Origin of the sequence: Methyloversatilis sp., from assembly GCF_051861465.1 — a bacterium.
Lineage (GTDB): Bacteria > Pseudomonadota > Gammaproteobacteria > Burkholderiales > Rhodocyclaceae > Methyloversatilis.
Genome location: NZ_JBHYCQ010000006.1, coordinates 113,279 through 225,869, shown reverse-complemented (window position 1 = coordinate 225,869; position 112,591 = coordinate 113,279). Strand labels below are relative to the sequence as shown.

Sequence of the window (112,591 nt, the reverse complement as noted above, 5' to 3'; positions counted from 1 at the left end):
CTGGAAATGCTGGTCGGCCTGTTGTGGGACATCGGTCTGGATATCGGCCACAGCGTCCGGTCGGTCGGCCAGTGCGTAGACGAGGCGTCGCGCGACATCACGGTCGAAACCACGCTGCTCGAAGCGCGCCTGCTGGCCGGCTCCCGCCGCATGTTCCGCGAACTGAGCCACGCGCTGGCGACCCAGCGCGATCCGGGCAGCTTTTTCAAGGCCAAGCGCCTGGAGCAGGACGAACGCCACCAGCGCTATCAGGAAACCCCTTACAGCCTGGAGCCGAACTGCAAGGAAAGTCCGGGCGGGCTGCGCGATCTGCAGGTGATCCAGTGGATCGCGCGCGCCAGCCGGTTCGGCTCGACCTGGGCCGAACTGGCTGCGCGCGGTTTGATCACGCCGACCGAATCGCGCCAGCTGCATCGGATCGAACGTTTCATGCGCGACACCCGGGTCCGGCTGCACCTGATCGCCCGCCGGCGCGAAGACCGGCTGATCTTCGACCACCAGGAAGCGCTGGCTGCGGCGTTCGGCATGCAGGCCACGCCGACCCGCCGCGCCTCCGAAGTGTTCATGCAGCGCTACTACCGCAGCGCGAAGATGATCACCCAGCTGAACACCATCCTGCTGCAGAACATCTCCGCCGCGCTGTTTCCGTCCGACGACACCGTCGTGCAGCCGATCAATGCGCGCTTTCAGTCCAGCCGGGAACTGCTCGACGTGGTGTCGGAGGACGTATTCGAGCGCACGCCGAGCGCACTGCTCGAATGTTTCACGCTGCTGCAGACGCACCGCGAACTCAAGGGCATGACGGCGCGCACGCTGCGCGGATTGTGGCGGGCGCGCCGCCTGATCGATGCGAAGTTCCGGCGCGACCCGCAGAACCGCATGCTGTTCCTGTCGCTGTTCCAGCAGACACGTGGCCTGGTGCATGAAATCCGCCGCATGAACCAGTACGGGATCCTCGGCCGCTATCTGCCTGCCTTCGGCCGCATCGTCGGCCAGATGCAGCACGACCTGTTTCATGTCTACACCGTCGACCAGCACATCCTGCAGGTGATGCGCAACGTGCGCCGTTTCACGATGGCCGAGCACGCGCACGAATATCCGCTGCTGTCGCGTCTGATCACCGCATTCGAACGACGCTGGCTGCTCTATCTGTCGGCGCTGTTCCACGATATCGCGAAGGGCCGCGGCGGCGACCATTCGCAGCTGGGCATGCGCGACGCACGCCTGTTCTGCATGCAGCACGGCATCGATGCCGAAGACGCCGAACTGGTGGTGTTCCTGGTCGAGCACCATCTGTCGATGTCATCGGTCGCACAGAAGCAGGATCTGTCCGACCCGGACACCATCCGCGCCTTCGCCGCGCTGGTGCGCACCGAACGTCGTCTGACGGCGCTGTACATCCTGACCCATGCCGACATCCGCGGCACCAGTCCCAAGGTGTGGAATGCCTGGCGCGGCAAACTGCTGGAGGACCTCTACTTCTCGACCCTGCGCGTCCTTCAGGGCGAAAGTCCGGGCGCATCCGGCACGCCCGACCGGCAGGAGGAAGCACGCCACCTGCTGCGCTACTTCGGCCTGCGCGAAGGCATCGAAAACGAGTTCTGGGCCAGACTCGACACCGTGTACTTCATGCGGCACGAGGCGGACGAAATCGCCTGGCACACGCGCATGCTCTACTTCCAGGCCAACGCCAGCACACCGGTCGTCAAGGCGCGACCCAATCAGGTCGGCGACGGCCTGCAGGTGATGGTCTATGCACCCGACCAGCCCGATCTGTTCATGCGCCTGTGCGGCTTCTTCGGCCGGCTCGGCTACAGCATCGCCGATGCGAAGATCCACACCACGACCGACCGGCACGCGCTGGACAGCTTCATCCTGCTCGATCCGAACCGGCACCTGAATTCGCGCGACATGATTGCGCTGATCGAAACCGGGCTGGCTGAACGACTGCAGAACCAGACGCTTGCAGAGCAACCGGTCACCGGCCGGCTGTCACGCGAGGTCAGGCACTTCCCGATCACGCCCGAAGTGCTGATCAAGCCGGACGAACGCAAGCAGCACCACATCATGCACGTCACGGCCGCCGACCGTCCCGGGCTGCTCTATTCGGTCGCCCGCGTGCTGGCCGCGCACCACATCAATCTGCACACCGCCAAGATCACCACGCTCGGCGACCGGGTGGAAGACGTGTTTCTCGTTTCCGGTGCCGAACTGGAAAAAAGCACGACGCTGATCAGACTCGAGCAGGAGCTGCTCGGAGAACTCGCTATCCTGTAGTGAAGCCGTTCGGCACGGCGTGAATCGGCGCTATGCTCCAGACACACCATCCATACACCCCATACCGACATCGCTTCCGGACACCCGAAAAAGATCGCTCACAGGCGCTCGATCACGCCCTGAAAACCTTGCGCACGAACCGGATCTGACCGTTGAGTTTCTCCACGTACAACCCACGTCGCCTGTCCCTGCTTGACCGGAGCAAGCCGCTGGCGGTCGCCCTGATCGCGCTGCTGTCGGGACTGGCGCTGACCGCCTACATCGCCGATGTCGAAGCGGACCAGATGCTGCAGCGCCAGCGCGGTGAAGTCGCCGCCCAGGCGGGCGTCGTGCGGGCGCGGCTGGAGAGCGAAATCAACAGTGCCGCGCATCTGTCACTCGGCCTGGTCAGTTACGTAGCCGCCAACCCCGCCATCACCGCCGATGCCTTCAACCGGGTAAGCGAACGCATGTTGGCCTACGGACGCCACGTACGCAGCATTGCGCTGGCGCCTGACAACGTGCTGCGCTTCGTCAATCCGCTCGCCGGCAACGAAGCTGCGCTCGGCCTGCGCTATCTGGACCATCCGACGCAACGCGATGCGGTGCTCAAGATGATGGAAAGCCGGCGCTTCGTGCTCGCCGGCCCGCTCGATCTGGTGCAGGGCGGCGTCGGTCTGATCAACCGCTTTCCGATCTATCTGCCTGCGGCGGATGGACGCCCGGAAAGGTATTGGGGACTGGCGTCCATCGTGCTGCGATTCGACACCCTGCTCAAGGCAAGCGGACTGCTGGATGCGAACCAGAGCGTCCGCTACGCCCTGCGCGGTCGTGACGGCATGGGCGCAGACGGCGAAGTCATCCATGGCGAACCGGACATCTTCAGCCTCGACCCGGTCAAGGTCGATGTCGTGCTGCCGGACAACGCGCGCTGGCAGCTGGCCGCGGTGCCGGTTGGCGGCTGGCGCGGCGCGCTGCAGGACACCCGCGTCATCAGCATATGGATGGCCGGCAGCCTGGTGTCTGTTGCGATCGCGGGCCTGCTCGGTCTCGGGCAGTTGCAGATCCGGCGCATCCGGCTGCGCGACGCCGATCTGTCGCTGGCCGCCAGCGTGATCCAGAGTTCGAACGAAGCCATCGTGGTGACCGACGAAGGGGATCGCATCGTGTCGGTCAACCCGGCATTTTTGAAACTCACCGGCCTGACGCGCGAAGCCGTGCTCGGCAAGCTTGCATCAACCGTGGTGTCGACGCCCTACGACGCGTCGAGTCACGCGTCCTTTGCGCAACGCATCGACGCCGGCGGCGACTGGTCGGGCGAACTGGACGACCGACGCGCCGACGGCGAAACCTATCCGAAGCGACTCAGCATCTACCCGGTCGGCGGGCAGGGCGGCGACGTCCATTACGTACACTCCTTCAGTGACATCAGCGAACGCAAGGCCGCCGAACGCAAGATCCATCATCTGGCTCACCACGACGCGCTGACCGGGCTTCCGAACCGGCTCAGCCTGCAGGGCCGCATGGAACAGGCGATGGCCGAAGCGCGCCGGCACGGCACGCTGATTGCCGTGATGATGATCGACATGGACCACTTCAAGGACATCAACGACACGCTCGGTCATCACGTGGGCGACGCGCTGCTGGTGGATGTCGCGCAGCGGCTGCTCTGCTGTGTGCGCTTGAGTGATGTGGTGGCGAGACTGGGCGGCGACGAATTCGTCGTGCTGGTGACCGACATGGCCTCGACGCTCACCGCTGCCGCCGTCGCGGAGAAGATCGTTTCGGCGCTGTCGGCGCCGTATCAGGTCGAGGCCTACCGGCTGCACTCGACGCCCAGCGTCGGCATCGGCGTGTTCCCGAATGACGGCACCTCGGTCGATACGCTGCTGCGCAACGTGGATACCGCGATGTATCACGCGAAGGCCGCAGGCCGGAACAACTACCAGTTCTTCGACCAGAGCATGTCGGCCAATGCCAGCGAGCGGCTGGCCCTGCAGGGCAGCCTGCACCATGCGATCGAATCCCGTCAGTTCGTGCTGCACTACCAGCCGCAGATAGAAGTCGCCAGTGGCCGGCTGGTCGGCGTAGAGGCACTGGTGCGCTGGCAGCATCCGGAGCGCGGTCTGGTACCGCCGAACAGCTTCATTCCGATCGCCGAAGAGAGCGACCTGATCATCAAGCTCGGCGAATGGATCCTGCAGGAGGCCTGCTGGCAGCTGAGCCGCTGGAAGGATCAGGGCCTGATGCTGCGGGTATCGGTCAATCTGTCGGCGCGCCAGCTGCGCTCGAAGAACCTGCTGTACCAGGTCGAGGACACGCTGAATCGGCACGGCCTGCGCCCGGGCGAGCTCGAACTTGAAATCACCGAAAGCGTGGCCATGGACAACCCGGAGGCCACGCTGCGCATGCTCGGCCAGTTGCGCGAGTTGGGCGTCGAACTGGCGATCGACGATTTCGGAACCGGCTATTCATCGCTGAGCCATCTGAAACTGATGCCGCTGCAGCGACTGAAGATCGACCGCTCGTTCGTGAAGGACATCGAAAGCGATCCGGACGACGCGGCCATCTGCGCGGCGACAATCAGTCTGGCGCAGAACCTGGGGCTCAGCGTGGTGGCCGAAGGTGTGGAAACGGACGCCCAGCTCGCCTTCCTCGACAATCTGGGCTGCGAATGCGTGCAGGGCTACCTGTTCAGCAAGCCGCTGCCGGCCGCCGAACTCGAAGCGTGGGCCGCGCAGCACGCGGCCGCTCAGTCGTCGCTGGCGTCCTGATCGGGAAACAGCACCTCGGTGTAGCCGAATCGGCTGAAGTCACGTACCCGCATCGGGTACAGCACGCCATCGAGATGGTCGCACTCATGCTGCACCACCCGGGCGTGAAAGCCATCGACCTCGCGCTCGATCGGCGTGCCCTGCGGATCGAAGCCGCTGTAGTGCAGCCGGGCATGGCGCGCCACGACGCCGCGCAGGCCGGGCACCGACAGGCAGCCTTCCCAGCCCTCTTCCATTTCCTTGCCGAGCGGTGTCAGCACCGGATTGACCAGCACGGTGAACGGCACGACCGGTGCCTCGGGATAGCGCACCGACGGTGAGCCGCCGAACACCACGACCCGCAGATCCACGCCGATCTGCGGCGCTGCAAGTCCGGCGCCATCGGCCGCCTGCATGGTGTCGATCAGGTCCTGCACCAGCGCATCGAGTTCCGGGCAGTTGAAGCGCGTGACCGGCTGCGCCACGCGCAGCAGCCGCGGGTCACCCATGCGCAGGATGTCGCGGATCATGCGCACTCCCCGTTCGCGCACAGGGCTTCGAGCAGGCGGCGCACGCGCGTCATCGCTTCCTGCAGCATGTCCTCGATGGCCGACATTTCGATGCCGTGCAGCGAATCGCCGCGCCCTGCTGCGTGATTGACCACGACATTGATCGCCGCATAGGCCAGACCTGCCTCGCGCGCCAGCACCGCTTCAGGCATGCCGGTCATGCCGACGAGATGTGCGCCGTCGCCCTCCAGCCGATTGATTTCCGCCGCCGTCTCCAGACGCGGTCCCTGGGTTGCGGCATAGACGGCTCCATCGACCACCTGCTCGCCGGCCCGCGCCGCGGCATCAAGCAGCGCCCGGCGCAGGGTGGCGTCGTAGGGCTCGGTGAAATCGATGTGCTTCACCTGCCCATCGTGGCCATCGAAGAAGGTGCTGTGACGGCCCCATGTGTAATCGATGATCTGGTCCGGCACCACCAGCGTGCCCGGCCCGAGATCGGCCCGGATGCCGCCGACCGAGGCGACGGACACGATGCGCGCCACGCCGACGCTGCGCAGCGCCGAAATGTTCGCGCGGTAGTTCACGCGGTGCGGCGCAATGGTATGACCGTAACCGTGGCGCGCGATGAATACCAGATCGCGTCCGGCCAGCCGGCCGAAGGTCAGCGGGCCGGATGGCTCGCCGTAGGGCGTACGCACCACTTCACGACGGGTGACGTCAAGATTGGCCAGCTGCGTCAGACCGCTGCCACCGATGATCGCCAGCATGGATGCACTCCTTTGTCCCGGGTCGCGCAGTCTATCAGGCGAAAAAAAGCCCGGCTTTCACCGGGCGATTCAGGGCGGCAAGACGCCTTAAGCGCGTGCGGTCTGGCGACGGCGCACGAGCACGCCACCAAGCATCAGCAGGCCTGCGATGAACATCACGCTGCTGTCTGCCTCGGGTACCGGCGCATAGATATAGGCGGCCGCGGTGGCGCTGAGGACGTACGATTTCTCGTCATCGCTCGCGTTGGCGACCGCCAGCACCAGCCGGCCCTGCCGGACACCGTTGTCGGCCGGAACCGAGCCACCGGCCTGCACCAGTGCCTGAAAGCTTTCACCATTGGCGTACCCGAACAGCGATGCGTACGTGTTCACGAACGAGGTCATCGGATCGAGCCCGGTCGTGTCGACCGCGAGCCGATAGTCGACCGAGAACAACACCAGGGTCTGCGCGCCGAGCGTGAAATCGACGGTTCTCTGGGTGTCGGCGCCTGCCGCCGTCGTGCCACGGACGTCGGCCCACAGCCTTTCCTGCGGATTCACGTCGAAGTTGCCCGTTTTCGGCGGCACCTCGGCCCCGGCAATCGTGGCCGTCGCCCCGGTCAATGACGCCGAAAGGTCGGTGCTCCAGTCATCGCTGTCCATCGCCGACTGCTGCGCACCATTGAACAGATTGACGTAGGCCGTACTCCCGAAAACGCTGCCGGGCGTGAAGACCGGGTCGATGTCAGCCAGCGCGATCACGCGCGTGTCGAAGCTGAACCATTCCAGCGTCGCGCTCGCCGATGCGGCGTGCGCCGGACCCGCCGACGCCAGTCCGAGTGCGATCGCTGCCGTTGCACATGCCGTGTGCCGCTTGAAATTCATTGCATACCCTTTCAGCCGGAAATGCAGGTCGCGCGGATGCGCAGACCTGTTGCTGCGACGACTTCAGCCTTGGCGGAGACGCTCGCTGACGCTGCTGCAGCGCAGAAAGGAAAGTGGGCTATGCAGATTCGCACGACTCCCTGAGCATGGTGTGTGCACGTCCGGTGCCCTTCCCGACTGCGCGACAGCGTTCGCTGTGGCAACGCGCGCGCGCCGATCGTGAGGCGGACAGGCAGGGAGCAATAAGCATGCCTCCGACACACCGCCGCGCACTGCGGGCAGATGACTCCCGCCCGGCCCTCCGGCTGTAATGAATTCCGACAGGTGCAACGCCCTTGAGCATCGCGCCGGCAGGCCCGTCTGGGAACGGACGTCCGGTGAGGCAACAGGCGGCGCCGGAAAAGGCTTGCGTGCTGTGCTATACTTGCGTGTTTTTCTTATTGCGCTGCACCATTCCTATGTCCCGCTCCATACGCAACATCGCCATCATCGCGCACGTCGATCATGGCAAGACCACGCTGGTCGACCAGCTGCTGCGCCAGTCCGGCACCTTCGCATCGCACCAGCAGGTTTCGGAGCGCGTGATGGATTCGAACGATCTCGAAAAGGAACGTGGCATCACGATCCTGTCGAAGAATTGCGCGATCGAGTTCGAAGGCACCCACATCAATATCGTTGACACCCCGGGCCACGCCGACTTCGGCGGCGAGGTCGAGCGCGTGCTGTCGATGGTCGATGGCGTGCTGCTGCTGGTCGATGCCGTCGAAGGCCCGATGCCGCAGACCCGCTTCGTGACCCGCAAGGCGCTCGCGCTCGGCCTCAAGCCCATCGTTGTGGTGAACAAGATCGACCGCCCGGGCGCACGTCCGGACTGGGTGATCAACCACACCTTCGACCTGTTCGACAAACTGGGCGCAACCGAAGAGCAGCTCGACTTCCCGGTCGTGTTCGCCTCGGCGCTGAATGGCTTCGCGATGCTCGATTCGAGCACGCCGGGCACCAATATGCGTCCGCTGTTCCAGGCCATCCTCGACAACGTGCCGCAGCCGGAAGTCAATGAAGACGGCCCGCTGCAGCTGCAGGTCTGTTCGCTCGATTACTCCACCTACATCGGCCAGCTCGGCATCGGTCGCATCACGCGCGGCCGCATCAAGCCGAACCAGGAAGTCGCCGTCTATTACGGCGAAGAACTGCGCGGCAAGGCCAAGGTCGGCCAGGTGCTGACCTTCAAGGGTCTGGAGCGCACGCAGGCCGAATCGGCCAGCGCCGGCGACATCGTGCTGGTGTCGGGCATCGATCAGGTGAATATCGGCGTCACCATCTGCGACCCGGAATCGCCGGCGCCGCTGAAGCCGATCGCGGTCGACGAGCCGACGCTGACGATGAATTTCATGGTGAATGCGTCGCCGCAGGCCGGTCGTGAAGGCAAGTACGTCACCAGCCGCCAGATCCGCGAGCGTCTCGAAAAGGAACTGCTGAAGAACGTCGCACTGCGCGTCGAATACACCGAAGATTCGGACGTGTTCCTCGTGTCGGGTCGCGGCGAACTTCACCTGACCATCCTGCTGGAAACGATGCGCCGCGAAGGCTACGAACTGGCGGTCGGTCGCCCGCGCGTGGTGTTCAAGGAAATCGACGGTGTCAAAAGCGAGCCCTACGAACTGCTGACTGTCGACGTCGAAGAAACCCATCAGGGCGGCGTGATGGAAGAACTCGGTCGGCGCCGCGGCGAACTGCAGGACATGCAGCCGGACGGCAAGGGCCGGGTGCGCATCGAGTACCGCATTCCGGCGCGCGGCCTGATCGGCTTCCAGGGCGAATTCCTGAACCTGACGCGCGGCACCGGTCTGGCCAGCCACGTGTTCGACGACTACGGTCCGGTCGCCGGCGCGATGTCGGAACGTCGCAACGGCGTGCTGATTTCGCAGAACGACGGCGAAGCCGTCGCCTACGCTCTGTGGAATCTGCAGGACCGCGGCCGCATGTTCGTCAGCCCCGGTGACGTGCTGTACGAAGGCATGATCATCGGCATCCACTCGCGCGACAACGATCTGGTGGTGAACCCGATCAAGGGCAAGCAGCTGACCAACGTACGCGCGTCGGGCACCGACGAAGCCGTGCGCCTGGTGCCGCCGATCTCGCTGACGCTGGAATCGGCAATCGAATTCATCGCCGACGACGAACTGGTCGAAATCACGCCGAAGACGATCCGCCTGCGCAAGCGTCACCTGAAGGAACACGAGCGCAAGCGCGCCTCGCGCGACGAAGCCTGATCTTCCGGGGCATGCAACGAAAAAAGGAGCGCTCAGGCGCTCCTTTTTTTATCCGCCGGCCGCGCAGCGCGTGCAGTCACTGCGGATCGCTGCACACCGGTGTCTGTTCGGCGCACAGTCGCGCATAGGCCGCCTGCAGCACCCGCGCGTCGTTGCTGGCGCGGTGCCGGGTGGTGTGCAGCGCTTCGCTGACTTCCTTCTTCACCTCGTGCCAGCGCGCCGCCTGCGCCTCGCTCAGCAGTTCCCGCAGGCTGCGCAGATGAAAGCGCGGCACGCGATCCACTTCGTCGTACAGACGGGACAACCAGGCGTAGTCGTTGCCCCAGGCGTCGCTGTAGACATCCTGGCCGCGCAGCGCCTCGTCGAGACGGCATACGACATCTTCGATCGGCAGGCCGTGCTGCATCAGCACTTCGCGCGTGATGTGGTGCACCGCTTCGGCGCTCTGGTCCCAGTGCTGCCAGCCGTCCGGCGGGCGAACCAGGCAGCAGAGGGTGCGGCCATCGGGCAGGATGCAGCCGACTTCGATCGGGTAGCTGCCGGCGCCGAAACCGGACGCTTCGACGTCAAGAAACACCGGCAGCGCTTCGGCCATCGCCTACTCCCTGAGTGCGTAAATGGCCGGGAGGTTGCGCCAGGCACCGCGCACGTCCATGCCGTATCCGAAAACGTAGCGGTCCGGCAATTCGAGTCCGGTGAAGTCGGCCTTGATCGGCTTGGTCCGCCCGATCATTTTGTCGGAAAACACGGCGGTCAGGCAGCGTTGCGCACCCGCGTCGAGCAGGTGGCGGCGAATCGCGGCCAGCGTGATGCCCTCGTCGAGGATATCGTCCAGAACCAGCACGGTGCGCCCGGCGACCGGGATGCGCGGCTCGCTGATCCAGCGCAGCGCTCCGCCCTGCGTGTCGTCGCCATAGCGCGTGACGTGCAGGTAATCGAAATCGAGCGGGAAGGCGAGCTGCGGCAGCAGATTGCCGGTGAACACCACAGCGCCGCCCATGACCGACAGCAGCAGCGGATAGCTGTCGCCCAGTGCGGCGGTGATTTCCTGCGCCAGCCGGGCAACCGTGGCGTCGACCTGCGCCGCGTCGCAGATCAGTTCGGCGCCGTCGAGCAGCGCCTGCGCATCGGCGAGACGGCTCACGCAGCGTCGGCGGCTGCGGCGTGCTGCGCGTCCAGCCAGGCCGAAAACGCGGCGCCGACTTCCGGATGCTTGCGCGCCAGTTCGACCGTTGCCTGCAGATAACCGAGCTTGGAGCCGCAGTCGTAACGCGTGCCCTTGAACGGGTAGGCCAGCACGGCTTCCTCGCCCAGCAGCGCGGCGATTGCGTCGGTCAGCTGCAGTTCGCCGCCGGCACCCGGCGTCAGGGCGCGCAGGTGATCGAAAATGCTCGGTGTCAGGATGTAGCGGCCGACCACCGCCAGCGTCGACGGCGCCACTTCGGGCTGCGGCTTCTCGACGATGCCGGTCACGCCATACAGCCCGCCTACGTCGGCGTCCGTGCTGACGATGCCGTAGCTCGCCGTCTGACTGCGCGGCACCTGCTGCACGCCGAGGATGGAGCGGCCGAAGCGGTCGAAAATGTCGGTCATCTGCTTCAGGATCGGCGGCTCGCCATCGATCAGGTCGTCGGCCAGCAGCACGGCAAACGGCTCGTCGTTCACCACCGGTGCGGCGCACAGCACCGCATGACCCAGACCGAGCGGTTCCGACTGGCGGATATAGATGCAATTGACGTGCTTGGGCACCGTGTTGCACAGCGCCAGCAGTGCGGTCTTCTGCTTCATTTCGAGCTCGTGTTCCAGCTCGTAGGCCTTGTCGAAATGGTCGGCGATCGAACGCTTGGTGCGGCCGGTGATGAAGATGAGGTCGGTGCAGCCTGCAGCAACCGCCTCTTCCACCGCGTACTGGATCAGCGGCTTGTCGACCACCGGCAGCATTTCCTTCGGATTCGCCTTGGTGGCGGGCAGGAAACGGCTGCCGAGGCCAGCCACCGGAAATACGGCTTTACGCACTGATTTCATCTACTTATGGCTCCCTGTTGCCGAGCAGCGACTGCAGCCCGGATTCATCGAGGATGGTAATCCCCAGTTCTTGCGCTTTGATGAGTTTGGAGCCGGCATCCGTGCCAGCCACCACAAAATCCGTCTTTTTCGAGACCGAACCGGCCACTTTCGCCCCTGCCGCCTCGAGCATATCTTTCGCCTCGTCGCGCGACAGCGTCGGCAGCGCGCCAGTCAGCACCACCGTCTTGCCGACCAGCGGGCCGCTGGCCACCTGCATTTCGCCCTCTTCCCACGCGATGCCGCAGGCACGAAGCTGTTCGACCACTTCGCGGTTGTGCGGCTGCGCGAAAAAGCGGTGGATGCTCGCTGCCACCACCGGCCCGACGTCCGGTACCTGCGCCAGTTCGGCTTCGCTGGCGTCCATGATGCGGTCCATGCTGCCCAGGTGACGCGCCAGATCCTTCGCAGTAGCCTCGCCGACATGGCGGATACCGAGCGCGAACAGGAAGCGGCCGAGCGTCGTCGTCTTCGACTTCTCCAGCGCGGCGACCAGATTTTCGGCCGACTTGTCCGCCATGCGGTCCAGTTCGGCCAGTTTCAGCACGCCCAGCCGGTACAGGTCGGGCAGGCTGCGGATCAGGCCGCCGTCGACCAGCTGCTCGACCAGCTTGTCGCCCAGCCCCTCGACATCCATCGCCCGCCGGCCGGCAAAATGCAGCAGGGCCTGCTTGCGCTGCGCTGCGCAGTACAGACCTCCGGTGCAGCGGTGGTCGATTTCGCCTTCTTCGCGCACCACGTCGGAGCCGCACACCGGGCAGTTCATCGGCATGGAGAATGCCCGCGCATGCAGCGGCCGTCTGTCCGACAACACCGACACGACTTCGGGAATGACGTCGCCGGCGCGGCGCACGACGACCGTGTCGCCGACATGAACATCCTTGCGGCGGATTTCGGATTCGTTGTGCAGCGTGGCCTTGGTGACCGTCACGCCGCCGACGAACACCGGCGCCAGCCGCGCCACCGGTGTCAGCTTGCCGGTGCGGCCGACCTGCACCTCGATGTCCTGCACCGTGGTCAGCGCTTCCTGCGCCGGATATTTATGCGCCACCGCCCAGCGCGGTTCGCGCGTGACGAAACCGAGCTTCTGCTGCAGCGCCAGGCTGTTCACCTTGTACACGACACCGTCGATGTCGAACGGCAGGCCCGGTCGCGCCTCGGCGATGCGCGCATGAAAGGCGGCCAGCGCGTCGGCGCCGCTGCAGACCGCGCGGTGTTCGCACACCGGCAGGCCGAAGGCCGCCAGCGCGTCGAGCACACCCGCGTGGGTGGCCGGCACGTTCCAGCCCTGCACCTCACCGAGGCCATAGGCGAAAAACGACAGCGGGCGCCGCGCCGCGATGGCCGGATCGAGCTGACGGATGCTGCCGGCCGCGGCATTGCGCGGATTGACCAGCGTCTTCTCGCCCGCCGCGTCGGCGCGCAGGTTGAAGGCATCGAAACGATCGCGCCGCATGTAGACCTCGCCGCGCACTTCAAGCACCTCGGGCAAGCCGGGCGCATCGAACAGCGAAGGCCGCTGTGAAGGCGGCTGCGGCACCAGGGTCAGCGGCACCTCGTGAATGGTGCGTACGTTCTGCGTCACGTCCTCACCGGTTTCGCCGTCGCCGCGCGTGGCGGCCAGCACCAGCACGCCGCGCTCGTAGCGCAGATTGATCGCCAGGCCGTCGAACTTCAGTTCGGCAGCGTACTCAACCGGCGGCTGCGTGTCGTCCAGCTTCAGTTCGCGCCGCACGCGCGCATCGAAATTCTGCGCACCGGTCGATTCGGTATCGGTTTCGGTACGGATGGACAGCATCGGCACGACATGGCGCACCGGTGCGAAGGCGGGCAGCGGCTTGCCGCCGACCCGCTGCGTCGGCGAGTCAGGCGTGCGCAATGCCGGGTGTTCGGCTTCGAGCGCCTGCAGTTCACGGAACAGCCTGTCGTATTCGGCGTCGGGAATCTCCGGCGCGTCGAGCTCGTAATACAGGCGGTCGTGCCGGGCGATCTGCGCGCGCAGCGCCGCTGCGCGCTCGGTGGCCGATGCTGCCGACGGCATCAGCTGAACAGCCGGCTCGCCGATTCGCTGCCCGGCTTGATGCCGAACTGGATCATGCGGCCCTGGAATTCGGCCACCTTGCCGCGGATCAGCGCGAGCGAAGCGGGCGACAGCGGCTGCCTGTTGTCGTCCACCACTTTGGCGCCCAGCGTGTGCGCGAACTGTTCAGCCACCATGACCATGCGGTCGAACTGACGCGCGCCGTCGGCCACGGTCGGCACGTCGAGCAGCAACGTGACGCCCTGGGTCTGCAGCGCCTTCATCGTGTCGGCGGAAAACTGTTCGGCATCGAGGCTGCACAGCGTGTAGAGCGTGTTGCCGACATCGTCGCGCGCGTGGAACTGGCCGCCGCTCAGCGTGAAGCCCTGCGCCTCGGCCAGACCGCGCAGCTTGGTGCCGGAAATGAGCGACTCGCCGGCGACCAGATTGAGACCGATCTGCACGTCGACCGACGCGGCGAAACTGTCCAGCTCGCGCGCCCGGCCGAGCAGTTCGCGCACGTCCGGAAAATGCACCACCGCCAGGAAGCGGTCGGCCACGCCCTGCAGCGCATGGGCCAGCGCTGACACCGACGCCTCCGACAGCGCACCGCGCCGATCCGCCAGCTGCACCGCCAGTTCGACCTTCGACAGCGCACCCGCGGTCTGTGCGGTCAGCGGCAACCAGCGGCCGGCGTGCTCGTCGCGCCCGCGCAGGCGCATCGTCACGGCGAGGGTCTGCGTGAGGTCATTCCACGTGCGCTGGAATTCGGTCGCCGCCACCGGCGCCTCGAATTCGATCGTGATCAGCTCTTCCACCTGCCGATCGGCCCAGCCGTCGGCCAGCGGCTCAGGCGGGGCATTGGTCGAAACATCGGTCGGAACATCCGTGGCCCACTGCGCCACCGTGCGGTCGGCGTCGGCCGGCGAGCCGGCGACCGACTTCAGCGGCTCGGTGATGTCGGTGACGGATTCATCGGCCAGCATCGGCTCCTGCATGTCGCGGCGCACCGGCTGCGTGGCCGACGGGTCTGACATCGGCGCGGCGTCGTCGCTCAGGTCGAAATCCAGCGTGGGTTCGAGGCGCCGGGGCGGCGCGTCGGGCGGGTCGATCAGCACGTCGGCATGGGTTTCGCCCAGTGCACGTTCGGCGGTCTGGCGGTGGCGCTTTTCCTGCCACATGTTGTAGCCGACCACTGCGCCGATGCCCGCCACGCCCAGTGCGATCAGTCCGATCTGCAGTTCAGTCAGTTGCATTGATGACCTTCCTCTTTATGTTTTTTCAGACGCTGAGCGCTTCGTCGCGCAGCTTCAGCGCCTGTTCCATGTCGACCTCGACCACGCGCGAACACCCGCGCTCCTGCATCGTGACGCCCACCAGTTGTTGCGCCATTTCCATCGTGATCTTGTTGTGGCTGATGAACACGAACTGCGTGGCCGCCGACATGCGCTTGACCATTTCGCAGAAGCGTTCGGTGTTGGTGTCGTCCAGCGGCGCATCGACTTCGTCCAGCATGCAGAACGGCGCCGGATTGAGCTGGAACAGCGCGAACACCAGCGCCGTCGCGGTCAGCGCCTTTTCACCGCCGGACAGCAGCTGGATCGACGCGTTGCGCTTGCCCGGCGGCTGCGCGAACACCTGCAGGCCGGCGTCCAGTATCTCGTCGCCGGTCATCACCAGCCGCGCCTCGCCGCCGCCGAACAACTCCGGGAAGATGCGGCCGAACTCGGTATTCACGCGATCATACGTGTCCTTGAGCAGGGCACGGGTTTCGCGGTCCATGCTGCGGATGGCATCTTCCAGCGTGCCGATCGCCTCGCGCAGGTCGGCCGACTGCATGTCAAGATAGCCCTTGCGCTCCGCCGCCTGCGTCAGTTCTTCCAGTGCCGCCAGATTCACCGCGCCGAGCGCCGCGATGTCGCGGTTCAGGCGGGCGATTTCACCATTCAGACTGCCTTCGCGCACGTTTTCGCGTTCGCCTTCGGCGACCAGCGCATCGAGCCGGCCTTCCGGCAGCGTGATTTCGGCCAGCCGCTGCGCGAACTGTTCGGCATTCAGCGCCGCCGCCTGCTGCTTCAGCCGGCATTCGGCCAGACGCTCGCGCGCCGGCGCCAGCCGCTGCTCGCTCTGCGCGCGCTGCGCATCGAGGTCGCGCAGCTGCGCCGCCAGTCCTTCCTGCGTGTCGCGGCAGGTCGCCAGCACCTGTTCGCGCGCGCGGCGGGCGTCCAGCGTCTGCTGCAGCGTGGCGTCGATGCTGCGCTCGTCGATCTGCGCAAATTCGTCGCGTCGCAGTGCGCATTCGAGTTCGGCGTTTTCGAGCTGGGTGCGCGCGACCGACAGGTTATTCGCCAGATCGGTCAGCCGGCTGGCGCATTCGCGCTGCGAAAAGCCGGCTTCCTGCACCTCACGCGCCGCCGCCTGATCGGCAAAGCGCGCCTCGCGCAACGTGCCGTCGGCGCTCTTGTGCGCCTCCAGCGCGGCGTCGAGCCGGTTGCGCTGCACATCGATCAGTTCGCGTGCGCGCTCGATCTCGATTTCGGCGCGCGCCAGATGCGCCTGTTCGGTCTGTTCCGCCTGATCCACTTCGGCGCGGTCGCGTTCCAGTGCGGCGCGCTGCTCGTCGAAGCGCGACACCGCCTGGCCGAGCTTGATCTGTTCCACCTGCGCGGTGTGCGCCGCCTGGGTCAGCGACTGCTGCTCGCGCCGCGCCGCCGCCTGTTCTTCGTGTGCCGCCGCCAGCGCCGCCTCGGCTTCGCGCAGCGCCTCGCGCGCCTCGGCCAGCGCGGCCTCGGCCCTGTCGATGTCGCGGCCCAGTTGTTCGATGTCGCGCGCGCGCTCCAGCACGCCATGCGTGCGCGCGTCCGGCGCATACAGCGTAAGCGACGCACCTTGGGCAACGCGGCCCTGGCGGTCGACCTCGGCCATACCGACCTGCGCCGGCAGCGCCAGCACCTCGACGGCCGCCACCGGCCCGAGCCACAGGTCGAGCAGCGCGTCCCAGCGCGCGTCGAGCGTCTGCACATGGTGGCGCAGGCTGTCGGCCGCCAGCGGCGTGCGCGGGTCGGCGCCCGGCAGCGCAAGGGTCAGCGTCTGCGGTGCGGCACCGGCCGCACCGGCGGCGGCCAGCGTGTCGGGCGAGACGGCGTCGAGCGCGCCCAGGCGCTCGCGCAGCACGGCTTCGACCGCCAGCTCCCAGCCGGCCTCCACCTTGATCGCCTGCCACAGCGGTTGCGCGTCCTGCAGGCCGAGCGCCGCCAGCCAGGGCGCGAGCTTGCCGTCGCTCTGCGTCTTGCGCTGCAGCTCGACCAGCGCGTCGCGACGGGCGCGGGTTTCGGTCAGCGTGCGGGTGGTGGCGCGCTCGCCGTCCTGCGCGTTGCGCACCGCCCCCTGCAGTTGCGGCACCGTGATCTGCGCCGCCTGCATGCGCTGCTGCGCGGCATCGACCGCCGCCTGCAGTTCTTCGAGCCGCGCCTGCGCCAGCGACAGCGCTGCGCGGTCCGGCTCGATCAACTGCGCTGCGTCGTGCGCGATGCGCTCGCGCCGGCCGGCCAGCGAATGCAGCATGCGGCCGGCGTTCGCGCGGTGGGTTTCTTCCACCTTGAGCTGTTGCTCGACCGCCGCCAGCTCACGCCGCGCCTCGGTCGCCAGTTGCTCGGCCTCCTGGAACGCGGCTTCGGCTTCAGGCAGCAGCGCGCGGGTCGTTTCGTGCCGCGCCTCGGCCTGTTCGATGCGGTGGGCGGCGTGCTCGGCCAGCGTGGTCCACCGCGCGGTGTCGCTTTCGATGCCTTCGATGCGCGCGCGCCAGTTCGCCACCTCGCCGTCAAGGTGCGCGATGCGCGCCGCGAGCTTCTGGCGGTTTTCCGCCGCGCGCCGCAGATCGTCTTCCAGCCGGCTGGCTTCGGCGTTGGCGGTCAGCAGTTCGGCCTGCGCCGCATGCACTGCTTCGGAACTGGCGAAGTGTTCGGTGCGGATGCGCTCCAGCGCCGCCTCGTGGTGGCGCAGCGCCGCGGTTTCGCGTTCGATGTCGTTTTCGATGCGACCGGCGTCGCCGGTCAGCGTATCGGCTTCGGCCGCTGCGGCGCGCTGCTTCATCGCCCACAGCAGCGCCTGGCGCTCGACCAGCCGCGTATTCAGTTCGGTGTGGCGGGCGGCGACTTCCGCCTGCTTCTGCAAGCGCTCGATGCGGCTGCCCAGTTCGCCGACGATGTCGTCGAGCCGCACCAGATTGTCGCGCGCGTCGTCTAGCCGGCCCTGCGTTTCGCGGCGCCGCTCGCGGTATTTGGTGATGCCGGCCGCCTCTTCGAGAAAGGCGCGCAGCTCCTCCGGCCGCGCCTCGATGATGCGCGTGATCATGCCCTGCTCGATGATGGCGTAGGCGCGTGGGCCCAGGCCGGTACCGAGGAACACGTCGATCACGTCGCGCCGGCGCACCCGGGTGTTGTTGATGAAGTAGTCCGACTGGCCGTCGCGCTCCAGCACCCGCTTGACCGCGATTTCGGCGTACTGCGACCACTGCCCGGCCGCCCTGCCCTGGTCATTGTCGAACACCAGTTCGACCGACGCCCGCCCGACCGGCTTGCGCGTGCCCGAGCCATTGAAGATGACGTCGGTCATCGCATCGCCGCGCAGCGCCGACGCCCGCGACTCGCCGAGCACCCAGCGCACCGCATCGATGATGTTGGACTTGCCGCAGCCATTCGGCCCCACCACGCCGACCAGCTGGCCGGGCATCAGGATGGTGGTCGGATCGACGAAAGTCTTGAAGCCGGCGAGTTTGAGTTTGGACAGTCGCACGGGACGGCGGCGGGGGGGCGGATGTAGGGCTAAAAACCGGCTGAATGATATCACTCGGGGCTTCACGGTCCGGCCGGCCTGCAGCGCGATGCGCTGTATCGAGCGTGAAAGTGCGCGCCGACAGGCGGTCACTGCAGGACTTTGACCTCAGGTACCGGCCCGCTTGCAACGGCGGGCCCCGTGGCGACGTCAGTCAGCGAGGCGCGGGCTTACGAACCCGAGATGGGCAGAGGAAGCCGCGTGGCCCTTGTTTGCTGCATGCAAAAGTATAAACTGCATGCACTCAATCCAGCGGTGCGACGAACATGGCCATGCTTACCGTACGCAACCTTCCCGACGCCGTGCACCGGGCACTGCGCATGCGCGCTGTCACCCACGGCCGCAGCATGGAGGCCGAGATACGGCACATTCTGGAATCTGCCGTGGCCCCGGAGGGCCGCGTAAAGCTGGGGTCGCTGCTGGCGGACATCGGTCGTGAAGCCGGTCTGACCGATGACGAGTTGGGCATCCTCAATCAGGTGCGCGACCCGACGCCGTCCCGTCCGGTCAGCTTCGAATGATCCTGCTCGACACCAACGTGGTGTCGGAGCCGCTGCGTCACACGCCTGACATCCGGGTGATCGCGTGGATCGACGCCCAAGCGCTGGAAACACTTTTCCTGTCCGCCATTACCGTGGCCGAGCTGCGCACCGGCGTCGCGCTGCTGCCGACAGGCAAACGGCGCTCTGTGTTGCAGGACAATCTTGAACAGCGCGTTCTGCCACTGTTCGCCGGCCGCGTCCTGCCTTTCGACCTGGGCAGCACAGGCGCCTATGCGGAACGGATCGCGCTGGCGCGGTCTGCCGGATATGCCATCGCCACGGCAGACGCCTGCATCGCCGCAATCGCATTCACGAACGGCCTTTCGGTCGCCACCCGCGATACCCGCCCTTTCGAAGCCGCCGGCGTAGCGGTCATCAACCCGTGGCAATAGAAAATAGGGGACAGACCACGTTTTCCGCCGAGTTCCCAAGCAGGACACGCGATCTGTCCCTATTGACGCTTGATTGACATTCACAAACATGCGAAAGAATGCCCAAACAGACGACGAGCAAGACGGAGACATTTCGGATGATCCCTGTCTAAGCGCCATCGACCGGGATCTGACGTCGGTCAGCAAGCGGAATGACAACCAGCTTCTGGTCATCCTGCTGGTGTTGGTCCCGCTGGCCTTTATGTACGAGCGGTCCGCATTCAAGGGTGTCTGGCTTGACGCGGCTTTTCTGGGGCTGCTTTTCGGGGCCATCGGCTACATGATTTTCCGGGTGGCGCGCCAGAAGCAAAGGGTTGCCGCAAGGTACGGCCTGGTATGCCGGGCGTGCGGGGAGAAGCCCAGGGCACACATGGTTCTTTCTGCTGCCATGACGCAGCATTGCGCACGATGCGGGGCGAAGTTGAGGGGCTGACTTGGCAGACGGATACGGACTTGCTTGCAGCGGGCTTCGAGTACTTTCAGCCAGTCCTTGCCCCGAAACGTCGGGCATGGCGACACAACGATCATTGCTTGAGCATGCTGCCGGAAAGCCGATATCCGCCGTCCAGCGCGAATGGCACGCCGAGCTTGGGGCGCCGGGCGCCGCCGCGAGCGAACATGTCATGCACGCCTTCCATGATCTGCTGAACGCCGCCAAAGACGGTTCATTGCACATGATGCTGCGCAACACCTGTATTTCTGATGTCATCGGCCGGGCGTGGACCGCGCAGCACCTGACCATGCAGCCCGCCATCGAAGCACTGGGGGAGCAGCTGAAGCGTGTCGCGGCGGGTGACGCATCGGCGCCGGCCGACGGCACCGATCGCGGCGGGTCAGCCCCCACAGGCCGGCGCCGTCCATATGAGTCTTGATCTCTACGTTGTTCTGAATCGACGAGACCTGCCGACCGCAGAAGACTGGGCGTCAACGGCGCGCAGCCATGGCTTTTCGGTGCATCTCGATACGTCCCTGAGCCCCGCCACGTCGGTCGGTTACTGGCCCTGCCCCGACGCCACGTCAGGTTTCGAGTATTCCATCGGCCCGCTGGATCAGGCGGAACTCGATCAGCTGGGGCTCTCGGCGGGGAACCGGAAACGCCTTCGGCACTTTGATTCGCTGGCCGTGCTGAGCTGTCGGTCTGACAAGGATTTTGCGATTGCGCAGTGCGCCTCGGCAGTGCTTGCCAAGCGCTGCAACGGCCTGGTGATCGACGGCGAATCTGCCGCCGTGATGACGCCGGATCACGCGATCGACTGGGTACAAGGCCGTTATGAACCACCGCCGGACAAGCGTCGCCCCGCCTTTCTCCCGAAGCGCCGGGTGTCGGCGATGACCTGGGCAAGGCTTGGTTTGCTGGTGCTCATTGCAAGCTTCTGGCTGATCAGATGGGCCACCGGAATCTGACGCCGCTGCCCCGCTTCATCCCCCACCCTTTACTTCAACAACGCCGCCTCCCGGTCGCGACCCGATGTGTCGCGCGCGGCCTGTGCCGGTTCCAGATGCCCCGAAAACAGGCTGGCCGCGATGATCATCGCGCCACCGGCCCACTCCTTCACGCCCATCGCCTCGCCCGCCAGCCACCACGACGACAGGGCGGCGACGACCAGTTCGAACAGGAACAGCGCGATGGCGGCGTTGGCGCTGACGAAGGTGATGCCGTACTGCACGACCAGATTCACCACCACCAGCACGCCGCCGAGGATGATGAGCACGGCCCAGGTTTCCGGGCCGATGGCGGCGATTTCGCTCAGCGGCGACTCGCCGCGCAGCCAGGCGGCGAACGGGGCGACGGCGATGACGCCGAGGAACACGGCCATCACCTTCTGCTCGATGGCGATGTGGGCGGTGCGCCGCACCATCACGTTCACGCCGGCAAAGCAGATGCCGGCGCCCAGCCCCATCCACTCGGCCGAGCCCTGCGGCCACGGCAGGCCCAGTTCGGGTCGCCACAGCATGACGACGGCGCCGGCCAGCGACAACGCGATCACGCCGGCGCCGATGCGGCTCAGGCGTTCGCCGAGCAGCAGGCGCGACAGCAGCACCGTCCAGAGTGGCGACAGGTAGAACAGCAGCAGCACGCGCATCACCTCGCCGTCGAGCGCGCCGAGCACGTAGCCGAGGTTGGTGCCGGCGGCGGCCAGCGCGAGCGCGACCAGCCACAGGCTGGGGCGCGTCGTGCGCAGCACCGGCCACAGCGGAATCAGGCCGAACAGGAAGGCCAGCGCGTAGGTGATGAAGGTCGCCGTGACGCCACCCATGCCGGCCGCCTCGATGACGCGGTAGGGATACCAGATGAGGCCCCAGACGATGCCGCCGCACAGCAGTGCGGCGGAAGGAAGGCGCCGCGAACGCGGCACGCGGGAAGCGAGCATGTTTACGTATACTTCTATGGTGTGGGAAAAAACCTGAAACGACGTCAAGCACGACGCCGGATGCTCGACGACCGGTGCGGATGCGCCCGGACCACCCCGCGAACCGATGGACCTTCACTCTGACTGACATGCCGAACGACACCCTGCCCGTCACGCCGCACCTGTCGCTGCTCCAGCCCTATCCCTTTGAAAGACTGAAGGGATTGACGGCCGGCGTCAGCGGCCCGGCGCATCTGCCGCTGGTGCGCCTGTCGATTGGCGAGCCGCAGCATGCCACGCCGCAGCTGATCAAGGATGCACTGACCGGCGCACTGGACGGCCTGTCGGTCTATCCGACGACGGCCGGGCTGGACGGGCTGCGCGAGTGTATCGCGGGCTGGATCGAGCGCCGCTATCGTTTGCCGGCGGTCAGCGCGGCGACCCAGGTGCTGCCGGTGAATGGCTCGCGCGAGGCGCTGTTTTCGTTCGCGCAGAGCGTGATCGACGCCCGCCGGCCGGACGCGGCGGTGCTGTCGCCCAACCCCTTCTATCAGATCTACGAAGGCGCGGCCCTGCTGGCCGGCGCGCAGATCCGCTTCTACAACCAGTTGCCGGACGATGACTTCGCCTGCAACTTCGACCGCATTCCGGACGCCGAGTGGAAAGGCGTGCAGCTGATCTACGTGTGCTCGCCGGCCAACCCGTGCGGCAAGGTGATGACGCTGGACGAATGGCGCACGCTGTTCGAGCTGGCCGACCGCCACGGTTTCGTCATCGCGTCGGACGAGTGCTATTCGGAAATCTATTTCGACGAAGACGCCCCGCCCCTCGGCGGCCTGCAGGCGGCGCACGCGCTCGGGCGCACCGGTTTCGAGCGGCTGGTGGTGTTTTCCAGCCTGTCGAAACGCTCCAACGTGCCCGGTCTACGCAGCGGTTTCGTGGCCGGCGATGCGCGGCTGATCAAGCGCTTCCTGCTGTATCGCACCTATCACGGCAGCGCGATGGGGCTGGCGGTACAGGCGGCCAGCGTCGCCGCGTGGTCGGACGAGGCGCACGTGCGCGACAACCGCGACCAGTACCGCGCCAAGTTCCACGCGGTGCAGCCGCGCATCGCGTCGGTGATGCATGCGCCGATGCCCGATGCGAGTTTCTACCTGTGGGCGCGCACGCCGGCCGCCCTGGACGACACCGTGTTCGCCCGCCGGCTGCTCGCCGAATATAATGTGGCGGTTTTGCCCGGCAGCTATCTGGCGCGCAGCGCCGGCGGCGTCAATCCGGGCGCCGGCTTCGTCCGCATCGCCCTGGTTGCACCGGGCAGCCCGTGCCTCGAAGCGGCCGAGCGCATCGTGCAGTTCTGCCACGCGCTCTGAGCGCCGGCCCGACTGTTCCGGTCCGACTGTTCCGGCCCATCGCTGCGGCAACCACTTCAGTTTCTTTTTCCATTTCAACGCTTTATTACGGGACACCCGACATGCAGGCTGCACAACAGATCATCGAAACCGCCTTTGAAACCCGCACCCAGTACTCGCCCGGCAATGCACCGGCCGAGCTGTGCGAAGCGGTCGAATTCGTTCTTTCGCAACTCGACAGCGGTGCACTGCGCGTCGCCGAGCGCATCGACGGCGACTGGGTGACCCACCAGTGGATCAAGAAGGCGGTGCTGCTGTCCTTCCGCCTGCAGGACAACACGGTCAGCGAAGGCGGCGAAACCCGCTATTACGACAAGGTGCCGATGAAGTTCGCCGGCTTCGACGAAGCGGCCTTCCGCGCCGGTGGCTTCCGCGTGGTGCCGCCGGCCAGCGTGCGCCGCGGCGCCTTCATTTCGAAGAATGTCGTGCTGATGCCGTCGTACGTGAACATCGGCGCCTATGTTGGCGAGGGCACCATGGTCGACACCTGGGCCACGGTCGGTTCGTGCGCCCAGATCGGCAAGAACGTGCACCTGTCGGGCGGCGTCGGCATCGGCGGCGTGCTGGAGCCGGTGCAGGCCAACCCGACCATCATCGGAGACAACTGCTTCATCGGTGCCCGTTCGGAAGTGGTCGAAGGCGTCATCGTCGAGGACAACAGCGTCATTTCGATGGGCGTCTATATCGGCCAGAGCACCAAGATCTACGACCGCGCGACCGGCGAGGTGACCTACGGCCGCGTGCCCGAAGGCTCAGTGGTGGTCAGCGGCAACCTGCCGTCGAGCGACGGCAAGTACAGCCTGTATTGCGCCGTCATCGTCAAGCGCGTCGATGCACAGACGCGCGCCAAGACCAGCATCAACGAACTTCTGCGGTCCTGATCACGGCCGCATGCACGATCGTCTCCCGCTGCGGCGGGAGACGCGCCAGAATCGTGGCGGATGACGTCATGACGCCGGGCAGCACCCGGCAGCGAAACACTGAGCAGTCGGAGGCACGATGATTCTGGACAAGCTGTTTCAAGTGATGGCGGACAAGAATGCCTCCGACATCTTCGTGTCGGCCGGCGCGCCGATCGCGATCAAGATCCAGGGCACGACGGTGCCGATCAACCAGCGCGTGATGGACCCGGAAACCATCCAGCGCATGGCGTACGAAATGCTCACGCCGGAGCAGCAGGCACGTTTCGAGAAGACGCGCGAGCTGAATCTGTCGTTCGGCCGGCGCGATCTCGGCAATTTCCGGGTCAACATGTTCTGGCAGCGCGGCAGCATCGCGATGGTGGTGCGCTACATCCTGGGCGACATTCCCCCGCTCGACACGCTCGGCCTGCCGCCGGTGCTGTCCGAAGTCATCATGGAAAAGCGCGGCCTGGTGCTGGTGGTCGGTTCGACCGGCTCCGGCAAGTCGACGACGATGGCGGCGATGATCGATCACCGCAACCAGCACAAGTCCGGCCACATCCTGACGGTCGAAGACCCGATCGAATACCTGTTCAAGCACAAGAAGTCGATCGTCAACCAGCGCGAGATCGGCATGGACACCGAGGGCTGGGCACCGGCGCTGAAGAACGCCATGCGCCAGGCGCCGGACTGCATCCTGATCGGCGAAATCCGCGATCTGGAAACGATGCAGGCCGCCCTCGCCTACGCCCAGACCGGCCACCTGTGCCTGGCGACGCTGCATGCCAACAATGCGCATCATGCGCTGAACCGCATCGTCAATTTCTTCCCGCTGGAAAGCCGGCAGCTGCTGTTCCTCGATCTGGCGGTCACCCTGAAGGCCATCGTGTCGCAGCGGCTGGTGCGCAAGCCGGATGGCCGGCGCATGCCGGCGGTGGAAATCCTGCTCAACACGCGCCACATTTCCGAGCTGATCGACCGCGGCGAGGTCAATAGCGTGAAGGAAGCGATGGAACGCAGCATGGCGCCCGGCTCGCAAACCTTCGAGCAGGACCTGTTCCGGCTGTACCGCGAAGGCGAAATCACGCTCGACGAGGCGCTGTCGAATTCCGACTCGCCGACCAACCTGTCGTGGCTGATCAACAATTCGCAGTTCGGCGTGAACGAAACCCCCAAGAACGACGCACCGAAAGCGGACGAACCCGATCTTGAAACCACGGTGCCCGGCGGCGCCTCGTTCGCCGAGTTTTCGCTCAATCTGGAAGATGGCGGTCGGTGAGCGGTCGCGGCGACCGGCCAGCCCGGGCGTCGCCGATGACTGAGGTTGCCGCTCTCGCCACCGACACCCTCGCGCTGACGAAGCAGCTGATCGTCCGGCCGTCCATCACGCCGGACGACGCCGGCTGTCTCGACCTGATCGGTGCGCGGCTTGCCGCCATGGGTTTCAGCCTCGAACGCATGGACGCGGGCGGCGTGTCAAATCTGTGGGCGCGCCGCGGCACGGAGGCGCCGGTGTTCTGCTTCGCCGGTCACACCGACGTCGTGCCGACCGGCCCGCTCGATCAGTGGCACAGCGATCCGTTCGTACCGCTTGTCCGTGACGGTCTGCTGATCGGGCGTGGTGCGGCGGACATGAAGGCTTCGCTGGCGGCATTCGTGACCGCGACCGAACACTTCGTCGCACGGCACCCGCAGCACGCCGGCTCGATCGCCTTCCTGCTCACGTCGGACGAAGAAGGCGAAGCGCTGCACGGGTCGGCGCATGTCGTGCGCACGCTGGCGGCACGTGGCGAACGGCTGGACTGGTGCGTGGTCGGCGAGCCGACCTCGGTCGACCGCCTGGGTGACATGGTGAAGAATGGCCGGCGCGGCTCGCTGTCGGGGGTGCTGACGGTGCGCGGCGTGCAGGGCCACATCGCCTACCCGCAACTGGCACGCAACCCGATCCACGAATTCGGCCCGGCACTGGCCGAACTGGCGGCCCTGCTCTGGGACGACGGCAACGCGCACTTTCCGCCCACGAGCTGGCAGGTGTCCAGTATCAGCGCCGGCACGGGGGCGGGCAACATGATTCCCGGCACGCTGGAAGCGCGCTTCAACTTCCGCTTTTCGACCGCCAGCACACCGGCGTCGCTGCAGGCGCGGCTGACCGGCGTGCTGGACCGCCACCTGAAGGATTACTCGCTGGACTGGACACTGGGCGGCCTGCCCTGGCTGACGCCGCCCGGCAGCCTGGTCGATGCGGCACTTGCCGCCATCCGCGATGTCACCGGTGTCGGGGCGACGCTATCGACCACCGGCGGCACGTCGGACGGACGATTCATCGCCGATATCTGTTCGCAGGTGCTTGAAATCGGCCCGTGCAATGCGACCATCCACAAACTGAATGAAGCCGTTGCAGTGGCCGACCTCGAACCGCTGTCACGCATCCATGCCACCCTGCTCGACCGACTGATCGGTCACTGAAAACTGCCATGACTGTCACCGCCCCCCCCGAACTGAACACCGTGCGCGACTGGCTGCGCTATGCGGTCAGCCGCATGCGCGCCGCCGACGTCGCCTTCGGCCAGGGCTTTGTCGATGCCTATGACGAAGCCGCCTATCTGGTGCTGCACACGCTGCATCTGCCGCTCGACCGGCTGGAGCCCTTCCTCGACGCGCATCTGAGCGGCGCCGAATGCCGGGCGATCGCGCAGGTGCTCGACCGCCGCGTCACCGACCGCGAACCGGCCGCCTACATCACCGGCGAAGCCTGGCTCGGCCCGCTGCGCTTCAAGGTCGATCCGCGGGTCATCATTCCGCGTTCGCACATCTTCGAACTGATGCAGGACGGCTTCGAGCCCTGGCTGGATGACATGGCCGACGGCCCCGGCCATGTGCTCGACCTGTGCACCGGCTCCGGCTGCCTGGCCATCGCCGCGGCGCATTATTTCCCGGAAGCGCAGGTCGACGCCGTCGATCTGTCGGCCGGGGCGCTCGAAGTGGCCGCATTGAATGTCGCGGCGCACGGTCTCGCGGACCGGGTGGAACTGCTGCACGGCGATCTGTTCGCCCCGCTCAAGGGGCGGCGCTACGACCTCATCCTGTCCAACCCGCCCTATGTGACCGACGCCGCGATGGCCGCACTGCCCGACGAATTCCTGCGCGAACCCGCGATGGCGCTCGGCGCTGGCGCAGACGGCATGGACATCGTTCGGCGCATCGTCGCCGACGCGCGCGCGCACCTGAATCCGGGCGGCCTGCTGCTGGTCGAGGTCGGTCGTAACCAGTCGGAGACCGAACAGGCGCTGCCCGACCTGCCGCTGGTCTGGCTCGACACGCCATCGGCCAGCGCGCCGGTGTTCCTGCTGCGGGCCGAAGACCTCGGCTGATGCCCGGCCTGCCGACGCCTCCGGTCAAGCCGCCCGGCCGCGCGCCGGGCGCACTGTGGCGCCTGGTCGCGCTGGCGGGCTTCGTCGTGCTGCTGGCACTCGGCCTGGCCGCACTGTCGTCGCGCAGCGACGTCGGCGCGCTGCACGGCGAACTCGCCCCCGAAATCGCCCGGCTGCTGGCGGCGCAACGCATCGGCGAGATCGAACAACTGCTGCGCGATCCGATCGAGCGGCGTGTCATCACTGACGCGACCATCAGCGATGATCAGGGTGGCATCGTCCTGCGCATCGGTCATTCGGGTTCCGCCGAAGAGGGCGTGCTGATCCGGGCCGACGGGCCGTTGCGGCACAAGAACGTCCAGCTCGGCTGGCTGTCGATCGGCGGGCAGCAGACCGGCGCGAACTCGCCGCTGCTGTCCTTCCTGCTGGCCGCGGTGGCATTGGGTGCGCTGTGCCTTCTGGTGACCCAGGGTGCGCGCCGGATGATGGAGCGCCGGCTGGCGCGTTCGGTGAGTGCCCTGACCGGGGCGACCCGTGCGCTGGCAGCCGGCACGCCGCGGGACGCCGCTGTCCTGCCTGCCGACGATGCGCTGGCACCGCTGGACGCTGCACTGGCGGCCGCCGGCGAGGCGCTGGAACAGGAGCGCGACCGCCTTGCCGCGCAACTGGCGCGGCTCGAACGGCTCGCGCTGTCGCACGACGAAGCGGAATGGGAGTGGCAGCTCGACACCGGCGACATCTGGTACAGCGCACGCTTTCCATCGCTGCTGGGTTACGAGGCAGACGATGGCTTCAGCCAGCAGTTCAACTGGACCGCCGCCACACATCCCGACGACGCAACCATTGTCCGGCGTGCGCGGGAGCGTCTGGTGGCGCGCGAGATCGAGCGCAGCGATGACCCGATCCGCCTGCGTGCCCGCGATGGCACCTACCGCTGGTTCCGCCTGCGCGCGGTGGCCAGCCACGACGCCGCAGGCACGGCGGTGCGCCTGTCCGGCACGCTCGAAGACGTGACGCGCGAGCGCATGACCCTCGATTCGCTGCGCGAAAGCGAGGCGCGACTGTTCCACGCAGTACGCGGTTCTTTCGACGGCGCCTGGGACTGGGACATCGGTGCCGGCCGCTACTACCTGTCGCCGCGGCTGAGCGAGCTGCTCGGCATGCAGCAGTCGCTGCAGCCGCAGACCCATGAACAGCTGCTGGAACGGGTGCATCCGGACGACCTGTCGCGGCTCGAACATGCGATCGACGAGCACTTCCTGCGGCGCGAGTCGTTCGACATCGAATACCGCATGCGACACGAGTCAGGTCACTACCTGTGGGTGCGCGACCGCGGTCTGGCGACGCGCAGCGACAAGGGGAAGGTGCTGCGCTTTTCCGGATCGATCACCGACATCACCGAACGCAAGCGTGCCGAACAGGCCACGCGCGCCCTGGCCGCCGAAAAGCAGGCGCTGCTCGACGACGTGCCGGTCGCCATCGTGTATGCGCGCAACGGTCGCATCGCCGACTGCAATCGCCGCTGCGAAGAGATTTTCGCCTACCGGCGCGATGAACTGATCGGCGAAACGGTCGGCCGCTTCTTCCACGACGAAGACGATCTCGACGCCCTGCTGCAGGGCGCTGCGTCGAGCGCACCGTCGCCGCACGCCCAGGAATCCGTCCTGCACCGCAGCGACGGCAGCGCACTGCATGCCTACATTTCGGTGCGGCAGCTTGAACACGATGTCCAGGCGGGCGGCGAGACGATCTGGATCTTTTCCGACGACACGGCCCGTCGGCGCGCCCTGGACGTTGCGCGGCGCGAAGAGAATTTCTCGGCCGCACTGGTGCGCAGCATGCCCGGCGTCTTTTTCCTGCTCGACGCAACGGGCGCGCTGCGCAGATGGAACGAAAACCTGCAGGCCATCACCGGAATGTCGGCGGCGGACCTGCTCGGCAAGGCAACGCTCGAGTTGTTTCCGCCTGAAACCCACCGCCTGCTGAAACGCCAGGCGCGCCGGGCATTGATCCAGCGCGACGCCAGTTTCGAAGCCGACCTGCGGGCGGTCGATGATGAGCCGCGCGCCCACGCCTTCAGCCTGTATCGCATCGACCTCGACGGCCTGCCGCACCTGCTCGGCTCCGGACTCGACATCCGCGCACAGAAGGAAGCCGAACGCAGCGTTGTCGCGCTGAACCAGCGCCTGGAAACCCGGGTGCGCGAACGCACGGCGGAACTGCTGACCGCCATGCGTGAGCTCGAAAGCTTCAGCTATTCGATCTCGCACGATCTGGCTGCACCATTACGGGGCATAGACGGCTTCTCGCGCATGATCGAGGAAGACTACGCCGACAAACTCGATGACCGTGGCCGCGACTACCTGCAGCGAATCCGCGCCGCCACCCAGCGCATGCACCGGCTGATCGACGACCTGCTGGGTCTGGCGCGCATCACCCGCAATGAAATGAACCGGCAGAGCGTCGACGTCAGTGCACTGGTGCACGACATTGCTGCAGAGCTGATGCGCGGCGAACCACAGCGGCGGGCAGAATTCCTCATCCAGCCGTCGATGCGCGTGTATGCTGATGCGAATCTGCTGCGTATCGCAATGGATAATTTGTTGCGTAACGCATGGAAATTCACCGGTCGCCACGAGACTGCACGCATAGAAGTCGGCAGCTTGCAACGCGATCGGGAGCTCGTGTATTTTGTGAAAGACGACGGCGCAGGATTCGACATGCGATACGCATCCAAGCTGTTCGGACCGTTCCAGCGTCTGCATTCGGTCGGCGACTTCACCGGCAGCGGAATCGGGCTTGCGATCGTGCACCGGATCGTCCATCGGCATGGAGGACGGATATGGGCTGAAGCGGAAGTCGAACGCGGCGCATGCTTTTATTTCACGCTCGAGTCCGTTCCTACCGGAAACGGATGACCTTGGACAGGTTCATATGGCAAGCGAACGCCCGATACTGCTGGTTGAAGACAATCCCGACGATGAAGCGCTGACGCTGCGGGCGTTCAACAAGAACCGCATCGCCAATGAAGTCATCGTGGCGCGCGACGGTGTCGAGGCGCTCGACTATCTGTTCGGCACCGGCAGCCACGCCGGCCGTGACCTCTCCGTCGCACCGGCGGTGGTGTTGCTGGACTTGAAACTGCCCCGCGTCGACGGTCTCGAAGTGCTGCGTCGCGTACGCGCCGACGCCCGCACCAATCTGCTGCCGGTGGTCATCCTGACCACCTCGCGCGAGCAGCAGGACATCTACGAGGCCTACCAGCTCGGCGCCAACAGCTACATCCGCAAGCCGGTGGACTTCGAAAAGTTCATCTATGCCGTCGGGCAGCTCGGCCTGTACTGGCTGGTGCTGAACGAACCGGTCGATCCGCCCGGAATCTGACCGGACAAGCCCCGCTGGCAGATCCATGACCGGGGGATGGCGAAATGCGGACAGCCTCCTGGCTGAGGCAGGAGCCGACCTCGCCTTGATGCGAACGTTGCACAACCATGGTCGCTGCACGATCGCGATTTCTGTGGGAGCGGCGGCCTCGCCGCGATCAGTGCCGAGATGGTCGTTGTGCAGCGTGCGTATCGCGGCGAGGCCGCCGCTCCCACAAGGCCGGTGCCAATCGCGGCGAGGGCGGAGCGGGGGTTTCGGCGAGCACTGCTCGCCGCCCGCAAAGCCGGCTGGCCACGCAGGGCCAGCCGTGGAACGGCGCGGGGGTTTCGGCGAGCATTGCTCGCCGCCCGCAGAGCCGGCCGGCCCTGCAGGGCCGGCAGTGGATTGCCGCTCCCACAGGTGACGCCGTTACACAGGTGACGCCACTTCCGCAGGGACCTCAGGTCCGGCGCGACCGCGCGATCTGGCGCGACAGCATGATCACCGGCAGCAATCCGACCGCGACGATCGTCAGCGCCGCCGTCGAGGCTTCCTGCAGCCGTTCGTCGCTGGCCAGCGTGTAGGCCTGGGTGGCCAGGGTGTCGAAGTTGAACGGACGCATGACCAGCGTGGCCGGCAGTTCCTTCATCACATCGACGAACACCAGCAGCGCGGCGGTCAGCAGGCTGCCGCGCAGCATCGGCCAATGCACGCGGCGTAGCGTGGCGCCGGCGCCCAGCCCCAGACTGCGCGCCGCTTCATCCATGCTGGGCGTGATGCGCGCCAGACCGGATTCGACCGACTGCAGCGATACCGTCAGAAAGCGCGCCAGATACGCATAGATCAGCGCGCCGATGCCGCCGGTCAGCAGCAGGCCCGGGTTGCTGCCGGTCCACTGCAGCCACAGCCCGGACAGCACATGATCGAGCCGGGTGACCGGAATCAGGATGCCGACCGCGATCACCGCACCCGGTACGGCGTAGCCGAGGCCGACCACCGAACGCGCCAGCGCGACCATGCGCGAGCGGCTGCTGCGCGCGGCATAGGCCAGCAGCAGCGCCAGCGCCACGGCCAGGACGCTGGCGACCGCGGCGAGCGTGAAACTGTTCGCCGCGAGACGGATGAAGCGCTGGCCGAACTGCGCATCCCCTTCGGACATCGCCCAGCTCAGCAGCACACCGGCAGGCACGATGAAACCGGCAGCCAGCGGCAGAAGGCACAACCCGGTGACCAGCCAGCCGGCACTCCGGCCCAGCGTGTGGCGACGCGCGCTGGCGCCGGCCCGACCGCTGTCATTGAAGCGCGCGGCGCCGCGCGTGAGCCGCTCCGCCAGCAACAGCGTGGCGACGAAACCCAACAGCAACGCGGCCAGCTGGGCCGCGGCAACACGATCGCCGAGCGAAAACCAGGCGCGATAGATGCCGGTGGTGAAGGTCTGCACGCCGAAGTAGCTCACCGCGCCGTAATCGGCCAGCGTTTCCATCAGGGCCAGCGACACGCCGGCCACGATGGCCGGGCGCGCCAGCGGCAGCGACACGCGGAAGAACGCCGCCCAGGCGCCCTGCCCCAGCATGCGCGCGGCTTCGGTCAGGCCGGCGGCCCGTTCGAGCAGCGATTGCCGGGTCAGCAGATAGACATAGGGGTAGAGCACGGCGATGAACATGCAGGCCGCGCCGCCGGTCGTGCGGACATCGGGAAACCAGTAGTCGCCGCGTTCCCAGCCGAAGGTGTCGCGCAGCGCGGTCTGCACCGGGCCGACGAACTGCAGCAGATCGGTATAGGTGTAGGCCATCACGTAGGCGGGGGTGGCCAGCGGCAGCACGAGCGCCCAATCCAGCACGCGCCGGCCCGGAAACTCCCACATCACGCTGGCCCAGGCGGTCGATACACCGATCAGCGCGGTACCCAGACCGACCCACAGGCACAGCCACAGGGTACTGGCGACGTACTCCGGCAGCACGGTCGAGGCCAGATGCGCCCAGGTATCCGAGGTGCCGCCGTGCAGCAGGTTGACCAGCACCGAAATGACCGGCGCCGCCACGAGCAGCGCAAGCAGCAGTGCGATCATCGACAGCAGAGAGAGGCGACGCAGGTGCAAGGGGCGGTGTGTGGTGCGTGCAGGGGGCACCCCCGGAACAGACGATGCGCCGGGAGCGGATTCGCGGCATTATAATTGAGAGCTATTATCGATATCGGCCGGCGGCGGGTTTTTCCGCGCAACGGCATTCAGACTGCGGTGCCATGCCACAACTTGTGCTTGATTCAGTCCGGATCGCGTACGGCCAGACCGGAGTGGTGCACGACCTTTCGCTGAGTCTGGCACGCGGCCGCATCGGTTGCCTGCTCGGCCCGTCCGGCTGCGGCAAGACTTCGGTGCTGCGGGCCATCGCCGGGTTCGAGCCGCTGCAGGGCGGCACCATCGCGATCAACGGCGAAATCGTGTCGTCGGCCACGACGCATCGCGCGCCCGAACGCAGGCGTGTCGGCATGGTGTTCCAGGACTTTGCGCTGTTCCCGCATCTGAGCGTGGCCGACAACGTCGCCTTCGGTCTGACCGAAGGTTCGCGTGCCGTGCGGCGCGCGCGCGCCGAAGAGATGCTTGCGGTGGTCGGACTGGCCGAACACGCGGACAAGTTTCCGCACCAGCTGTCGGGCGGCCAGCAGCAGCGCGTGGCGCTGGCGCGCGCACTGGCGCCCGACCCGGAACTGCTGCTGCTGGACGAGCCGTTCTCCAGCCTGGACGTCGAGCTGCGTTCCCGCCTGGCCATCGAACTGCGCGACATCCTGAAGGATCGCGGCATCACCGCGATTCTCGTCACGCACGACCAGCAGGAAGCGTTCGTGATCGCCGACGAAATCGGCGTGATGCAGGCCGGACGCCTGCAGCAATGGGACAGCGCCTACAACCTCTATCACCGGCCGGAAAGCCGTTTCGTGGCCGATTTCGTCGGCCAGGGCGTATTCCTGCCCGGCCGGCTGCGCAGTGACAACGAGGTGGAACTGGAACTGGGCATCCTGCGCAGCGAGTTTCCGTTCGCCTGCGAAGACGACTGTCCGCGCTGCATGGCCGACAGTCAGGTCGATGTGCTGCTGCGACCGGACGATCTGGTGCACGACGACGCGGCATTGCTGCGCGCCGAGGTGCTCGCAAAATCCTTCCGCGGGGCGGAGTTCCTGTACACCCTGCGGCTGGCGTCGGGCCGGCGGGTGCTGTCGCTGGTCCCGTCGCACCACAACCACGCGATCGGCGAGTTCATCGGCATCCGGCTCGACGCCGACCATGTGGTCGCCTTCCGTCACCCGGAATCGGCCACGGACCATCCGTGATCCCCTGGCTTGAACCCGGCACGCCGTTTCCGCCGGTCGACCGGGCGCTGCGCGAACCCGACGGTCTGCTCGCCGCCGGCCTGGAGCTGACGCCGGATCGCATCCTGGACGCCTACCGCCAGGGCATCTTCCCGTGGTTTTCCGACGGCCAGCCGGTGCTGTGGTGGAGTCCGGATCCGCGCATGGTGCTGGTGCCGTCCGAAATCCGCATCACGCGCTCGATGCACAAGGTGCTGCGCAACCGGCCGTACGAGGTGCGCTGCGACAGCGCGTTCGAGGCGGTCATGCGCGCCTGCGCCGCGCCACGCGACGGTCAGGCCGGCACCTGGATCAGCGACGAAATGATCGAGGCCTACAGCGCACTGCACGAGCGCGGCTACGCCCACAGCGTGGAAACCTGGATCGACGGCCGGCTGGTCGGCGGACTGTACGGCATGGCGATCGGCCGCATGTTCTACGGCGAGTCGATGTTCTCGACCGAGCGCGACGCGTCCAAGATTGCGCTCGTTCATCTGGCGCGCTATCTTGAAACGCGGGCGTTCGGGCTGATCGACTGCCAGATGAACACCGGCCACCTCGGCAGCATGGGCGGTCGTGAAATACCGCGGCGCGAATTCTGCCGCGTCATGGCACAGTGCATCGCTGACGGGCCGATGCCCGGACGCTGGCCGACTGATCTGATTCCACCTTACTTCCGCTTCTGAATCCGTTCGACGCGATGGCGCTTCTCAAGGACCTTCCATTCACTTCGCTGCAGTTCTACGCCACGGCGCCGTACGCCTGCTCGTACCTGCCGGGCCGCACCGCGCGTTCCCAGGTGGCAACGCCTTCGAACCTGATCGATGCCAACCTGTACAGCGATCTGGTCCGCACCGGCTTCCGGCGCAGCGGTGTGTTCACCTACCGGCCCTACTGCGACGCCTGCCGCGCCTGCACGCCGGTGCGCGTGCGGGTCGACGAATTCAGATCCACGCGCAGCCAGCGCCGCGCGCTGACCCACCACGCCAATCTGCAGACGCGCGAGGCGCCGCTTGCCTTCCGCGACGAACACTACGACCTGTACCAGCGTTACCAGTCGAGCCGGCACAGCGGCGGCGGCATGGACCAGGATTCGCGCGAGCAGTACTCGCATTTCCTGCTGCAGAGCCACGTCGATACGCGGCTGATCGAGTTCCGCGAAGGCCATGCCACCGACGGCCCGTTGCGCATCGTCAGCATCGTCGACATCCTCGATGACGGCCTGTCCTCGGTGTACACCTACTACGACCCCGACGTGCCGGGTGCCAGCTACGGCACCTACAACATCCTGTGGCAGATCGACCTGGCGCGCCTGCTCGGCCTGAGCTACCTCTATCTGGGCTACTGGATAGAAGACAGCCCGAAAATGGCCTACAAGGCGCGCTTCCAGCCGCTCGAAGGTCGCGTGAACGGCAACTGGCGCCTGCTCGACGACCTCACGCCCGAATGAGGGGGCGGCATGTTCGCCGCCCGCCTCCGTCTCCCGAACGCCTGTCTTCCGGATTTTCCCCATGCTCTATCCGCTGCTGCGGCCGCTGCTGTTTTCACTCGATGCCGAACGCGCCCACGACCTGACTCTGGGCACGCTGTCGCGCGCGCCCTCGCTGATTCCGGCACAGCACCTGCCAGACCGTCCGGTGCAGTGCATGGGCCTCAGCTTTCCGAATCCGGTCGGGCTGGCCGCCGGCCTGGACAAGAACGGCGCCGCGATCGACGGGCTGGCCCGGCTCGGCTTCGGCTTCATCGAAATCGGCACGATCACGCCGCGCCCGCAGCCGGGCAACCCCAAGCCGCGCATGTTCCGCCTGCCGGCCGCGCAGGGCATCATCAACCGCATGGGCTTCAACAACCTCGGGCTGGACGTGCTGCTCGCAAACGTCGAACGTTCGCATTTCGTGCGCGACGGCGGCATTCTGGGCATCAATATCGGCAAGAACGCCGACACGCCGATCGAGCGTGCCGTCGATGACTACCTGATCGGCCTGCGCGGCGCGCACGCACACGCGAGCTACATCACGGTCAACATTTCCAGCCCGAACACGAAGAATCTGCGTCAGCTGCAGGGCAGCGACGAGTTGAATGCGCTGCTCGGCGCGCTCGATGCGGCGCGCCAGACGCTGGATGCCGGCGCCGGCCGGCGCGTGCCGCTGGCGCTGAAAATCGCGCCCGATCTCGACGAGGCGCAGATCGATGCGATCGCCGAAGCGGCGGTGCGTCACCGCATCGACGCGCTGATCGCCACCAACACGACGCTGTCGCGCGACGGCGTCGAAACGCTGCCGCACGGTGCGGAAACCGGCGGCCTGTCGGGCGCGCCGGTACGCAGCCGTTCGACGGCCGTGCTGGCCGCGCTGTCGCGGCGGCTGGCCGGCCGCGTGGCGCTGATCGGTGTCGGCGGCATCACCGAAGGCCGCCACGCGCGCGAGAAGATCGACGCCGGCGCGCAGCTGGTGCAGCTCTACAGCGGCCTGATCTATCGCGGTCCGGCGCTGGTGGCCGAAGCGGCGGCAGCGCTGCGCTGACGTCCTTGCTTTCGGGAGTTTTTCCTGATCTCGGTCTTTGTGATCGCGTGCTCCCGGAGGCGTCAGCCCACATCCAGTCGCCGTCTGTCGCTCGCTGACGGTCCGGCGCAAGCGCATTCGACGGCATCACAAGCACCGCCAATTGAAGTAATGTCCGGCGCTGCCTCGCAGTTCGCCGCTTTCGACACGCCCGGGCCCTGTCTGCACGCAACAGATGAATCCAGACTCGCTTCTTCGCCCGTCCTATATCGCCTACTTCCGGGATTTCTCCGGCCTGCGCTCGCCGTTCTGGATTGCGGCGCTGGTGCTGTCCGTCCTGTTCCATGCGTATGTCGTGTGGCAGGCATCGCACTACACCCCCGAACCGCCCGACGCCGAGGAAGTCCGGGTCGACGTGCGCATGATCGAGCCACCGCCGCCTCCACCGCCCCCACCGCCGCCAGTCGTGGTCGTGCCGCCGCCCCCACCACCGCCACCGCCAAAGCCGATCCCCAAGCCGCCGAAGGAGCTTCCGCGCCAGGCGCCACTGCCAGTGCTCGCCGCGCCGAAGGCCCCGGCAGCGCCCGAGGAGCGCGTGGTGCCAGTGCAGCCAGAGCCTGCACCGCTGCCGCCGATCGACGCGCCACCCCCGCCCCCTGCACCCCCTGCACCGCCACCACCGGTTGCGGCGCCGCCCGTGCCGGCCGCTCCGGTCGAAAACCTGGATGCGCTGATCAGCGGATTCGGGCGTGATCTGTCGCGTTCCTTCGAAGCGAACAAGGTCTATCCGCGTGTTGCACAGATGCGCAACATTCAGGGCAAGCTGAAACTGAAGTTCGTTTTTGCGAACGGTGAGCTGACAGATGTCACCGTCGCGGAAAGCAGCGGACATACGCTGCTGGACGATGCTGCGATTGCGGCCGCGCGAAAGCTCAAGATGCCGGCTCTGGTCGGCCGGCTGTCGCGTGAGCCTTTCAGCATCGTATTGCCGGTCGACTACAGCCTGAAGTGACGCTGCACGCTCAAACCCGGTAGTAGTCGCGATACCAGCGCACGAAGCGCGCCACGCCTTCGCCGATCGGCGTACCCGGCATGAAGCCGGTCCATTCGGTCAGTTCCGACACGTCGGCATAGGTCGCCGGCACATCGCCCGGTTGCATCGGCAGCATGTTTTTCTGCGCCATGATGCCGACTGCGTCCTCAATGGCGGCAATGAAATCCATCAGCAGCACCGGCCCCTGATTGCCGATGTTGAATACCCGGTAGGGCGCGCGCGAATGGCCCGGATGCGGCGCCAGCGGATCGAATGCCGGATCGGCTTCGGCAGCGTGATCGAGTGTGCGGATGACCCCTTCGGCAATGTCGTCGACGTAGGTGAAATCGCGCTGCATCCGGCCGTGATTGAACACGTCGATCGGCCGCCCTTCCAGGATGGCCCGGGTGAACAGGAACAGCGCCATGTCGGGTCGGCCCCACGGGCCATATACGGTGAAGAAGCGCAGTCCGGTCGTCGGCAGGCCATACAGATGGCTGTAGGTGTGCGCCATCAGCTCGTTGGCCTTCTTGGTCGCGGCGTACAGGCTCACCGGATGATCGACGCTGTCGGCTTCCGAGAACGGCATCTTTTCATTGCCGCCATAGACGCTCGAACTGCTGGCATAGACCAGATGCCCGACGCCGGCGTGACGGCAGCCTTCGAGCACATTCATGAAGCCGACGATGTTGGCGTCGATGTAGGCATCCGGATTCTGCAGCGAGTAGCGCACGCCGGCCTGTGCCGCCAGATGCACGACGCGGTCGAAGCCTTCCGCCGCGAACAGTGCGGCCATGCCCGGGCGGTCCTCGACGCCCATCTTCACGAAGCGGAACGCCGGGTGCGGCGTCAGCCGTGCCAGCCGTGCTTCCTTCAGCCGCACGTCGTAGTAGTCATTCAGGTTGTCGAGCCCGACCACCACGTCGCCGCGTTCGAGCAGGCGCTGCGCCACATGCATGCCGATGAAACCGGCCGCGCCGGTCAGCAGGACTTTCATCGGTCGTTCCTCATGGCCTGCCGATCGCCGAATATTCAATGCCGAAGCTGCGCGGCAGCGCCGGCTCGTACAGGTTGCGGCCGTCGAAGATCACCGGCTGCTTCAGCGCCGTCTTGATCCGCTCGAAGTCCGGGCTGCGGAATTCCTTCCACTCGGTCACGATCACCAGCGCATCGGCGCCGTCCAGCGCGTCCATCGGCTTGTCGGCGTAGCTCAGCCGCGGCTCCTCGCCGTAGATGCGCTGCGTCTCCGCCATCGCCACCGGGTCGTACGCCGTGATCGTCGCACCGCGCCTGAACAGCTCGCCGATGACGATCCGGCTCGGGGCTTCGCGCATGTCGTCGGTGTTCGGCTTGAACGCCAGGCCCCACAGCGCGAAGCGGCGGCCCGACAGGTCTTCGCCGAAGCGGGCGACGATCTTGTCCACCAGCACCCTCTTCTGCGCGTCGTTGGCGTCTTCGACCGCCTGCAGCACCCTGAGCGCCTGCCCCTCGTCGCGCGCGGTGCGGATCAGCGCCTTCACGTCCTTCGGAAAGCAGCTGCCGCCGTAGCCGCAGCCGGCGTACAGGAAGTGGTAACCGATGCGCGGGTCCGAACCGATGCCCTGGCGCACCATTTCGATGTCCGCCCCCATGCGGTCGGCCAGCAGCGCCAATTCGTTCATGAAGCTGATGCGCGTGGCCAGCATCGCGTTGGCCGCGTACTTGGTCAGTTCGGCACTGCGCACGTCCATCACCACCAGCTTGTCGCGGTTGCGCTGGAACGGCGAATAGATGGCGCGCATCAGGTGGATGGCACGCTCGTCATCCGCGCCGATGACGATGCGGTCCGGCCGCATGAAGTCTTCGACCGCCGCACCTTCCTTCAAAAACTCGGGGTTGGACACCACCGCGTATTCCATCTCGAGGCCGCGTTTGCCCAGCTCGTCGGCGATCGCCGCCTTGACCTTGTCGGCCGTGCCCACCGGCACCGTGCTCTTGTCGACCACCACCTTGTAGTCGGTCATCAGCCGGCCGATGCTGCGCGCGGCTGCCAGCACGTACTGCAGGTCGGCCGAACCGTCCTCGTCCGGCGGCGTGCCCACGGCGATGAACTGGATCGTGCCAAAGCGCACCGCCTCGGCCACGTCGGTCGTGAAGTGCAGACGTCCAGCCTCGACGTTGCGCGCCACCACGGCCTCCAGCCCCGGCTCGTGGATCGGGATGCCGCCCTCTTTCAGGATGCGGATCTTCTCCGGGTCCAGGTCCAGGCACAGCACGTCGTTGCCCATCTCGGCCATGCAGGCCCCGGACACCAGGCCCACGTAGCCGGTGCCGATTACGGTGATTTTCATTCAGTCAGCCCAGCGAAGTTTCGGAAATCGGAGCGGTTCAAGGCCGGGTCAGTCCGCGTCGAGCGCAGCGAGCAGCGCCTGCAGCGTCGCTTCGCCGAGCCGCCTGCTGCGCGCCGCGGACCAGCCGAACAGGCCATCCGGCAGGTTGGCGTTGTCCTTGAACGGCATTTCGAGCGTCAGCGACAGGCAACCGAACTGGTGAAACACCCATTTGGATGCCAGCGTCAGCATGTCGTCGCTGAAGCGGTCCGGCGCATAGCCACGTTCGGTCTGGAAGTCCGGCGTCACGGCACGCAAGGTATCGGCAAAGCGCTGTTCGGTCCGGCCGTGCGCGTCGGTGAAGCCCGGCACCATGCTGTTGCCGTCGACGAAAACATAGGGCAGCGTTTCATCGCCGTGGATGTCGAGGAACACATCGACGCCGGTCGCCAGCATGCGCGCCCTGACCAGCGCCACTTCCGGGCTGTCGCTCATGTCCGGCTCGAGCCAGGCGCGGTTCAGGTTGATGCCGCGCGCGTTGGTGCGCAGGTTGCCGCGCACCGAGCCGTCCGGATTCATGTTGGGCACCACGAAGAAGCAGGCGCGCTCCAGCAGCCGTCGCGACACCGGGTCGGACGTGTCGTACAGCCTTTCCAGCAGCCCTTCGACGAAGAACTCGGCCATGGTTTCACCCGGATGCTGCCGGGCGATGACCCAGATCCTGCGTTTGCCGGGCGCCGCACGGCCGATCGTGATGAGGTTCAGGTCGCGCCCGTCCGGTGTGGCACCGAGGTCACTGACGGTGGCCACCGGCGAAGCGTCGGCCGTGCCGAGCAGGTCGAGATGGCGTTCCCACGGGAAAGGCTCGAAATAGGCGAAGTACACGCTGTCGAAATCGGGCGTCAGGCCGAACACATAGCGCTGGCCGTCGTACTGGCCCGACTGGAGGCGGAACCAGTTGCGCCGGTCGTACGACGCCACCACGCGGTAGCCCTCCCAACCCCCGGCAAAGGTCGCCTGCCCGGCATTCTCGAACACCAGCGTGCAGGCCTGCGCGCGCGCGCCCTGCAGGCGGAAATGAAACCACTGACGGACATCGGCGGCATTGTCGTCGCGCAGCCGGAGGCGGATATTCGAGGCGTCCGATGCATCGACGACTTCAATGGCGCCGCTGTCGAACTGGCTGCTGATTCTGATCAAGAGTGCGCTCCAAAGTGATCCGCTGGCGAGTATACCGGCCGACTCGCCGGCCCGGCTTGGTAGAATCCGCGCTCAGCTTCCGGACCCCGATATGAAACGCACCCGATTTTCACGCCGTGGCGGCCTTGGCCAGGACGCCGCCCAGCTCACCCGTCTCGCCGACGGACTGGCGTTGTCTGCCAGCCGTGTCGAAGACCGCTATTGGGAGTCGCGACTGACCGAGCTGGTGGCCCGCCTGCTGGCCGACCGCAACGAAGAAACGCTCAGCGGTGCGCTCGACCATCTGTGGAAGGACAATCCGGCCGCCTATGACGAACTGGCCGATGCAATCGAAGCCGGTGTCGAATGCGGCCTGCCAGGCAAGACTGCGCAGGACTGGGACGCGGTCGTGTTCACCGCCCCGCTGCTTGCCTGGTCGCGCTTTTCCATTCCCGCCGGCCCGATCGCCGCACCGCTGCTCGACACGCTGCGCATCCAGCTCGGTGCTCACGTGATGAGTGCACACGCGAAGATCGCGCTGGCCGACTACCTGTTCAGCCCCGATCAGCTGCCGCGCGGCTATGTCGAAGCGCGCGACCTGAGCGACGATCTGGGCGAAGCCGCGCTCGCCGGTACCGACCTGAAACTCGAAACCGAATCCATGGGTGAAACCAGCAGTTTCCTGTCGGACACGCGCTACCTGATCGGTATCGCGATTGCACCGCGCGGCGCGGCGTTGTTCCGCTGGCAGGAAGCCGACGGCGCGCGCGCGGATGCGATCAAGCAATGGCAGACCCAGGGCGCTGCGGCACTGGCACCGATGATGCAGGGCTGCGCCTTCGAACTGCTTGCGCCGAATGCCTTCCATACCGCCTGCCGCGACGCCGATCGCGCCTCGCGTGCCTATTCGCTGCACGCCTCGGTGTCTTTCCTCGAAGGTGCGCTGAACACGAAGGCCGTTGGATTGCGCGCCATCATCGCGCCCTTCCACGACCAGCAGCTGGAGGAGTACCGCATCAGTTTCACCGTCGGCGAGTCGAATGAAGTCGTGCACGGCGTGGTGTGGGCACTGCTCGGTGCAGAGGACGAGGAAAGCGACATCGTCGGCGAAATCGAAGGCGTGTTGCGCAGCTGCGGCGTGACCGACATCCTGGTGCTCGACCACCGCATGCCAATGGAGTACTGCGACGACTGCGGCGCCCCGATGTACGCCGATGCCGACGGCCAGCCGGTGCATGCCGGCCTGCCCGAAGACGGCGAACAGGCCCCTTCGCACCTGCATTGAACGCCCTTGCATTGAGGGCGATGCCCGCCCCGACGGGGCGGTCATCGCCGCCCCGGCCGTATCCTCTCTTTTCCGTCTGAAGCCATGTCGCTCGAAACCGAAGTCGCCCGCCGGCGCACCTTTGCCATCATTTCCCACCCGGACGCGGGCAAGACCACGCTGACCGAAAAGCTGCTGCTGTTCGCGGGTGCGATCCAGATCGCCGGCAGTGTGAAGGCGCGCAAGGCGGCGCGGCATGCCACGTCCGACTGGATGGAAATCGAGAAGCAGCGCGGCATTTCGGTCGCCAGCTCGGTGATGCAGATGGAGTACCGCGACTGCATCGTCAACCTGCTCGATACGCCGGGCCACCGCGACTTCTCGGAAGACACCTACCGTGTGCTGACCGCCGTGGATGCCGCGCTGATGGTGATCGACGCGGCCAACGGCGTCGAAGCGCAGACGCTGCGCCTGCTCGAGGTGTGCCGCGCACGCAACACGCCCATCATCACCTTCATCAACAAGATGGACCGCGAGGTGCGTGCGCCGCTCGACCTGATCGACGAGCTGGAACGCACGCTGGGCATGGACGTGGCGCCTTTCACGTGGCCGCTCGGCATGGGCAAGGAGTTTGCCGGCGTGTATGAAATGCACGGCGACCGCATGCGCGTATTCCGCGCTGGTGAAGACCGCATTTCCGGCAAGGAGGAAACGCTGCAGGGCCTGGACAATCCGGAGATCGCGAAGCGCTATCCGATGCAGTTCGACACCGCCAGGGCGGAAATCGATCTGGTGCGCGATGCCGCCCCGCCGTTCGACCGCGCGGAATTCCTGGCGGGCCGGCAGACGCCGGTGTTCTTCGGTTCGGCGATCAACAACTTCGGCGTCAAGGAGGTGCTGGACGCGCTGGTCGACATGGCACCGCCGCCGGGTGCGCGCCCGGCCATCCAGCGCCGGGTCGAACCGAACGAACCGAAGCTGTCGGGCGTGGTGTTCAAGATCCAGGCCAATATGGATCCGTCGCACCGCGACCGCATCGCCTTCGTGCGCGTGTGCTCCGGTCACTTCCAGCGTGGCATGAAACTCAAGGTGAGCCGCAACGGCAAGGAAATCCGACCGAACAATGTGGTGACCTTCCTGTCGCAGCGGCGCGAACTGCTGGAAGAAGCCTACGCCGGCGACATCATCGGCATTCCGAACCACGGCACGCTGCAACTGGGCGACACATTGACCGAGGGCGAAACGCTGCAATTCACCGGCCTGCCCTTCTTCGCACCCGAGTTATTCCAGGGTGTTGAAATTCGGGATCCTTTGCGAACCAAGCAGTTGCGATCAGGTCTTGAGCAATTAGGTGAAGAAGGCGCGATCCAGGTTTTCCGCCCGCTGGCCGGTGGCACGCTGCTGCTCGGCGCTGTCGGCCAACTGCAATTCGAGGTGGTGATCCACCGACTGAAGGCGGAATACGGGGTCGATGCACGGCTGGAAGGCACCCGCTACAGCATGGCGCGTTGGGTGACCTGCGACGACGAACGCGAGCTCAAGCGCTTCATCGACGCCAACGCGCATCGCATCGCCTACGACGCGGTCGACGCGCCGGCGTTTCTGGCGACGATGAATGCCGAGTTGCGCGTGGCGCAGGAAAAATGGACGAAGATCAAGTTCCACGCGATGCGCGAGCACGCGGGCCTGATGTTCGCCAGCCACTGAGCCGGTCACCCGGTCGTCCGCCGGCCCACCGCCTACGGTGCCGGCTGCGTGATGCCGTTGCCGACCATCACCTGCGTCACGGTACCGTCGGCACCGGTGGCGAAACTGACCGGCGTGTTCGCCGGGATGTCGGCCAGGCTGCGGCCTTTGGTCAGCCGGCCCTGTTTGTCGATGAGGAAGATTACTGTATTGGCGTTTCCCTTGTAGCGCTTGCCGCCTATCGTCATCGCGCCAGTGGCGGTATCGATGCTGTTGACATAGCCCTGCTGCTCGTACAGCGATGGATTCGACAAGGGGTGCAGCGGCTCGGCCGCATTCAGCGGCAGAGCCGCCGCGGCGCACAGCGATGCAGCGATCGCGTGACGGATGTACGGCTTCATATTCAGTCTCCGATGATTTCTTTCCAGGACACCCGGCCGGCGCGCAGGCCATCCGACACGACGCGCGAGCGTGCGGTGCCGTCCGAGCCACCGACGATCTGCTGCTTGCCGATCTGCAGCGGGCTGCCGGGCAGGCTGTCCGTGCTGTAGCCGCTGCCGACGACACGGCGGCTGGTGCTGCCTTCGGTGTGCGTCACCTGGTCGCTGGCATCGACGATGCCATTGCGGGTGAAATCGAACACATCGAAATCCTGCCGGCCGCCGGTGAAGGGATTCACCCCCAGCACCCAGCCGCGGCCACCCGGCTCGCACGGATTGCTGCTTGGAATCAGCGTACTGACGAACAGCGTCGTGGCGCCCAGTACCGGCGGGTTGATGATGCGCTCGCCTTCGGCACCGGCCGTCGGCGACTGCAGATCGATGTACCAGCCGCGCTTGCCACTCATGCTGGTGCCGCCGGTGGTGTCACCCGGCTTGGAAATCACGCGGTAATTGTCGCCCTGCCCGGTCGAGCCTTCCTGAAGAATGGCGCGCTGGGCCAGATTGCTGCGGCTGGCAATCGAGCTGCCGGTGTCATTCAGGCCATACCAGGTCTGCGCGGCGGTACTGCCCGGATCCGACGTCGCCAGGTAGCGACCGGTGCCGAAGTAGATCCACAGTTTCCGGTCCGCCGGATTGAAGCCGATGCTCACGCCACCGGTGATCGGCTGCACCGCGTTGGTCGAACTGCGCGCCGTGAACAGGGGCTGCGGGATCGCGACCGTGCCGTAACCGGTGCGCCACTGCGCCGGATCGCTGTTGCTCAGGTCGAACTTCCACAGATTGCCCAGCAGGTCGCCCGCATAGAAATAATCGAAATCGCCGTCGCGGTCGATGTCGACGCCTTCGGCAGCCGCCAGACCGTTGGGCGAGGTACTCGAGCCCTGCATCGTGTCGATGCGCTGCACCAGGGCGCCGTTGGCGATATTGAGCACCAGCAGTGCGGCGCGCTCGTTCGCGCTGTTGTAGCCATTGCTGATGACCACGGCCCAGTTGCCGTCATTCATGCGCGCGATGACCGGATTGCCGACGGTCTGTCCGAGATCCGCGTGGGTGTATTCCCAAAGCACCTTGTTCGCCGCAAAGCTGTCCGGGTTCGTCACGTCGAGCGCATAGACCGTCCTGCCGCCACGCCCCTGGGTGCCGATCAGCACGGTGCGCCAGGCCCCCGAGAAATACACCTCGGCCACGACCGGCGAACCGTCATTCATGAACTTGTGGGTGTACTCCGGGTTGGCCAGCAGCTTCATCGTGCTGAAGGCGCCGGTGGGTACGTAGGCGAAACGCTCTTCGCCGGTACGCGCGTCGAAGGCATGCAGCATGCCGTCATTGGCCGCCACGTAGACCATTTCGCGACGGCTGGCAACGGCCGTGCGATGCGCCTGATAGGTGCTGGCACCGGTCCAGGTGAAGCGCTCGAAACGCAGGTCGGTGACCGATCCGACATAGGCCGGCAGCGAATTGACGATGTCGCCGAGCACGCTGGTGCGGTTGCGGAAGCTGCCGCCATTGCGCGCCTCACCCGTGGTCACCCCGCGCAGGTAGTCCAGTGTGGCAGACGTCCCGATCGCGGTACGTTGTGCCGCACTCAGATTGGCCCACTGGAAGGCAATGCCGGCGGTACCCGACCAGGTGAAAATGCTGCGGCTGGCGGCGACGGGAATGAGTTCCGACGCCTTCCAGGATGCGGTCGTGGCGAGCGTGCCATCGGTGTTGATGCGCGTGGCGACGAGATCGCCGGTCCAGCTGCCGCCGACGAAGCGCGACTGGAACAGCAGCGTGTTGCTGGTCAGTGACGTACTGGTGGCCGTGACATTGCCGGTCGAGGCCACCCGTTCGCTGATGTCGGTCAGCACGGCCGACAGGCCATCGGTGAATTGCTGCGGATCGGACGCATTCACGAACGCGCCGCGACCGTTGAGCGTCGCGTGCCACAGGTCATCGAGCTTGGCGGGCGAACTGTCTGCCGGATCGGGCCAGCTCTTGGTGCCCGCGGTGAGCGCCGGCAGATCGGTGGCCGGATCCAGCGTGCCGCTGACGCCCAGCGACAGGCCGAAGGTCACCATGTGCTGCCAGTTGGCACTGTCGCGTGCGCTGGTCGGCACGTTGTTGGCAATGCCGGTGCGCAGGTCACGCTTGTAATAGTGCATTGCGACATCGGCCAGCGTATTGCGGTGGGTGTCGCGGTACGGCCGTTCTTCGGTGCCATCGGAGTTGCCGATCGCATTCAGTGCGAAGGCATCGCTCCAGTAGCCATCGGTGGTCAGGATGGTGAAGGACTGCCGGCACGTCAGCGGGTTGGCATAACCGGTCTGGCGCCAGGGGTCATCATTGCCGGTCTTGTTTTCGTAGTAGTTGCCGGCCCAGTTCAGCGCGGTACGCAGCGGCGTACCGTTGGTGTCGATGTCGGTTTCCAGCATTCGCTCGAACCAGGTTTCGCGGTTGGTGCCGGTAAAGCCGCCATTGGTCGGGATCAGGAATTCGCCCGCACCGTTGATCGTGCGGAAGCCGACGCGGAAGTTTTCGCCCAGCTGGCCGAAGGCAATCGACGCACCCGCCCGCGCCGTCAGCACCCGGCTGCGATAGTAGGTGAACCAGTTGGCGAAGTTCTGCGTCTCCTCCGCCACGGTGCGCGTTGCTCCGTTGGGCCAGGTGAAGCTCGTGATTTCGACTTCACCCGCGGTGATCGGGTCACGCTTGTAGGCGCGTGTGCCGCGGATCTGGTACTTGGTGTAGTTGCCCGCCGAGGCGCGTGAGCCATTGCCGCGATAGATATAGAAGGTGATCGGCCAGAAGCTCTGGTTGCATGTATTCAAGCAACTGTATGCAGCCGAATTCAGGTTGGTGTTCGTCGTGTTGGCAAACCAGCGTGCCGACTGTGTCTGTTCCGCCGTGAGGTCCAGCGTGCCACGCGTCGTATCCGCCGGATTGTAGGGCGCAGCCGTGGTGCTCGCGTTTCCGAACGATGTTCCGGTATGCGTCAGCCAGGGGCGATACGCAGTCTGCGGGTTATAGAAGACGGCGTTGTTGTCGGGCGAGCGGCCGAAGAAGTTGTGGATGTTGTTGTCCTGGAAGGTCGGCGACCGTCGCTCGTACATGTCCGCGCCATACAGACTGTTGGGCGGCGGAAACAGGTAGTAGGAGAAGTACAGGTTTTCGTCCGGCATGACCTCCCACTGCATCGAACCCGAATCGTCGAGCAGGAACATCAGGTTGGGCGCGACCGCACTGCCCACAACCAGCGGCGCATCCGCGATATCGACCAGAGCGCGGGCCGGCGTGCTGGCCATCAGTGCGGCGACCTGGACTGCCGCGACCAGCAGGCCGGTGAATGTTCGATGCATGGTGTTCATGGTCTGTACGTGGTCTGCAGCAGCACGGCGGGGCGACCGGCAACCGGCGCACTGCGGGCCGTGATGCGGTAGCGCGGTTTGAGGCAATCGGATGCGATCGTCGTGACCGTGTCGCAATCCGGCGTAGACGGCCAGAGGCCGAGATCTTCGATGAGGTATTGCGGTACGCCGGCCGCCTTGGCACGCGTGTCCGCGTCGGCCGCTTCCCACCACACCGTTGCACTCGCCCAGACGGCGGCCGGATCTTCCCAGCGGTTGCGGAAACCGCTGCCGTTGGGCACCGGCTTGCCGTACAGGCCGCCGAGCGAACCGTCGAACGGTCCCGCCGTGCCGCTCGCCAGCAGCGTTTCCGCCTCGCGCAGCGACGATTCGGCCGCCTGGAAGGCGATCGCACGGTCGTACAGGTTGGCGCTCATGCGCTCCTGCATGCCGGTACCGCGCATGCTGGCCAGGCCGAGCAGCGTCACGGCGAGCAGCAGCATCAGCGCGACGACCAGCGTCACGCCACGTTGCCGGGCAGGCAGCATCATATTCATGACATGCGGTTCCTCAGCGTGACCACGTGGGTCATCGTGCGGCGCACGCGGTCGGCCGCGGTCGACGGGCGATCGGGCTCGTCGATGATCAGCCGCAGGCGCACGCCGACCACGGCATTCCAGTCGGTCACGGCGGTCGCGGCGACCCAGGCGGTGGCGCCCTCGACCAGATAGTCGGCCTGCAGGTCGACCACACCGTCGATCACCTCTTCGGCGACCAGCGTCAGCGTGCCCGCGTCGTTCTGCGGTGCGACGCGGTAGAGCGAACGCGATGTGGTCGTGGTGCGTCCGTTGTTGCCGACGTACCAGGCGAGCGACTCCAGCCGCATCGCGACCGCGTTGGCCTCGAAGCGATAGGTCTGGCCGTTGGCGCTGCAGTCGGGCGGGTCGGCAAAGCCCAGTCCGCGTGTGCAGTTGCCCGGCGAACCTGCGTTGCCGTGCTCGACCTGGGTGCCATTGGCGTCGGTCACCTGGAACAGGGAGGCCTGGCTGAAATTGCATACGACGGCCAGATCGCCGGTCGCGAGCGCCCGGTTGGCCGGGCTGAAGGTGAGCATCTGCGTCGCGGTGTCATGCGCCGACACGGTCTGCGGCTGGCTGCCGGTGCGCATGACCTGCAGCGCCGACGTACCGGCCACGCGCTGGCCGGCGGCGCTGCCGAACGGTGCACCGGCAAAGGCTTCGCTGCCACCGTAACCGCGCAGACCGCCGTTCCATTGCGTCCACCACAGCGACGCCGGATTGTTCAGCACATTGACGAACTGCAGTGCGCCGCCGCAGGCGTTCAGGCCGGCATCGCGGATGTCGCGCGCCAGCAGTTCGAATCCGGTGCGGGCGGCCTCCTGGATGCGCGACAGCCCCTCCGTGGTGTTGTAGGTCTGGCGGTTCGACAGCACCAGGCCGATGGCGGTACCGGTGATGAACAGGCCGATGGCGAGCGCGATCATCAACTCGATCAGCGTTCGGCCCTGCTGTGCGTGCACGCGCATCACAGGCGCGCCTCGATGCGGAACACCTGATTGGTGGAGCCGCCCCGGGCCCGGCTGTCGTCCCAGCGCACGGTGATCATGCAGCTGCCGGTCGCACCGCCGGTACAGGTCACGCCGCCGCAGGCGGAACTGCCCATGCTCGTCTGCAGATCGGCGATCCAGTTGGCCAGCTGCGTGTCGGCAAAACTGCCGGCAGCCGGTGGCGTGCAGGCGTCGTCGGTCAGCGCCAGGTTGTAGCTGCCGCTGCGGGCTGCGGCGACATCGGCACGCAGCCGGTCGATCATGGTGTAGGCACCGAGCACGGCAGCGCTGCGTTCGTAGGCACTCTGGTTGGAGCGCAGCGAAGCCATCTGCAGGGCCGCCATGCCGAGCATGCCGACCGACAGCACGAACAGTGCAACTGCCACTTCGATCAGCGAAACACCCGCCTGCGCCTTCATCAGGTATCTCCCGGCGCCGCGCAGCTGGCCGATGTGCTGCGTGCCACACCGATGCGACTGCCGCCGCCCAGACGCACGTCGCGCGCGTTGTTCGTGACGCCATCGATCACGGTGCACAGCCGCAGGGTGCCGGACTGAAGCAGGGTCTGTCCCGGTGCCCGGGCAAGGCCGTCGGGCCGGTACACCACGCGATTGCCGCTGCCCGCCAGCGCGGGGCTCGCCCGCACCCGGACCTGGTCGCCCGCGAATACATGGGTGCGCACGACCACCTCGACCGGATTGGTGGCGGCATTCGGGTTGAAGGCGCCACTGCCGTCGGCGTCGATGAACACCATCCAGCCCGCCCAGGTGCCGTCGGCGTCGGTGACGCAGCCGCCTGCGGTATCGATCTGTCCGCCCGCCACGGCCGCCCGGCACAGCACGCTGCGCGCATTGCCGCGGATGGCTTCGGCGCGCGCACTGTTCATGCCTGCGATGAATTCATTGGCTTCGGCAGCCAGGCGATTCATCACGATCAGACTCTGGAACGAGGGCACGGCGAAAGTGGTCACCACCGCCAGGATGGCGATGGTGATCATCAGTTCGATCAGCGTGAAGCCCGAAGCGGGCGAACGGCGGTGCATCGGCGGACAGAGGGAAGGCGATCCCTCTGTTACGGCCGCCGGCCTTGAAGCTTGAGTACGCCCTGGACGGGTGGGCGAAAACTTCTGTGTCGGGTCAGCGCCAGCAGGCGGCTGCCCGCGTTGCGCACGTGTCGCCGGTTCCGGTGGCGGCTTTTGCGCCGGTCTGGTTCAGGCTCAGCGTGCAGCCGCACTTGGAATCGTTGGATGACTGGCCGGACTGCGGGACGGCCGTGATCGTGTAGGTGCGGGCTGCAAGCGTCGGGGCCGGGAAGGTGTAGAAGCCGGTCAGATCCGTCCTGCACTGCTGATTGTTCGGCAGGGTTGCGCCGACATAGGTGAGCGCGGTGGTGTATTGGCGCTCCAGCATCTGGGCCTGCTCCGACAGGCAGGCTGCCGCCGTCGCGCGCCGACTGTCGATGACGTACTGCGTGTAGTTCGGATACACGATGGCGGACAGGACGCCGATGATCGCCACGACGATCATCAGTTCGATCAGCGTGAAGCCGCGCTGGAGGCTGTGGTGGATGTTCATGCGCACGTTGTTGGTCCCGATGTCAGTCATTGATCAGTTCGCGCCACGACAACCGGCCGAAGATGTCCGGCAGGTTCAGGCTTTCGCACACCGTTTCGCCGTTGGCCAGACCGATCAGCACGCCGGCCTGCCCGCTGAGCGTCGTGCAAGGCGACCCGAGCGGCTGCCCGCCGGTGCCACCGGTGCTGCCGCCACCGCTGACCGAACCGTCGCCGGCGGGTGCGTCGTTGCGCACCAGGATGGGTCGCGACGGGATGGACAGCAGACCGACACCGCTGACGTTGTAATTGACCGACGGCTGACCTTCCACGCTGACGGTCACCGGTTCGCGGTTGATGAACACATTATCCTGCAGACGGCCGCCGGTGTAGGGGTCGAGCGTCAGCAACCAGCCGTTGCCGCCCGGGCTGCAGGGGTCATCGGCCGGGATGGCGGTGGTGGCGAACAACGCGGTACTGAACGCCTGCACGCCGTAGAACATGCGCTCGCCCTGCTGGGTGCCGGTCGGCGGCAGCAGGTCGAGGTACCAGCCCTGCTTGACGTAATTGCCGTCGGCATCGGTCATGGCCGCACCGCCCGACGTGTCGCCCGGCGCCGAAATGACCCGCACGCGATTCGGATTGATGTCGGTCGTCTCCGGCGTGAAGAGCGCGGTTTCGAACAGCACGACGCGCTGCGCGAAGTTGCTGCGGCCGCTCACCGGCGAAGTCAGCGTATCCCCAAGGTAGTTGTCGTACAGCCCGTACCAGGTCTGCGTCGAGGTGTCGGCACGGTCGGTGCCGGCCAGGAAGCGGCCGGTGCCGAAACTGATCCAGCGCACACCATCCGCCGGATTCAGCAGCACTTCGATGTTCGACGTGATGGCCTGCGGATTGCCCGATGCATCCAGCGCGCGATAAAGCGGCATCGGCGCCTCGCTCGTTCCGAAGGCGACCTTCCACTCGCTGGCCACGGTCGATGTCAGATCGAAGCGCCACACGTTGCCGCGCAAGTCACCGGCGTAGGCGTAATCCGCCGTGCCATCGCCGTCGTTGTCCCATTGCGTGATGTCGGCCAGGCCATTGCTGAGGCAGGGACTGTCGGTCGTCACGCAGTCGCCGGTATCGATCTTGCGGATCAGCGCGCCGGTCAGCGCATCGATCACGAACAGGAAGCCGCGGTTCTGGTCGCTGTTGTAACCGTTGCCGATCAGCACCGCCCAGCGGCCATTGTTGAGCCGGGTCAGCACCGGATTGCCGATGAACTGGCCGAGGTCCGAATCGGTGAATTCCCACAGGATGCTGCTGGTGCCGAAGGCATCCGGATTGGTGATGTCGAGCGCGAAGACCTGGCGACCGCCGCGACCTTGCGTGCCGACCAGCACGCTGCGCCACTGCCCGGTACCGCCCTCGCCGCTCTGATAGACATCACCGGCGCGCAGGAAACCGTCGACGATGAAGCGGTGCGTGTAGTTGGGCGACGTGAGCGTCCTCATGGCCGGCAACGCCGCACTGGGTACATAGGCGAAACGCTCGACACCGGTGACGGCGTCGAAAGCGTGCAGCATGCCGTCGTTCGCGCTGACGTACACCATTTCCCGGCGTGCAGCGACCGGCGGTTCCGCCGTGGAATCGGCGATCAGGCTCTGACGGAATGCCTGGTAGGTCGACGCACCTTCCCACGTGAACCGCTCGTATGAGAAGTTATCCGGCGCCGCGACGAACACCGGCGATGAATGCACGATGTCGCCGAGCACCGACAGGCGGTTGCGGAACGGCCCGCCCTGATCGACCTCCTGCGTCCGCACGCCGCGCAGGTAATCGAGCACCGCGCTGTCGTCGCCCAGTTGTGCCTTCTGCGTGTCGCTCAGGTTGTCCCACAGAAAGGTCACGCCCAGCGTCGCGTTGCGGGTGTAGATGTTGCGGCTGGCCGCTGCAGGCAGTTGTTCCGATGCCTTCCACTGCGGCGTCGTGCCCAGGCCGCCCGAGGACACCGTGTAGGCCCACAGGTCGCCGGTCCAGACCTCACTGGTGAAGCGTGCCTGGAACACCTTGCTGCCTTCGCGCAACTCGGTCGACGACACGCCGAGATTGGACGACGACGCGGTGCGCTGCACGATCGTGTCCAGCGCGCCCTTCAGACCATTCGCGAATTCTTCAGGTGTCGCCGCGCTGACGAACTTGCCGCGACCGTTCACCGTTGCGTGCCACAGATCGTCCAGCTTGCCGCTGTCGGTGGAGGTGCTGGGCCACGACAACTCGCCCGAAGTGAGACGCGGCAGGTCGGTGTCCGGATTCAGCGAGCCCTGCAGACCCAGCGCCACGCCGAAGGTGACCATGTGCTGCCAGTCCGCCGGGTCGGCATCCGTGGTCGGCACGCGGTTGGCGATGTCGCTGCGCAGATCGTTCTTGTAGTAATACATCGCCACGTCGGCCAGCGTACGCGAATAGGTGTCCGCGTAAGGCGCCCCTTCGGTTCCGTCGGCGTTGCCGATCGAATCGTTGACGTTGTTCAGACCCGTGTTCGTATCGTTGTAGTAGCCGTCGGTGGTCAGGATGGTGAAGCTCTGGCGGCAACTGAGCAGGCCGTCCGGTTCGGCCGGGCCCCACGGATCGTTTTCGCCCGTGGTCGTGCGGTAGTACTCACCGGCGCGGGCCAGTGCCACGCGCAGCGGTGTGGTACCCGAACCGCTGGACGCGAACATGTTCGTGAACCAGGTTTCGCGGTTGGTGCCGGCGAACCCGCCGGTCAGCGGGATATCCAGCTGACCCGTGGTGCCGTTCAACGGCCGGTACCCGATGCGGTAATTTTCGCCCAGCGTAGAAAATGCGGCACTGACCCCATTCTTGGCCGCATCGCGACGGCTGCGGCTGTAGGTGAACCAGTTGGCGAAGTTCTGCTTTTCCTCGGCGATGGTGCGTGTCACCCCGCCCGCCCAGTTGAACGTGGTGACGGCGGTCACCGAGCCATCGGCAAGATCGACGCGGTCGGCGTCATTGCCGCGGATCTGGTATCGGTAGTAATTGATGCGCTCCAGATCCGATCCGGTGCCCTTGTAGACGTACCAGGTCATGGGCCAGAAATTCTTCGCGCAATTGCGTGTGTCGACCGCATTGCTGCCGTCCTGGTCAAACAGGGTGCACGGTGCCGACGGGCTCCGTGGCACGTTGGCGGTGCTGAACGAAAACGTCGTGGCGGTCGTGTTGGTGGCCCAGCGGAAACGCCCCGACTGCTCCGCCGTGAGGTCGATGCCCGACGTGTCGGCCGGGGTGTACTTTGCATTGGTCGGATTGGACGCGGCGTACTGCGTGCCTTCCGGACCCGTCCAGCGGCGATAGGTCACGGCCGGGTTGTAATAGACCCGGTTGATCTGGCTGGTACGCATCGCCACATTCAGGATGTTGGCGTCGTCGTAGTCAGGCATGTAGGCAGAGGAGTTTCCGGTGCCTGTGCGGATCGAATACTCGAAATCCCACAGGCTGACGAAACTGTCGGGCAAGGCTTCCCACAGCATCGAACCGGAATTGTCGAGAATCATCAGCACATTGGGCGCCGCCGTCACATTCAGGATCAGCGGATTGCTTGAAATCGGCACCTGTGCCTGCGCGGGCGAACACGCCAGCCAGATCCCGACCACGCTTGCGCATGCAGCACGCAGGCCGGCCGTGGCGAAAGAACGAACAGCATTCATGATCGGAACTCCAGGTTCATTCTATGGGCGGTAGGTGGTCTGCAAGGCAACGTTCGGCCGCCCTTCGACCGGCGGCATGCGCGCGGTGATGCGGTAGCGCGGCCCGCGGCACGACGTGCTGCCGCGGCGACCGCAGCCGGTGCCGTCCTCGAATTCACCCATGTATTCGATGATGAATTCCGGCGGGGTGTTGCTGGTATCGCTGAGGCGAGCCTTCATGGCCGTATCGATCTGGCCCCACCAGGTGGTGGCCTGTCGCCACTGGGTCGCGGAATCGTTCCAGCGCTCTGCGTACGCGGGGGCAGCCGGTGTGCTTTCCGAACCGCCCCCACCGCCGCCACTCGGCGGCGTCGGTGCCGCGACCGCGCACAGCGGCGGCGTGCCACCGGGCAGGCAGTACAGCCCGTTGCTGTTGGTGACGGTCGTCGTGACGGTGATGCTCGCTTCGGCTTCGCGCAGCGCCGATTCGACCGCCTGGAAAGCCAGACTGCGGTCGTACATGTTCGCGCCCATCTTTTCCTGCATGCTGGTGCCGCGGATACTCGCCAGACCGAGCAAGGTCATGACGATCAGCATCACCAGCGCAACCAGCAGGGTGGCGCCGCGTTGCGAGCGCAGATTCGGTTGTCGCGCACTCATGACACGCGGTTCCTCAGATTCACGACATGGGAAATGCGCCGTGTGAGCCGGGCGCCCACGGCATTGGTCGCCGTGCCGGTGTCCGGTGCATCGATATCGAGCTGGATCTGGATGGCCACCACCTCGTTCCAGCGATTGAGCGCCGTGATGTCGGTGGCGCTCAGGTAATCGCCGCCCGGCAGCCGGTAAGTGATCTGCATGTCGCGCACACCTTCGACGATTTCCTCTGCCACCTGCTGCGCACTGCCAAGGTTGTTGCCGACGCTGACCCGGTACAGCGAGGTCGGGCTGTTCGTGTTGCCGCCGCGACCGTTGTTGCCGACGAACCAGGCGGCCGCCTGCAGCCGCATCAGCTGCGAGCCGGGCGGAAACACCTTGCGCACGCCGGTACCGGCGTCGCAGGTCAGCGGCGTCCGGAAAGCGAGGCCGCTGGAGCAATTGCCCGGCGAGCCCGCGCCGATGTCGTGAACAACCGAATTGGTCGACGCATCGACCGCACTGACCTGGAAGATCGCGCTGTTCTCGAAGTCGCACAGCACGACCAGATCGCCGCTGGCCAGCGTGTGCGGCGTGGCGAGCGTGAGGGTCGATGCTGCGTCGTTGTGCCCGCTGACCGACATCGCTGCCGTCCCGCCGTGGATCGTCTCGACCAGATCGGTACCGGTCAGCCGTTGCCCGACGCCGGTACCGATGACGGCGGCCAGAGACGCTTCCGTGTTGTTGAAACCCCGCAGGCCGCGCGTCGTGTCCGACCAGTTCGACCACCAGTTCGTGGTCGGATTGGCCAGCAGATTCAACACGCGGGAGCGGCCACCGTTGCAGGCATTGATGCCGACGGCACGCAGGTCGCGCGACATCAGCTCGAACGCCATGCGGGTCGATTCCTGGATGCGCGACAGCGCCTCGGTCGAGCGGTAGGCCTCGCGGTTGCTGATCACCATGGCAATGGCACCCGCCGACACCACCAGGCCGAGCACCAGGGTGACCAGCACCTCGACCAGCGACGTGCCGCGCTGGGAAGAACGGAAGATGTTCATATGCGGACGTCCACCTGGAATGTGTGATCACTCGCGCCGTTGGTCACCCGGCTGTCGTCCCAGCGCACGGTGATGCGGCAGGACACGGGCGTACCGGAGCAGGTGATGCCACCGCACGAGCCGGCGCCCAGATTGTTCGCCAGGCCGGTCAGCCACTGGTTGATGTCGATCGTGGCCGGCTCGGTACCGGTCGGTATCTCGCAGCCGGAAGTCGGCAGATCGCGGTTGTAGGTGCCGTTGCGGGCGAGCGTCTGGTTGCTGCGCATGCGGTCGGCCATCGAATAGGCGGCGATCACCGCCGCATTGCGCTCGAAGGCGCTCTGGTTCGCCTTCATCGCCATGGTCTGCATGCCGGCGATGCCCAGCATGCCGAAAGCCAGCACGAACAGCGCGACCAGCACTTCGATCAGCGACACGCCCTGCTGCATCGGTCTCGATTGATGCTTCATCAGCTTCCCTCCACCGGAGTACTTCCGCCACCGCCCTCTTCCACGGGCTGCACGACCACCCCGCAATTTGCGTCGTTGCCGCGTGCAATCGACATGCGACTGCCCGACACAAGCGACACCACCCGCATGTTGTTGCCACTGAGCACACCGCTGCGGTCGCACACGCGAACTTCCGCGGCCTGCAGCGCGAGTGAATTCTGGCCACGTGCCATGCCGTCCGGCCGGAACGCGATGCGGTTGCCCGCGGCAGAGAGCGCATCGTTCGAAATCAGTTCCAGTGCGTTGCCGGTGATGGCCTGCATGCGCAGGATGCGCTCGGTGCCATCGATCGCACCGTTGCTGTTCTCGTCCACGAACACCGCCCAGGCCTGCCAGGGCTGGCTGTCTGCCGTGGTCACGCAACCGTTGGTCGCACTGAACGTCACCGCACCGTCGGTCGCCGCCGCCCGGCACAACAAAACGCGCCGCTGGACCCGGACCGCCTCGGAGCGCGCCAGATTCATGCCCGACAGCAGCTCGTTCGACTCGGCCGTGAGGCGGCTCGACGCGATGAAGCTCTGGAATGCTGGAAATGCAAAAGCCGCCAGGATGGCCATCAGGGTGACCACGATCATCAGCTCGATCATCGTGAAGCCGGCGTGCGCAGGGCGAAGACGCGTCATGGACAGGCTGGACCGGAAAAGGAATGCTGATCTCAACTTACGTCATGACGACCGTCGGGCGCGAGCTGCCCATGACGAACGGCAGGAAGCGGCACCTGAACGGCGCCGCCGCAACCGTTTGCCGTGACATCCGTCACAGCGAGCCGGGCCCGCGCGCGGCCGATGCCGGTTGCCGGGTCGGCACGACACGCCGGGCGGCCATGCAGTGCTGCGGGCATTGCCCGCCTGCTGCGCCAACTTCTATCGCCATTCCTCATCGTGCTGCACAATCCGGTCGATCCAATCCGATCATGCCGCCCCTGTTCCTGCCCCATGCCCGATCAAGACAGCCCCGCCCGAACACTCGGCCATCTGCCCCAGCACCCGCTGCGCTACAAGCTGAACAACGAGGTCCATGCGCGGCCGCCGGTGTCGCTGACGCATCCGCAGCGCGTGTCCTACCTTGCGTTGATCCATGACGGGACGACGGAAGACAGCGAACTGAAGCAGCTGCGGGCCCTGGCGGACGCCTTTGCGCGGCCGTTGCCGGAGGCGGATGGCGGTCACCTGCAGCTTGATGTCGGCGACTTCCTGTTGAAGTGGGAGCGGCACAACGAGTTTTCCAGCTACGCCTTCTTCTGTACGCCGCGCGCCGACGAAACCGACGCGCGTCACGGCGCGCTGCCGCGCGTGCCGCCCGGCTGGCTCGAAGGGCTGCCCGGCTCGGTCATCGTCGCCACGCACATCGAGCTGCAATCCACCACGGCGCTCGGCCCGAAATCCGTCATGGACGGTCTGATCGCCAGCGGGCGCCAGGGCGTTGCCGCCCAGGTCGCCGACGGTGCGGCGTGGGTGTTCACCGATTTCATGCTGACCGACGGCTGGTCCCGCTATCTGGTGCTCGACGAGCGCCTGACGCCGCGCCAGGCAGGTCGCACCGTGCAGCGCCTGCTCGAGATCGAAACCTATCGCGTGATGGCCCTGCTCGCCTTTCCGGTCGCGAAGGACGTCGGGCGCCTGCTCGGTCGCGCCGAAGGCGAACTCGCCGACCTGATGGACAGCATGGGCACGGCCACGACACCGGAAGACGAGCGCAATGTGCTGTCGCACCTGACCCGGCTCGCCGCCGAGGTGGAACGTTCGGTGGCGCGCACCACCTTCCGCTTCGGCGCGGCGCAGGCTTACTACCGGCTGGTGACCAGTCGGATCGGCGAATTGCGCGAACAGCGGGTCGAAAGCTTTCCGACCATCGGCGAATTCATGGACCGCCGGCTGGCACCCGCGATCAACACCTGCGAAGCCATTGCACGGCGGCAGGAGGAGCTGTCGGGGCGGATCGCGCGAAACTCGCAATTGCTGCGCACCCGGGTGGACATCGAACTGGAGCGCCAGAACCAGGAGTTGCTGGTGCAGATGAACCGGCGCGCAAAACTGCAGATGCGGCTGCAGGAAACGGTGGAAGGCCTGTCCATCGTCGCCATCACGTATTACGCGTCGCAACTGGTGCAGTACCTCGCGAAGGGCCTGCATGTCTGGCTGCCGCTCAGCCCGGACACGATCACCGCGATTTCGATTCCGGTCATCGCCGGGCTGGCTGCGCTCGGGTTGCGGCGCATGCGGCGCAAGCTGGCGGCCGAAGAAGGCACGCACTGACCATGCACACGCTGCGTCACGCCACGTTCGCCGACATTCCCGACCTGTGCGCCCTGCTCGCGCAGCTGTTCGGGCAGGAAGTCGAATTCGTCGCCGACGCGGCAACGCAGGCGCGTGGTTTGCAGCGCATCCTCGAGGCGCCGGACAGCGGCGACATCCTGATGCTCGCAGAAGATGATCGTCCGGTCGGCATGGTGAGCCTGCTCTACCTGACCAGCACCGCGCTCGGCAGCCGCGTCGCGCTGCTGGAAGACATGGTGGTGGCGCCCGGGCAGCGCGGCCACGGCTGTGGCAGCCGGCTGCTCGAGGCCGCGATCGACTGCGCACGGCAACGCGGATGCCGCCGCATCACGCTGCTGACCGATGGTCACAACCTCGATGCGCAACGCTTCTACCGGCAGCATGGATTCGCAGGCTCGGACATGAAGGCGATGCGATTGATGCTCGACTGATGCGCAGGCCGCAACTGCATCCGCATTGCGATGCGCTGCGTAAGGGGTTCAACAGGGCAATCAGGAAAGGATCATGGGCCGCAGCGCACCGTTTGCGCAGACATTCCCGATCGTCGCCCTGTCGACATTCGTCCCCATGAACCCGATGTCATCCGACACCGCAGCGCCTGGCCCTTCGTCCGACGACGAGGCGCTGCTGTGCGCGCTCATCGGGCGTATGGCCGACGGCGACGAGGCGGCACTCGGCCGGCTGTACGACCACACGGTGCGCCGCGTGTACGGCCTCGCGCTGCGCATCACACGCAACCCGCAGATCGCCGAGGAGGTCGCCGAGGAGGTGTTCTGGCAGGCCTGGCGGCAGGCCTTGCGCTTTGACGCCGCGCGCGGCAACCCGATGGCCTGGCTGATGACGATGACGCGCAGTCGCGCACTTGACGCGCTGCGCCGCACCGACGACGCGGAGCTGCACCCGGAGCCCGAAACACTGATGGCCGTCGAAGCCGCCTGCGAAGGCGACCCGCAGAATCTGCTCGAAGCGGTGCAACGGCAGCACGCGCTGCACGCCGCGCTGGAATCGCTGGACGCGCTTCCGCGACAATTGCTGTCACTGGCCTTTTTCCGCGGACTGACGCACGAAGAGATTGCCGTTCAGTCCTCCCTGCCGCTCGGCACCGTCAAATCACACATCCGGCGTGCACTGACCGCGCTGGGAAAGGTACTTCCGCCGGACATGGCCGCACTGGATACCCACGCATGAGCACGCCGCCGCTTCCACCCGACGACGACACGGGCGATACGCTGCAGCAACTGCTGGCCGCGGCGCTCAAGCCGGTCGCACTCGAACCTGCGCGCAGCGACGCCTTGCGCAGCCGGCTGCTCGCACGCGCCCGCGACAGCGTGCAAGCCCAGACGCACCACACCCGGATACGTGCAGGCGAAGACGGCTGGGCGCGCGTGGTCGATGGCGTACGCGCCAAGCTGTTGAACGAAGGCGCGAGCACGCGCTCGGTGCTGGTCGAATTCGACCCGGGCGCCGCCTTGCCGATGCATCGTCATCACGAGCACGAACAATGTCTGGTGCTGCGCGGCGACCTGCAGATGGACGACCTCGACATCCGCGCCGGCGACTATCACGAAGCGCCGGCCGGCAGCCGGCACGGGCGCGTGCGCTCGACCGGCGGCGCACTGATCTATCTGCGCGGTGTGTCGCTCGGCCACACCGGCCGGGTGATCCGCGACATGGTCACCGCCTGGCTGCCCAGCCGCGGCAGCGCCCCGCACACGATCCGCGCCGGCGAAGGGCGGTGGTCGGACCTGTCACCCGGCGTGCAGGCCAAGCGCCTGTTCGACGGTGCAGACGAAGCATCGATGCTGCTGCGCGTCGCGCCCGGCGCGCAGGTGCCGAAGACGCTCGCCGCGGCCGAGGGCGAATATCTGGTGCTCGAGGGCGAAGCGTTTGTCGGCGACACCCTGCTGCGCGCCGGCGAGTACGACTACGCACACCCGGACGCCGACGATTTCGAGTTGAGCAGCGACGTCGGCGCGCTGTTCTACCTGCACGCCAAGGTGGCACAGGCGCCACGGACGAACTAAAACCGCGCCAGTGCTTGCCCCTTCGCATGAGCGGACCCTGTCCGCGATACGCACGTTGATCGAGCGGAGTCGCCATTTCGGAGACCGGAATCGCCTGCAGGGCAGGCTCCTACGAAGACCGCGGAGGCTTCACCACTGGCGACGTTCTTCGTAGGAGCGGACCCCGTCCGCGATACGCACATCCGGTCAGCGACCAGCCGATGCTCCGGGGCGCTTTCTGCCGCAGGGCCGCGACATGCGCAGGTGCGTCACTCCAGTTCGCGCAATTTTGCGAAGGCTTCTTCGATGCGCTCGACCGGAATGATGGTCAGGCCGTCGATCTTCTGTTTGGGCGCATTGGCTTTCGGGATCAGCGCATGCGTGAAACCCAGCTTGGCGGCTTCGCGCAAGCGCTCCTGTCCACGCGGCGCCGGGCGGATTTCGCCAGCCAGGCCGACCTCCCCGAAGGCGACCATTTTCTGCGGCAGCGGACGGTTCTTCAGCGATGACACGATGGCGAGCAGCACCGCGAGGTCGCCGGCCGGCTCGCCGATCTTCACGCCGCCCACCGCATTGACGAACACGTCCTGATCGGCGCACACCACACCGGCATGCCGATGCAGCACCGCCAGCAGCATGGCCAGCCGCGCCGCGTCCAGCCCGACGGTGAGCCGGCGCGGATTGCCGTGGGCGCTGTCCACCAGGGCCTGGATCTCGACCAGCAGCGGCCGCGTGCCTTCCTGCGTCACCATGACGCAGGAGCCTGACACCGGCTGGCCGTGCTGCGACAGGAACATCGCCGACGGATTGGACACGCCGCGCAGGCCGCGCTCGGTCATGGCGAAAACGCCCAGTTCGTTCACCGCGCCATACCGGTTCTTGAACGCCCGGATCAGGCGGAAGCTGGAGCTGGTCTCACCTTCGAAATACAGTACCGTGTCGACGATGTGCTCGAGCACGCGCGGCCCGGCCAGGGTGCCTTCCTTGGTCACATGACCGACCAGGATCAGGCTGTGCCCAGCCTGTTTCGCCGCCCGCGTGAGCTGCGCTGCGCATTCGCGCACCTGCGCCACCGAACCGGGGGCCGAGGTGAGCTGTTCGGAATAGACGGTCTGGATCGAATCGACCACCACGACGCGCGGCCGGGTGTCGTTCAGCACGGCGCCGATCTTTTCCAGATTGATTTCCGCCAGCAGCTGCAGCCCCGACGGATCGAGCGCCAGGCGTTGCGCGCGCAGCGCCACCTGTTCGCCCGACTCTTCACCCGTGATGTAGAGCGTGCTCACGCGCGAAGCCAACTGGGCCAGCGCCTGCAGCAGCAGGGTCGACTTGCCGATGCCCGGGTCGCCGCCGATCAGCACCACGCCACCGGGGACCAGGCCGCCGCCCAGCACGCGGTCGAATTCTTCCAGTCCGGTCGCCAGACGCGGTTCGTCACGCGGCCGGATGTCGGCCAGCGTCTGCACCTGCGCGGTACCGGCCAGCGAGGCGAAACGGTGTGCACCGGTGCCCTGCTCGGCAACGGTTTCGACCAGCGTGTTCCAGCCGGAGCACCCGGGGCACTGGCCGGCCCACTTCGGGCTGGTGGCGCCGCATTCGGTGCAGGAATAGACGCTCTTTGCCTTGGCCATCGCGGCTCAGCGCACCGCAGCCAGCGGCGGCGCCTTGCCGGGCTCGCTTCCGGCTTCGGACAGGTCGGCGACGCCGACCTCGACCGCCGGCACGCGCAGCGCGAGCGCGCACACCAGTTCGTAATTGACCGTACCGGCCGCGGCGGCCACTTCGTCCAGCGCCACGTGTTCGCCCCACAGTTCGACCACGCTGCCCAGCCCAGTGGCCGGCAGATCGGTCAGGTCGACCGCGATCATGTCCATCGACACCCGCCCGACCAGCCGGGAGCGCACCCCGTCCACCGCCACCGGCGTGCCGCTGGGCGCATGGCGCGGGTAACCGTCCGCATAGCCGCAGGCGATCGTGCCGATGCGCATCGCGCGCTCGGCGGCGAAGGTGCCGCCATAGCCGATGCGTTCGCCCGGCTGCAGGTGTTGCACGGAAATGATGCGCGCCTCGAAGCGCATCACCGGTTTGAGACCGATGTCCGCCGCGCTGGCATACGCCGTGGCCGGACTGGCGCCGTACAGCAGGATGCCGGGGCGCACCCAGGTGGCATGCGTTTGCGGAAAGCGCAGCAGCGCCGCCGAATTGGCCAGCGACACCGGCCCGTCGAAACCCCGCACCAGCGGTGCGAAGCGCGCCAGCTGTGCATCGACGCCGCGTTCGCCGTCGGCGTCGGCGAAGTGGGTCATCAGTCCGATGGAGCCGGCGTGCGGCCAGGCGCGCAGCCGATCCAGCGCGGCGAGCGTGCGCTCGGGCGTGATGCCGAGCCGGTTCATGCCGGTATTCACCTTCAGGAACAATGGAATGCGGGCATCTGCCGGCAGCGCGACCGCTTCCAGCCAGTCCAGCTGCTCCATCGTGTGCACCACGACCGACAGGCGCCGTGCGGCGATTTCGGGCAGGTCATTCGGGCTGAAGAAGCCCTCCAGCAGCAGGATGGGTTGCCGGATACCGGCTTCGCGCAGCCGCACGGCGTCTTCCAGATCAAGCAGCGCGAAGCCGTCGGCCAGCGTGCTCAACCCGCGCGCAATGCGCGTGATGCCGTGACCGTAGGCGTTGGCCTTGATGACGGCCCACATTTTCGCGCCGCCGGCCAGTTCGCGGGTGCGCAGATAGTTGTGGCGCAAGGCGTCGAAATCGATGCGCGCATGAATGGGACGGAACAGCGGGAAGGGGGCGGTGTGGGACGGGCGCGACATGAAGGGCAAGGAATGGCGGGAAGTCCGCGAAACCGCGAATTCTACTATCCGGCGCCGGCCGGCATGCGTTCCGACTGTACCGAACAGATGCCGCGCCGGGTTTCAGCGTCCGCTCTGCCTCGCCAGACGCGCCGACGCGAACTCGCCGAACTGCTTGGCCATATAGGTACGGAAGCGCTCCGACGGATAGAGCAAGGCCATGTGGCGCACCAGCCGCGGACGCAGCGGTACGGCCACCAGCAGGCCGAGGCTGGTTTCGTGACGGATGGCGGCGCGCGACAGGATGGCGTAGGCCAGCCCGCGCTCGAGCACGCCCTTCACCGATGACAGCCGGTCGAGTTCGAACGCCAGCGGAAGCTTGGCCGGATCGACGCCGCCACGTGACAGATAATCCTCGAGCAATGCACGGACACTGCCCGCATCGCGGCCCGCACACGGGTGCTGCAGCAGGTGCTCCGGCGTGACCGCGTCCAGTCTGGCCAGCGGGAAATCGGGGGCGCAGACGACGACCAGTTCATCTTCGGCGCACGGTTCAACCATCACCTGTGCGCCGCCGCGACCCAGGCCTTCGACGATGCCGATGTCGAGCACACGCTCGTCCACCATGTCCTCGATCACGCCCGGGTTGTCGACGGTGAGTCGCGGCACCACGTTCGGATGCGCAATGCGGAACTCCGCCAGCACCGGCGGCAGATGGTACTCGGCCACGGTCGGCGTGGCACCGATCAGCAAGTGGCCGCGCAGGTCACTCGCCATTTCCTGCAGTTCGTTTTCGAGCGTCGCGAACAGGTCGAGGATACGGTCGGCGTAATCCTTCACCTTCAGACCTTCCGGCGTCAGCGTCACCCGGCCGTGTGCGCGCTCGAACAGTCGGGTGCCGAAATGTTCCTCAAGCTGCTTGATCTGGAAGGTGACTGCGGGTTGCGTCATCTGCAGCAGTTCGGCGGCGCGGGTAAAGGACATCTGGCTCGCCGCTGCGTGAAACACCTCCAGCCTTCTATCAGGCATTTTTCCCTCTTTATAAGTGACGCTCGCCCTCGTGGTTATAGACCAAGTTGACGTTTGCAGGTCAACCAAAATGTAAGGTTGAGCGGCTTTTCAGGCCGGTCGATCCGGCCCTCCCGGGTGCTGCATCGCATCAGCGGAAAGCAGTGTAGCAGCGCCGTGTCACGTCATCTGGACAGTGCGGGCTTCGTGGTATAAAGGCGCACTTTTTGCGCAGGGCCGGCGTGCAGTTCCGGCACACAACGCCCGATGCCTCTCGGCTTCTACATGATCATGGCCGCGCAGTTCTTTTCTGCGCTTGCCGACAATGCTTTGCTCGTGGTTGCCATCTTCGTGCTGAAAGATGCGCTGGCACCCGACTGGCAGATCCCGCTTCTCAAGCTGTTCTTCACGATTTCGTACGTGCTTCTTGCCGCCTTCGTCGGTGCGCTCGCCGATTCGATGGCGAAGCGCCGCGTGATGCTGATCAGCAACGGCATCAAGGTGGTGGGCTGCGCGTTGATGTTCTGGCACGTGCATCCACTGCTTGCCTATGCCGTCGTCGGTCTGGGCGCCGCATCCTACTCGCCGGCCAAGTACGGCATCCTGACCGAGTATCTGCCGCACCGTCTGCTGGTGGTCGCCAACGGCTGGATCGAAGGCCTGACGGTCGGCGCCATCATTCTCGGCGTGCTGCTGGGCGGTCTGCTGATCGACCCGTCGCTGAGTGCCCGCCTGCTGGCGATCGATCTGCCCTTCGTCGATACCGGACTCGACACCACTGTTGAAATCAGCCTGATGCTGGTCGGCCTGCTCTATGTGCTGGCCGGCATCTTCAACCTGTTCATTCCGGATACCGGCGTGCCGCTGAAGCCGCTGAACAGCAGCCCGGCCGCATTGATCGCCGATTTCAGCCACAGTTTCAAGGGTTTGTGGCAGGACAAGCTGGGGCAGATTTCACTCGCGGTGACCACGTTGTTCTGGGGCGCCGGCGCAACGCTGCAGTTCATCGTGATCGACTGGGCTGACCGCGCACTCGGCATGGGCCTGTCGCAGGCGTCGAAACTGCAGGGCGTGGTGGCGGTGGGCATCGCCATCGGTGCGGTGATGGCGGCGCGGCGCATCACGCTGCGCGGCTCGGTCCGGGTCATTCCGCTGGGCATTGCGATGGGCCTGCTGGTGCCGCTGATGATTTTCGTCACGCAGCTCTGGGTGGCGGTGCCCATCCTGATCCTGATCGGTGCCTGTGCCGGCTTCTTCGTCGTCCCGATGAATGCGCTGCTGCAGCACAGGGGCCACATGCTGATGGGCGCGGGTCACTCGATCGCGGTGCAGAACTTCAACGAAAACCTGTCGATCCTGATCATGACCGGGCTGTACGCCGCGCTGCTGGCCGCCGGCCTGTCGGTGTTCGCGGTGATGGTCATGTTCGGCCTGTTCGTCGCCGCGACGATGTTCATGGTCGGCAAGTGGCACAAGGCCAATCAGCGCAAGCGCGACGACGTGTCGCTGCTCGACGACGGCTTCGGCCACTGACCGCCCTTCCCCCCACTCCTGCCCCACTCACGGCCCGACAGCTCAGCGCGGCGCCAGCGCGGCCCGCGCGAAACACAGGTCTTCCCAAGCCTTGGCCTTGTCCTGCGGGCTGCGCAGCAGGTAGGCCGGGTGATAGGTGACGACCACCGGAATGCCTGCGCGGTCGAACAGGCGACCCCGGGCCGCATTGATCTTCACTTCCCCCCCGAGCAGGGTCTGCGCGGCCGGCCGGCCCAGCGCCACGATGATGCGTGGCTGGATCAATGCGATCTGCCGGTCGAGATACGGCTGGCAGGTGGCCATTTCGGCCACTTCCGGTGTCCGGTTGCCCGGTGGCCGGCATTTCACCGCATTCGCGATGTATACATTCTGTCCGCGCGCCAGACCGATGGCGGCGAGCATCGCATCGAGCAGCTTGCCGGCCTGACCGACGAAGGGCTCGCCGCGCAGATCCTCTTCCGCACCGGGCCCCTCGCCGACGAACAGCCAGTCGGCTGCGCGGTCGCCGACACCCGGCACCGCCATCGTGCGGCGCTCATGCAGCGGGCAGGCGCGGCAGGCGCCAATGGCGGCTTCCAGTGCCGCCCAGTCCATGCCTTCGGCTGCCACGCTCGCGGGCGCCAAGAGTGGCGGGGCGGTCGGCAACACGGCGGACCGGGCAGGCAGGACTGCCGGCTCGCGGGCGGGTGCGGCCGCCACGGGCGCCACGTCGGCGGCGACCGCGGCGGATGCGGGTGCTTCCGCCGGCGGACTGTCCACGGTCGCGCCCGACGCATCGCGCAACCGCCAGACCGGCGCCAGACCCATTTCCCGCAACATGGACGCACGCCGGTTCATCGACGCCAAGCCTCATTCGATCGCGCGCGCCAGCGCTCGCCCAGTTCGGCACTCATCACGATGGCGTCCTCGCGCCCGTCGAGCGCGGGGTAATAGCGCGGACGACGGCCGATCGGCTGAAAGGCGGCGGCCGCGTACATCGCACGCGCCGCCTCATTGGACGGACGGACTTCGAGAAACATGCGCTCGGCCCCATACAGGGCCGCTTCGCGCGCCAGGTGGTCGAGCATCAGGCGGCCCAGGCCGCGCCGCTGCATGGTGCCCGCGACGCTCAGATTGAGCAGATGGGCTTCGTCGAGCACGCACATCATCACGGCATAGGCGACCAGCGCGCCGTCCTGGTACAACACGCGGCAGCAGTAGCCGGCGATCAGCGAATCGGCGAAATTCACCCGTGTCCATGGAAAGTCGTACAGCGTGCTTTCCAGTCGGGCCACTTCGTCCAGGTCGCTTTCACGCATCGGCGCGAACGCACGCTGTGCCTCGGCGGCGGGCTGTACGGAGGCGGCAGACATGTCCATCAGGCGCGGCCACCCGCAGCCAGACGTTCGGCGGTCGTCTGCGCCACCTTGTCGCGCACATAGATCGGTGACGCCAGCGCGGCGTCGATGCCCTCGCCGGCCGCCAGACGCAGGCAGCCGAGGCGGCCGATCTGCCGCGCGTGCGCAGTCAGGCCGCTGTCGATGGAACCCAGACCTGCGACCCACGGCAACTCGCCGACCCCCGCAAGCGCGAACCCGCTGCCGCAGCCCTGCCACGATGCCAGTTCGCCTTCGGGCCTGCTCAGGCCGGCCGGCGGGCTCACCCGGATGTTCGAACGCGCCGACACGACATCGCCGCGCACCTCATAGCACGCGCTGTAGACCTCGCTCATGCGTGCGTCGACACAGACATACTTGAATCCGTCACCTGCCGACAGCGCCAGTGCCTCGAGTGTCGGAACGGCCACCAGCCTGACGCCGCTGCCGACCGACAAACCCTGGGCCACCGACACGGCCAGCCGCAAGCCGGTGAAACTGCCCGGGCCGGCGCTGAAGGCGATGCCGTCGAGCTGCGCCAGCGACAGGCCGCTTTCGCCCAGCAGTTCGGTCACCCATGGCAACACGAAGCGCGCGTGCGTGCCGGGTGTACCGCCTTCGCGCGCACGCACCTTATCGTCCAGCAACAGGGCGACCGACGCGGTTTCCGACGATGTTTCAATCGCGAGCAGCTTCATTCCGTACGGCAATTCGATATCGAAGCGCATGATTGTAGGGTGTTCCGGCGTCTCCGGACCGCCCGGCCGCTTCAAGTAAAGCGCTTTCCGAGCCGTTCATTGCGGCGTTATCGTTAACCCCGAAAGGGGCTTTTCGTCATGTTCCTGCCGACCGAAGCACTGGACAAGATGCGCGTCGTCATCGCCGACGCGAATCAGGTCGTCCGTACCTGGCTGCGCACCCAGCTGTCGCAGGCCGGCGTCAAGCACGTCGCCATGGCCGGCACGGCCGGCGACCTGCTGCGCCAGTGCGCCGCCACGACGCCAGACGTCGTGCTGTGCGACCACAACTTCGGCGAGAAGCACGACGGCCTGCGCACTCTGGAAGAACTCCGGCTGAACAATATCCTGCCGCTGTCATCGGTGTTCATCATCGTCACCGGCGAGCGCATGCGCGCCCGCGTCGTGTCGGCCGCCGAATTCGCGCCGGACGATTACCTGCTCAAACCCTTCACCTCCGGCCAGCTGGCCGAACGTCTGGAGCGGGCGGTCGAAAAGAAGCTCGCGCTGAAGGCTGTATTTGCCGAAATGGCGCAGCGCAACCTGCCGGGTGTGATCCTCGAATGCGACCGGGTGGTCGAGCGTACGCCACGCTACGCACTGGATGCGCTGCGCATCCGCGCCGAAGCGCTGATCGCACTCGGCCGACTGGATGAAGCCAGCGAAATCTATGAAGCCATCATCGCCCGGAATTCCGTGCCCTGGGCGCGCATCGGCTATGCGATGGTGCTGCGCGAGCGCGGCGAGGCGCGCGAGGCCGCCGAGCTGGCGGCGCAGATCAGCGAGGAGTTCCCGGATTTCATGGGTGTCTATGATTTCCTCGGCGAACTGCACGAACGCAACGGCGAGCTGGACGAGGCGCGCACCTATTACGAACGTGCCGATTCGATCGCACCGGACAATCTGCGGCGACTGCGCAGCCTGGGCGAAATCTGTCTTGAACTGGGCGACGTCGGACAGGCTGCGGCCGTCATGCGGCGCGTCGTCGAGCGCACCGAAGGCACCTCCCTGAGCTGTACCGAAGACCACCTGACCCTGATCAAAAGCCTGGTCGGGCTTGACGATGCGGATGCGGAGATCAACCAGCGCATGCAGGAAATGCGCACCATGCTGGGCGACAGCGAACGCGCGGCCGTGCTGTCCGACGTCATCGAGGCACGCCGTCTGAGTCGCAATGGCGACGAGGAAGGCGCGCGTCGTGCGATCGACCAGGCACTCAAGACCCATGAACAACTGCGCACGCCGGACACGCTGGCGACGACGGAACTTGCCGAAGCCTGCCTGCAGAATGACCGCCAGGACGCCGCCGAAAAATTGATCAGCACGTTGCCCGACGCGCCCGGTGTGCTGCCGAACCGGCTGAAACGCCAGTCACAGTCGGCGCGTGATCGTGCCAGGGCGGCGGCAGCGCAGCTCGAAGTCGAGCGCGCCGGAGGCCCCGACCTCGAGCACATCGAGGCCGAACTGAAGCGACTGGAAACCTTGATCAAGCGGCTGGATGTGACCTGGGACGACGCGCTCGCCACGGATGCGCGCAACATCCTGATTGACGCCTTCACGTTGGCACCGCGCGAGCGCAGCGTCATCGATGCGCACATCCATTACAACAGGGTGGCGCAGAAACACGGCTTCGACCGGCACAAGCCGACCGCGCGGGTCAGCAATCCGGAGTGACGCGGAACGCTCTGGTCGATCGGCGCCGCGGGGAGGTTCGCGCGCTCATGCAACCGCAAAGCTTGCGTCGGGAATGAAGCGAGCCTGCGCACCGGACCACCACGCACCCACCCCGCGATTCAGCGCGCCGATGTCGACCTGCGGCGCCGGATTGGCACGGCGGTCGAGCAGATCGAGATCAGGCTGTGCGCCGAACACGCCGCCGTTCAGCCGCCCGCCCGCGATGAAGTGCACGCCGGCACCGCCGTGATCGGTTCCGGCACTGAGGTTCTCGGCTGCGCGACGCCCGAATTCCGAACGTGTCATCAGCAGCGCGTCAGGCCAGCGGCCCGACGCCTGCAACGACGCACGCAGCGCCGACATCGTTGCGGCCAGTCGCGCCAGCAGGCGGGCATGTTCGGCGGGCTGGTGCTCATGGGTGTCGAACCCGTGCAGCACAAGATGCAGCGCATGCAGCGGCGCGCCGGACGCGATCTGTGCAAGCGCCTGCGCCAGCGACAACGGAGCGGGTGAACACGCCGGCCAGCTTGCGGAGGCATCCACCGACGGAAAGTCAGGCAGGGCTGCCTGCATGAGTTCGGACGCGCGATGGTGCGACAGGCTCGCTTCCGCGCTGCCCACGCCATGCAGGATCGCCAGTTCGCCGGCTGACCACAGCGGCATCAGCGGCCGCAGCGCCGGATGCAGCGCGTTGCGGTCATCGAGCGGCAGCCCGCTCGGCCGGTCGATCGCAAGGGTCGGTCTGAGCGCGAAGTAACGCGGATCGGAAAAGGGAATGACGGTGTTGAGACCGTCGTTGCCGCCAACCAGATCGATGACGATCAGCAGCCGGCTGTGCGGGGACGCCCGGGCAATCTCGATACCACCGCCCGCCGCCAGCGGCGCTGCAGCGGTGCACTGCAGGAACTGGCGTCTGTCCATCGATCGTCGGGAAGCTCTGCGGGGGGAGTGACTAACGGTCAGGCGTGTCGCGATACAGCTCGCGCGATGCGTCGCGGATATCGCGCCGCAACTGCCGGCGCTCTTCCGGCGTCAGACCGGGGCCGCGCTGATCGCCGTAATTGGCACGGCGCGCCACGGACGGATCTTCGCCGTCGAAGCGGCGCATCGGCGGCAGTTCACCGCTGGCGGGCATGATGCGTTCCATGTACTGGCCACCGACGAAATCGCGTCGCCCGACCGGTTCCCCGCCCGCGGCCTCGACCGTCGTCGAAACAATGACCGCCACACCCATACAGGAGCACAGCACGGCACGGCGCCGTCGTACGCTGGTCAGGTCTGCACCCATCATCGTTGTTCGCTCCTTGCCGTCGCTACTGTTCAACTGCGGCACCGCCCGGCGCTCGCGCCACCGGCCCGATGCGACCCGGATTGTAGAGGTAGAGACTGGCGCGGTGAAGTGCATACTGCCGCGCCAGATGTGCCGCCTGATCATTGCCCTGCGCCACATCCGGCGATGCAGCACCTGCCCCATCGCGCTTCAGGGTATCCGATGACCGGGCCGTAATTGGGTCAAACGGTGTCTGCGCCTCGACTTTCGCCGCACCGCCCGCCTGCACCATGGGCAACACCGCACTGGCTGCCGACGCGGCAAACGATGCACTGCAGACACACGCCCCGACCATCCATCCGAACCCTTTCATCACTGCCTCCCTGTGGCGTTTCCCGCCTTGACTGGTTGATGTATGAAGCCTGAACATTTGCTGTTAGCCGGATGTGAGCAGACCCGCACGGTTTGTAAGCGCACGTTAACGCCTGCGGTGCCGCTTACATGCGCTCACCGGCGGATTGAATACTGCAGACCCGCTCGGGTAGCATCGCGCCATGGAAGAAAAAAAACGCAAGGTCCTCATCGTAGATGACGACGCCCGTCTGCGCGCCCTGCTCGAGCGCTACCTCGGCGAACAGGGGTTCGCGGTCAAGGCCGTGGCCGACAGCACGCAGATGGACCGCGCCCTGGCGCGCGAACTGTACGACCTCATGGTGCTCGACCTGATGCTGCCCGGCGAAGACGGCCTCGCCATCTGCCGCCGGCTGCGTGCGCAGGACAACACGATTCCGGTGGTCATGCTGACCGCCAAGGGTGACGAGGTCGACCGCATCGTCGGTCTCGAAATGGGTGCCGACGACTATCTGCCCAAACCCTTCAATCCGCGCGAGCTGGTCGCCCGCATCAATGCCGTGCTGCGCCGGCAGGCACCGAAGCCGCCGCCCGGTGCGCCGGCGCTCGACGAACGCGTCGTGCACTTCGGTCAGGTCGAGGTCAATCTCGCAGCACGCACGCTCACCCGCGACGAACAGGAGCAGGTGCTCACCACCGGCGAGTTCTCGCTGCTCAAGGTGCTGCTCGAATCACCGCGCGTTCCGCTGTCGCGCGACAAGCTGATGGAACTGGCGCGCGGCCGCGAATATGACGCCTTCGATCGCTCGATCGATGTGCAGATGTCGCGCCTGCGCAAGCTGGTTGAAGACGACCCCGCCAAGCCGCGCTACCTGCAGACCGTGTGGGGCTTCGGCTACGTGTTCGTACCCGACGGTACACGGCATGCCTGATCTCGCCGGTGCGGCGGCTGGTCAGACACCGACCGGCTGCGTGCCGGCGCTTTACCCGTGGTGAAGCGCGGGCGTCGCCGCGGCAGCATTGCCCGGCTGACGGGTCAGGCCCTGCGCGCGCCGCTGCGCCGCTTTCCGCTGTTGCCGCGCACGCTGCTCGCCCGCACCTTCCTGCTGCTGGCCGGGCTGCTGACCGCCTCGGTACTGGCGTGGTCGGGCATCTACGCCTGGCTGGAACGCGCGCCGCGCGCGCAGCAGGCGGCGCAGATCATCATCAGTGTCATCAACCTCACGCGTGCATCGCTGGTCAGCGCCGATCCACAGCGACGCGTCGAACTGCTGACCGACCTGTCGATGCGCGAAGGCCTGCGCATCTATCTCGACGGCGATATTCCGGGCTTCGACCCTATCCCCGGTGACCGCTCGTTGGCCGCCATCGAGGACGAGCTGCGCAAGCGGCTCGATCCGCGCACCCGCATCGTCGTGTCGCGCGGCATCCAGACCGGGCTGTTCGTCAGCTTCAGCATTTCCGATGGCGAAGGCCTCGACGATTACTGGCTCATGCTACCGCGCAACCGCATCGAACGTCCGCTGGCGCTCGAGGTGGTCGGCTGGGGGACGGCTGCGCTGCTGCTCGCGCTCGGCGGTGCCTTCCTGATCGTGCGCCGGGTGACCCGGCCCCTGTCGGCGATGAAGCGCGCGGCACGCGCGATCGGCCGCGGCGAGCGCCCGGCCCCGCTGCCCGAGCAGGGCGCCGAAGAACTCGCCGAGGTGGCGCACGCGTTCAACCAGATGGCCGACGATCTGGCGCGCATGGAGGACGAGCGCGCACTCATTCTGGCCGGCATTTCGCACGACCTGCGCACGCCGCTGACCCGGCTGCGGCTCGACATGGAAATGGCCGGACTCGACCCTGACACGGTGCGCGACATGAGCGCCGACATCGATGACATGGACAAGATCATCGGCCAGTTTCTCGACTTCGCCCGCATGACCACCGGCGAAGAACCGGTCGAAGGCGATCTCGCCAGCCTTGTGCTGGAAGCCGCGCAGGCCTATACGCGCCATGGCTTTGCGGTGAGCGCCGCCCGGCTCGATCCGGTGCCGGCCATGCGCTTCCGGCCGCTTGCCATCCGCCGCTGCCTGAACAATCTGGTCGACAACGCGTTGCGTCATGCCGGTGAAGACAAGCCGGTCGAACTGTCATGCGTGATCGACGGACCGGACGCCTGCATCGATGTGAGCGACCGCGGTCCGGGCATCCCGCCCGAGCAGATCGACCGCCTGAAGCGGCCCTTCACGCGGCTGGACAACGCGCGCACCGGCCAGAGCGGCGCCGGGCTGGGTCTGGCGATCGTCGAGCGCACCTTGCGTGCGCACGGCGGACGATTCGAACTGCTGCAGCGCGAGGGTGGCGGGCTGGTCGCCCGCCTGCGGCTGCCGCTCGCCCCACCGGCAGCGGCCAGCCGCGACAGACAGGGTCAGTGAACGCTGCCTGATTCGGCCGCTGCGGCGGTCGCGCCATCGGCCGGCACCGCCGGCGCCTCGCCGCTGCGCTGCGCCGTGCGGTCGAGCAGCACGCGCAGATGGCCGAGCGACAGCAGCTGCGCATACACCAGACCCATCCAGCCGCGGCGGAACAGATCGACCGCCGCCGCTGCCGACAGGGATTGCAGCTTCGCTTCGTCGATCACCCACAGGCCGTCCAGGCGGAACTTGCGGCCGTCCTTCAGTTCGGCCATCGCGCTCATTTCGTTCAGCAGACCGAGCTGTTCGACCTCGCGGCAGAATTCCGCCGTGCGCTGCGCCTCGTTCTGGTAACCCTGCACGAACGCCAGCGCATTCTTCAGGAACGGCGTCTCGGCGCCGTTCTCGTCGAACAGTCGCTCGCCCTCTTCCTTGTTGAAGCCCGGAAACTGTTCGTCCATGCACACCAGCAGCTTGTCGGGTGCGGTGTTGTCCTGCACCGCGACGAAGGGGTAGCGGCGCACGAAGGCGGGCACGTAGCGTGCGTCCCACTTGCCTTCGTCGTTCAGGTAGAGGTTTTCCGCGTCGCGCAGACCGAGCAGCGCCACCGGTACCAGGCCGCCCGGCAAGCGCGCGAACACGATCGGGTACTCGCGCGCCACGTCGCCGAATTCGACCAGCGCCAGCGGCACGCAATTGGTGCTCGCGGCGAAACGCAGGTTGTCCTGCGGCTTCAGGTGCAGGTCGCGGTGGGTGTCGCGGTTCAGAACGACCACACTGTCGTAGAAAAGCAGCGTTTTCATTGAAATCCTTCCGGTGGATGGGAATGCGCCGGGCCCGATTCTATGCCGCCCGCACCGGCCCCCGCGCGAAAAACGACCGCGCAATGCCCAAAGTCCGGCGGGCCGGGGCGATATAAAATCACGCTTTCAAGCAGACACCGGTAGCCACCGGCAGCCACCCGAACGCGTTCACCGTCATGACACAGACCCCTACCGCCAGCAGCACCTTCTACGACCACATCGGCGGCGCCCCTGCCGTGCGCACGCTGGTCGATCGCTTCTACGAACTGATGGACACGCTGCCCGAGGCCTACGGCATCCGCAAGCTGCACCCGGCCGACCTGTCCGGCTCGGCTGAAAAGCTCTACATGTATCTGTCCGGCTGGCTCGGCGGCCCGCAGCTGTATATCGAAGCCTACGGTCACCCGCGGCTGCGTGCCCGCCACCTGCCCTTCACCATCGGCGAGGCGGAACGCGACCAGTGGCTCATGTGCATGCGCATGGCGATGGAAGAAGTGCTGCCGCCGGACGATTCAAACACCCAGCTGTACGGCGCGCTGTCTGACCTCGCGGATCACATGCGGAATATGGCTGGATGAGTGGCTGGATGAGTGGCTGGACGCGGGGCGGGCTGAATAGCGTGGCGAGCGCCGTACGCGGGACAACTCGTCACGACTTCGCCGCGCGCCTGGCCCGTGTCACGCGTACGCCGCCCACGGATTCCATCCGGACGAAAAAGCGCTAGGCCGGATCCCGCGGTCCGGCCGCGTCGGCCACGACGATGCCGGTGCCCACCCCGCCCGCCCCGGCCGCGCCGCCGCCAGCGCCGCCCCCCCCGCCACGGGATTCGCTGCGCCCGCCGCCTTCACCGTCTGCGCGACCGTTCCGCGCCGCCCTGCCCGGCCCGGACGCGGGCAGCACGAGGCCGGGCGGAATCGCTTCCAGGCCGAGCTGGGTACGCAGTTCGGTACGCAGATCCTCCACCAGCGCCTGGTAGTCGGGCGACTGGGCCGCCTTGATCCGGTTGATGCATTGCGCTGCCAGTTCCACCTGACGCAGCGAACCGAACAGCACCACCTCGGACAGCGCCTCCTCCACCTGGGACGCATGCTCGCCGGTCCCCGGCGAAAACGAGCCTGCCAGCGATCGATAGACGGCAACGAGCGATTTCAGGCGTTCGGTTTCCTGCCGGTTCTCGCGCTGCCGGCGCTGCTGGATGCGCTGCATGACGAAGATGCGGATGACCAGCAGAAGAATCGCCAGCACGAGCGACGCGATCAGTGTCAGCGGCAAGGGGCCGAGATCAGTCAGGCGCATGAGTCGGTTCCGGGAAAGGCGGCGCGGTCGTCAGACCCGCGCGATCGCAAGAGGGCGCCCACGATGCGGCAGATCACCGGCAGCGTCAAATGCGCGCGCCAGCCAGATCGGGCAGACACGTACGTGACGCGGAACACGGCGATTCCGGCCCGCGGTGTCGGGCTGCTTTACACTCATCGTCGACACACTTTGCAAGCGAATGAATTGCAAACGAAATCCGAAAGCGGGCATCGATTTTGCTCGACGGCACACTCCGTTCATTCACCGGATTCATCGACATGAAGAAAAACATTGCCGTCGCATGTCTGCTTGGCCTTGCAGGGACTGCGCAGGCCGACACGTTAATTGACGACTACTACGTCTTCCCGTTCGGCCCGATCCCCGGCTTCGCCGCCGTCAGCGCCACCCATCTGGCGCCGCTGGCCAGCGCCTCGTCCAGCACCGGCACGATACTGGGCGGCGAGCGCGACATCGTCGCCGAAGTGCTCCAGGCGGTCGCCTTCCAGGGCGACAACGCCTTTGCCGCCGCCACCGCAAAGAACGGCTGGTTCGGCGGCTACAACATTCCACTGATGACCTTCCAGGTCGATCAGGGCGCAAACACCCGCTTCACGGTCGTGTATGACGGCGTCGACGGCTCGCCTGACGTTGCGCAGGGTTTGAACATTGACGCCGCTGCGCTGGGCAGCCAGTTGAGCCTGCGCTATTTCGGCAACTACGTGCTGCAGGGCAACGACTATGCCGCGGTCGACATCGACATCGAACTGCTCGACCTTGCCGGCCAGCGCGCCAGCGTCACCCGCACGATGGCCGTGGTCAATTACGGCGTCGTGCCCACGCTGAACTTCTCGTTCGCCGATTTCGAAGCCGCCAACAGCCAGTTCGACCTGACGCGCATCGGCGCCATCACGCTGTCGACCGAAATCCTTAACCAGACGACCTTGTCCGGCACGGTGAATCTGGTCGACTTCAAGGTGACAGGCGGCGCCTACGTGCCGACCAATGTCATTGCACCGCCGGTGCCCGAACCCGCCACCTGGGCGACCCTGCTTGCGGGCCTGGGCGTGCTCGGCGCACTGCGCCGCCGTCGCTGAATCGAGCCAGCAATAAACGAAGCCGCCCCCGGGCGGCTTCGTTTATTGCAACGAGGCGGGCCCAACAGGGCGGCAGGCCCTCGCGCGTGTCGGGCAGATTTCCGCGCCCGCCCTACCCCGCAAGATGACGCAGGATGCTGGCCAGTATCTGCGGCACCCGCTGCGGATCACGACCGATGTCCTGCAGCAGCGCGTCGACCGTCGCGGTACCCGGCAACCCGGCCCAGGCGGACATGTCCTGCGGCGTCGCACTGACGTAGGCCATGCGCCAGGTGCCGAAGGTCGGCGCCTCGACCTCCGCTTCGTGGAAGACGGTGACCGTATCGTGCCGCGTATCGCTCGCGATGCTCGCCATCAGCGCCCGCACGACGGCTTCCTCGCCTTCCAGAATCTGCAGGAATACCCCATCTACGAACACCAGCGCACCGGTCACGTTTCGCGCCTCGTTGCCGGCGCGCGCATCGACCAGTATCTGTTCCAGATCCGCCGCCGTCATCGGTCCGGTGGCCTGGGAGGAATACACGATCTGATAGGTCATGGCGACGCTCGCGGGTGAAGGGGGCGAACAATGGTACGACGGCCGCGACGCATTCGCCGCGGGCGCACCGTCACTGTTGGGGACATCCGCCTAGCGCGCCGCCGTTATCGACGGAATGTCGAGTCGCGTCCGGTCGATGGCCACTTGCCGCACCAACGCGTCTGCCGCATCGTTCAGATGGTGCGCCCGCAACAGCGCAAGCAGGCTTTCCAGACACCTTTCAAGGTCGACTGTGTGCGCGGCCGCCACCCGCGAGAACTCGGCCTTGCCCAGTGCTGTGGCTGCATGGCTTTCGAAGAACGTTTCCGGCATCAGCCTCGGAAACGTCGCCGAATGCCGATCGAACTGCAGCATGAAGGTGAATCGCTCCGCGTTTCGCGGAGTCCCGTCGGTCTAAGCCAGGCAACCACCGAGGAAACCCACAAAAAAAACGCCGCCCGAAGGCGGCGTTTTCCATCCGGAAACAACTATCAGAACAACCCCGACACCTTGCCGTTGTCGTCGATGTCGATCTTCTCCGCGCTCGGTACCTTGGGCAGGCCCGGCATGGTCATCATGTCGCCGCAGACGGCGACGACGAAACCCGCGCCGTTGGCCAGGCGCACTTCGCGCACGTTCAGGGTGTGGCCGCTCGGGGCACCCTTGGCGTTGGCGTCGGCCGAGAAGGACATCTGGGTCTTGGCCATGCATACCGGGAAGTGGCCGTAGTCGGCGTTCCAGCTTTCGAGCTGCTTGCGCGCGGCGTCGGCGAAGGTCACTGCACCGGCACCGTAGATCTTGGTGGCGATGGTGGTGATCTTGTCCTGCAGCGTGGCCTTGGCGTCGTACACGAAGGTGTGCTGGCCGGGCGCGTTGTCGCAGATGTCGGCGACCATGCGGGCCAGTTCTTCGGCGCCGGCACCGCCGCTCGCCCAGTGGCGCGCGATGACGAACTTGCCGCCGAGGGCTTCGATGCGGCTCTTCAGCAGCGCGATTTCGGCGTCGGTGTCGAAGGTGAAGTGATTGACCGACACGACGCACGGCAGGCCGTAGTGCTCCTTGATGTTCTTCAGGTGGCGCTCGATGTTGCAGATGCCCTTATCGAGCGCGGCCAGGTTTTCCTGGTTCAGCTCTTCCTTCTTCACGCCGCCGTGGAACTTGAGCGCGCGGATGGTGGCGACCAGCACGACGGCGGCGGGGTTGAGCCCGGCCATGCGGCACTTGATGTCGATGAACTTCTCGGCACCCAGGTCGGCGCCGAAGCCGGCTTCGGTCACGACGTAGTCGGCCATCTTCAGGCCGGCCTTGGTCGCGGTGACCGAGTTGCAGCCGTGCGCGATGTTGGCGAACGGGCCGCCGTGGATGATGGCCGGGTTGTTTTCCAGCGTCTGCACGATGTTCGGCTTGATCGCGTCCTTCAGCAGCGTCGCCATGGCGCCCTGCGCCTTCAGGTCGCTCGCATACACCGGCTTCTTGTCGCCCATCGTGTAGCCGATGATGATGCGGCCGAGGCGTTCCTTCAGGTCGGACAGCGAACCGGCCAGACACAGGATGGCCATCACTTCGGACGCCACGACGATGTCGTAGCCGTCTTCGCGCACGAAGCCGTTGGCGGTGCCGCCCAGGCCGATGGTGATCTTGCGCAGTGCGCGGTCATTCATGTCGACCACACGCTTCCACTGGATCAGGCGCGGATCGATGCGCAGCTCGTTGCCGTGGTTGATGTGGTTGTCGATCAGCGCCGACAGCAGGTTGTGCGCGGCGCCGATGGCGTGGAAGTCACCGGTGAAGTGCAGGTTGATGTCTTCCATCGGCACGATCTGGGCGTAGCCGCCACCGGCCGCCCCGCCCTTCACGCCGAACACCGGCCCGAGCGAGGGCTCGCGCAGGCAGATCATGGTTTTCTTGCCGATGCGGTTCAGCGCGTCGCCCAGACCGACCGTGGTCGTGGTCTTGCCTTCGCCGGCCGGCGTCGGGCTGATCGCGGTGACCAGGATGAGCTTGCCGTCCGGGCGGTCCTTCAGCGTGTTCAGGTATTCGAGCGACACCTTGGCCTTGTAGTGGCCGTACGGCTCGATCGCGTCTTCCGGGATGCCCAGCTTGGACACGACCTCGCTGATGCGCAACATCTTGGCCTGCTGTGCAATTTCAATATCGGATGCCATATCGGTTTTTTCCGTGTAGTCGAGATGTGGTCATGAATCGGATGCGGGCGCGACCGGCGAGTGCCGATGCGCGCCCCCTCTATATATATGCAGCGATCAGGTCGCCGCGGCGATGCTGTTGGCCTTGGCGATCAGCGCTTCGGCCATGCGGATGCTGGCGATGTCGATCAGGCGCCCGTCGAGCGACACCGCACCGCGACCTTCCTTCGCCGCCTGCGCCATCGCTTCGAGAATGCGGCGGGCCTTGGTCACTTCGGCGGCCGACGGGGTGTACACCGTGTTCGCCAGTTCGATCTGCGACGGGTGAATGGCCCACTTGCCTTCGTAGCCCAGCACCGCGGCGCGATTCGCGGCTGAAATATAGCCGTCCGGATCGTTGAAGTCACCAAACGGGCCGTCGATCGGGCGCAGACCGTAGGCGCGGCAGGCCACCATCATGCGCGTCTGCGCAGCGTGCCACGGGTCGGTCCAGAAGGCCTGGCGGTTGCCCTGCTCGTCCTTGTCGCTCAGCACGACGCTGTCCTTGTTCACGCCGCCGATCACGGTCGTGCGGGCACGCGTCGAGGCGGCGTAGTCGGCGACGCCGAAGCTCATCGCTTCCAGGCGCTTCGACGACTGGGCGATCGCTTCCACATTGGCCATGCCAAGCGCGGTTTCGATCAGCACTTCGAAGCCGATGCGCTTGGTGCGCTTCTTCGCCGCTTCGATCTGCGTGACCATCATGTCGACCGCGTACACGTCCGCCGCGACACCGGCCTTCGGGATCAGGATCATGTCCAAGCGCGGGCAGGCTTCGACGATGTCGACCACGTCACGGTACATGTAGTGGGTGTCGAGACCGTTGATGCGCACCATCATCGTCTTGGTGCCCCAGTCGATCTCGTTCAGGCCCTGGATGATGTTCTTGCGGGCCTGTTCCTTGTCATCCGGTGCGACCGCGTCTTCGCAGTCCAGAAAAATGATGTCGGCGGCCGACTTGGCGGCCTTTTCGAACATGCCCGGGTTGGAACCCGGGACGGCGAGTTCGGAACGGTGCAGGCGCGGTGTGGCTTGTTCGATGATCGTGAAGCTCATGGATGTCTCCTCCGGTGATGGTGCGAATGTTGAATGAATGATTGGAAAACGATGGATGGCGGTCCGTCGGTCAGCCGGTGGCGCCGAAACCGGCAGCCACGCAATTGATCGACAGCAGCAGCGCCTTGCGGAATTCCTCCTTGCGGGCCGCATCGTCGGTCTGGCGGTAGGCGCGCAGCAGACCGATCTGCTGCCGGCTGACCTGATTGACGACCGGCAGGCGGTGCGCCAGCTTCTGGCGGTAGTCCGGGAAGCGTTCGGCCAGCGTGCGCGAACCGGACAGCCGCAGGATCTGGCTGCAGGTGATTTCATGCTCGCGCACGATCATGCCGAACACCTCTTCGCGCACGCCGGCGTCGGCCACGAGCAGGCTGTATTCGCGCGCCAGTTCGAGATCGACCACGGCGAGCGTCTTTTCGACCTCGTCGACGATCAGCCGGAACAGCGGCGATTCGCTGAACATGCGCGCCAGCAGCGCCTCGCCGCTGGCCCCGCGCACGCGGGTGAAATTGGCCAGACTGGAGCCGACTCCGAACCAGCCGGTGATCAGGTGGCGGTTCTGCGCCCACGCGAACACCCACGGAATGGCCCGCAGCTCGGCCAGCGAACGCGCGCCGAAGCGGCGTGCCGGGCGCGAACCGATGTTCAGCAGCGAAATTTCGTCGAGCGGGCTCGCTTCCTGGAAGTAGCTCACCAGACCGGGATGACCGATCAGGTTGGCGTAGGCGGCGTGCGCCGCGCCCGACAGCGCTTCGAGTGCGTCGTCGAATTCGGCCACCAGCGTGATGCCGTCGCTGCGGCCGGACTTCAGCGCATGGTCGAACACGCTGGCGGCCAGCAGTTCGAGATTGAACGCGGCCGTACCCTTGTTCGCATATTTGGACGAAATGACCTCGCCCTGTTCGGTCAGGCGGAAAATGCCCTGGATCGAGCCGGCCGGTTGCGCCGCAATCGCGCGCCCCGCCGGCACGCCGCCGCGGCTGACCGAACCGCCGCGGCCGTGGAAGAAGGCGATCTTCACGCCCGCTTCCGCGCCGACCGACGTCAGCTTCATCTGCGCCTTATACAGTTCCCAGTTCGACGACAGAAAGCCGCCGTCCTTGTTTGAATCCGAGTAGCCGATCATCACTTCCTGCACGCCGCCGAGCGCGCGCACCGAGCGCTTGATCAGCGGCATGGCCAGCAGTTCGCGCATGATGGCCGGCGCGCGGCGCAGGTCGTCGATGGTTTCGAACAGCGGCATGATGGGCAGCGCGCAGCGCTCAACGCCGCCCGGGTCGGCATACAGCCCGGCTTCCTTGGCCAGCAGATAGACACCGAGCACGTCCGACACATTGCGCGTCATGCTCAATATGAAGCTGCCGAAGGCGTCGCGACCCAGGCGCGGCCGCAGTTCGGCGATCAGGCGGAACAGGCCCAACGTTTCGCTGGCCACCGCCGGCAGTTCGTCAAAGTCACGCGGGCCGCTGCGCGGCTGCGCCAGTTCGGCGAGCAGCCAGTCGCGCCACTCGGCGCCGGTTTGCTCCGGTGCCGGCGCATCGGCCGGCTCGCCGCGGCTGGCGCGCCACAGCGCTTCCAGCGTCTGGGTGACGCGGGTGGAGTTTTCGCGCAGGTCGAGCCGCACGGTGCTGAAGCGGAACACTTCGACCTGGCGGCGCACCGGACGCACTTCGCTGCCGGCCAGCTCGGCCAGACCGCAGTCCGCCAGGCCGGTTTCCAGCGTGCGCAGATCGGCGATCAGGCGCTCGGCCGATTCATAGCCGTGGCGCGCGCCGGCGTCGTTCGGCTCGCCCAGCGCATCGGCGATGCTGTCGTCGAGCCGCGCCAGCATGCACACCAGGAACTGGCGGAACGGCTCACCCGGATTGCGCGCGGCGATCGCGTTGCCGTCGCTGCGCTCTTCCAGCGCCAGCGTCAGCGCGTCGCGGAAGTCGTCCGGCAGCGCAAGTGCCGCCTCGGTCACCGACAGGCTGCGCACCAGATCGAACACGCTCTGCCGGTGACGGCGCAGCGCGGCCAGCCGGCATTCGGTCAGCGCGCCGCGCGTGATGGCGTTGGTGACGAAGGGATTGCCGTCGCGATCACCGCCGATCCACGAACCGAATTCGAGAAAGCCGGGCAGCCCGGCTTCGTCGGCGCCGAAGTGTTCGGCAATCGCCTCGTCGGCGCGCGCCAGCACATCGGGGGCGACGTCGAACAGGGTTTCGTTGAAGAAGTGCAGGCCCCAGGCGATCTCCTGCGACACATTGGGTTTTTCGAGCCGCAGTTCGCCGGTCAGCCACAGCAGCTCGATTTCATTGCGCAGTGTGCTTTCGAGCGCGGTGCGCTCGCGCGGCGTCCAGCGCGGCGATTCGAGATCGATCAGCAGGCGGTAGATGCGGCGATGCCGTTCCAGCACGGTCACCCGCTTGGCTTCGGTCGGATGGGCGGTGAGTACCGGCCGCACCTTGAGGCCGGCGAACGCAGCACGCACCGCATCGGCACTCAGGCCGGCCTTGCGGGCGGCGGCGAACACATGGGCAAAGGTGCCGGGCAGGCATTCCCGCCCCTGCAGACGTTCGACTTCGCGTCGCTTGCGCATGCCGCCATTCTGTTCGGCGATCGACAGCAGCTGGAACAGGATGCCCTGCGCCTGGATGGCGCGGCCGAGCATCTGCGGCGACAGCCCGGCGCCCGAGGTGCCGCCGGACAGCACGTTCAGCAATTCGGGATGATGGCGCTGGACCACCTCGCGCAGCAGCGCGAACAGCAGGTCGACGGCCTTCTCTGAAAAATCGTGCCCCGGTGCATCGGACGACGCCGGGACGGAAACGGGATCACTCACCACGATGGACTTTCGCTGGTCGAGGTTGGGCGCCGCCCGCCGGACCGGAGCGGCCCGACGGACAGTGCAGCGCAGCGGATGGCGCCGGGATCAGACGTCGTTCGATCAGAGCTTCGCCATCATGGCGGCGACGGTGGTGCCCAGTTCGCCCGCACTCGGGGCGACCGACAGACCGTAGGAGCGCATGATTTCCGACTTTTCCGCAGCCGAATCACCGGCGGCCGAAATGATGGCGCCGGCGTGGCCCATGCGACGGCCCTTCGGCGCCGTCAGGCCGGCGACGTAGCCGACCACCGGCTTGGTCATGTTTTCCTTCACCCAGGCCGACGCTTCCGCTTCCTGCGGGCCGCCGATTTCGCCAATCATCACGACTGCCGTCGTTTCCGGATCTTCTTCGAACTTCATCAGGTGATCGAGGAAGGATGAGCCGTTGATCGGGTCGCCGCCGATGCCGACCGAGGTCGACACGCCGATGCCCAGTGCCTTCATCTGCGCCGCCGCTTCGTAGCCCAGCGTGCCCGAGCGCGACACGATGCCGACCGTGCCCTGCTTGTAGATATGGCCGGGCATGATGCCCAGCATGGCCTTGCCCGGGCTGATGATGCCGGCGCAGTTCGGGCCGACCATCAGGGTGCGGCGCTCTTTCGGGTAGCGCATCAGGTAGCGCTTGACGCGCATCATGTCCTGCGCCGGGATGCCGTCGGTGATCGAGCACACCAGCTGGATGCCGGCATCCGCCGCCTCCATGATGGCGTCGGCGCAGAAGGCCGGTGCCACGAAGGTGATGCTGGCTTCCGCTCCGGTCGCTTCGACCGCTTCCGCCACCGTGTTGAACACCGGCTTGCCCAGATGGGTCGAGCCGCCCTTGCCCGGCGTGACGCCGCCGACCACGTTGGTGCCGTACTCGATCATTTCCTTGGCGTGGAAGCTGCCTTTGTCGCCGGTGAAACCCTGGACGATGATCTTGGTTTTTTCGTTGATCAGAATGCTCATGTCTAAATCCTCTTGTGCATCGGTTATCCGCTACGCGCCGCCCGCCGGGCCGCCCCGAGGGCGGGTGCCGCCCTCGGTGGCAGCGAACGAAGTGAGCGTGGGTATCCTTTGACTCAGCTCGCCGCGTGGGCGCGCGCCGCTTCGACCGCCTTCTTCGCCGCCTCGGTGAGCGAGCTGGCGCTGATGATGGGCAGACCGCTTTCGCGGATGATGCGCTGCCCTTCCTCTTCGTTCGTGCCGGCCAGGCGGACGATCAGCGGCACCGTGATATCGATGTCGTTGCACGCCTGCACGACGCCCTGGGCGACCCAGTCGCAGCGGTTGATACCGGCAAAGATGTTCACCAGGATGGCCTTGACGTTCTTGTCCGACAGCACGAGGCGGAAGGAATTGGCCACGCGCTCGGGCGAAGCGCCGCCGCCGACGTCGAGGAAGTTGGCGGGTGCGCCGCCGGCGTACTTGATGGTGTCCATCGTGGCCATGGCCAGACCGGCGCCATTGATGATGCAGCCGATGTCGCCGTCCAGACCCACGTAGTTCAGGTTGTGCTCGGCCGCCTGCACTTCGCGCGGATCTTCCTGCGACGGGTCGCGCATGTCGGCCACGGCACGCTGACGGAACATCGCGTTGTCGTCGAACGACATCTTGGCGTCGAGCGCCAGCACGCGGTCGTCCTTGGTGACGACCAGCGGATTGATCTCGACCATGGTCGCGTCGAGATCGCGGAAGGCGCGGTAGGCGCCCATGATCGCGGTGACCGCACGCGACACCTGCTTGATGTTGAGCTTCAGGCCGAAGGCGATCTGCCGGGCCTGGAAGGCCTGCAGGCCGACCGCCGGCTCGACCACGACCTGCATGATTTTTTCCGGTGCGGTGTTGGCCAGTTCCTCGATGTCCATGCCGCCTTCGGCCGAGGCGATCACGCGCACCCGCTCGGCCTTACGGTCGAGCACGATGCCCAGATACAATTCGCGTTCGAAGGGCTCGGCGACTTCGACGTAGACACGCTGCACCGGCTTGCCTTCCGGACCGGTCTGCACCGTCACCAGACGCTTGCCGAGCAGTTCGCGCGCCGCCGCATCGACCTCGTGATAGGTCTTGCACAGCTTGATGCCGCCTGCCTTGCCGCGCGCGCCGGAGTGCACCTGCGCCTTCACCGCCCAGTGCCAGCCGCCCAGTTCGGTCGCCGTGTAGACAGCCTGATCCGGGCTGTAGGCCACGCTGCCGCGCGGCACCGGAACTCCGAAACCGGCCAGCAACTCTTTCGCTTGGTATTCGTGAATGTCCATGCTCCACCTTCTGTCAGATTGAATTCAGAGGACTGTTTGTCGCCGCATCACCGGAGCCCCCACATCGGGCGGCACGGAGGTCCGAAACGCAAACCTATAGATTTGATTATGGGTGAGGCTGTTTGAATTAAGCTTCACTTATACTTATCTCGGCGATAAGAAAGTCCGATACGAGGGCTTGCGTTCGTACGATATAGTTGATTTGTCTTGTTTTAGTTCACGCGCCAACGCCCGAAACCGGGCCAGACGCTCACTTCCCCGAAAGGCATCCCATGTTTGACCCGAAACAGACCATCGCCCATTCCGATCCCGAACTGTGGGCCGCCATGGAAGCGGAGTACGCACGTCAGGAACACCACATCGAGCTGATCGCGTCGGAAAACTACGCCAGCCCTGCGGTCATGGAAGCGCAGGGTTCGGTACTGACGAACAAGTACGCAGAGGGTTATCCGGGCAAGCGCTACTACGGTGGCTGTGAGTTTGTCGACGTCGCGGAACAGCTCGCCATCGATCGCCTGAAGTCGCTGTTCGGCGCCGAATTCGCCAATGTGCAGCCGCACTCGGGTTCGCAGGCCAATGCCGCTGTGTACATGTCGATGCTGCAGCCGGGCGACACCATCCTGGGCATGTCGCTGGCCCATGGCGGTCACCTGACGCACGGTTCGTCAGTGAATTTCTCGGGCAAGATCTACAAGGGCGTCGCCTACGGTCTGGACCCGGAAACCGAAGCCATCGACTACAAGCAGGTCGAAATGCTGGCGCACGAATACAAGCCGAAGATGATCGTCGCCGGCGCGTCGGCCTATTCGCTGCACATCGACTTCCAGCGCTTCCGCGAAATCGCCGATTCGGTCGGCGCCTACCTGCTGGTCGACATGGCCCACTACTCCGGCCTGATCGCTGCCGGCCTGTACCCGAGCCCGATCGGCATCGCCGACTTCGTCACCTCGACCACGCACAAGACGCTGCGCGGCCCGCGCGGTGGCGTGATCATGGGCAAGGCCGAGTTCGAGAAGCCGATCAATTCGATGATTTTCCCGGGCATCCAGGGCGGACCGCTGATGCACGTGATCGCCGCCAAGGCCGTCGCGTTCAAGGAAGCCTCGACGCCGGAATTCAAGAACTATCAGCAACAGGTACTGAACAACGCACAGGTGATGGCGGAAACGCTGGTCGAGCGCGGCGTGCGCATCGTGTCCGGCCGCACCCAGTCGCACCTGTTCCTGGTCGACCTGCGCGCCAAGAACGTGACCGGCAAGGAAGCGGAAGCCGCGCTGGGCCGCGCCCACATCACGGTGAACAAGAACGCCATCCCGAACGATCCGCAGAAGCCGTTCGTCACCAGCGGCATCCGCATCGGCAGCCCGGCGATGACGACCCGCGGTTTCAAGGAAGCCGAAGCGAAGCAGGTGGCCAACCTGATCGTCGACGTACTCGAAGCACCCAACGACGACGCCGTGATCGCGCGTGTCGTCGCTGACGTCACCCGGTTGTGCACCGCACTGCCGGTCTACGGACGCAAATAAGGCCTGAGCGTGAGCGCCATGAACGCCGCCAGGGAATTTCAGATTTCAGAACCTTCAAGACTTAGAAGCATTCATTTCAGGAGATTGACATATGCGTATCGCAGGCCGTAACCATCTGTACGTGCCGGGCCCCACCAACACGCCGGACCGTATCCTGCGTGCCATGGTGGTGGCACAGGAAGATCACCGTTCGCCCAAGTTCCCGGAACTGACGCTGTCGGTTCTGGCCGACCTGAAGAAGGTGTTCAAGACCACAGAAGGCACCATCGTCACGTTCCCGGCGTCGGGCACCGGCATGTGGGAAGCCGCGCTGACCAACACGCTGTCGCCGGGCGACAAGGTGCTGTGCTCGCGCTTCGGCCAGTTCAGCCACCTGTGGGCAGACATGGCGCAGCGCCTCGGCTTCGAGGTGCAGGTCATCGACACCGAATGGGGCACCGGCGTGCCGTACGACAAGTACGAAGAAGTCCTGCGCGCCGACAAGGAGCACAAGATCAAGGCCGTGCTGGCCTGCCAGAACGAAACCGCCACCGGCGTCTCGAGCGACATCGGCAAGGTGCGCAAGGCCATGGACAACGCCGGTCACCCGGCGCTGCTGATGGTCGATACGGTCAGTTCGCTGGTCAGCATCGACTTCCGCATGGAAGAGTGGGGCGTCGACTGCGCCGTGTCCGGCTCGCAGAAGGGTTTCATGCTGCCGGCCGGCATGGGCATCCTGGGCATGAGCTCGAAGGCGATCAAGGCGATGGAAGGTGCGACCTCGCGCCGCTGTTACTTCGACATCGGCGACATGCTGAAGAACAACGCGACCGGCTACTTCCCCTACACGCCGTCGATCCCGATGCTGTATGGCATGCGTGAATCGCTGGACACGATTTTCGAGGAAGGCCTGGAGAACATCTTCGCCCGCCACGAATATCTGGCCAGTGGCGTGCGCGCCGCGATCCACGAAGGCTGGAAGCTGAATCTGTGCGCCAAGGCGCCGGAGTGGTATTCGAACACCGTCAGCGCCATCCTGGTGCCGGAAGGTTTCGACGCCGCCAAGGTGATCAGCAACGCCTACGCACGCTACAACCTGTCGCTGGGCGCCGGCCTGTCGAAGGTCGCGGGCAAGGTGTTCCGCATCGGCCACGTCGGCGACCTGAACCTGCTGTCGCTGATGAGCGCGATCGCCGGCGCAGAAATGTCGATGCTCGACAACGGCATCAACGTGACCCCGGGTTCCGGTGTCGCGGCCGCCTCGACCTACTGGCGTACCCATACGCAGCAGGTAAAGTAAGGGCCCGGCGTCCGTTTTACCCCTCTTGAACGGCCGGGTTCGCCCGGCCTTTTTTGCATTTACAAACACTGCGAGGAAAAAGCATGTCGCAACACGTCGTGTTTCTGGATCGTTCGACGCTGAAAGCCACCGTGCGTCGGCCGTCGTTCGAGCACACCTGGGAAGAATACGAGACCACCTCCCCCGCCCAGGTGGTCGAGCGCCTCAAGAATGCGACCGTGGCCATCACCAACAAGGTTGCGTTGCGCGGCGACGTGCTGGCCCAGCTGCCGAACCTGAAGATGATCGGCGTCGCCGCCACCGGCTATGACGTCATCGACGTACCGGCCTGCCGCGAGCGTGGCATCACGGTGTCGAACATCCGCAACTACGCGGTGCATACCGTGCCGGAACACGCGTTCGCGCTGATCCTCGCACTGCGCCGCAGCATCCTGGCCTATCGGCAGGACGTGGAGCGCGGCCGCTGGCAGGAAGTGGATCAGTTCTGCTTCTTCGATCACCCGATCCATGACCTGTTCGACAGCACCATCGGCATTTTCGGCGAAGGCGCGCTCGGCCAGGGCACGGCGAAGATCGCGCGCGGCTTCGGCATGAAGGTGCTGTTCGCCGACCATGAAGGTCCGAAGGCGCCGGGGGTGGAATTCACGCCGGTCGAACAGGTATTGGCCGAGTCCGACATCATTTCGCTGCACTGCCCGCTGACCGCGGACAGCCGCAACATGTTCAGCATGGCGCAGTTCAGGAAGATGAAGCGCAGCGCCATCCTGATCAACACGGCCCGTGGCGGCCTGGTGCATGAGGAAGATCTGGTGACCGCGCTGAAGGAAGGCGTCATCGGCGGTGCCGGTTTCGACGTGCTGACCAAGGAGCCACCGAAGGAAGGCAACCCGCTGCTTGACTTGCGCCTGCCCAACTTCATCCTGACGCCGCACGTCGCGTGGGCGTCCGACGGCGCCATGCAGTTCCTGGCCGACCAGTTGATCGACAATGTGGACGCCTACGTCAAGGGCAGCCCGGTCAACACCGTGACCTGAAAACCGTTCGCCGCGCCCCCCCGCCGGCGGCGCGGCGTTCATCGAGACAGCGAGAGACGACAATGAAAAAACTGCTTTATCAATTCGATACCGATGAACATCCGTCGGTGTTCGACAACGTCGTGTGCAACGACGGCGGCGCCGACCACGTGATCGGCTACGGTGGCGTGCATCCGCACAACGTGGGGGCCATGGTCGATGGCGCCATCTTCACGCGCGCGCCGAAGGACAAGAAGAACACCGCGATCTTCATCGGCGGCAGCAACATGGCCGAAGGCGAAGCCCTGTTCAAGGCGGTGAAGAAGAAGTTCTTCAGCAATTTCCGCGTGTCGGTCATGCTCGACAGCAACGGTTCGAACACCACCGCGGCCGCCTGCGTCGCGTGGCTGGGTCACCGCGGTCCGCTCAAGGGCAAGAAGGTCGTCATCCTCGGCGGTACCGGCCCGGTCGGCACGCGCGCTGCGGTGATGCTGGCCAGCGAAGGGGCGACGGTCACGCTGGTGTCGCGCAAGCTGGCCACCGCGGAAGACGCGGCGAAGCAGCTGAAGGCCACCTTCAACCTCGACGTCGGCGTGGCCGAAGCGGCCGACAACGATGCGCGCGGCCGTGCGATCGAAGGCGCGAACATCGTCATCGCGACCGGCGCCGGCGGCATCCAGCTGCTGGAAGAGCGTCACTGGAAGGACAACCCGACGCTGGAAATGATGGCTGACGCCAACGCCACACCGCCGCTGGGCATCGAAGGCATCGACATGATGGACAAGGGCGCGGTGAAGCACGGCAAGATCGTGTTCGGCGCCATCGGTTTCGGTGCGTTGAAGATCGCGCTGCAGCGCGCCTGCGTGGCCAAGCTGTTCGAAAGCAACGACATCACGCTGGATGCGCCGGAAATCTACGCGATGGCCAAGACGATGGTGGGCTGAGCGATGACCATGATCAAGGACAAGCCGGTCACCACCTTTCTCGACGAACTGGCCAGCAGCGCGCCCACGCCCGGCGGCGGCAGTGCCGCGGCCATCATGGGCGGCATGGGTGCAGCGCTGGTCAGCATGGTGTGCAACCTGACCATCGGCAAGAAGGCGTACGCCGAAGTCGAGGGCGACATGAAGGACCTGCTGGCGCAAGCCGAAGGCCTGCGCGCCACGCTGACCGATTTCATCCGCGCCGACGTCGAAGCCTTTGACGGCCTGATGGCCGCCTACGGTCTGCCCAAGGACACGGAGGAGCAGAAGGCTGCACGCTCGGCCGCGATCCAGGACGGCCTGAAGATGGCCACCGACGCACCGCTGGCCTGCGCCCGCGCCTGCGCCGACGTGATCGCCCTGAGCCTGATCGCGGCGGAAAAGGGCAACAAGAACGTCGTGTCCGATGCCGGTGTCGCCGCGCTGGCTGCCCAGGCCGCGCTGCGTTCGGCCGCGCTGAACGTCGACATCAACGTGCCGAGCATCAAGGACGCCGATTTCGCCGCCTCGCGCCGCGCCGAAACCGACGCCCTGCTCGCCAAGTGGGTGGCGGAAGCCGACCGCGTGGTCGAGGTGGTGAAGAGCAAGCTCTGACGCTTCAGTTTGCTCATAAAAGGGCGCCCGCGGGCGCCCTTTTTTTCGCGCGCGGGCAACAGTCGTCGGCGCTCGATCACGATCAGATGTTGGGCATCGCTGCGCTCACCCCAACCTACGCCGGTGATCCGGCTGCCAAACCACAAGCTCCATTTTTTGCCGAGCAGCCGCAGGTTGGGTGAGCGAAGCGATGCCAACGACAACACCCGGCCCCCGCCTCACTGCTGCGCCTGCACCTGAACCTGGGCCCGCGCAAGCCATTCACGCATCGTTGCAAGCAGTTCGCTGCGGCTGAACGAGCAGCTGTCCTGCGAAAACAACCGGGCGGATTCGAGCCGCATCAGCAGGCCGTCGAGCACTTCGCGCCACTTTGCCGGCAGGTTCGCGTCCTCGACACCGTGGAGGCGCCAGGTGGCGATCAGGGCATCCATGTCGATGCGCCCGGCTTCGAAATCGTCCAGCGACCTGCCCAGTATTTCGTTCATCTGCATTCTCCGGCACGGCGGTAAAACTACCCCTGCTTGCAAGACCCTGTGCGCTTGCGCTTACAATCGCGCCCTGTTTGCATTGCAACAAGAGTGTAATGCGCAAACAGCGTTCGGACCGCCACGGCGTATCCGCTCGTCCAGGGTGTCCTGATTCACCGCCTGCACAGGCAAACGGAAGCAAGCATGAGCATCTACAGCATCGACGACCAGCAGCCCGACATCCATCCTTCCGCGTGGATCGCATCAAGCGCGACCGTGATCGGCGAGGTGGTGCTGAAGGCGGACAGCAGCGTCTGGTACGGCGCCGTCATCCGGGCCGACAACGACCGCATCGTCGTCGGCGAACGCAGCAATGTGCAGGACGGTGCGGTGCTCCACATCGACGAGGGCGTGCCGCTGACCATCGGCGACGACGTCACGGTCGGACATCAGGCCATGCTGCACGGCTGCACCATCGGTGACGGGTCGCTGATCGGCATCAAGGCGGTGGTGATGAATCGCGCCGTCGTCGGACGCAACTGCCTGATCGGCGCCAATGCGCTGATTCCCGAGGGCCGCGTCATTCCCGACCGCTCGCTGGTGGTCGGCTCGCCGGGTCGCATCGTGCGCGAACTGAGCGACGAAGAAGTCGCGGCACTGATGTCCGGCTCGGCGCAGTACGTCGAGAAGGCGCGCCACTACCGGACCGGGTTGAAGGTCGTGCCGCGCGACCAGGGTCGCGCCGACACGGAATGACACTTCAGTTCTGCCGACCGGCGTCGATATTCCCCTGAGAACGTCACTCGCGGAGATCGACATGGCCGAACGCACCACCTTCTATTTCACCGGCGCGCACGCCCTGCCCGCCATCATGGTCGCCTTCAACAGCGAAGCGGCCGGACTGGCCGTGCTGGCCTACCTCGCACTGATCGGCGCCGCACTGCTGTCGGCCATGGGCGACGAACGTCACCAACCCGGTAACGGCGAAAATCTCGGCGAGCCGATCCGCATCGACACCGAAGAAGACCGGCCGGTACGTCGCAAGCGCTGACAGACGCCTGCAGCGCGCTGGTTATACTCCCGCATTGATCACATTGCGGGAGTCCCCCATGAAACATCCGTTCTGGCTGCTGCTTGCCGCCACGCTCTCGGTCGCCCAGGCCGCCGACCACACCGCCGTCGAACGCGCCGGCATCGTGGTTGACCTGAATGCCGAAGCGTCCCGCCTCGCCCCGAATGACCTCGCCCGCGCCCAGGCCTACATCGAAATGGGTGACGCCACGCCGAGCGCGCTGGCGAAGAAGGTCAATGCGGTGATGCAGTCGGCCATCGTCACCACCAAGCCCTACCCGAGTGTGAAGGTGCGCAGCGGCAACACCTCGACCTATCCGGTCTATGGCAAGAACGGCCGCAGCATCGAAAGCTGGCGCATGCGGTCGGAGCTACTGCTCGAATCGAAGGACCAGGCCGCGATTTCAGAGCTGCTGGGCAAGCTGCAGACCCAGCTTGCGGTCGGCCAGCTGACGCTGGAACCGAGCGAAGAAGCGTCGCGGCAGGCCGAGAACGACGCGATCGCCGACGGCATCGCCGCCTTCAATGCACGTGCAAAGATCGTCGCCGAATCGCTCGGCAAGTCCTGGCGCATCCTGCACATGAACGTGAATCACACCGGCGGGATGCCGACACCGCGCCCGATGATGATGCGCAGCAAGGCGGTCATGGCCGAAGCGATGGCCGACATGCCGGTCGAAGCGGGCGAATCGCGCGTCGCGGTATCGATCAGCGGACAGATCGAGATTGAGCGCCGGTAGTCGCAGGCGCACCGCCCTTGTTCCGGCCCTCTCGCTGGCGCTGTGGCTCTCCGCCTGCAGCAGCCTGCCGGAACAGGCCGCGTTGCCGCCAGCCGAAGCACCGGCTGGCGCACCGACGGAACAACCCGTCGCACCGCCTCGCCCGTCGGGCCGGATCCAGCTCGCCGATGACACGCACGCGCAGGATGCGGTGATCTACGCGCTCGGCCTGATCGGCAATCATTACCGGTTCGGCGGTCGCAACCCGGACAGCGGACTGGACTGCAGCGGCATGGTGAGCTGGATCTACGAACAGGTGGCCGGCGTGCGGCTCCCGCACAATGCCGCGCAGATCGCGAAAGTCGCGCGTCCGATCGAGCGCAGCGCGCTGGCGCCCGGCGATCTGGTGTTCTTCAATACGAACGGCACGCCGCATTCGCACATGGGCATCTACGCCGGCGAAGGGCGCTTCATCCATGCGCCGAGCACGCGCGGCAAATACGTACGGACGGACAGGCTGGACCGCGGCTGGTTCGCCGCGCGCATCAGCGGCCTGCGCACACTCCGGCGCGAAGGGTGATGACGGTCAGGGCTTGTCGTTCGGAATCTGCACGAACACCTCGCCCGGCTTGATCAGCCCGAGTTCGGCGCGCGCCCGCTCCTCGACTGCGTCGAAGCCGGTTTTCAGATCCTTCACATCAGCGTCCAGCGCGGCATTGCGCGCTTCCAGCCGGGTATTGAGATCGCGCTGGGCGTCCAGCGCGCGGCCGGCGTCCCAGGCCTGCAGCCATCCGCCCTTGCCGAGCCAGAGCGGATACTGCAGCCCCGCAATCAGCGCCACCAGCAGCAAGGCAGGCCAATGGCGCGTCATGGTTACTTGCGCAGGTTGTAGAACGCGGAAGCGCCGGGGTACCACGCCGTGTCACCGAGATCTTCCTCGATGCGCAGCAGCTGGTTGTACTTGGCGATGCGGTCCGAGCGGCTCAGCGAACCGGTCTTGATCTGCATCGCGTTCAGCCCGACCGCGATGTCGGCGATCGTGCTGTCTTCGGTTTCGCCGGAACGGTGCGAAATGACCGCGGTGTAGCTGGCGCGCTTGGCCATTTCGACCGCCGCGAAGGTTTCGGTCAGCGTGCCGATCTGGTTGATCTTGATCAGGATGGAATTGGCGATGCCGCGCGAAATGCCTTCCTTCAGGATCTTGGTGTTGGTGACGAACAGGTCGTCGCCGACGATCTGCACGCGGCTGCCCAGACGTTCGGTCAGCAACTTCCAGCCGTCCCAGTCGTTTTCCGCCATGCCGTCTTCGATGCTGACGATGGGGTACTTGTCGGCCAGCGTCGCCAGGTAATCGACCAGCTGGGCCGATTCCATCGTCAGGCCGGCGCCTTCGAGATGGTACTTGCCGTTCTTGTAGAACTCGGACGCCGCGCAGTCGAGCGCCAGCACGATGTCGGTGCCCGGCTCGTAGCCGGCCGCGCTGACCGCGTCGAGAATCATGTTCAGCGCCTCTTCGGCACTGCCGACGTTGGGCGCGAAGCCGCCCTCGTCACCGACCGTGGTCGGAAAACCCTTCTTGTCGGTCAGCTTCTTCAGCGCATGGAAGATTTCCGCGCCGGCGCGCAGCGCCTCGCGGAAGCTCGACGCGCCGACCGGCATGATCATGCATTCCTGGAAATCGAGGCTGTTGTTGGCGTGCGCGCCACCGTTGATGACATTCATCATCGGCACCGGCATCGCCATGCCGCCCGAGCCGCCGAAGTAGCGGTACAGCGGGAGTCCGGCCTCTTCGGCGGCCGCCTTGGCCACCGCCATCGACACCGCCAGCATGGCGTTCGCGCCGAGGCGGCCCTTGTTTTCGGTGCCGTCGAGTTCGATCAGCGTGCGGTCGATGAAGGCCTGCTCTTCCGCGTCGAGGCCGATGATGGCTTCGGAGATTTCGGTATTGACGTTTTCGACTGCAGCCAGCACGCCCTTGCCGAGGTAGCGGTCCTTGTCGCCGTCGCGCAGCTCGATCGCCTCGCGCGAACCGGTCGATGCACCGGACGGCACGGCGGCGCGACCCATGATGCCGGACTCCAGCAGCACGTCCGCTTCAACGGTGGGATTGCCGCGCGAATCGAGAATTTCGCGCGCGACGACATCGACAATTGCACTCATGGTCGCTGGGTTCCTGGGTAAGAAGACAAATTATGAATAATCGGCGCGCACTCAGGCGAATGCGGACTCGAGAAAGCCGTGGCGCTTCGTGACCGCGTCGAGGTCGCGCAGCTGCTCGAGCAGCGCGGCCATCATCGGCAGCGGCCAGGCGTTCGGCCCGTCGGACATGGCCTTGGCTGGATCAGGATGGCTTTCCATGAACAGCCCGGCGATGCCCACCGCCACGGCGGCGCGCGCCAGCACCGGCACGAATTCGCGCTGACCGCCGGACGACGCACCCTGCCCGCCCGGCAGCTGCACCGAATGGGTGGCGTCGAACACGACCGGGCATGCGGTTTCGCGCATGATGGCCAGCGAACGCATGTCGGACACCAGATTGTTGTAGCCGAACGACGCACCGCGCTCGCACACCATGATGGTGTCTGCGCCGCCGTTGGCTTCCTTCGCCTTGGCCACGACGTGCTTCATGTCACCCGGCGCGAGGAACTGGCCCTTCTTGATGTTCACCGGCTTGCCGGTGGCGGCGCAGGCGTGGATGAAGTCGGTCTGGCGGCACAGGAAGGCCGGCGTCTGCAGCACGTCGACGTACTGCGCGACGATGGGCGCCTCTTCCGCGGTATGCACGTCGGTCAGCACCGGCACCCCCAGCTCGCGCTTCACGTCCGCCAGGATTTCCAGCCCCTTCTGCATGCCCGGACCGCGGAAGCTGGTGCCCGAACTGCGGTTGGCCTTGTCGAACGACGACTTGTAGATGAAGGGGATGCCCAGACGTGCGGTGATTTCCTTCAGCTGGCCGGCGGTGTCGAACGCCATGTCGCGCGATTCGATGACGCACGGCCCGGCGATCAGGAAAAACGGCTTGTCGAGGCCGACATCGAATCCGCACAGTTTCATGAGGTCACCTTGTGCGACGAGCGTTTGACCATGCCGCGCGCGTCCTGACGGGCGAGCGCGGCACGGGCGAAAGCGGTGAACAGCGGATGTCCGGCACGCGGCGTGGACGTGAATTCGGGGTGGAACTGACAGGCGACGAACCACGGATGGTCAGGCAGCTCGATCATTTCGCACAGCGGATCAACCGTATCGAGGGAACGGCCGGATACGCGCAGGCCGACCTTTTCCAGCTGCGCCAGATACTGGTTGTTCACTTCGTAGCGGTGGCGGTGACGCTCGACGATCTGCGCCTTGCCGTAGATTTCGCGCGCCAGGCTGTCTTCGCCCAGCTGGCAGTTCTGGCCACCCAGTCGCATCGTGCCGCCGATGTCGGACGACTCGTCGCGCCGCTCGAGCTTGCCTTCGGCACTCATCCACTCGGTGATCAGGCCGATCACCGGATGCGGCGTGTCGCGCTCGAATTCGGTGCTGTGCGCGCCGGTCAGACCGGCCACATTGCGGGCGTATTCGACCACCGCGAGCTGCATGCCCAGACAGATGCCCAGATAGGGCACACCGTTTTCGCGCGCGTAGCGGATGGCGCCAATCTTGCCCTCGACGCCGCGCCGGCCGAAGCCGCCGGGCACCAGGATGGCGTCCATCGGGTCGAGCAGTGCGCGCCCGCCGTCGGTCGAACGCTCAACGGCTTCAGAATCGATGTAGTGGATGTTGATGCGCGAGCGCGTCTGGATGCCCGCGTGAATCAGCGCCTCGGACAGCGACTTGTAGGACTCGGTCAGGTCGACGTACTTGCCGACGAACGCGATGTCGACATCGCGCTCGGGGTTTTCCAGCGCGTCGATCATGCGCTTCCAGGTGCTCAGGTCGGCTGCGCGGGCCAGGATGTTCAGCTTGTGGCAGACGATCTCGTCCAGCATCTGGTCATGCAGCATGGCCGGAATCTTGTAGATGCTGTCGGCGTCCACCACCGAAATGACCGCCTCGGGCAGCACATTGGTGAACAGCGCGATCTTGCGGCGCTCGTCGTCCGGCACCACGCGGTCGGAGCGGCACAGCAGCACGTCGGGCTGGATGCCGATCTCGCGCAACTCCTTCACCGAGTGCTGCGTCGGCTTGGTTTTCAGTTCGCCCGCGGTGGCGATGTAGGGCACCAGCGTCAGGTGGATGAAGCAGGTGTTGGCGCGGCCTTCTTCGATCCCCATCTGGCGGATGGCTTCGAGAAAGGGCAGCGATTCGATGTCGCCGACCGTGCCGCCGACCTCGACGATGGCGACATCGGCCCCTTCGGCGCCGCGCTTGATGTACAGCTTGATCTCGTCGGTGATGTGCGGGATGACCTGCACGGTCTTGCCCAGATACTCGCCCCGGCGCTCCTTCTTGATCACCGCCTCGTAGATCTGGCCGGTGGTGAAGTTGTTGCGCTTGCCCATGCGGGCGTGCGTGAAGCGTTCGTAGTGACCCAGATCGAGGTCGGTTTCGGCACCGTCTTCGGTGACGAACACCTCGCCGTGCTGAAACGGGCTCATCGTGCCCGGATCGACGTTGATGTAGGGGTCAAGCTTCAGATGGGTGACACGGATGGAACGCGATTCGAGAATCGCGCCCAGTGACGCGGCTGCGATGCCCTTGCCTAGCGAGGACACCACACCGCCGGTGACGAACACGTACTTTGTCATTTATTGCACTGCAGCGGGAAATTCCTAGTTTACCGGAAAAGTCCCGGAGCTTGAAGCCGACCGGCAGGCAAATACGACCCTGGCCGACCTCACGGACGGCCGCGACGACGATCAGTCCGCGTCGATTCAGTCCGCCTCGTCGATCCAGGCCAGCTGGATGGCTTCGAGGATCTTTTCGCCGCAGCGCTTCGGGTCGTCATCGAAGCCCGGCAGATCGAGCACCCACTGCATCAGGTCGGTGAAGCGGACCTTGCCCGGATCGACGTCGGGGTGTGCTTCGGTCAGCGCAATCGCGATGTCCAGTGTATCGGTCCATTTCATGATGCTCACCTCTTTCCTTCACTGACCATATTGATCGTGTAACGGGGGATATCGATCACCAGCGCCTCGCCGGCCACCCCTGCCTGACAGGACAGGCGCGAATTCGGCTCCAGCCCCCAGGCCTTGTCCAGCAGGTCCTCTTCCAGGTCTTCGGCCGGCACGAGACTGCGGAAACCTTCGCGAACGACCACGTGACAGGTCGTGCAGGCGCACGACTTCTCGCACGCATGTTCGATTTCGATGCCGTTGGCCAGCAGCGCGTCGCAGATGGTGGTGCCGGGCTCGGCATCGAACACCGCACCGTCCGGGCACAGCTCGACATGGGGCAATACGACGATCTGGGTCATTGCAGGGTGTTCCGTCGATCAGAGTGATTCGATGCTGCGCCCGGCCAGCGCACGCTGGATGCCGCGATTCATGCGGCGGGCTGCGAACTCGTCGGTGGCGCGACCGAGCACGTCGACGGCGGCGCGCAGCGCCGCTGTATCGTCGCCTTCGACGACCTCGGCCAGCGCGCGGACGGCCGCATCGACCGCGGCGCGCTCGGCGCCATCGAGCAGATCGCCGTCGGCAGCCAGCGCAGTCTGCGTGGCGTCGATCAGGCGGGTGGCGTCCACCTTCTGTTCGGCCAGCGCACGCGCCGCGATGTCGTCCTGCACGTGGTCGAAGCCATCGCGCAGCATGCGGGCGACTTCGTCATCACCCAGCCCGTAACTCGGCTTGACCTCGATGCGCGCCTCGATGCCGGTGCCCAGTTCGCGCGCGGACACGGCCAGCAGGCCGTCGGCGTCCACCTGGAACGACACGCGGATGCGTGCCGCACCCGCCACCATCGGCGGAATGCCGCGCAATTCGAAGCGGGCGAGCGAGCGGCAGTCGGTGACGCGTTCGCGTTCGCCCTGCAGCACATGGATGGCCATCGCCGTCTGGCCGTCGCGGTAGGTGGTGAATTCCTGCGCGCGCGCGGTCGGTATCGTCGAATTGCGCGGAATGATCTTCTCGACCAGGCCGCCCATCGTTTCCAGACCGAGCGACAGCGGAATGACGTCGAGCAGCAGCCAGTCTTCACCGGCCGCGCGGTTGCCGGCCAGCACATTGGCCTGGATCGCGGCGCCGATGGCGACCACCTTGTCCGGATCGAGATTGGTCAGCGGCACCTGGCCGAAGAACTCACCGACAGCGCGCTGCACCTGCGGCATGCGCGTCGCGCCGCCCACCATGACCACGCCCTTGACGTCCTCGACCGACAAGCCGGCGTCGCGCAGCGCCTTGCGCGTCGGCACCAGGGTCTTGTCGACCAGCGTCTTCGTCATGGCGGCAAACACCTCGCGCGTCAGGCGCACGTCGATTTCGTCACCCGACGACAGCTTGAGCCCGACATGCACGTCGTCGGCAGCGCTGAGCGCCTCCTTCGCGCGCCGGGCTTCCATGTACAGCGTGCGCATGTCTTCCAGGCTGGGCGGACCGATGCGCGACGCCTCGATGAGCCAGCAATAGACGCGATGGTCGAAATCATCGCCGCCCAGTGCGGCGTCGCCGCTGGTGGCCAGTACCTCGAACACGCCGCGCGACAGCTTCAGGACGGAAATATCGAAAGTGCCACCGCCCAGGTCGTACACCGCGTAGATGCCTTCGGACGCATTGTCCAGGCCATAGGCGATCGCGGCGGCAGTCGGTTCGTTCAGCAGGCGCAGCACGTCGAGACCGGCCAGCCGCGCGGCATCCTTCGTGGCCTGACGCTGCGCATCGTCGAAATACGCCGGTACGGTGATGACGGCGCCGGTTAAGGGCCCGCCGAGGCTGGCTTCGGCCCGCTCACGCAGCGCGCGCAGGATGTCGGCCGACACCTCGACCGGGCTTTTCACGCCCTGTGCGGTGCGCAGCCGCACCATGCCGGGCGCGTCCTCGAATACATAGGGCATCGATTCGACATGCGCCACGTCGGCGATGCCACGTCCCATGAAGCGCTTGACCGACGCGATGGTATTGCGCGGATCAAGCGCCTGCGCGGCGCGGGCGGCGTGGCCGATGACGGTCGAGCCGTCCGCGAGATAGCGCACCACCGACGGCAACAGCGCGCGGCCGTGCTCGTCGTTCAGCACGACCGGCACGCCATTGCGTACGCTCGCCACCAGTGAATTGGTCGTTCCGAGATCGATGCCTGCGGCCAGCCTGTGCTGGTGCGGCGCGGTGGATTCGCCGGGTTCGGCGATCTGCAGCAAGGCCATCAGTTGTCCAGTGTTTCGTGTGCTTCGGCGACATCCTCGTCCAGACGGGCGATGAACATCATGCGGCGCACCGTCGCGGCTGCGCCGGCGGTGTCGTGTTCTGCATCCAGCTGCCGCACCAGGATTTCTTCCGCTTCGCGCCGGGCGTGCCGCAGCATGCGTGCCAGTGCGTCGAGCGCACCGGCGTCGCGCGCATCGCGCGCCTCGTCGAGTGCTTCGCGCCATTCCATCTGCTGCATCAGGAAATCGGACGGCATCGCGGTGTTGTTTTCCGCTGCCACGTCGACGCCATCGAGCTCGAGCAGGTAGCGTGCGCGGCTCAGCGGCGTGCGCAGCAGCCGGTAGGCTTCGTTGATGCGCGTCGACCACTGCATCGACAGCCGCCGCTCGGCTTCCGGACGGCTGGCGTGGCGGTCGGGGTGCACCGACGACTGCAGCTCGTGGTAACGCGATTCGAGCGAGCGATCGTCGATGACGAAGCGACGCGGCAACGCGAACAGTTCGAAGTGGTCGCGACTGAACAGTTCGACGTCCGGCAGGCCGGAGGCGGTGGCGTCAGGAGTCATCGTTCAGTGATGTCGGTGGCGATCGCCACTCAGACATTGAAGCTTTCGCCGCAACCGCACTCGTCCTTGACGTTCGGGTTGTTGAACTTGAAGCCTTCGTTCAGGCCTTCGCGCACGAAGTCGAGTTCGGTGCCTTCGAGATAGGCCAGGCTTTTCGGGTCGATCAGCACCTTCACGCCGTGGCTTTCGAAAATCAGGTCTTCCGGCGTCGTGTCGTCGGCAAATTCGAGCTTGTACGCCATGCCGGAACAGCCGCTGGTGCGTACGCCCAGGCGCAGGCCGACGCCGCGGCCGCGCTTGGCGATGTAGTTGCTCACGTGTGTGGCTGCTTTTTCGGTCAGTGTCACGCCCATATCGCTCTCCTTACGCGGCTTCGGCCGGCGCGGCTGCGCCGCCGTGCTTCTTGCGGTAGTCGTCGATCGCCGCCTTGATGGCGTCTTCCGCGAGGATGGAGCAGTGGATCTTGACCGGCGGCAGAGCCAGTTCTTCGGCGATTGCGGTGTTCTTGATGGTCATCGCCTCGTCGAGCGTCTTGCCCTTGACCCATTCGGTCACCAGCGAGCTCGACGCGATGGCCGAGCCGCAGCCGTAGGTCTTGAATTTCGCATCTTCGATGATGCCGTCCGCACCCACCTTGATCTGCAGCTTCATCACGTCGCCGCAGGCCGGCGCACCGACCATGCCGGTGCCGACATCGTCGTCGTCCTTGCCGAATGCGCCGACATTGCGCGGGTTTTCGTAGTGATCCAGCAGTTTTTCGCTATAGGCCATAACAGTTCTCCTTCAGTCGCCGTGCACGCGCAATCAGTGGTGGGCCCACTGGACGCTATTCAAATCAACACCTTCCTGCACCATTTCCCACAGCGGCGACAGCTCGCGCAGCTTGCCGATCTTGCGGTGCAGCAGGTCTATCGTGAAATCGATTTCCTCTTCGGTCGTGAAGCGGCCGATCGAGAAGCGGATCGAGCTGTGTGCCAGTTCGTCTTCGCGGCCCAGCGCGCGCAGCACGTAGGACGGTTCAAGACTGGCCGAGGTACAGGCCGAACCGGACGACACCGCGACATCCTTGATCGCCATGATCAATGATTCGCCTTCGACGTAGGCGAAGCTGATGTTCAGGTTGTGCGGCACGCGCGCTTCGAGGTCGCCGTTGACGAAAGTCGCCTCGATGTCCGACAGGCCCTTCAGCAGGCGGTCGCGAAGCATGCGCACGCGCTCGTTCTCGGCCCCCATCTCTTCGCGCGCGATGCGGAAGGCTTCGCCCATGCCGACGATCTGGTGCGTCGCCAGCGTACCCGAGCGCATGCCGCGCTCGTGCCCGCCGCCGTGCATCTGCGCCTCGAGGCGGATGCGCGGCTTGCGGCGCACGTACAGCGCGCCGATGCCTTTCGGCCCGTAGGTCTTGTGTGCGCAGAACGACATCAGGTCGACCTTCAGCTTGTCGAGATCGATGACCACCTTGCCGGTCGCCTGCGCGGCATCGACGTGGAAGATGATGCCCTTGTCGCGGCAGATTTCGCCCAGTTCGGCGATCGGCTGGATGACGCCGATCTCGTTGTTCACGAACATGATGGACACCAGCACGGTGTCCGGACGCAGCGCCGCCTTGAACGCATCCATGTCGATCAGGCCATTGGGCAGCGGATCGAGATAGGTCGCCTCGAAGCCTTCGCGCTCCAGTTCGCGGAAGGTATCCAGCACCGCCTTGTGTTCGGTGCGCAGCGTGATGATGTGCTTGCCCTTGCCGGAATAGAAATGCGCCGCACCCTTGATGGCAAGGTTGTTCGATTCCGTGGCACCCGAGGTCCAGACGATTTCCTTCGGATCCGCATTCACCAGACGGGCAACCTGATCGCGCGCCTCTTCCACGGCCGCTTCGGTTTCCCAGCCATAGGCGTGGCTGCGCGACGCCGGATTGCCGAAGTGCTCGGTCAGGTAGGGAATCATCTTGGCCGCGACGCGCGGGTCGACCGGGGTGGTCGCCGAGTAGTCGAGATAGATCGGGAATTTCAGCATACGGGTTGCTCCTTCGAGTTCTTCATTACGCTTCAGCCATCGCCCGCAGACCGCGGAGTTGATCCGCGACCTGCGCGAGCGCGCTGCAAAAATCATCGACATCCTGCATCTTCGTCATCGCGCCGGTGCTCACGCGCACCGCTCCGCGCGCCCGTTCGGGCGTCACGCCCATTGCGGTCAGCGTCCGCGACGGCTCCGGCGAGGCACTCGAGCAGGCCGAACCACTGGCCACTGCGAAACCTGCGCGGTCGAGCTTGCCGACCAGCGTTTCGCCATCGATGTGATCGAGTGCGAAGTAGCAAGTGTTCGGCAGGCGCGGCGCCTGCGCGCCGAATACGGTGCCGCCGAGCGCCAGCACGCAGCGTTCGATGCGTTCACGCTGCGCTTCGAGCTGTTCGCGGCGCGCCGCCGACTGCGACATGGCCAGCGCGCAGGCAACGCCGAAACCGACGATGGCCGCGATGTTTTCGGTGCCCGAACGCAGCCCATGTTCGTGCCCGCCGCCTGCAATCAGCGGCTCGACATCGACCCGCTTGTCCAGAATCAGTGCGCCCGCACCCTGCGGACCACCGATCTTGTGCGCCGACAGCGTCATCGCCGATACACCCAACGCACGGAAATCGACGGCGATCTTGCCCAGCGCCTGCACCGCGTCGGTGTGCAGCCAGCCTCCGGCGCGGCGTACCTGCAACGCCAGCGTCGAAACGTCCTGCAGCACGCCGGTTTCGTTATTGGCGAGCATGACCGACACCAGGGACGCCTGCCCATCGAAGCCGTCGACCTGCACCCTGCCCTGCGCGTCGACCGGCAGTTCCTTCAGCGCCCAGCCGCGGCGCACCAGCTGGCGTGCCGGCTCGCGCACGCAGGGGTGCTCGATCGCCGAAATCGCGATCACACCGGGCTTGAGTCGCGCGGCGGCACCCTTGACGAACAGATTGTTTGCTTCCGAGCCGCCGCTGGTAAACACCACTTCGGTCGGATGCGCATTCACTGCGGCAGCCACCTGTGCCCGTGCCTCGTCGATCGCCCGGCGCGCCGCGCGCCCGTACTCGTGCCGGCTCGACGCATTGCCGAAGCGTGCGCCCAGCCAGGGCAGCATCGCTTCGCGCACCGCATCGGCGAGCGGCGTACTGGCGTTGTGATCGAGATAGACCGGCGCGAACATGATCAGAGCTGCACCCGCACCAGTTCGGACACACCCGGTCGCGCCGCATGGTCGTGCACGACCACACGATGGGTCGTCTTGTCGCGCTGCTGCACCATCAGTTCGTGCAGATTCACCGAATCAAGGTAGTCATACATGCGCCGACTCAGGCTCGACCACAGGTCGTGCGTCATGCAGCGATGTTCATCCAGACAGTTTTCCTTGCCGCCGCACTGTGTGGCGTCCAGCGGTTCATCGACCGCGGTGATGATCTGGGCGACCGAAATCTTGCGCGCGTCGCGCGCCAGGCAGTAACCGCCGCCCGGCCCGCGCACGCTGGCCACCAGTTCCTGGCGACGCAGCTTGCCGAACAGCTGTTCGAGATAGGACAGGCTGATGCGCTGGCGCTCGGCCACGCCGGCCAGCGTCACCGGACCGTTGTCCTGGCGCAATGCAAGATCCAGCATCGCGGTGACGGCGAAGCGGCCTTTGGTAGTCAGTCTCATGAAGCGATCTCCTCGATGGAGTGGCTCGGGGAATCCACGATTGGGTCCACGCTTGAGCACACAGTCCAATTCCCGATCAATTCAGTCGACTTTATAATTCCCGACAAGTTCAGTCAACAATTAGGCCGGATCTTGTCCAGATCCACCCGCGAGTGATCGGCCATTTCCTCGCGTGCCTCGTCGTCGAGCCTGACGCCTGCCCGTTCCAGCTTTTCCATCAGGCAGGCGATGCGCCGGTCGTTTTCCAGCGCATGATCCACCAGCGCGGTGAGCGCCTTGGCCATCGGGTCTTCCATGTCGCGGGTGACGCCATAGGCGGTGAAACCGGCCTGTTCGGCCCGCCGCTTCTTCTCGTCGTCGGCGCCCGGCTCGCTGGCGTCGATGATGCGCGCCGGATTGCCGACCGCCGTGGCGCCGGCCGGAACGGGCTTCACGACGACTGCGCAGGAACCGATCTTGGCGCCGTCACCCACGTCGAACCCCCCCAGCACCTGGGCACCGGCGCCGATCACGACGCCGCGACCCAGCGTGGGATGGCGCTTGGCGCCACGGTACAGCGAGGTGCCGCCCAGCGTCACCCCCTGATAGATCGTGCAGTCGTCGCCGATGACCGCGGTTTCGCCGACCACCACGCCCATGCCGTGATCGATGAACACGCGCCGTCCGATCGACGCACCCGGGTGGATTTCGATGCCGGTCAGCACCCGGCCGATGTGCGAAATGAAGCGCCCCAGCCAGTGCAGGCCCGCGCCCCAGCAGGCGTGCGCCATGCGGTGCAGGATCAGGGCGTGGATGCCCGGGTAGCAGGTGAGGACTTCGAACGACGAACGTGCGGCGGGGTCGCGTGCGAGCACGCTGGCAATGTCTTCGCGCAGGTGTTGGAACATCCTTTTTCCCTATGAGACGCCGGTGGCGTTCGCGGCCCGTTGAAACCCGACGATTTTAGTCGGTTTATGTGCACCTGCGTCAGGGTCTGTTCATCGTCCATCGCGGCCGCGCGCGGAAGCGCCGGCGCGCATGCAACCGCGCGGACGGCTGCCGAGCTTACCTGTTCGATCCCGGGCGCTTCTTCGGAATGCCGCCGATCGCCTTCAGCGCACCCATCAGCAGGTGAAGTTCTTCCGCTTCGACCCGGGTGCGGCCGAACAGGCGGCGCAGGCGCGGCAGGGCGCGGCCCGGATTGACCCGGTCGAGAAAGCCCGCGTCGAGCATCAGCTGTTCAAGCAGCGCGTACAGGCTTTCCAGCCCCTCGTGGCTGGCCAGTGCCGGCGCTTCACTGACGAAAGTCGGTGTGGCGGCGACGGCCACGCGCAGTTCGTGACACATGATCTGGGCGGCTGCCGCCACATTCAGCGAGCGATAGGTATCGCTGGTCGAAATGGTGACCGGCAGCGAGCACATCGCCACTTCTTCATTGGTGAGCCCCGAACTTTCGGTGCCGAACACCAGCGCCACCTCGGCGTCGCCGGCGGCCAGCAAGGTCGCCAGTTCGGTCGCCGCCGACCTGACATCGCGCACCGGCAGCGCCATTTCACGCCGGCGAGCGGTGAGCGCTGCCTGCGCCACGGTGCCGGCCAGCGCGGCTTCGATCGTATCGACCACCACCGCGCTGTCCAGCACATCGGTCGCGCCGGAACTCATCGCGACCGCTTCGTCGTGCGGAAAGTGCTTCGGATTGACCAGATAGAGGCGCGACAGCCCCATCACCTTCATCGCCCGTGCGCAGGCGCCGATATTGCCCGGATGGGTGGTGTGCGACATGACCACACGCACCCGGTCCAGGGCGGCGTGACGATCGGAAGGGGGAGAAAGGGCGTCCATCGAATGTGCGGTCCGAGGTCAATTCAGGTGCGGGCCTCGAATTAAATCGCAACAGCCCCTAAAATGCTCGGCTTTCCCGCCGACTTGCGGACCGCACGGTCCGCGCACAGACACTTCCCATGCATCCGACGCTCACCACCGCCGTCAAGGCCGCCCGCCGCGCAGGCCAGATCATCACCCGCGCCAGCCAGGATGTAGACCTGCTGAAAGTCAGCAGCAAGCGCCAGAACGACTTCGTCACCGAAGTCGACCGCGCAGCCGAGGACGCCATCATCGGCATCCTGCGCGAAGCCTACCCGGACCACGCCATCCTGGCCGAAGAGAGCGGCGCATCGGGTGAATCCGAATACCGCTGGATCATCGATCCGCTCGACGGCACGACCAACTTCATCCACGGCATGCCGCAGTACGCGGTGTCGATCGCGCTCGAACACCGCGGCCTGATGCAGTCGGCCGTCGTATTCGATCCGGTGCGCAACGAGCTGTTCACCGCCAGCCGCGGCCGCGGCGCCTTCCTGAACGACCGCCGCATCCGCGTATCGCGTCGCGCCAAGCTGGGCGAAGCACTCATCGGCACCGGCTTTCCGTACCGTGTGTGGGACCACGTCGATGCCTATCTGGGCATGTTCAAGGACCTGATGGAGAAGACGTCCGGCCTGCGCCGCCCGGGCGCTGCCGCGCTCGACCTCGCCTATGTGGCCTGCGGCCGTTTCGACGGCTTCTTCGAAATCGGCCTTTCGCCGTGGGACATCGCCGCCGGCGCCCTGCTGGTCACCGAAGCCGGCGGTCTGGTCGGCAATCTGACCGGTGAAACCGGCTATCTGGACAGCGGCAATCTGGTCGCCTCCACGCCGCGCATCTTCCCGGCCCTGCTGGCCGCAATCGAACCGCACCTGACCGACGCGCTGCGCGCGTGATCCGCGCCGGACAACGTTGACCAGGATGGCGAACACCGACCTGTCTGCGCACACGCCGATGATGGCCCAATACCTGGGCTTCAAGCGGCAGCACCCCGATCTGCTGGTGTTCTACCGGATGGGGGATTTCTACGAGCTGTTCTTAGAGGACGCGATCCGCGCCGCGCGGCTGCTCGACATCACGCAGACGCACCGCGGCCAGTCGGCCGGCCAGCCGATCCCGATGGCGGGCGTGCCCTTCCACGCAGTCGAGCAGTATCTGGCGCGGCTGGTGAAGCTGGGCGAGTCGGTGGTCATCGTCGAACAGATCGGCGACCCCGCGACGTCCAAGGGGCCGGTCGAGCGCGCGATTGCGCGCATCGTCACGCCGGGCACGCTGACCGACGCCAGCCTGCTCGACGAGCGCGCCGATGCGCTGCTGATGGCGCTGCATGTCGAGCGCGCCCGGGCCGGTGTCGCCTGGCTGAATCTGGCCAGCGGCGAACTGAAACTGACCGAAGTCGCCGCCAATGTGCTGCCTTCGCTGCTCGACCGGCTGCGCCCGGCCGAACTGCTGGTGGCCGACAGCGGCACAGCACCGGACGGCAGCTGGGCCGTCACGTCGCGCAGCGCCTGGCAGTTCGACGCGGGCGAAGCCACGCGCCTGCTGTGCGAACACTTCGGCAGTCGCGATCTCGCCGCCTTCGACGTGGCCGACGTGCCGATCGCGCTGGCCGCCTGCGGCGCGCTGTTCAGCTACGCCCAGGCGACTCAGCAGCGCGCGCTGTCGCATGTGACGACGCTCGCCGTCGAACACGATTCCGCCTGGCTGCGCATGGACGCCGCCACCCGGCGCAATCTCGAACTGACCGAAACGCTGCGCGGCGAAGCGTCGCCGACGCTGCTGTCGCTGCTCGACACCTGCGCCACGTCGATGGGATCACGCTGGCTGCGCCGCTGCCTGCACCACCCGCTGCGCGAACGCGCGCAGGCCGAGGCCAGGCATCAGGCGGTCGAGGCCCTGCGTACCGACACCACCGCCGATTCGTTGCACGACGCGCTGCGCGGGCTGGCCGACATCGAGCGCATCGGCGCCCGCATCGCGCTGCGCACCGCGCGGCCGCGCGATCTGTCGAGCCTGCGCGACAGTCTGGCGCGGCTGGGCGACATCGCTGCCGCCGTGCCGCCGGACGGTGGACTGCTCGATGACGCGCGGGCCACGCTGATGCAGCAACTGGACGCGAGCGCCCTGCTCGCCCGCGCCATCGCGGACGAGCCCGCCGCAATGCTGCGCGACGGCCGCGTGATGCGCGCCGGTTTCGACGCCGAACTGGACGAACTGCGCGGCCTGCAGGACAACTGCGGCGAATTCCTGCTCGCACTGGAAGCGCGCGAGCGCAGCCGCACCGGCATCGCCAACCTGAAGGTCGAATACAACCGCGTGCACGGCTTCTATATAGAGGTGACGAACGCCCACGTCGAACGCATTCCGGACGACTATCGCCGCCGGCAGACGCTGAAGAACGCCGAGCGCTACATCACGCCGGAACTTAAAACCTTCGAGGACCGCGCACTGTCGGCCGCCGAACGCGCCACCTCACGCGAAAAGCACCTGTACGAAAAACTGCTGGATGCGCTCGCCCCGGATCTGCCGGCACTCGGCGACATCGCCCGTGCGCTGGCGCAGCTCGACGGTCTGCTCGCCTTCGCGCGCGCCGCGCAGCGCCACGACTATTGCCGGCCGCAGTTCGTTGACGAACCCGAAATCACGATCGTGCGCGGGCGCCATCCGGTGGTCGAACAGCAGGTCGACAGCTTCATCGCCAACGACACCGCCCTGCATGACGCGCGGCGCATGCTGCTGATCACCGGCCCGAACATGGGCGGCAAGTCGACCTATATGCGACAGGTCGCACTGATCGCGCTGATGGCGCACTGCGGCTGCCCGGTGCCGGCGCAGTCGGCGCGGCTCGGCCCGCTGGATGCCATCCACACGCGCATCGGCGCGTCCGACGATCTGGCTTCCGGCCGCTCGACCTTCATGGTCGAAATGACCGAAGCCGCCGGCATCCTGCACGGCGCGACCGAGCGCAGCCTGGTGCTGATGGACGAAATCGGTCGCGGCACTTCGACCTTCGACGGTGTGGCGCTGGCCCAGTCCATCGCCCGCCATCTGCTGACGCGCAACCGCAGCTGGACGCTGTTCGCCACCCACTACTTCGAACTGACGCAGCTGGCGCAGAGCCATCCGACCTGCGCCAACATGCACCTGGACGCGGTCGAGCATGGCAGGCGCATCGTGTTCCTGCACGCCATCGAAGAGGGCCCGGCATCGCAGTCCTACGGCATCGAGGTGGCGGCGCTCGCCGGCGTGCCCGGCACGGTGATCCGCGACGCGCGGCGCGCGCTGCAGCAGCTCGAAGCCAGCCGCATCAGCGCCGGTCCGCAGGCCGACCTGTTCGCGCCCGCCGCCCCACCGCCGGAACCGCCGGTGCACGCCGCGGTCGATGCGCTGGCCGCGCTCGACCCCGACAGCCTGAGCCCGCGCGAAGCCCTCGATGCGCTGTATGCGCTGAAGAAGCTGGTGCAGGAAAATTGAGCTCGGCGCCGCTCCCACAGACCCACACCCTCTGACGAAACTGCCCACAGAAGCACCGAGGACCCCATGACTTACGCAATCATCTGGATCATCACCGCGCTTCTCCTCGGCTTCTGGACCTTGCTGACCTGGACGGCCGACGCCGTGCTCACGTGGCCGGGCTGGAATGCCGACGCACTGGCAACCTGGCCGGGCTGGGTGGTGAGCCTGCAGCCGCCGGTGTGGCTGGCGCCCTGGCTGCCTGAAGGCTGGCTCGACATGGCGCGGCACACCCTGCTCGACTGGGGACCGACGATACAGGCGTCGCTGCAGCAGATTCCCGACCTGACCGGCTGGCTGAGCGCCATCGTATGGGCGGTGTGGCTGATCGGTGCCATCGGCTTCCTGCTGATGGGGCTGGCGGCGAGCGCGATCGCGCGCATGCTGCTGCCGCGCAAGCCCGAGCCGACCCCCTGACCGGCCCGGCCGGCTGCAATCGACTACTGCTCCGCCACTTGAGGCGGACGCGGATGCAGCGGCATCACGTGCACCAGCGCGGGATCCAGACGCACGGCCAGCCGGTCGCCGTTGCCGATGCGCTGGCGCTGCGGGCCGGCCAGCGTGATGCGCAGACTGATCTGCGGATTGCGCTCCAGCGTCAGCGATGCGAGCGTGATTTCGCCCAGGTGGCGGGCGTCGCTGACCCGCGCGTCCAGTGCCTGACCGCTGCCGTCCGCACCCAGCAGGATGCCATCACCCGGCACGACCCAGTTCACGGGTTGCCCAGGCTTGATCTTTCCCTTGTCGCGCACTTCGAGCAGCATGTCCTCATCCTCGCTCGCGCCACCGGCCGCCGTCACCCACTTCAGCAGGCCCCAGCCGGCGCGACCCGAAGGCCCCATCCAGACCCCCTGAAAACGGTTGTGCATGCCCACCAGATCGGCCACGCGCGCGTTGCGCGGCGCCCGATGAATGTGTTCGGGCGGCCCTTCCTGCAAGACTGCGCCGGCATCCATCACCACCAGACGGTCAGCCAGCAGGCGCGCCTCGTTCAGGTCGTGGGTCACCAGCAGGATCGGGATGTCGAGATCGCTGCGCAGCTGGGCCAGCAAGCGGTAAAGCCCTTGCCGGCTCATCTGGTCGACCGCCGAAAAGGGCTCGTCGAGCAGTAGCAGCTTCGGTTCGCGAGCCAGCGCACGCGCCACCGCAACACGCTGCTGCTGGCCACCGGACAGCGCAGCCGGCCGTCGCTGTTGCTGTTCACTCGACAGGTGCACATGGTCTAGCCAGCGCCGGGCCTGCGCGTCGCGCTCGGCTGCCGGCAGGTGCAGCATGGCCAGGGCGACGTTGTCGGCCGCGCTCAGATGCGGCATCAGCGCGTAGTTCTGGAACACCAGTCCGACATGCCGGCGCTGTGGCGGGAGAAAGATGCCCTGTTCGCTGTCGCACCACACCTGACCGCCGACCTCGACGCGGCCGCGCTGCGGGCGCATCAGTCCGGCCAGAACGCGCAGCATCGATGTCTTGCCGGCACCCGACGGGCCGACCAGCGCAAGTAGTTCGCCGGCTGAACACTCGAAGCGGCCGCGCAGCGGCATCGGTTCGTGCTGATCGATCTCGACGCGCAAGGCGCGCGCTCCGTCGCGCCGGTCGTTCATCGCCGGGCCACCAGTCGGGCCGACGCGAAGAACGATGCCGCGACCGCGCCGAGCGACAGCACAAGCAGCAGCAGCGCCATGCGGTCGGCCCCGGCGAGGTCGAACGACTGCACGCGATCGTAGATGGCGATGGCCACTGTCCGGGTTTCGCCCGGAATGCTGCCGCCCATCATCAGCACCACGCCGAATTCGCCCAGCGTATGCACAAAGGTCAGCACCATGGCCGACAGGATGCCCGGCCAGGCCA

At 66.1% G+C, this 112,591-nt stretch carries 106 protein-coding genes (2 of these 106 cut by a window edge); 44 read left to right on the top strand and 62 right to left on the bottom strand.

Annotated elements, in window-relative coordinates:
* Together ACTIFF_RS10835 and ACTIFF_RS10830 are read left to right on the top strand one after the other, a co-directional pair.
* A protein-coding gene (locus tag ACTIFF_RS10835; protein WP_439536839.1) for a [protein-PII] uridylyltransferase crosses the window boundary here: on the top strand, nt 1-2,277 show its 3' portion. It extends 306 nt beyond the left edge of the window; only the last 2,277 of its 2,583 coding nucleotides appear in the window; its start codon lies beyond the left edge, outside the window; it ends in the stop codon at nt 2,275-2,277.
* A 152-nt stretch (nt 2,278-2,429) separates the two neighbouring features.
* Nucleotides 2,430-5,030 carry a bifunctional diguanylate cyclase/phosphodiesterase gene (locus tag ACTIFF_RS10830; RefSeq protein ID WP_439536838.1) on the top strand — a complete coding sequence of 867 codons (2,601 nt, stop codon included), beginning with the start codon at nt 2,430-2,432 and terminating at the stop codon, nt 5,028-5,030.
* Here ACTIFF_RS10830 and def read toward each other — a convergent pair.
* The 3 genes from def to ACTIFF_RS10815 form a co-directional block, all read right to left on the bottom strand.
* The gene (gene def / locus ACTIFF_RS10825) at nt 5,009-5,539 is read right to left on the bottom strand and encodes a peptide deformylase (RefSeq protein WP_439536837.1); all 531 of its coding nucleotides are present in this window, start codon (nt 5,537-5,539) and stop codon (nt 5,009-5,011) included. The two genes, ACTIFF_RS10830 and def, sit on opposite strands and share 22 nt — an antisense overlap.
* Nucleotides 5,536-6,285 carry an S-methyl-5'-thioinosine phosphorylase gene (locus ACTIFF_RS10820; protein WP_439536836.1) on the bottom strand — a complete coding sequence of 250 codons (750 nt, stop codon included), beginning with the start codon at nt 6,283-6,285 and terminating at the stop codon, nt 5,536-5,538. The genes def and ACTIFF_RS10820 overlap by 4 nt, the downstream gene beginning before the upstream one ends.
* Before the next feature lie 87 nt (nt 6,286-6,372).
* Nucleotides 6,373-7,149: a hypothetical protein gene (locus ACTIFF_RS10815; RefSeq protein WP_439536835.1), complete on the bottom strand. Its 777-nt coding sequence runs from the start codon at nt 7,147-7,149 to the stop codon at nt 6,373-6,375.
* Between the two features lie 458 nt (nt 7,150-7,607).
* Here ACTIFF_RS10815 and typA point away from each other — a divergent pair, with 458 nt between their 5' ends.
* On the top strand, nt 7,608-9,422 hold the full coding sequence (typA, locus tag ACTIFF_RS10810) for a translational GTPase TypA (protein ID WP_439536834.1): 1,815 nt from the start codon (nt 7,608-7,610) through the stop codon (nt 9,420-9,422).
* 76 nt (nt 9,423-9,498) lie between these two features.
* Here the strand turns inward: typA and ACTIFF_RS10805 are convergent, their stop codons facing one another.
* The 6 genes from ACTIFF_RS10805 to smc are packed head-to-tail and all read right to left on the bottom strand — an operon-like array spanning nt 9,499 to nt 18,300.
* On the bottom strand, nt 9,499-10,017 hold the full coding sequence (locus tag ACTIFF_RS10805) for a 3'-5' exonuclease (RefSeq protein WP_439536833.1): 519 nt from the start codon (nt 10,015-10,017) through the stop codon (nt 9,499-9,501).
* 3 nt (nt 10,018-10,020) lie between these two features.
* A complete protein-coding gene (locus tag ACTIFF_RS10800; RefSeq protein ID WP_439536832.1) occupies nt 10,021-10,566 on the bottom strand; it encodes a hypoxanthine-guanine phosphoribosyltransferase in 546 nt (181 codons plus the stop codon).
* Entirely contained in the window at nt 10,563-11,447 is an 885-nt protein-coding gene (gene galU / locus ACTIFF_RS10795; protein ID WP_257081766.1) for a UTP--glucose-1-phosphate uridylyltransferase GalU, read from the bottom strand. The genes ACTIFF_RS10800 and galU overlap by 4 nt, the downstream gene beginning before the upstream one ends.
* A 4-nt stretch (nt 11,448-11,451) precedes the next feature.
* On the bottom strand, nt 11,452-13,527 hold the full coding sequence (gene ligA / locus ACTIFF_RS10790; protein ID WP_439536831.1) for an NAD-dependent DNA ligase LigA: 2,076 nt from the start codon (nt 13,525-13,527) through the stop codon (nt 11,452-11,454).
* Nucleotides 13,527-14,762, bottom strand: coding sequence for a cell division protein ZipA C-terminal FtsZ-binding domain-containing protein (locus ACTIFF_RS10785; RefSeq protein ID WP_439536830.1), 1,236 nt, complete (start codon nt 14,760-14,762; stop codon nt 13,527-13,529). Before ACTIFF_RS10785 ends, ligA begins: the two co-directional genes overlap by 1 nt.
* A gap of 25 nt (nt 14,763-14,787) precedes the next feature.
* Complete coding sequence (gene smc / locus ACTIFF_RS10780) at nt 14,788-18,300, bottom strand: chromosome segregation protein SMC (RefSeq protein ID WP_439536829.1); 3,513 nt, start codon at nt 18,298-18,300, stop codon at nt 14,788-14,790.
* Between the two features lie 305 nt (nt 18,301-18,605).
* On the opposite strand from smc, the gene ACTIFF_RS10775 reads away from it, so the two are divergent.
* The 5 genes from ACTIFF_RS10775 (at nt 18,606) to ACTIFF_RS10755 (ending at nt 20,716) form a co-directional block, all read left to right on the top strand.
* Nucleotides 18,606-18,860, top strand: a complete 255-nt coding sequence (locus ACTIFF_RS10775) for a FitA-like ribbon-helix-helix domain-containing protein (protein WP_439536828.1) — start codon at nt 18,606-18,608, stop codon at nt 18,858-18,860.
* Nucleotides 18,857-19,273 carry a type II toxin-antitoxin system VapC family toxin gene (locus ACTIFF_RS10770; protein ID WP_439536827.1) on the top strand — a complete coding sequence of 139 codons (417 nt, stop codon included), beginning with the start codon at nt 18,857-18,859 and terminating at the stop codon, nt 19,271-19,273. The genes ACTIFF_RS10775 and ACTIFF_RS10770 overlap by 4 nt, the downstream gene beginning before the upstream one ends.
* Before the next feature lie 88 nt (nt 19,274-19,361).
* Nucleotides 19,362-19,745 carry a hypothetical protein gene (locus ACTIFF_RS10765; RefSeq protein WP_439536826.1) on the top strand — a complete coding sequence of 128 codons (384 nt, stop codon included), beginning with the start codon at nt 19,362-19,364 and terminating at the stop codon, nt 19,743-19,745.
* 76 nt (nt 19,746-19,821) lie between these two features.
* Entirely contained in the window at nt 19,822-20,184 is a 363-nt protein-coding gene (locus ACTIFF_RS10760) for a hypothetical protein (RefSeq protein WP_439536825.1), read from the top strand.
* The gene (locus tag ACTIFF_RS10755; RefSeq protein ID WP_439536824.1) at nt 20,174-20,716 is read left to right on the top strand and encodes a hypothetical protein; all 543 of its coding nucleotides are present in this window, start codon (nt 20,174-20,176) and stop codon (nt 20,714-20,716) included. The genes ACTIFF_RS10760 and ACTIFF_RS10755 overlap by 11 nt, the downstream gene beginning before the upstream one ends.
* Nucleotides 20,717-20,745: 29 nt before the next feature.
* Here the strand turns inward: ACTIFF_RS10755 and ACTIFF_RS10750 are convergent, their stop codons facing one another.
* Nucleotides 20,746-21,684, bottom strand: coding sequence for a DMT family transporter (locus tag ACTIFF_RS10750; protein ID WP_439536823.1), 939 nt, complete (start codon nt 21,682-21,684; stop codon nt 20,746-20,748).
* 128 nt (nt 21,685-21,812) lie between these two features.
* Here ACTIFF_RS10750 and dapC point away from each other — a divergent pair, with 128 nt between their 5' ends.
* The 7 genes from dapC (at nt 21,813) to ACTIFF_RS10715 (ending at nt 30,729) form a co-directional block, all read left to right on the top strand.
* Entirely contained in the window at nt 21,813-23,033 is a 1,221-nt protein-coding gene (gene dapC, locus ACTIFF_RS10745) for a succinyldiaminopimelate transaminase (protein WP_439536822.1), read from the top strand.
* A gap of 101 nt (nt 23,034-23,134) precedes the next feature.
* A complete protein-coding gene (gene dapD / locus ACTIFF_RS10740; RefSeq protein ID WP_439536821.1) occupies nt 23,135-23,953 on the top strand; it encodes a 2,3,4,5-tetrahydropyridine-2,6-dicarboxylate N-succinyltransferase in 819 nt (272 codons plus the stop codon).
* Nucleotides 23,954-24,071: 118 nt separating this feature from the next.
* Nucleotides 24,072-25,253: a PilT/PilU family type 4a pilus ATPase gene (locus ACTIFF_RS10735; protein ID WP_439536820.1), complete on the top strand. Its 1,182-nt coding sequence runs from the start codon at nt 24,072-24,074 to the stop codon at nt 25,251-25,253.
* Between the two features lie 35 nt (nt 25,254-25,288).
* Nucleotides 25,289-26,440: a succinyl-diaminopimelate desuccinylase gene (gene dapE, locus ACTIFF_RS10730; protein ID WP_439536819.1), complete on the top strand. Its 1,152-nt coding sequence runs from the start codon at nt 25,289-25,291 to the stop codon at nt 26,438-26,440.
* Between the two features lie 8 nt (nt 26,441-26,448).
* Nucleotides 26,449-27,345: a 50S ribosomal protein L3 N(5)-glutamine methyltransferase gene (gene prmB, locus ACTIFF_RS10725; RefSeq protein ID WP_439536818.1), complete on the top strand. Its 897-nt coding sequence runs from the start codon at nt 26,449-26,451 to the stop codon at nt 27,343-27,345.
* Nucleotides 27,345-30,263 carry a PAS domain-containing sensor histidine kinase gene (locus ACTIFF_RS10720; RefSeq protein ID WP_439536817.1) on the top strand — a complete coding sequence of 973 codons (2,919 nt, stop codon included), beginning with the start codon at nt 27,345-27,347 and terminating at the stop codon, nt 30,261-30,263. The genes prmB and ACTIFF_RS10720 overlap by 1 nt, the downstream gene beginning before the upstream one ends.
* 16 nt (nt 30,264-30,279) lie before the next feature.
* Nucleotides 30,280-30,729 (top strand): response regulator, encoded by a 450-nt coding sequence (locus ACTIFF_RS10715; RefSeq protein WP_257081791.1) that lies wholly within the window; start codon nt 30,280-30,282, stop codon nt 30,727-30,729.
* 439 nt (nt 30,730-31,168) lie between these two features.
* On the opposite strand, the gene ACTIFF_RS10710 is transcribed toward ACTIFF_RS10715, so the two are convergent.
* On the bottom strand, nt 31,169-32,776 hold the full coding sequence (locus ACTIFF_RS10710; protein WP_439536816.1) for an ABC transporter permease: 1,608 nt from the start codon (nt 32,774-32,776) through the stop codon (nt 31,169-31,171).
* 173 nt (nt 32,777-32,949) lie between these two features.
* Between ACTIFF_RS10710 and ACTIFF_RS10705 the strand changes: the two genes are divergently transcribed.
* The 5 genes from ACTIFF_RS10705 to ACTIFF_RS10685 all read left to right on the top strand — a co-directional run bounded on the left by ACTIFF_RS10705 (nt 32,950) and on the right by ACTIFF_RS10685 (nt 37,566).
* Nucleotides 32,950-34,035 (top strand): ABC transporter ATP-binding protein, encoded by a 1,086-nt coding sequence (locus tag ACTIFF_RS10705; protein ID WP_439536815.1) that lies wholly within the window; start codon nt 32,950-32,952, stop codon nt 34,033-34,035.
* Nucleotides 34,032-34,739, top strand: a complete 708-nt coding sequence (gene aat / locus ACTIFF_RS10700; protein WP_439536814.1) for a leucyl/phenylalanyl-tRNA--protein transferase — start codon at nt 34,032-34,034, stop codon at nt 34,737-34,739. Before ACTIFF_RS10705 ends, aat begins: the two co-directional genes overlap by 4 nt.
* 14 nt (nt 34,740-34,753) lie before the next feature.
* Entirely contained in the window at nt 34,754-35,503 is a 750-nt protein-coding gene (locus ACTIFF_RS10695; protein ID WP_306477606.1) for an arginyltransferase, read from the top strand.
* A 61-nt stretch (nt 35,504-35,564) separates the two neighbouring features.
* Nucleotides 35,565-36,575, top strand: a complete 1,011-nt coding sequence (locus ACTIFF_RS10690) for a quinone-dependent dihydroorotate dehydrogenase (RefSeq protein ID WP_439536813.1) — start codon at nt 35,565-35,567, stop codon at nt 36,573-36,575.
* Nucleotides 36,576-36,789: 214 nt separating this feature from the next.
* A complete protein-coding gene (locus tag ACTIFF_RS10685) occupies nt 36,790-37,566 on the top strand; it encodes an energy transducer TonB (protein ID WP_439536812.1) in 777 nt (258 codons plus the stop codon).
* A 10-nt stretch (nt 37,567-37,576) separates the two neighbouring features.
* Here ACTIFF_RS10685 and ACTIFF_RS10680 read toward each other — a convergent pair whose 3' ends face one another.
* Genes ACTIFF_RS10680 through ACTIFF_RS10670 form a run of 3 tightly spaced genes read right to left on the bottom strand, consistent with a single transcriptional unit; the run spans nt 37,577 to nt 41,096 of the window.
* Nucleotides 37,577-38,584 (bottom strand): NAD-dependent epimerase, encoded by a 1,008-nt coding sequence (locus ACTIFF_RS10680; protein WP_439536811.1) that lies wholly within the window; start codon nt 38,582-38,584, stop codon nt 37,577-37,579.
* 10 nt (nt 38,585-38,594) lie between these two features.
* The gene (locus tag ACTIFF_RS10675) at nt 38,595-39,917 is read right to left on the bottom strand and encodes a UDP-glucose dehydrogenase family protein (protein ID WP_439536810.1); all 1,323 of its coding nucleotides are present in this window, start codon (nt 39,915-39,917) and stop codon (nt 38,595-38,597) included.
* Between the two features lie 48 nt (nt 39,918-39,965).
* Entirely contained in the window at nt 39,966-41,096 is a 1,131-nt protein-coding gene (locus ACTIFF_RS10670) for a M14 family metallopeptidase (protein WP_439536809.1), read from the bottom strand.
* A gap of 91 nt (nt 41,097-41,187) precedes the next feature.
* On the opposite strand from ACTIFF_RS10670, the gene ACTIFF_RS10665 reads away from it, so the two are divergent.
* Both ACTIFF_RS10665 and ACTIFF_RS10660 read left to right on the top strand, forming a co-directional pair.
* Nucleotides 41,188-42,360, top strand: coding sequence for a DUF2863 family protein (locus ACTIFF_RS10665; protein ID WP_439536808.1), 1,173 nt, complete (start codon nt 41,188-41,190; stop codon nt 42,358-42,360).
* A gap of 84 nt (nt 42,361-42,444) precedes the next feature.
* Nucleotides 42,445-44,046 (top strand): peptide chain release factor 3, encoded by a 1,602-nt coding sequence (locus ACTIFF_RS10660; protein ID WP_306477785.1) that lies wholly within the window; start codon nt 42,445-42,447, stop codon nt 44,044-44,046.
* A 32-nt stretch (nt 44,047-44,078) separates the two neighbouring features.
* Here ACTIFF_RS10660 and ACTIFF_RS10655 read toward each other — a convergent pair whose 3' ends face one another.
* From ACTIFF_RS10655 to ACTIFF_RS10600, 12 genes are all read right to left on the bottom strand, one after another.
* Nucleotides 44,079-44,426, bottom strand: coding sequence for a hypothetical protein (locus ACTIFF_RS10655; RefSeq protein WP_439536807.1), 348 nt, complete (start codon nt 44,424-44,426; stop codon nt 44,079-44,081).
* 2 nt (nt 44,427-44,428) lie between these two features.
* Nucleotides 44,429-47,818: a pilus assembly protein gene (locus ACTIFF_RS10650; protein ID WP_439536806.1), complete on the bottom strand. Its 3,390-nt coding sequence runs from the start codon at nt 47,816-47,818 to the stop codon at nt 44,429-44,431.
* Nucleotides 47,815-48,354: a pilus assembly PilX family protein gene (locus ACTIFF_RS10645; protein WP_439536805.1), complete on the bottom strand. Its 540-nt coding sequence runs from the start codon at nt 48,352-48,354 to the stop codon at nt 47,815-47,817. The genes ACTIFF_RS10650 and ACTIFF_RS10645 overlap by 4 nt, the downstream gene beginning before the upstream one ends.
* Complete coding sequence (locus tag ACTIFF_RS10640) at nt 48,351-49,343, bottom strand: PilW family protein (RefSeq protein ID WP_439536804.1); 993 nt, start codon at nt 49,341-49,343, stop codon at nt 48,351-48,353. The genes ACTIFF_RS10645 and ACTIFF_RS10640 overlap by 4 nt, the downstream gene beginning before the upstream one ends.
* Nucleotides 49,343-49,783 (bottom strand): type IV pilus modification protein PilV, encoded by a 441-nt coding sequence (gene pilV / locus ACTIFF_RS10635; RefSeq protein ID WP_439536803.1) that lies wholly within the window; start codon nt 49,781-49,783, stop codon nt 49,343-49,345. Before pilV (ACTIFF_RS10635) ends, ACTIFF_RS10640 begins: the two co-directional genes overlap by 1 nt.
* A complete protein-coding gene (locus tag ACTIFF_RS10630; protein WP_439536802.1) occupies nt 49,783-50,406 on the bottom strand; it encodes a GspH/FimT family pseudopilin in 624 nt (207 codons plus the stop codon). The genes pilV (ACTIFF_RS10635) and ACTIFF_RS10630 overlap by 1 nt, the downstream gene beginning before the upstream one ends.
* Nucleotides 50,407-50,500: 94 nt before the next feature.
* Nucleotides 50,501-50,968, bottom strand: coding sequence for a type IV pilin protein (locus tag ACTIFF_RS10625; protein ID WP_439536801.1), 468 nt, complete (start codon nt 50,966-50,968; stop codon nt 50,501-50,503).
* On the bottom strand, nt 50,961-54,608 hold the full coding sequence (locus ACTIFF_RS10620) for a pilus assembly protein (RefSeq protein WP_439536800.1): 3,648 nt from the start codon (nt 54,606-54,608) through the stop codon (nt 50,961-50,963). Before ACTIFF_RS10620 ends, ACTIFF_RS10625 begins: the two co-directional genes overlap by 8 nt.
* Nucleotides 54,609-54,629: 21 nt before the next feature.
* Nucleotides 54,630-55,247, bottom strand: a complete 618-nt coding sequence (locus ACTIFF_RS10615) for a pilus assembly PilX family protein (RefSeq protein WP_439536799.1) — start codon at nt 55,245-55,247, stop codon at nt 54,630-54,632.
* On the bottom strand, nt 55,244-56,284 hold the full coding sequence (locus ACTIFF_RS10610) for a PilW family protein (RefSeq protein ID WP_439536798.1): 1,041 nt from the start codon (nt 56,282-56,284) through the stop codon (nt 55,244-55,246). The genes ACTIFF_RS10615 and ACTIFF_RS10610 overlap by 4 nt, the downstream gene beginning before the upstream one ends.
* Nucleotides 56,281-56,733 (bottom strand): type IV pilus modification protein PilV, encoded by a 453-nt coding sequence (pilV, locus tag ACTIFF_RS10605; protein ID WP_439536797.1) that lies wholly within the window; start codon nt 56,731-56,733, stop codon nt 56,281-56,283. Before pilV (ACTIFF_RS10605) ends, ACTIFF_RS10610 begins: the two co-directional genes overlap by 4 nt.
* Nucleotides 56,733-57,395 (bottom strand): GspH/FimT family pseudopilin, encoded by a 663-nt coding sequence (locus ACTIFF_RS10600; RefSeq protein WP_439536796.1) that lies wholly within the window; start codon nt 57,393-57,395, stop codon nt 56,733-56,735. The genes pilV (ACTIFF_RS10605) and ACTIFF_RS10600 overlap by 1 nt, the downstream gene beginning before the upstream one ends.
* Nucleotides 57,396-57,707: 312 nt before the next feature.
* On the opposite strand from ACTIFF_RS10600, the gene ACTIFF_RS10595 reads away from it, so the two are divergent.
* From ACTIFF_RS10595 to ACTIFF_RS10580, 4 genes are all read left to right on the top strand, one after another.
* On the top strand, nt 57,708-59,027 hold the full coding sequence (locus ACTIFF_RS10595) for a DUF3422 family protein (protein ID WP_439536795.1): 1,320 nt from the start codon (nt 57,708-57,710) through the stop codon (nt 59,025-59,027).
* A 2-nt stretch (nt 59,028-59,029) separates the two neighbouring features.
* Nucleotides 59,030-59,479 carry a GNAT family N-acetyltransferase gene (locus ACTIFF_RS10590; RefSeq protein WP_439536794.1) on the top strand — a complete coding sequence of 150 codons (450 nt, stop codon included), beginning with the start codon at nt 59,030-59,032 and terminating at the stop codon, nt 59,477-59,479.
* Between the two features lie 136 nt (nt 59,480-59,615).
* Entirely contained in the window at nt 59,616-60,236 is a 621-nt protein-coding gene (locus ACTIFF_RS10585) for a sigma-70 family RNA polymerase sigma factor (RefSeq protein ID WP_439536793.1), read from the top strand.
* Complete coding sequence (locus tag ACTIFF_RS10580) at nt 60,233-61,072, top strand: cupin domain-containing protein (RefSeq protein ID WP_439536792.1); 840 nt, start codon at nt 60,233-60,235, stop codon at nt 61,070-61,072. Before ACTIFF_RS10585 ends, ACTIFF_RS10580 begins: the two co-directional genes overlap by 4 nt.
* 248 nt (nt 61,073-61,320) lie before the next feature.
* Here ACTIFF_RS10580 and radA read toward each other — a convergent pair whose 3' ends face one another.
* The 3 genes from radA to ACTIFF_RS10565 all read right to left on the bottom strand — a co-directional run bounded on the left by radA (nt 61,321) and on the right by ACTIFF_RS10565 (nt 64,875).
* On the bottom strand, nt 61,321-62,682 hold the full coding sequence (gene radA, locus ACTIFF_RS10575; protein WP_439536791.1) for a DNA repair protein RadA: 1,362 nt from the start codon (nt 62,680-62,682) through the stop codon (nt 61,321-61,323).
* Nucleotides 62,683-62,688: 6 nt separating this feature from the next.
* Nucleotides 62,689-63,867, bottom strand: coding sequence for an alanine racemase (alr, locus tag ACTIFF_RS10570; protein ID WP_439536790.1), 1,179 nt, complete (start codon nt 63,865-63,867; stop codon nt 62,689-62,691).
* Nucleotides 63,868-63,969: 102 nt separating this feature from the next.
* Nucleotides 63,970-64,875, bottom strand: coding sequence for a LysR family transcriptional regulator (locus ACTIFF_RS10565; RefSeq protein WP_439536789.1), 906 nt, complete (start codon nt 64,873-64,875; stop codon nt 63,970-63,972).
* A 246-nt stretch (nt 64,876-65,121) separates the two neighbouring features.
* Here ACTIFF_RS10565 and lplT point away from each other — a divergent pair, with 246 nt between their 5' ends.
* Nucleotides 65,122-66,387 carry a lysophospholipid transporter LplT gene (gene lplT, locus ACTIFF_RS10560; protein ID WP_439536788.1) on the top strand — a complete coding sequence of 422 codons (1,266 nt, stop codon included), beginning with the start codon at nt 65,122-65,124 and terminating at the stop codon, nt 66,385-66,387.
* Between the two features lie 42 nt (nt 66,388-66,429).
* On the opposite strand, the gene ACTIFF_RS10555 is transcribed toward lplT, so the two are convergent.
* Genes ACTIFF_RS10555 through tsaB form a run of 3 tightly spaced genes read right to left on the bottom strand, consistent with a single transcriptional unit; the run spans nt 66,430 to nt 68,470 of the window.
* Entirely contained in the window at nt 66,430-67,224 is a 795-nt protein-coding gene (locus tag ACTIFF_RS10555; RefSeq protein WP_439536787.1) for a uracil-DNA glycosylase, read from the bottom strand.
* A complete protein-coding gene (gene rimI / locus ACTIFF_RS10550; protein ID WP_439536786.1) occupies nt 67,221-67,739 on the bottom strand; it encodes a ribosomal protein S18-alanine N-acetyltransferase in 519 nt (172 codons plus the stop codon). Before rimI ends, ACTIFF_RS10555 begins: the two co-directional genes overlap by 4 nt.
* 5 nt (nt 67,740-67,744) lie before the next feature.
* The gene (gene tsaB, locus ACTIFF_RS10545; RefSeq protein WP_439536785.1) at nt 67,745-68,470 is read right to left on the bottom strand and encodes a tRNA (adenosine(37)-N6)-threonylcarbamoyltransferase complex dimerization subunit type 1 TsaB; all 726 of its coding nucleotides are present in this window, start codon (nt 68,468-68,470) and stop codon (nt 67,745-67,747) included.
* A gap of 108 nt (nt 68,471-68,578) precedes the next feature.
* On the opposite strand from tsaB, the gene ACTIFF_RS10540 reads away from it, so the two are divergent.
* On the top strand, nt 68,579-70,153 hold the full coding sequence (locus ACTIFF_RS10540) for a tetratricopeptide repeat protein (RefSeq protein ID WP_439536784.1): 1,575 nt from the start codon (nt 68,579-68,581) through the stop codon (nt 70,151-70,153).
* 45 nt (nt 70,154-70,198) lie between these two features.
* Here ACTIFF_RS10540 and ACTIFF_RS10535 read toward each other — a convergent pair whose 3' ends face one another.
* From ACTIFF_RS10535 to ACTIFF_RS10525, 3 genes are read right to left on the bottom strand one after another with little or no spacing between them, the layout of a single operon-like run.
* On the bottom strand, nt 70,199-71,074 hold the full coding sequence (locus tag ACTIFF_RS10535; protein ID WP_439536783.1) for a DUF1501 domain-containing protein: 876 nt from the start codon (nt 71,072-71,074) through the stop codon (nt 70,199-70,201).
* Between the two features lie 31 nt (nt 71,075-71,105).
* The gene (locus ACTIFF_RS10530) at nt 71,106-71,477 is read right to left on the bottom strand and encodes a hypothetical protein (protein ID WP_439536782.1); all 372 of its coding nucleotides are present in this window, start codon (nt 71,475-71,477) and stop codon (nt 71,106-71,108) included.
* Nucleotides 71,467-71,796: a hypothetical protein gene (locus ACTIFF_RS10525; RefSeq protein WP_439536781.1), complete on the bottom strand. Its 330-nt coding sequence runs from the start codon at nt 71,794-71,796 to the stop codon at nt 71,467-71,469. Before ACTIFF_RS10525 ends, ACTIFF_RS10530 begins: the two co-directional genes overlap by 11 nt.
* 181 nt (nt 71,797-71,977) lie before the next feature.
* Here ACTIFF_RS10525 and ompR point away from each other — a divergent pair, with 181 nt between their 5' ends.
* Both ompR and ACTIFF_RS10515 read left to right on the top strand, forming a co-directional pair.
* Entirely contained in the window at nt 71,978-72,706 is a 729-nt protein-coding gene (ompR, locus tag ACTIFF_RS10520; RefSeq protein ID WP_305612812.1) for an osmolarity response regulator transcription factor OmpR, read from the top strand.
* Nucleotides 72,707-72,766: 60 nt separating this feature from the next.
* On the top strand, nt 72,767-74,194 hold the full coding sequence (locus ACTIFF_RS10515) for an ATP-binding protein (protein ID WP_439536780.1): 1,428 nt from the start codon (nt 72,767-72,769) through the stop codon (nt 74,192-74,194).
* Here the strand turns inward: ACTIFF_RS10515 and ACTIFF_RS10510 are convergent.
* Nucleotides 74,188-74,976 (bottom strand): SapC family protein, encoded by a 789-nt coding sequence (locus ACTIFF_RS10510; protein WP_439536779.1) that lies wholly within the window; start codon nt 74,974-74,976, stop codon nt 74,188-74,190. The two genes, ACTIFF_RS10515 and ACTIFF_RS10510, sit on opposite strands and share 7 nt — an antisense overlap.
* A gap of 176 nt (nt 74,977-75,152) precedes the next feature.
* Here ACTIFF_RS10510 and ACTIFF_RS10505 point away from each other — a divergent pair, with 176 nt between their 5' ends.
* Complete coding sequence (locus ACTIFF_RS10505) at nt 75,153-75,554, top strand: group II truncated hemoglobin (protein WP_439536778.1); 402 nt, start codon at nt 75,153-75,155, stop codon at nt 75,552-75,554.
* A 142-nt stretch (nt 75,555-75,696) separates the two neighbouring features.
* On the opposite strand, the gene ACTIFF_RS10500 is transcribed toward ACTIFF_RS10505, so the two are convergent.
* Entirely contained in the window at nt 75,697-76,272 is a 576-nt protein-coding gene (locus ACTIFF_RS10500; protein WP_439536777.1) for a preprotein translocase subunit YajC, read from the bottom strand.
* Nucleotides 76,273-76,550: 278 nt separating this feature from the next.
* On the opposite strand from ACTIFF_RS10500, the gene ACTIFF_RS10495 reads away from it, so the two are divergent.
* A complete protein-coding gene (locus ACTIFF_RS10495) occupies nt 76,551-77,366 on the top strand; it encodes a PEPxxWA-CTERM sorting domain-containing protein (protein ID WP_439536776.1) in 816 nt (271 codons plus the stop codon).
* Nucleotides 77,367-77,478: 112 nt separating this feature from the next.
* Here the strand turns inward: ACTIFF_RS10495 and ACTIFF_RS10490 are convergent, their stop codons facing one another.
* The 7 genes from ACTIFF_RS10490 to ACTIFF_RS10460 form a co-directional block, all read right to left on the bottom strand.
* Entirely contained in the window at nt 77,479-77,904 is a 426-nt protein-coding gene (locus tag ACTIFF_RS10490; protein WP_439536775.1) for a BLUF domain-containing protein, read from the bottom strand.
* A gap of 90 nt (nt 77,905-77,994) precedes the next feature.
* Nucleotides 77,995-78,258, bottom strand: coding sequence for a hypothetical protein (locus ACTIFF_RS10485; RefSeq protein ID WP_439536774.1), 264 nt, complete (start codon nt 78,256-78,258; stop codon nt 77,995-77,997).
* Between the two features lie 116 nt (nt 78,259-78,374).
* Entirely contained in the window at nt 78,375-80,048 is a 1,674-nt protein-coding gene (locus ACTIFF_RS10480) for a formate--tetrahydrofolate ligase (protein WP_439536773.1), read from the bottom strand.
* Nucleotides 80,049-80,144: 96 nt separating this feature from the next.
* Nucleotides 80,145-81,122 (bottom strand): HpcH/HpaI aldolase/citrate lyase family protein, encoded by a 978-nt coding sequence (locus ACTIFF_RS10475; protein WP_439536772.1) that lies wholly within the window; start codon nt 81,120-81,122, stop codon nt 80,145-80,147.
* A 70-nt stretch (nt 81,123-81,192) separates the two neighbouring features.
* A complete protein-coding gene (locus tag ACTIFF_RS10470) occupies nt 81,193-83,946 on the bottom strand; it encodes a phosphoenolpyruvate carboxylase (protein WP_439536771.1) in 2,754 nt (917 codons plus the stop codon).
* A gap of 105 nt (nt 83,947-84,051) precedes the next feature.
* Nucleotides 84,052-84,939, bottom strand: a complete 888-nt coding sequence (gene sucD, locus ACTIFF_RS10465; protein ID WP_439536770.1) for a succinate--CoA ligase subunit alpha — start codon at nt 84,937-84,939, stop codon at nt 84,052-84,054.
* 113 nt (nt 84,940-85,052) lie between these two features.
* A complete protein-coding gene (locus tag ACTIFF_RS10460) occupies nt 85,053-86,228 on the bottom strand; it encodes a malate--CoA ligase subunit beta (RefSeq protein ID WP_069037549.1) in 1,176 nt (391 codons plus the stop codon).
* 272 nt (nt 86,229-86,500) lie between these two features.
* On the opposite strand from ACTIFF_RS10460, the gene glyA reads away from it, so the two are divergent.
* The 5 genes from glyA to fchA all read left to right on the top strand — a co-directional run bounded on the left by glyA (nt 86,501) and on the right by fchA (nt 91,623).
* Nucleotides 86,501-87,754 carry a serine hydroxymethyltransferase gene (glyA, locus tag ACTIFF_RS10455; protein WP_439536769.1) on the top strand — a complete coding sequence of 418 codons (1,254 nt, stop codon included), beginning with the start codon at nt 86,501-86,503 and terminating at the stop codon, nt 87,752-87,754.
* 91 nt (nt 87,755-87,845) lie between these two features.
* Nucleotides 87,846-89,033: an aminotransferase class V-fold PLP-dependent enzyme gene (locus ACTIFF_RS10450; protein ID WP_439536768.1), complete on the top strand. Its 1,188-nt coding sequence runs from the start codon at nt 87,846-87,848 to the stop codon at nt 89,031-89,033.
* Between the two features lie 83 nt (nt 89,034-89,116).
* Nucleotides 89,117-90,067 (top strand): D-2-hydroxyacid dehydrogenase, encoded by a 951-nt coding sequence (locus ACTIFF_RS10445; RefSeq protein WP_257081233.1) that lies wholly within the window; start codon nt 89,117-89,119, stop codon nt 90,065-90,067.
* 62 nt (nt 90,068-90,129) lie between these two features.
* Nucleotides 90,130-90,990 (top strand): NADP-dependent methylenetetrahydromethanopterin/methylenetetrahydrofolate dehydrogenase, encoded by an 861-nt coding sequence (locus tag ACTIFF_RS10440; protein ID WP_069037553.1) that lies wholly within the window; start codon nt 90,130-90,132, stop codon nt 90,988-90,990.
* Between the two features lie 3 nt (nt 90,991-90,993).
* The gene (gene fchA / locus ACTIFF_RS10435; RefSeq protein WP_439536767.1) at nt 90,994-91,623 is read left to right on the top strand and encodes a methenyltetrahydrofolate cyclohydrolase; all 630 of its coding nucleotides are present in this window, start codon (nt 90,994-90,996) and stop codon (nt 91,621-91,623) included.
* 218 nt (nt 91,624-91,841) lie between these two features.
* Here the strand turns inward: fchA and ACTIFF_RS10430 are convergent, their stop codons facing one another.
* Entirely contained in the window at nt 91,842-92,108 is a 267-nt protein-coding gene (locus ACTIFF_RS10430; RefSeq protein WP_439536766.1) for a hypothetical protein, read from the bottom strand.
* A 186-nt stretch (nt 92,109-92,294) separates the two neighbouring features.
* Between ACTIFF_RS10430 and ACTIFF_RS10425 the strand changes: the two genes are divergently transcribed.
* From ACTIFF_RS10425 to ACTIFF_RS10410, 4 genes are all read left to right on the top strand, one after another.
* Nucleotides 92,295-92,846: a gamma carbonic anhydrase family protein gene (locus ACTIFF_RS10425; protein WP_439536765.1), complete on the top strand. Its 552-nt coding sequence runs from the start codon at nt 92,295-92,297 to the stop codon at nt 92,844-92,846.
* Nucleotides 92,847-92,907: 61 nt separating this feature from the next.
* Complete coding sequence (locus ACTIFF_RS10420) at nt 92,908-93,141, top strand: hypothetical protein (protein ID WP_439536764.1); 234 nt, start codon at nt 92,908-92,910, stop codon at nt 93,139-93,141.
* Between the two features lie 58 nt (nt 93,142-93,199).
* Entirely contained in the window at nt 93,200-93,901 is a 702-nt protein-coding gene (locus ACTIFF_RS10415; protein ID WP_439536763.1) for an SIMPL domain-containing protein, read from the top strand.
* Nucleotides 93,888-94,460, top strand: a complete 573-nt coding sequence (locus tag ACTIFF_RS10410; RefSeq protein WP_439536762.1) for a C40 family peptidase — start codon at nt 93,888-93,890, stop codon at nt 94,458-94,460. The genes ACTIFF_RS10415 and ACTIFF_RS10410 overlap by 14 nt, the downstream gene beginning before the upstream one ends.
* A gap of 6 nt (nt 94,461-94,466) precedes the next feature.
* On the opposite strand, the gene ftsB is transcribed toward ACTIFF_RS10410, so the two are convergent.
* The 15 genes from ftsB to ACTIFF_RS10335 all read right to left on the bottom strand — a co-directional run bounded on the left by ftsB (nt 94,467) and on the right by ACTIFF_RS10335 (nt 107,212).
* Nucleotides 94,467-94,751 carry a cell division protein FtsB gene (gene ftsB, locus ACTIFF_RS10405; protein WP_439536761.1) on the bottom strand — a complete coding sequence of 95 codons (285 nt, stop codon included), beginning with the start codon at nt 94,749-94,751 and terminating at the stop codon, nt 94,467-94,469.
* A gap of 2 nt (nt 94,752-94,753) precedes the next feature.
* Entirely contained in the window at nt 94,754-96,040 is a 1,287-nt protein-coding gene (gene eno, locus ACTIFF_RS10400) for a phosphopyruvate hydratase (RefSeq protein ID WP_257081225.1), read from the bottom strand.
* A 51-nt stretch (nt 96,041-96,091) separates the two neighbouring features.
* On the bottom strand, nt 96,092-96,934 hold the full coding sequence (gene kdsA, locus ACTIFF_RS10395) for a 3-deoxy-8-phosphooctulonate synthase (protein WP_257081224.1): 843 nt from the start codon (nt 96,932-96,934) through the stop codon (nt 96,092-96,094).
* Nucleotides 96,931-98,610, bottom strand: a complete 1,680-nt coding sequence (locus ACTIFF_RS10390; protein WP_439536760.1) for a CTP synthase — start codon at nt 98,608-98,610, stop codon at nt 96,931-96,933. The genes kdsA and ACTIFF_RS10390 overlap by 4 nt, the downstream gene beginning before the upstream one ends.
* 126 nt (nt 98,611-98,736) lie before the next feature.
* Complete coding sequence (gene iscX, locus ACTIFF_RS10385) at nt 98,737-98,931, bottom strand: Fe-S cluster assembly protein IscX (RefSeq protein ID WP_439536759.1); 195 nt, start codon at nt 98,929-98,931, stop codon at nt 98,737-98,739.
* 5 nt (nt 98,932-98,936) lie between these two features.
* Nucleotides 98,937-99,278 carry an ISC system 2Fe-2S type ferredoxin gene (gene fdx, locus ACTIFF_RS10380; RefSeq protein ID WP_257096597.1) on the bottom strand — a complete coding sequence of 114 codons (342 nt, stop codon included), beginning with the start codon at nt 99,276-99,278 and terminating at the stop codon, nt 98,937-98,939.
* An 18-nt stretch (nt 99,279-99,296) separates the two neighbouring features.
* On the bottom strand, nt 99,297-101,159 hold the full coding sequence (gene hscA / locus ACTIFF_RS10375) for a Fe-S protein assembly chaperone HscA (protein WP_439536758.1): 1,863 nt from the start codon (nt 101,157-101,159) through the stop codon (nt 99,297-99,299).
* The gene (gene hscB / locus ACTIFF_RS10370; RefSeq protein ID WP_439536757.1) at nt 101,159-101,725 is read right to left on the bottom strand and encodes a Fe-S protein assembly co-chaperone HscB; all 567 of its coding nucleotides are present in this window, start codon (nt 101,723-101,725) and stop codon (nt 101,159-101,161) included. Before hscB ends, hscA begins: the two co-directional genes overlap by 1 nt.
* Nucleotides 101,726-101,754: 29 nt before the next feature.
* On the bottom strand, nt 101,755-102,078 hold the full coding sequence (iscA, locus tag ACTIFF_RS10365; protein ID WP_257081217.1) for an iron-sulfur cluster assembly protein IscA: 324 nt from the start codon (nt 102,076-102,078) through the stop codon (nt 101,755-101,757).
* A 10-nt stretch (nt 102,079-102,088) separates the two neighbouring features.
* The gene (gene iscU, locus ACTIFF_RS10360; protein ID WP_306477838.1) at nt 102,089-102,496 is read right to left on the bottom strand and encodes a Fe-S cluster assembly scaffold IscU; all 408 of its coding nucleotides are present in this window, start codon (nt 102,494-102,496) and stop codon (nt 102,089-102,091) included.
* A 33-nt stretch (nt 102,497-102,529) separates the two neighbouring features.
* Nucleotides 102,530-103,741 (bottom strand): IscS subfamily cysteine desulfurase, encoded by a 1,212-nt coding sequence (locus tag ACTIFF_RS10355; RefSeq protein ID WP_305614457.1) that lies wholly within the window; start codon nt 103,739-103,741, stop codon nt 102,530-102,532.
* Nucleotides 103,742-103,766: 25 nt separating this feature from the next.
* On the bottom strand, nt 103,767-104,906 hold the full coding sequence (locus ACTIFF_RS10350) for a cysteine desulfurase family protein (RefSeq protein ID WP_439536756.1): 1,140 nt from the start codon (nt 104,904-104,906) through the stop codon (nt 103,767-103,769).
* A gap of 2 nt (nt 104,907-104,908) precedes the next feature.
* Nucleotides 104,909-105,391 (bottom strand): Fe-S cluster assembly transcriptional regulator IscR, encoded by a 483-nt coding sequence (gene iscR / locus ACTIFF_RS10345; protein ID WP_069037569.1) that lies wholly within the window; start codon nt 105,389-105,391, stop codon nt 104,909-104,911.
* 113 nt (nt 105,392-105,504) lie between these two features.
* Nucleotides 105,505-106,278: a serine O-acetyltransferase gene (cysE, locus tag ACTIFF_RS10340; protein WP_439536755.1), complete on the bottom strand. Its 774-nt coding sequence runs from the start codon at nt 106,276-106,278 to the stop codon at nt 105,505-105,507.
* A gap of 157 nt (nt 106,279-106,435) precedes the next feature.
* Nucleotides 106,436-107,212: an RNA methyltransferase gene (locus ACTIFF_RS10335; RefSeq protein ID WP_439536754.1), complete on the bottom strand. Its 777-nt coding sequence runs from the start codon at nt 107,210-107,212 to the stop codon at nt 106,436-106,438.
* 119 nt (nt 107,213-107,331) lie between these two features.
* Here ACTIFF_RS10335 and ACTIFF_RS10330 point away from each other — a divergent pair, with 119 nt between their 5' ends.
* The 3 genes from ACTIFF_RS10330 (at nt 107,332) to ACTIFF_RS10320 (ending at nt 111,163) form a co-directional block, all read left to right on the top strand.
* Nucleotides 107,332-108,129: an inositol monophosphatase family protein gene (locus ACTIFF_RS10330; protein ID WP_439536753.1), complete on the top strand. Its 798-nt coding sequence runs from the start codon at nt 107,332-107,334 to the stop codon at nt 108,127-108,129.
* 25 nt (nt 108,130-108,154) lie between these two features.
* Nucleotides 108,155-110,707 (top strand): DNA mismatch repair protein MutS, encoded by a 2,553-nt coding sequence (gene mutS / locus ACTIFF_RS10325; protein WP_439536752.1) that lies wholly within the window; start codon nt 108,155-108,157, stop codon nt 110,705-110,707.
* 66 nt (nt 110,708-110,773) lie between these two features.
* Nucleotides 110,774-111,163: a hypothetical protein gene (locus ACTIFF_RS10320; RefSeq protein ID WP_439536751.1), complete on the top strand. Its 390-nt coding sequence runs from the start codon at nt 110,774-110,776 to the stop codon at nt 111,161-111,163.
* A gap of 23 nt (nt 111,164-111,186) precedes the next feature.
* Here the strand turns inward: ACTIFF_RS10320 and ACTIFF_RS10315 are convergent, their stop codons facing one another.
* Nucleotides 111,187-112,344: an ABC transporter ATP-binding protein gene (locus ACTIFF_RS10315; RefSeq protein WP_439536750.1), complete on the bottom strand. Its 1,158-nt coding sequence runs from the start codon at nt 112,342-112,344 to the stop codon at nt 111,187-111,189.
* Nucleotides 112,341-112,591, bottom strand: partial view of a molybdate ABC transporter permease subunit gene (modB, locus tag ACTIFF_RS10310; RefSeq protein WP_439536749.1) — the 3' portion only. The gene runs 415 nt beyond the window's last position; the window shows 251 of its 666 coding nt (coding positions 416-666); its start codon lies beyond the right edge, outside the window; the stop codon is at nt 112,341-112,343. Before modB ends, ACTIFF_RS10315 begins: the two co-directional genes overlap by 4 nt.

Coding starts and splice junctions, on each gene's coding strand:
- def (WP_439536837.1), bottom strand. CDS start 5,539: ATGATCCGCGACATCCTGCGCATGGGTGACCCGCGGCTGCTGCGCGTG.
- ACTIFF_RS10820 (WP_439536836.1), bottom strand. CDS start 6,285: ATGCTGGCGATCATCGGTGGCAGCGGTCTGACGCAGCTGGCCAATCTT.
- ACTIFF_RS10815 (WP_439536835.1), bottom strand. CDS start 7,149: ATGAATTTCAAGCGGCACACGGCATGTGCAACGGCAGCGATCGCACTC.
- typA (WP_439536834.1), top strand. CDS start 7,608: ATGTCCCGCTCCATACGCAACATCGCCATCATCGCGCACGTCGATCAT.
- ACTIFF_RS10805 (WP_439536833.1), bottom strand. CDS start 10,017: ATGGCCGAAGCGCTGCCGGTGTTTCTTGACGTCGAAGCGTCCGGTTTC.
- galU (WP_257081766.1), bottom strand. CDS start 11,447: ATGAAATCAGTGCGTAAAGCCGTATTTCCGGTGGCTGGCCTCGGCAGC.
- ligA (WP_439536831.1), bottom strand. CDS start 13,527: ATGCCGTCGGCAGCATCGGCCACCGAGCGCGCAGCGGCGCTGCGCGCG.
- ACTIFF_RS10785 (WP_439536830.1), bottom strand. CDS start 14,762: ATGCAACTGACTGAACTGCAGATCGGACTGATCGCACTGGGCGTGGCG.
- ACTIFF_RS10775 (WP_439536828.1), top strand. CDS start 18,606: ATGGCCATGCTTACCGTACGCAACCTTCCCGACGCCGTGCACCGGGCA.
- ACTIFF_RS10770 (WP_439536827.1), top strand. CDS start 18,857: ATGATCCTGCTCGACACCAACGTGGTGTCGGAGCCGCTGCGTCACACG.
- ACTIFF_RS10765 (WP_439536826.1), top strand. CDS start 19,362: ATGCGAAAGAATGCCCAAACAGACGACGAGCAAGACGGAGACATTTCG.
- ACTIFF_RS10760 (WP_439536825.1), top strand. CDS start 19,822: ATGGCGACACAACGATCATTGCTTGAGCATGCTGCCGGAAAGCCGATA.
- ACTIFF_RS10755 (WP_439536824.1), top strand. CDS start 20,174: ATGAGTCTTGATCTCTACGTTGTTCTGAATCGACGAGACCTGCCGACC.
- ACTIFF_RS10750 (WP_439536823.1), bottom strand. CDS start 21,684: ATGCTCGCTTCCCGCGTGCCGCGTTCGCGGCGCCTTCCTTCCGCCGCA.
- dapC (WP_439536822.1), top strand. CDS start 21,813: ATGCCGAACGACACCCTGCCCGTCACGCCGCACCTGTCGCTGCTCCAG.
- dapD (WP_439536821.1), top strand. CDS start 23,135: ATGCAGGCTGCACAACAGATCATCGAAACCGCCTTTGAAACCCGCACC.
- ACTIFF_RS10735 (WP_439536820.1), top strand. CDS start 24,072: ATGATTCTGGACAAGCTGTTTCAAGTGATGGCGGACAAGAATGCCTCC.
- dapE (WP_439536819.1), top strand. CDS start 25,289: ATGACTGAGGTTGCCGCTCTCGCCACCGACACCCTCGCGCTGACGAAG.
- prmB (WP_439536818.1), top strand. CDS start 26,449: ATGACTGTCACCGCCCCCCCCGAACTGAACACCGTGCGCGACTGGCTG.
- ACTIFF_RS10720 (WP_439536817.1), top strand. CDS start 27,345: ATGCCCGGCCTGCCGACGCCTCCGGTCAAGCCGCCCGGCCGCGCGCCG.
- ACTIFF_RS10715 (WP_257081791.1), top strand. CDS start 30,280: ATGGCAAGCGAACGCCCGATACTGCTGGTTGAAGACAATCCCGACGAT.
- ACTIFF_RS10710 (WP_439536816.1), bottom strand. CDS start 32,776: ATGATCGCACTGCTGCTTGCGCTGCTCGTGGCGGCGCCGGTCATTTCG.
- ACTIFF_RS10705 (WP_439536815.1), top strand. CDS start 32,950: ATGCCACAACTTGTGCTTGATTCAGTCCGGATCGCGTACGGCCAGACC.
- ACTIFF_RS10695 (WP_306477606.1), top strand. CDS start 34,754: ATGGCGCTTCTCAAGGACCTTCCATTCACTTCGCTGCAGTTCTACGCC.
- ACTIFF_RS10690 (WP_439536813.1), top strand. CDS start 35,565: ATGCTCTATCCGCTGCTGCGGCCGCTGCTGTTTTCACTCGATGCCGAA.
- ACTIFF_RS10685 (WP_439536812.1), top strand. CDS start 36,790: ATGAATCCAGACTCGCTTCTTCGCCCGTCCTATATCGCCTACTTCCGG.
- ACTIFF_RS10680 (WP_439536811.1), bottom strand. CDS start 38,584: ATGAAAGTCCTGCTGACCGGCGCGGCCGGTTTCATCGGCATGCATGTG.
- ACTIFF_RS10675 (WP_439536810.1), bottom strand. CDS start 39,917: ATGAAAATCACCGTAATCGGCACCGGCTACGTGGGCCTGGTGTCCGGG.
- ACTIFF_RS10665 (WP_439536808.1), top strand. CDS start 41,188: ATGAAACGCACCCGATTTTCACGCCGTGGCGGCCTTGGCCAGGACGCC.
- ACTIFF_RS10660 (WP_306477785.1), top strand. CDS start 42,445: ATGTCGCTCGAAACCGAAGTCGCCCGCCGGCGCACCTTTGCCATCATT.
- ACTIFF_RS10655 (WP_439536807.1), bottom strand. CDS start 44,426: ATGAAGCCGTACATCCGTCACGCGATCGCTGCATCGCTGTGCGCCGCG.
- ACTIFF_RS10650 (WP_439536806.1), bottom strand. CDS start 47,818: ATGAACACCATGCATCGAACATTCACCGGCCTGCTGGTCGCGGCAGTC.
- ACTIFF_RS10645 (WP_439536805.1), bottom strand. CDS start 48,354: ATGAATATGATGCTGCCTGCCCGGCAACGTGGCGTGACGCTGGTCGTC.
- ACTIFF_RS10640 (WP_439536804.1), bottom strand. CDS start 49,343: ATGCGCGTGCACGCACAGCAGGGCCGAACGCTGATCGAGTTGATGATC.
- pilV (WP_439536803.1), bottom strand. CDS start 49,783: ATGAAGGCGCAGGCGGGTGTTTCGCTGATCGAAGTGGCAGTTGCACTG.
- ACTIFF_RS10630 (WP_439536802.1), bottom strand. CDS start 50,406: ATGCACCGCCGTTCGCCCGCTTCGGGCTTCACGCTGATCGAACTGATG.
- ACTIFF_RS10625 (WP_439536801.1), bottom strand. CDS start 50,968: ATGACTGACATCGGGACCAACAACGTGCGCATGAACATCCACCACAGC.
- ACTIFF_RS10620 (WP_439536800.1), bottom strand. CDS start 54,608: ATGAATGCTGTTCGTTCTTTCGCCACGGCCGGCCTGCGTGCTGCATGC.
- ACTIFF_RS10615 (WP_439536799.1), bottom strand. CDS start 55,247: ATGAGTGCGCGACAACCGAATCTGCGCTCGCAACGCGGCGCCACCCTG.
- ACTIFF_RS10610 (WP_439536798.1), bottom strand. CDS start 56,284: ATGAACATCTTCCGTTCTTCCCAGCGCGGCACGTCGCTGGTCGAGGTG.
- pilV (WP_439536797.1), bottom strand. CDS start 56,733: ATGAAGCATCAATCGAGACCGATGCAGCAGGGCGTGTCGCTGATCGAA.
- ACTIFF_RS10600 (WP_439536796.1), bottom strand. CDS start 57,395: ATGACGCGTCTTCGCCCTGCGCACGCCGGCTTCACGATGATCGAGCTG.
- ACTIFF_RS10595 (WP_439536795.1), top strand. CDS start 57,708: ATGCCCGATCAAGACAGCCCCGCCCGAACACTCGGCCATCTGCCCCAG.
- ACTIFF_RS10590 (WP_439536794.1), top strand. CDS start 59,030: ATGCACACGCTGCGTCACGCCACGTTCGCCGACATTCCCGACCTGTGC.
- ACTIFF_RS10585 (WP_439536793.1), top strand. CDS start 59,616: ATGAACCCGATGTCATCCGACACCGCAGCGCCTGGCCCTTCGTCCGAC.
- ACTIFF_RS10580 (WP_439536792.1), top strand. CDS start 60,233: ATGAGCACGCCGCCGCTTCCACCCGACGACGACACGGGCGATACGCTG.
- radA (WP_439536791.1), bottom strand. CDS start 62,682: ATGGCCAAGGCAAAGAGCGTCTATTCCTGCACCGAATGCGGCGCCACC.
- alr (WP_439536790.1), bottom strand. CDS start 63,867: ATGTCGCGCCCGTCCCACACCGCCCCCTTCCCGCTGTTCCGTCCCATT.
- ACTIFF_RS10565 (WP_439536789.1), bottom strand. CDS start 64,875: ATGCCTGATAGAAGGCTGGAGGTGTTTCACGCAGCGGCGAGCCAGATG.
- lplT (WP_439536788.1), top strand. CDS start 65,122: ATGCCTCTCGGCTTCTACATGATCATGGCCGCGCAGTTCTTTTCTGCG.
- ACTIFF_RS10555 (WP_439536787.1), bottom strand. CDS start 67,224: ATGAACCGGCGTGCGTCCATGTTGCGGGAAATGGGTCTGGCGCCGGTC.
- rimI (WP_439536786.1), bottom strand. CDS start 67,739: ATGTCTGCCGCCTCCGTACAGCCCGCCGCCGAGGCACAGCGTGCGTTC.
- tsaB (WP_439536785.1), bottom strand. CDS start 68,470: ATGCGCTTCGATATCGAATTGCCGTACGGAATGAAGCTGCTCGCGATT.
- ACTIFF_RS10540 (WP_439536784.1), top strand. CDS start 68,579: ATGTTCCTGCCGACCGAAGCACTGGACAAGATGCGCGTCGTCATCGCC.
- ACTIFF_RS10535 (WP_439536783.1), bottom strand. CDS start 71,074: ATGGACAGACGCCAGTTCCTGCAGTGCACCGCTGCAGCGCCGCTGGCG.
- ACTIFF_RS10525 (WP_439536781.1), bottom strand. CDS start 71,796: ATGAAAGGGTTCGGATGGATGGTCGGGGCGTGTGTCTGCAGTGCATCG.
- ompR (WP_305612812.1), top strand. CDS start 71,978: ATGGAAGAAAAAAAACGCAAGGTCCTCATCGTAGATGACGACGCCCGT.
- ACTIFF_RS10510 (WP_439536779.1), bottom strand. CDS start 74,976: ATGAAAACGCTGCTTTTCTACGACAGTGTGGTCGTTCTGAACCGCGAC.
- ACTIFF_RS10505 (WP_439536778.1), top strand. CDS start 75,153: ATGACACAGACCCCTACCGCCAGCAGCACCTTCTACGACCACATCGGC.
- ACTIFF_RS10500 (WP_439536777.1), bottom strand. CDS start 76,272: ATGCGCCTGACTGATCTCGGCCCCTTGCCGCTGACACTGATCGCGTCG.
- ACTIFF_RS10495 (WP_439536776.1), top strand. CDS start 76,551: ATGAAGAAAAACATTGCCGTCGCATGTCTGCTTGGCCTTGCAGGGACT.
- ACTIFF_RS10490 (WP_439536775.1), bottom strand. CDS start 77,904: ATGACCTATCAGATCGTGTATTCCTCCCAGGCCACCGGACCGATGACG.
- ACTIFF_RS10485 (WP_439536774.1), bottom strand. CDS start 78,258: ATGCTGCAGTTCGATCGGCATTCGGCGACGTTTCCGAGGCTGATGCCG.
- ACTIFF_RS10480 (WP_439536773.1), bottom strand. CDS start 80,048: ATGGCATCCGATATTGAAATTGCACAGCAGGCCAAGATGTTGCGCATC.
- ACTIFF_RS10475 (WP_439536772.1), bottom strand. CDS start 81,122: ATGAGCTTCACGATCATCGAACAAGCCACACCGCGCCTGCACCGTTCC.
- sucD (WP_439536770.1), bottom strand. CDS start 84,939: ATGAGCATTCTGATCAACGAAAAAACCAAGATCATCGTCCAGGGTTTC.
- ACTIFF_RS10460 (WP_069037549.1), bottom strand. CDS start 86,228: ATGGACATTCACGAATACCAAGCGAAAGAGTTGCTGGCCGGTTTCGGA.
- glyA (WP_439536769.1), top strand. CDS start 86,501: ATGTTTGACCCGAAACAGACCATCGCCCATTCCGATCCCGAACTGTGG.
- ACTIFF_RS10450 (WP_439536768.1), top strand. CDS start 87,846: ATGCGTATCGCAGGCCGTAACCATCTGTACGTGCCGGGCCCCACCAAC.
- ACTIFF_RS10445 (WP_257081233.1), top strand. CDS start 89,117: ATGTCGCAACACGTCGTGTTTCTGGATCGTTCGACGCTGAAAGCCACC.
- ACTIFF_RS10440 (WP_069037553.1), top strand. CDS start 90,130: ATGAAAAAACTGCTTTATCAATTCGATACCGATGAACATCCGTCGGTG.
- fchA (WP_439536767.1), top strand. CDS start 90,994: ATGACCATGATCAAGGACAAGCCGGTCACCACCTTTCTCGACGAACTG.
- ACTIFF_RS10430 (WP_439536766.1), bottom strand. CDS start 92,108: ATGAACGAAATACTGGGCAGGTCGCTGGACGATTTCGAAGCCGGGCGC.
- ACTIFF_RS10425 (WP_439536765.1), top strand. CDS start 92,295: ATGAGCATCTACAGCATCGACGACCAGCAGCCCGACATCCATCCTTCC.
- ACTIFF_RS10420 (WP_439536764.1), top strand. CDS start 92,908: ATGGCCGAACGCACCACCTTCTATTTCACCGGCGCGCACGCCCTGCCC.
- ACTIFF_RS10415 (WP_439536763.1), top strand. CDS start 93,200: ATGAAACATCCGTTCTGGCTGCTGCTTGCCGCCACGCTCTCGGTCGCC.
- ftsB (WP_439536761.1), bottom strand. CDS start 94,751: ATGACGCGCCATTGGCCTGCCTTGCTGCTGGTGGCGCTGATTGCGGGG.
- eno (WP_257081225.1), bottom strand. CDS start 96,040: ATGAGTGCAATTGTCGATGTCGTCGCGCGCGAAATTCTCGATTCGCGC.
- kdsA (WP_257081224.1), bottom strand. CDS start 96,934: ATGAAACTGTGCGGATTCGATGTCGGCCTCGACAAGCCGTTTTTCCTG.
- ACTIFF_RS10390 (WP_439536760.1), bottom strand. CDS start 98,610: ATGACAAAGTACGTGTTCGTCACCGGCGGTGTGGTGTCCTCGCTAGGC.
- iscX (WP_439536759.1), bottom strand. CDS start 98,931: ATGAAATGGACCGATACACTGGACATCGCGATTGCGCTGACCGAAGCA.
- fdx (WP_257096597.1), bottom strand. CDS start 99,278: ATGACCCAGATCGTCGTATTGCCCCATGTCGAGCTGTGCCCGGACGGT.
- hscA (WP_439536758.1), bottom strand. CDS start 101,159: ATGGCCTTGCTGCAGATCGCCGAACCCGGCGAATCCACCGCGCCGCAC.
- hscB (WP_439536757.1), bottom strand. CDS start 101,725: ATGACTCCTGACGCCACCGCCTCCGGCCTGCCGGACGTCGAACTGTTC.
- iscA (WP_257081217.1), bottom strand. CDS start 102,078: ATGGGCGTGACACTGACCGAAAAAGCAGCCACACACGTGAGCAACTAC.
- iscU (WP_306477838.1), bottom strand. CDS start 102,496: ATGGCCTATAGCGAAAAACTGCTGGATCACTACGAAAACCCGCGCAAT.
- ACTIFF_RS10355 (WP_305614457.1), bottom strand. CDS start 103,741: ATGCTGAAATTCCCGATCTATCTCGACTACTCGGCGACCACCCCGGTC.
- ACTIFF_RS10350 (WP_439536756.1), bottom strand. CDS start 104,906: ATGTTCGCGCCGGTCTATCTCGATCACAACGCCAGTACGCCGCTCGCC.
- iscR (WP_069037569.1), bottom strand. CDS start 105,391: ATGAGACTGACTACCAAAGGCCGCTTCGCCGTCACCGCGATGCTGGAT.
- cysE (WP_439536755.1), bottom strand. CDS start 106,278: ATGTTCCAACACCTGCGCGAAGACATTGCCAGCGTGCTCGCACGCGAC.
- ACTIFF_RS10335 (WP_439536754.1), bottom strand. CDS start 107,212: ATGGACGCCCTTTCTCCCCCTTCCGATCGTCACGCCGCCCTGGACCGG.
- ACTIFF_RS10330 (WP_439536753.1), top strand. CDS start 107,332: ATGCATCCGACGCTCACCACCGCCGTCAAGGCCGCCCGCCGCGCAGGC.
- mutS (WP_439536752.1), top strand. CDS start 108,155: ATGGCGAACACCGACCTGTCTGCGCACACGCCGATGATGGCCCAATAC.
- ACTIFF_RS10320 (WP_439536751.1), top strand. CDS start 110,774: ATGACTTACGCAATCATCTGGATCATCACCGCGCTTCTCCTCGGCTTC.
- ACTIFF_RS10315 (WP_439536750.1), bottom strand. CDS start 112,344: ATGAACGACCGGCGCGACGGAGCGCGCGCCTTGCGCGTCGAGATCGAT.